This window comes from Nocardia sp. NPDC056952, from assembly GCF_042674185.1.
GTDB lineage: Bacteria > Actinomycetota > Actinomycetes > Mycobacteriales > Mycobacteriaceae > Nocardia.
Window position 1 is genome coordinate 595,568 of record NZ_JBHURA010000001.1, and the last position, 91,115, is coordinate 686,682.

86 protein-coding genes are annotated in these 91,115 nt (G+C 68.7%); 71 read left to right on the forward strand and 15 right to left on the reverse strand.

What is annotated here, in order from left to right:
• The 10 genes from ACFTS5_RS02555 to ACFTS5_RS02600 all read left to right on the forward strand — a co-directional run.
• A partial coding sequence (locus ACFTS5_RS02555; protein WP_378626845.1) for an SDR family NAD(P)-dependent oxidoreductase occupies nt 1-2,980 on the forward strand: 2,980 nt, incomplete at its 5' end.
• Nucleotides 2,981-3,009: 29 nt separating this feature from the next.
• Nucleotides 3,010-5,238, forward strand: a complete 2,229-nt coding sequence (locus ACFTS5_RS02560; protein WP_378626847.1) for a beta-ketoacyl synthase — start codon at nt 3,010-3,012, stop codon at nt 5,236-5,238.
• Complete coding sequence (locus ACFTS5_RS02565; protein WP_378626849.1) at nt 5,216-6,469, forward strand: MFS transporter; 1,254 nt, start codon at nt 5,216-5,218, stop codon at nt 6,467-6,469. The genes ACFTS5_RS02560 and ACFTS5_RS02565 overlap by 23 nt, the downstream gene beginning before the upstream one ends.
• A 61-nt stretch (nt 6,470-6,530) precedes the next feature.
• Nucleotides 6,531-7,448 (forward strand): acyl-CoA desaturase, encoded by a 918-nt coding sequence (locus ACFTS5_RS02570; RefSeq protein ID WP_378626850.1) that lies wholly within the window; start codon nt 6,531-6,533, stop codon nt 7,446-7,448.
• A gap of 12 nt (nt 7,449-7,460) precedes the next feature.
• Nucleotides 7,461-7,718, forward strand: a complete 258-nt coding sequence (locus ACFTS5_RS02575; protein ID WP_056810906.1) for an acyl carrier protein — start codon at nt 7,461-7,463, stop codon at nt 7,716-7,718.
• Nucleotides 7,719-7,720: 2 nt separating this feature from the next.
• Complete coding sequence (locus ACFTS5_RS02580; protein ID WP_378626851.1) at nt 7,721-8,614, forward strand: class I SAM-dependent methyltransferase; 894 nt, start codon at nt 7,721-7,723, stop codon at nt 8,612-8,614.
• Nucleotides 8,611-9,870, forward strand: coding sequence for a cytochrome P450 (locus ACFTS5_RS02585; RefSeq protein ID WP_378626852.1), 1,260 nt, complete (start codon nt 8,611-8,613; stop codon nt 9,868-9,870). The genes ACFTS5_RS02580 and ACFTS5_RS02585 overlap by 4 nt, the downstream gene beginning before the upstream one ends.
• A complete protein-coding gene (locus ACFTS5_RS02590) occupies nt 9,867-10,604 on the forward strand; it encodes a thioesterase II family protein (RefSeq protein WP_378626853.1) in 738 nt (245 codons plus the stop codon). Before ACFTS5_RS02585 ends, ACFTS5_RS02590 begins: the two co-directional genes overlap by 4 nt.
• A gap of 8 nt (nt 10,605-10,612) precedes the next feature.
• Nucleotides 10,613-12,271 (forward strand): fatty acyl-AMP ligase, encoded by a 1,659-nt coding sequence (locus ACFTS5_RS02595; protein ID WP_378626855.1) that lies wholly within the window; start codon nt 10,613-10,615, stop codon nt 12,269-12,271.
• Nucleotides 12,268-13,476 (forward strand): cytochrome P450, encoded by a 1,209-nt coding sequence (locus tag ACFTS5_RS02600; protein WP_378626856.1) that lies wholly within the window; start codon nt 12,268-12,270, stop codon nt 13,474-13,476. The genes ACFTS5_RS02595 and ACFTS5_RS02600 overlap by 4 nt, the downstream gene beginning before the upstream one ends.
• Before the next feature lie 3 nt (nt 13,477-13,479).
• Here the strand turns inward: ACFTS5_RS02600 and ACFTS5_RS02605 are convergent, their stop codons facing one another.
• The gene (locus ACFTS5_RS02605; protein WP_378626857.1) at nt 13,480-14,274 is read right to left on the reverse strand and encodes an MBL fold metallo-hydrolase; all 795 of its coding nucleotides are present in this window, start codon (nt 14,272-14,274) and stop codon (nt 13,480-13,482) included.
• Nucleotides 14,275-14,528: 254 nt separating this feature from the next.
• On the opposite strand from ACFTS5_RS02605, the gene ACFTS5_RS02610 reads away from it, so the two are divergent.
• The 14 genes from ACFTS5_RS02610 to pdxS all read left to right on the forward strand — a co-directional run bounded on the left by ACFTS5_RS02610 (nt 14,529) and on the right by pdxS (nt 31,968).
• A complete protein-coding gene (locus ACFTS5_RS02610) occupies nt 14,529-15,293 on the forward strand; it encodes a tyrosine-protein phosphatase (protein ID WP_378626859.1) in 765 nt (254 codons plus the stop codon).
• A gap of 207 nt (nt 15,294-15,500) precedes the next feature.
• Nucleotides 15,501-17,735, forward strand: coding sequence for a SulP family inorganic anion transporter (locus ACFTS5_RS02615; RefSeq protein ID WP_378626861.1), 2,235 nt, complete (start codon nt 15,501-15,503; stop codon nt 17,733-17,735).
• 220 nt (nt 17,736-17,955) lie between these two features.
• Entirely contained in the window at nt 17,956-20,181 is a 2,226-nt protein-coding gene (locus ACFTS5_RS02620; protein ID WP_378626862.1) for a SulP family inorganic anion transporter, read from the forward strand.
• Nucleotides 20,182-20,225: 44 nt separating this feature from the next.
• Nucleotides 20,226-20,717 carry a TIGR02611 family protein gene (locus ACFTS5_RS02625; RefSeq protein ID WP_378626864.1) on the forward strand — a complete coding sequence of 164 codons (492 nt, stop codon included), beginning with the start codon at nt 20,226-20,228 and terminating at the stop codon, nt 20,715-20,717.
• Nucleotides 20,714-21,370 carry a (2Fe-2S)-binding protein gene (locus ACFTS5_RS02630; RefSeq protein ID WP_378626865.1) on the forward strand — a complete coding sequence of 219 codons (657 nt, stop codon included), beginning with the start codon at nt 20,714-20,716 and terminating at the stop codon, nt 21,368-21,370. Before ACFTS5_RS02625 ends, ACFTS5_RS02630 begins: the two co-directional genes overlap by 4 nt.
• 237 nt (nt 21,371-21,607) lie before the next feature.
• Nucleotides 21,608-23,671 carry a threonine--tRNA ligase gene (thrS, locus tag ACFTS5_RS02635; protein ID WP_378626867.1) on the forward strand — a complete coding sequence of 688 codons (2,064 nt, stop codon included), beginning with the start codon at nt 21,608-21,610 and terminating at the stop codon, nt 23,669-23,671.
• Nucleotides 23,668-24,222 (forward strand): HIT family protein, encoded by a 555-nt coding sequence (locus ACFTS5_RS02640; protein WP_378626868.1) that lies wholly within the window; start codon nt 23,668-23,670, stop codon nt 24,220-24,222. The genes thrS and ACFTS5_RS02640 overlap by 4 nt, the downstream gene beginning before the upstream one ends.
• A 5-nt stretch (nt 24,223-24,227) precedes the next feature.
• Nucleotides 24,228-24,899 carry a phosphatidylinositol phosphate synthase gene (gene pgsA, locus ACFTS5_RS02645; protein ID WP_378628300.1) on the forward strand — a complete coding sequence of 224 codons (672 nt, stop codon included), beginning with the start codon at nt 24,228-24,230 and terminating at the stop codon, nt 24,897-24,899.
• Complete coding sequence (locus tag ACFTS5_RS02650; RefSeq protein ID WP_378626869.1) at nt 24,896-25,819, forward strand: phosphatidylinositol mannoside acyltransferase; 924 nt, start codon at nt 24,896-24,898, stop codon at nt 25,817-25,819. The genes pgsA and ACFTS5_RS02650 overlap by 4 nt, the downstream gene beginning before the upstream one ends.
• Nucleotides 25,816-26,940: a glycosyltransferase family 4 protein gene (locus tag ACFTS5_RS02655; RefSeq protein ID WP_378626870.1), complete on the forward strand. Its 1,125-nt coding sequence runs from the start codon at nt 25,816-25,818 to the stop codon at nt 26,938-26,940. Before ACFTS5_RS02650 ends, ACFTS5_RS02655 begins: the two co-directional genes overlap by 4 nt.
• A complete protein-coding gene (locus ACFTS5_RS02660; protein ID WP_378628302.1) occupies nt 26,940-27,986 on the forward strand; it encodes an NUDIX domain-containing protein in 1,047 nt (348 codons plus the stop codon). The genes ACFTS5_RS02655 and ACFTS5_RS02660 overlap by 1 nt, the downstream gene beginning before the upstream one ends.
• A 199-nt stretch (nt 27,987-28,185) precedes the next feature.
• The gene (locus tag ACFTS5_RS02665; RefSeq protein ID WP_378626871.1) at nt 28,186-29,400 is read left to right on the forward strand and encodes a winged helix DNA-binding domain-containing protein; all 1,215 of its coding nucleotides are present in this window, start codon (nt 28,186-28,188) and stop codon (nt 29,398-29,400) included.
• A gap of 310 nt (nt 29,401-29,710) precedes the next feature.
• Nucleotides 29,711-30,895, forward strand: coding sequence for a Cmx/CmrA family chloramphenicol efflux MFS transporter (locus ACFTS5_RS02670; protein WP_378626872.1), 1,185 nt, complete (start codon nt 29,711-29,713; stop codon nt 30,893-30,895).
• A gap of 152 nt (nt 30,896-31,047) precedes the next feature.
• Nucleotides 31,048-31,968: a pyridoxal 5'-phosphate synthase lyase subunit PdxS gene (gene pdxS, locus ACFTS5_RS02675; RefSeq protein WP_056810852.1), complete on the forward strand. Its 921-nt coding sequence runs from the start codon at nt 31,048-31,050 to the stop codon at nt 31,966-31,968.
• Nucleotides 31,969-32,081: 113 nt separating this feature from the next.
• Here pdxS and ACFTS5_RS02680 read toward each other — a convergent pair whose 3' ends face one another.
• Nucleotides 32,082-32,885, reverse strand: coding sequence for an SDR family NAD(P)-dependent oxidoreductase (locus ACFTS5_RS02680; RefSeq protein WP_378626873.1), 804 nt, complete (start codon nt 32,883-32,885; stop codon nt 32,082-32,084).
• A 107-nt stretch (nt 32,886-32,992) separates the two neighbouring features.
• Here ACFTS5_RS02680 and ACFTS5_RS02685 point away from each other — a divergent pair, with 107 nt between their 5' ends.
• Entirely contained in the window at nt 32,993-33,565 is a 573-nt protein-coding gene (locus ACFTS5_RS02685; protein WP_378626874.1) for a TetR family transcriptional regulator, read from the forward strand.
• Between the two features lie 17 nt (nt 33,566-33,582).
• On the opposite strand, the gene ACFTS5_RS02690 is transcribed toward ACFTS5_RS02685, so the two are convergent.
• Both ACFTS5_RS02690 and ACFTS5_RS02695 read right to left on the reverse strand, forming a co-directional pair.
• The gene (locus ACFTS5_RS02690) at nt 33,583-34,212 is read right to left on the reverse strand and encodes a response regulator (RefSeq protein ID WP_378626875.1); all 630 of its coding nucleotides are present in this window, start codon (nt 34,210-34,212) and stop codon (nt 33,583-33,585) included.
• Between the two features lie 17 nt (nt 34,213-34,229).
• A complete protein-coding gene (locus ACFTS5_RS02695) occupies nt 34,230-35,393 on the reverse strand; it encodes a sensor histidine kinase (protein WP_378626876.1) in 1,164 nt (387 codons plus the stop codon).
• 139 nt (nt 35,394-35,532) lie between these two features.
• Between ACFTS5_RS02695 and ACFTS5_RS02700 the strand changes: the two genes are divergently transcribed.
• Nucleotides 35,533-36,123: a hypothetical protein gene (locus ACFTS5_RS02700; protein WP_378626877.1), complete on the forward strand. Its 591-nt coding sequence runs from the start codon at nt 35,533-35,535 to the stop codon at nt 36,121-36,123.
• On the opposite strand, the gene ACFTS5_RS02705 is transcribed toward ACFTS5_RS02700, so the two are convergent.
• Nucleotides 36,120-36,917: a hypothetical protein gene (locus tag ACFTS5_RS02705; protein ID WP_378626879.1), complete on the reverse strand. Its 798-nt coding sequence runs from the start codon at nt 36,915-36,917 to the stop codon at nt 36,120-36,122. The genes ACFTS5_RS02700 and ACFTS5_RS02705 overlap by 4 nt on opposite strands.
• A gap of 126 nt (nt 36,918-37,043) precedes the next feature.
• Here ACFTS5_RS02705 and ACFTS5_RS02710 point away from each other — a divergent pair, with 126 nt between their 5' ends.
• The 3 genes from ACFTS5_RS02710 to ACFTS5_RS02720 all read left to right on the forward strand — a co-directional run bounded on the left by ACFTS5_RS02710 (nt 37,044) and on the right by ACFTS5_RS02720 (nt 39,313).
• On the forward strand, nt 37,044-37,778 hold the full coding sequence (locus ACFTS5_RS02710; protein ID WP_378626881.1) for a sulfite exporter TauE/SafE family protein: 735 nt from the start codon (nt 37,044-37,046) through the stop codon (nt 37,776-37,778).
• A gap of 72 nt (nt 37,779-37,850) precedes the next feature.
• The gene (locus ACFTS5_RS02715) at nt 37,851-38,639 is read left to right on the forward strand and encodes an inositol monophosphatase family protein (protein WP_378626883.1); all 789 of its coding nucleotides are present in this window, start codon (nt 37,851-37,853) and stop codon (nt 38,637-38,639) included.
• Between the two features lie 176 nt (nt 38,640-38,815).
• Complete coding sequence (locus ACFTS5_RS02720; protein ID WP_378626884.1) at nt 38,816-39,313, forward strand: hypothetical protein; 498 nt, start codon at nt 38,816-38,818, stop codon at nt 39,311-39,313.
• A gap of 74 nt (nt 39,314-39,387) precedes the next feature.
• Here ACFTS5_RS02720 and ACFTS5_RS02725 read toward each other — a convergent pair whose 3' ends face one another.
• Nucleotides 39,388-39,996, reverse strand: coding sequence for a hypothetical protein (locus ACFTS5_RS02725; RefSeq protein ID WP_378626885.1), 609 nt, complete (start codon nt 39,994-39,996; stop codon nt 39,388-39,390).
• Nucleotides 39,997-40,075: 79 nt separating this feature from the next.
• On the opposite strand from ACFTS5_RS02725, the gene ACFTS5_RS02730 reads away from it, so the two are divergent.
• From ACFTS5_RS02730 to ACFTS5_RS02740, 3 genes are all read left to right on the forward strand, one after another.
• Nucleotides 40,076-40,897, forward strand: a complete 822-nt coding sequence (locus ACFTS5_RS02730) for an acyl-CoA thioesterase (RefSeq protein ID WP_378626887.1) — start codon at nt 40,076-40,078, stop codon at nt 40,895-40,897.
• 44 nt (nt 40,898-40,941) lie between these two features.
• Nucleotides 40,942-41,562 carry a pyridoxal 5'-phosphate synthase glutaminase subunit PdxT gene (gene pdxT, locus ACFTS5_RS02735; protein WP_378626888.1) on the forward strand — a complete coding sequence of 207 codons (621 nt, stop codon included), beginning with the start codon at nt 40,942-40,944 and terminating at the stop codon, nt 41,560-41,562.
• Between the two features lie 92 nt (nt 41,563-41,654).
• On the forward strand, nt 41,655-42,410 hold the full coding sequence (locus ACFTS5_RS02740) for a YebC/PmpR family DNA-binding transcriptional regulator (protein ID WP_378626890.1): 756 nt from the start codon (nt 41,655-41,657) through the stop codon (nt 42,408-42,410).
• A 59-nt stretch (nt 42,411-42,469) separates the two neighbouring features.
• Here ACFTS5_RS02740 and ACFTS5_RS02745 read toward each other — a convergent pair whose 3' ends face one another.
• A complete protein-coding gene (locus tag ACFTS5_RS02745) occupies nt 42,470-42,970 on the reverse strand; it encodes an SRPBCC domain-containing protein (RefSeq protein ID WP_378626892.1) in 501 nt (166 codons plus the stop codon).
• A gap of 91 nt (nt 42,971-43,061) precedes the next feature.
• On the opposite strand from ACFTS5_RS02745, the gene ACFTS5_RS02750 reads away from it, so the two are divergent.
• The 6 genes from ACFTS5_RS02750 (at nt 43,062) to ACFTS5_RS02775 (ending at nt 46,969) form a co-directional block, all read left to right on the forward strand.
• Nucleotides 43,062-43,571: an O-acetyl-ADP-ribose deacetylase gene (locus ACFTS5_RS02750; RefSeq protein ID WP_378626894.1), complete on the forward strand. Its 510-nt coding sequence runs from the start codon at nt 43,062-43,064 to the stop codon at nt 43,569-43,571.
• Between the two features lie 40 nt (nt 43,572-43,611).
• A complete protein-coding gene (locus ACFTS5_RS02755; protein WP_378626896.1) occupies nt 43,612-44,058 on the forward strand; it encodes an acyl-CoA thioesterase in 447 nt (148 codons plus the stop codon).
• A gap of 80 nt (nt 44,059-44,138) precedes the next feature.
• Complete coding sequence (ruvC, locus tag ACFTS5_RS02760) at nt 44,139-44,708, forward strand: crossover junction endodeoxyribonuclease RuvC (RefSeq protein ID WP_358063405.1); 570 nt, start codon at nt 44,139-44,141, stop codon at nt 44,706-44,708.
• Nucleotides 44,705-45,304: a Holliday junction branch migration protein RuvA gene (ruvA, locus tag ACFTS5_RS02765; protein ID WP_378626898.1), complete on the forward strand. Its 600-nt coding sequence runs from the start codon at nt 44,705-44,707 to the stop codon at nt 45,302-45,304. Before ruvC ends, ruvA begins: the two co-directional genes overlap by 4 nt.
• Nucleotides 45,305-45,307: 3 nt before the next feature.
• On the forward strand, nt 45,308-46,402 hold the full coding sequence (gene ruvB, locus ACFTS5_RS02770) for a Holliday junction branch migration DNA helicase RuvB (RefSeq protein WP_378626900.1): 1,095 nt from the start codon (nt 45,308-45,310) through the stop codon (nt 46,400-46,402).
• Nucleotides 46,403-46,456: 54 nt separating this feature from the next.
• On the forward strand, nt 46,457-46,969 hold the full coding sequence (locus tag ACFTS5_RS02775; RefSeq protein WP_378626902.1) for a GtrA family protein: 513 nt from the start codon (nt 46,457-46,459) through the stop codon (nt 46,967-46,969).
• Between the two features lie 134 nt (nt 46,970-47,103).
• Here ACFTS5_RS02775 and ACFTS5_RS02780 read toward each other — a convergent pair whose 3' ends face one another.
• Nucleotides 47,104-47,682: a DivIVA domain-containing protein gene (locus ACFTS5_RS02780; protein ID WP_378626903.1), complete on the reverse strand. Its 579-nt coding sequence runs from the start codon at nt 47,680-47,682 to the stop codon at nt 47,104-47,106.
• Nucleotides 47,683-47,718: 36 nt separating this feature from the next.
• Nucleotides 47,719-48,348 (reverse strand): TetR/AcrR family transcriptional regulator, encoded by a 630-nt coding sequence (locus ACFTS5_RS02785; protein WP_378626905.1) that lies wholly within the window; start codon nt 48,346-48,348, stop codon nt 47,719-47,721.
• 84 nt (nt 48,349-48,432) lie between these two features.
• Here ACFTS5_RS02785 and ACFTS5_RS02790 point away from each other — a divergent pair, with 84 nt between their 5' ends.
• From ACFTS5_RS02790 to ACFTS5_RS02815, 6 genes are all read left to right on the forward strand, one after another.
• Nucleotides 48,433-49,923, forward strand: a complete 1,491-nt coding sequence (locus ACFTS5_RS02790) for a flavin-containing monooxygenase (RefSeq protein WP_378626907.1) — start codon at nt 48,433-48,435, stop codon at nt 49,921-49,923.
• 144 nt (nt 49,924-50,067) lie between these two features.
• A complete protein-coding gene (gene yajC, locus ACFTS5_RS02795; protein ID WP_378626909.1) occupies nt 50,068-50,409 on the forward strand; it encodes a preprotein translocase subunit YajC in 342 nt (113 codons plus the stop codon).
• 98 nt (nt 50,410-50,507) lie between these two features.
• Nucleotides 50,508-52,226 carry a protein translocase subunit SecD gene (secD, locus tag ACFTS5_RS02800; RefSeq protein WP_378626911.1) on the forward strand — a complete coding sequence of 573 codons (1,719 nt, stop codon included), beginning with the start codon at nt 50,508-50,510 and terminating at the stop codon, nt 52,224-52,226.
• On the forward strand, nt 52,223-53,401 hold the full coding sequence (gene secF, locus ACFTS5_RS02805) for a protein translocase subunit SecF (RefSeq protein ID WP_378626913.1): 1,179 nt from the start codon (nt 52,223-52,225) through the stop codon (nt 53,399-53,401). The genes secD and secF overlap by 4 nt, the downstream gene beginning before the upstream one ends.
• Before the next feature lie 25 nt (nt 53,402-53,426).
• Nucleotides 53,427-55,139: an ABC transporter substrate-binding protein gene (locus tag ACFTS5_RS02810; protein WP_378626915.1), complete on the forward strand. Its 1,713-nt coding sequence runs from the start codon at nt 53,427-53,429 to the stop codon at nt 55,137-55,139.
• A gap of 23 nt (nt 55,140-55,162) precedes the next feature.
• Nucleotides 55,163-55,735, forward strand: coding sequence for an adenine phosphoribosyltransferase (locus ACFTS5_RS02815; RefSeq protein WP_378626917.1), 573 nt, complete (start codon nt 55,163-55,165; stop codon nt 55,733-55,735).
• A 1-nt stretch (nt 55,736) separates the two neighbouring features.
• Here ACFTS5_RS02815 and ACFTS5_RS02820 read toward each other — a convergent pair whose 3' ends face one another.
• Nucleotides 55,737-56,345 (reverse strand): GNAT family N-acetyltransferase, encoded by a 609-nt coding sequence (locus ACFTS5_RS02820; protein ID WP_378626918.1) that lies wholly within the window; start codon nt 56,343-56,345, stop codon nt 55,737-55,739.
• Between the two features lie 235 nt (nt 56,346-56,580).
• Between ACFTS5_RS02820 and ACFTS5_RS02825 the strand changes: the two genes are divergently transcribed.
• A complete protein-coding gene (locus tag ACFTS5_RS02825; RefSeq protein ID WP_378626920.1) occupies nt 56,581-58,251 on the forward strand; it encodes an ABC-F family ATP-binding cassette domain-containing protein in 1,671 nt (556 codons plus the stop codon).
• Here the strand turns inward: ACFTS5_RS02825 and ACFTS5_RS02830 are convergent.
• The gene (locus ACFTS5_RS02830; protein WP_378626922.1) at nt 58,169-58,612 is read right to left on the reverse strand and encodes a nuclear transport factor 2 family protein; all 444 of its coding nucleotides are present in this window, start codon (nt 58,610-58,612) and stop codon (nt 58,169-58,171) included. The genes ACFTS5_RS02825 and ACFTS5_RS02830 overlap by 83 nt on opposite strands.
• A 92-nt stretch (nt 58,613-58,704) precedes the next feature.
• On the opposite strand from ACFTS5_RS02830, the gene ACFTS5_RS02835 reads away from it, so the two are divergent.
• The 22 genes from ACFTS5_RS02835 (at nt 58,705) to ACFTS5_RS02940 (ending at nt 82,974) form a co-directional block, all read left to right on the forward strand.
• Nucleotides 58,705-59,223, forward strand: coding sequence for a winged helix-turn-helix transcriptional regulator (locus ACFTS5_RS02835; protein ID WP_378626923.1), 519 nt, complete (start codon nt 58,705-58,707; stop codon nt 59,221-59,223).
• 92 nt (nt 59,224-59,315) lie between these two features.
• A complete protein-coding gene (locus tag ACFTS5_RS02840) occupies nt 59,316-60,263 on the forward strand; it encodes a hypothetical protein (protein ID WP_378628306.1) in 948 nt (315 codons plus the stop codon).
• Nucleotides 60,260-61,576, forward strand: a complete 1,317-nt coding sequence (locus ACFTS5_RS02845; protein WP_378626924.1) for an adenylosuccinate synthetase — start codon at nt 60,260-60,262, stop codon at nt 61,574-61,576. Before ACFTS5_RS02840 ends, ACFTS5_RS02845 begins: the two co-directional genes overlap by 4 nt.
• Nucleotides 61,577-61,644: 68 nt before the next feature.
• Complete coding sequence (locus ACFTS5_RS02850) at nt 61,645-62,274, forward strand: NUDIX hydrolase (protein ID WP_378626926.1); 630 nt, start codon at nt 61,645-61,647, stop codon at nt 62,272-62,274.
• A gap of 235 nt (nt 62,275-62,509) precedes the next feature.
• Nucleotides 62,510-63,526, forward strand: a complete 1,017-nt coding sequence (locus ACFTS5_RS02855) for an alkaline phosphatase family protein (RefSeq protein ID WP_378626928.1) — start codon at nt 62,510-62,512, stop codon at nt 63,524-63,526.
• 199 nt (nt 63,527-63,725) lie between these two features.
• Nucleotides 63,726-66,098, forward strand: coding sequence for a bifunctional (p)ppGpp synthetase/guanosine-3',5'-bis(diphosphate) 3'-pyrophosphohydrolase (locus tag ACFTS5_RS02860; RefSeq protein ID WP_101467044.1), 2,373 nt, complete (start codon nt 63,726-63,728; stop codon nt 66,096-66,098).
• Between the two features lie 197 nt (nt 66,099-66,295).
• The gene (locus ACFTS5_RS02865) at nt 66,296-67,945 is read left to right on the forward strand and encodes a cutinase family protein (RefSeq protein ID WP_378626930.1); all 1,650 of its coding nucleotides are present in this window, start codon (nt 66,296-66,298) and stop codon (nt 67,943-67,945) included.
• 55 nt (nt 67,946-68,000) lie between these two features.
• Nucleotides 68,001-69,182 carry a hypothetical protein gene (locus ACFTS5_RS02870; protein WP_378626932.1) on the forward strand — a complete coding sequence of 394 codons (1,182 nt, stop codon included), beginning with the start codon at nt 68,001-68,003 and terminating at the stop codon, nt 69,180-69,182.
• A 9-nt stretch (nt 69,183-69,191) separates the two neighbouring features.
• On the forward strand, nt 69,192-70,046 hold the full coding sequence (locus ACFTS5_RS02875; protein WP_378626934.1) for a MinD/ParA family protein: 855 nt from the start codon (nt 69,192-69,194) through the stop codon (nt 70,044-70,046).
• A complete protein-coding gene (locus ACFTS5_RS02880; RefSeq protein WP_378626935.1) occupies nt 70,043-70,684 on the forward strand; it encodes a hypothetical protein in 642 nt (213 codons plus the stop codon). The genes ACFTS5_RS02875 and ACFTS5_RS02880 overlap by 4 nt, the downstream gene beginning before the upstream one ends.
• Before the next feature lie 94 nt (nt 70,685-70,778).
• Nucleotides 70,779-71,072: a hypothetical protein gene (locus ACFTS5_RS02885; protein ID WP_056815437.1), complete on the forward strand. Its 294-nt coding sequence runs from the start codon at nt 70,779-70,781 to the stop codon at nt 71,070-71,072.
• Nucleotides 71,072-71,326: a hypothetical protein gene (locus ACFTS5_RS02890; RefSeq protein WP_056810720.1), complete on the forward strand. Its 255-nt coding sequence runs from the start codon at nt 71,072-71,074 to the stop codon at nt 71,324-71,326. The genes ACFTS5_RS02885 and ACFTS5_RS02890 overlap by 1 nt, the downstream gene beginning before the upstream one ends.
• 8 nt (nt 71,327-71,334) lie before the next feature.
• Nucleotides 71,335-71,931 (forward strand): hypothetical protein, encoded by a 597-nt coding sequence (locus ACFTS5_RS02895; protein WP_378626936.1) that lies wholly within the window; start codon nt 71,335-71,337, stop codon nt 71,929-71,931.
• Nucleotides 71,928-72,743 carry a hypothetical protein gene (locus ACFTS5_RS02900; RefSeq protein WP_378626938.1) on the forward strand — a complete coding sequence of 272 codons (816 nt, stop codon included), beginning with the start codon at nt 71,928-71,930 and terminating at the stop codon, nt 72,741-72,743. The genes ACFTS5_RS02895 and ACFTS5_RS02900 overlap by 4 nt, the downstream gene beginning before the upstream one ends.
• A gap of 56 nt (nt 72,744-72,799) precedes the next feature.
• Nucleotides 72,800-74,251 carry a hypothetical protein gene (locus ACFTS5_RS02905; protein WP_378626939.1) on the forward strand — a complete coding sequence of 484 codons (1,452 nt, stop codon included), beginning with the start codon at nt 72,800-72,802 and terminating at the stop codon, nt 74,249-74,251.
• A complete protein-coding gene (locus tag ACFTS5_RS02910) occupies nt 74,248-75,744 on the forward strand; it encodes an SCO6880 family protein (RefSeq protein ID WP_266290614.1) in 1,497 nt (498 codons plus the stop codon). Before ACFTS5_RS02905 ends, ACFTS5_RS02910 begins: the two co-directional genes overlap by 4 nt.
• A 7-nt stretch (nt 75,745-75,751) precedes the next feature.
• Complete coding sequence (locus ACFTS5_RS02915; RefSeq protein WP_378626941.1) at nt 75,752-78,109, forward strand: hypothetical protein; 2,358 nt, start codon at nt 75,752-75,754, stop codon at nt 78,107-78,109.
• The gene (locus ACFTS5_RS02920) at nt 78,106-78,414 is read left to right on the forward strand and encodes a transposase (protein WP_056810706.1); all 309 of its coding nucleotides are present in this window, start codon (nt 78,106-78,108) and stop codon (nt 78,412-78,414) included. The genes ACFTS5_RS02915 and ACFTS5_RS02920 overlap by 4 nt, the downstream gene beginning before the upstream one ends.
• A 61-nt stretch (nt 78,415-78,475) precedes the next feature.
• On the forward strand, nt 78,476-80,131 hold the full coding sequence (locus tag ACFTS5_RS02925) for a peptidoglycan DD-metalloendopeptidase family protein (protein WP_378626944.1): 1,656 nt from the start codon (nt 78,476-78,478) through the stop codon (nt 80,129-80,131).
• Nucleotides 80,128-80,694, forward strand: coding sequence for a hypothetical protein (locus tag ACFTS5_RS02930; RefSeq protein ID WP_378626945.1), 567 nt, complete (start codon nt 80,128-80,130; stop codon nt 80,692-80,694). The genes ACFTS5_RS02925 and ACFTS5_RS02930 overlap by 4 nt, the downstream gene beginning before the upstream one ends.
• 31 nt (nt 80,695-80,725) lie before the next feature.
• On the forward strand, nt 80,726-82,552 hold the full coding sequence (locus ACFTS5_RS02935) for a type IV secretory system conjugative DNA transfer family protein (RefSeq protein ID WP_378626946.1): 1,827 nt from the start codon (nt 80,726-80,728) through the stop codon (nt 82,550-82,552).
• Nucleotides 82,549-82,974 (forward strand): DUF4913 domain-containing protein, encoded by a 426-nt coding sequence (locus ACFTS5_RS02940; protein WP_378626947.1) that lies wholly within the window; start codon nt 82,549-82,551, stop codon nt 82,972-82,974. The genes ACFTS5_RS02935 and ACFTS5_RS02940 overlap by 4 nt, the downstream gene beginning before the upstream one ends.
• Nucleotides 82,975-83,034: 60 nt before the next feature.
• Here the strand turns inward: ACFTS5_RS02940 and ACFTS5_RS02945 are convergent, their stop codons facing one another.
• Nucleotides 83,035-83,604: a hypothetical protein gene (locus ACFTS5_RS02945; RefSeq protein WP_378626948.1), complete on the reverse strand. Its 570-nt coding sequence runs from the start codon at nt 83,602-83,604 to the stop codon at nt 83,035-83,037.
• Nucleotides 83,605-83,844: 240 nt separating this feature from the next.
• Nucleotides 83,845-84,741, reverse strand: coding sequence for a peptidylprolyl isomerase (locus ACFTS5_RS02950; RefSeq protein ID WP_378626950.1), 897 nt, complete (start codon nt 84,739-84,741; stop codon nt 83,845-83,847).
• A gap of 85 nt (nt 84,742-84,826) precedes the next feature.
• On the opposite strand from ACFTS5_RS02950, the gene hisS reads away from it, so the two are divergent.
• Nucleotides 84,827-86,101: a histidine--tRNA ligase gene (gene hisS / locus ACFTS5_RS02955; protein ID WP_358062877.1), complete on the forward strand. Its 1,275-nt coding sequence runs from the start codon at nt 84,827-84,829 to the stop codon at nt 86,099-86,101.
• A gap of 106 nt (nt 86,102-86,207) precedes the next feature.
• Nucleotides 86,208-86,849: a hypothetical protein gene (locus ACFTS5_RS02960; protein WP_378628307.1), complete on the forward strand. Its 642-nt coding sequence runs from the start codon at nt 86,208-86,210 to the stop codon at nt 86,847-86,849.
• A gap of 42 nt (nt 86,850-86,891) precedes the next feature.
• Here the strand turns inward: ACFTS5_RS02960 and ACFTS5_RS02965 are convergent, their stop codons facing one another.
• Complete coding sequence (locus tag ACFTS5_RS02965) at nt 86,892-87,905, reverse strand: Rv2578c family radical SAM protein (protein ID WP_378626951.1); 1,014 nt, start codon at nt 87,903-87,905, stop codon at nt 86,892-86,894.
• A gap of 31 nt (nt 87,906-87,936) precedes the next feature.
• Entirely contained in the window at nt 87,937-88,911 is a 975-nt protein-coding gene (locus tag ACFTS5_RS02970) for an NAD-dependent epimerase/dehydratase family protein (protein ID WP_378626952.1), read from the reverse strand.
• A 115-nt stretch (nt 88,912-89,026) separates the two neighbouring features.
• Between ACFTS5_RS02970 and ACFTS5_RS02975 the strand changes: the two genes are divergently transcribed.
• The gene (locus tag ACFTS5_RS02975) at nt 89,027-89,422 is read left to right on the forward strand and encodes a type VII secretion target (RefSeq protein WP_378626954.1); all 396 of its coding nucleotides are present in this window, start codon (nt 89,027-89,029) and stop codon (nt 89,420-89,422) included.
• Nucleotides 89,419-91,044, forward strand: a complete 1,626-nt coding sequence (locus tag ACFTS5_RS02980) for a hypothetical protein (RefSeq protein WP_378626955.1) — start codon at nt 89,419-89,421, stop codon at nt 91,042-91,044. The genes ACFTS5_RS02975 and ACFTS5_RS02980 overlap by 4 nt, the downstream gene beginning before the upstream one ends.
• Nucleotides 91,045-91,115: the final 71 nt, after the last annotated feature.

A 91,115-nucleotide genomic window follows, 5' to 3' on the forward strand; every position in this document is an offset into this window, starting at 1 on the left:
GTTGTCGTTGGATCTGGAAGCCGATCTCGGTGTGGATTCGATCAAGCGTGTGCAGATCATGGGTGCGGTCGGTGAGCGTATCGACGGTGTGCCCGCTGTCGGTCCTGAGCAGGTCGCCGAACTGCGGACGCTGAGCGACATCGTGGATTTCGTCGCCGCGTCGGTCGTTTCGGCACCTGGCGTAGCGCCCGCGACCGAATCGGTGGTCGACGCCGATGCGGTGTGGTCGGTGTTGGTGCAGGTCGTCTCCGAGAAGACGGGCTATCCGCCGGAGATGCTGGCGTTGTCGTTGGATCTGGAAGCCGATCTCGGTGTGGATTCGATCAAGCGTGTGCAGATCATGGGTGCGGTCGGTGAGCGTATCGACGGTGTGCCCGCCGTGGGTCCTGAGCAGGTCGCCGAACTGCGGACGCTGAGCGACATCGTCGATTTCGTCGCCGGCTCCGCCGCTCCCGCCACCACCCCGGCTGCCCCCACGGTGGGTGGCGGTTCGGAAGCCGCCGGTGAACAAGAGCTTCAGCCGGGATCCGGCCAGGCCGGGATCGAGAACGATCCGGTGCTGCTGCGGATCGTGCCGGTCGAACTTCCCCCCATCGACCGCGTCGACCAGCCCTACGCGGCGGAGCGGACGGCCCTGATCGTCGACCACGGTGACAACGCCGCGGCGGCTCTCGCGACCGGCCTCGAACAGCAGGGATGGACCGTGCGCACGGCCGCCGTCGCGGCCCGCGACGACGCCGGAGTAGCCGCATGGGACGGCGCCACCGTACAGGGGGCGATCGAGGCCGCGCTGAAAGATGTCGCGCGGCTGGATCTGTGCCTGACCGTGCTGCCCGCGGACAGCCAGTGGCTGGTGGGCGGTCATCGGCTCGCCGATACGATCCACACCGCCACGCTGGTGCACGACCGCCTGGTGGCGACCGCCGAAGCCGGGACGCGGGCGGCGTTCGTCACGCTCACCCGCATCGACGGGGTGCTCGGCCACCGAGGTGAACGAGCGGCAGCCGCCGCCGTTGTCGGCGGGGTCAGCGGTCTGGTGAAGACCCTCGCGCAGGAAGCGCCCGGAGTGTTCTGCCGGGCATTGGATCTCTCGCCGCTGCTGACCGACGAGGCACTGATCGTCTCCGTCCTCGCCGAACTCGACGACGCCGCGATCGACGCTCGCGAAGTCGGGGTCGACGCCGACCACACCCGCTGGACGCTGCGTCCGCAGGCGGTCGAAAGTTCCGCCTCGGCCACCGAACTCGCCCTCACCACCGACGATGTTCTCGTCGTCACCGGTGGCGCCCGGGGAGTGACCGCGCGGTGTGTTCGTGCACTGGCCGTTCGCACGCCCTGCGAGTTCCTCTTGCTCGGACGCACCGAACTCGAGGCCGAGCCGGAATGGGCGGCGGGCGTCGCCGATGACGCCCTCAAGGCCGCTGCCATCGCCGCTGTGCGTGCCGCGGGTGAGCAGCCGACCCCGAAGCAGGTCGACCGCCTCACCCGAAACCTCCTGGCACAGCGTGAGATCCGCGAGACCGTCGATGCCGTGGCCGAGACCGGCGCACGGGTGCGCTACCTCGCGGTCGACATCACCGACGCCGAAGCCACCGAGCGGGCACTCGCACCGGACGCGGGCCGGATCACCGGCATCGTGCACGGGGCAGGCGCCCTCGCGGATTCCCTGCTCCCCGCCAAGACGGCCGACGACATCCGCCTCGTCCTCGCGACCAAGCTGGACGGGCTGTACAACGTGGTCACCGCCCTGCGCGAGGCCACGCTCGGGCACCTCATCCTGTTCGGGTCGGTGGCCGGGGTCTACGGCAATCCGGGTCAGGCCGACTACGCGGTCGCCAACGAAGCCCTCAACCGGGCGGCGGTGAGCTGGCGACGGCAGGGTCTGGCCGGACACGTCACCACCGTCAACTGGGGTGCGTGGGACGGCGGCATGGTGACTCCGCAGTTGCGCGAAGTCTTCCTCGCCCGCGGTGTCGCGCTGCTCGGGATGGACGCCGGAGCCCGGATGTTCGCCGAACAGTTCGCTCCCGCTCGCGCCGACGACGTGTCGGTGCTGGTCGGTCCCGCGGCACCGCTGGCCACGGCCGTGACCCTCACCCCGACCGGCCCTTTCGCTACGCACCGTGATCTCGCGCCGCTGGCCGGGGACGCGGTGATCGGCGATCATCGCGTCGGCAAGTTCCCGGTGTTCCCGGCGGCCGCCGGACTCGGCTGGGCGATCAACGTGCTCGAGCGCGCGAACCCCGGCCTGCGGGTGGTGGAATGCACCGGCTTCGAGGTACTGCGGGGCATCGTCTACGACGGCAAGGACGAACGCTCCTACCGGCTCGAGGCGCAGGCGGGGACGGTCGTCGACGACGGTCTCAGCGTCACGGTCTGGATCCGTAGCGACGAACCGGGCAAGACACTGGCGCCGTCGCACTTCACCGGCACCTTCCTCCTCGCCGCTGAAACACGGCCCGCTCCCGTCGTTTCCGATTGGCCGGGGTACGCGATCGGTGTGGGACCGGAGAACGGGCTCGACGTCTACCGTGCCGCGGACCTGTTCCACGGGCCGCTGCTGCAGGGCGTGCGCCGCATTCTGGAACGAGCCGACCGCCGCCTCGTCGTCGAAGGCAAGCTCCCCGACGCCCGCATCGGCACCGGTAACTACGCGGGGGCACTGCACAGTCCGGTGCTGGCCGACGTCGCGATCCAGGCCGGCGCGTTGCTCGGTGTGTGGTTCATGAACTCGGCCTGCCTGCCGCTGTCGATCGGGCGCATCGAGTACTTCGCCCCCTTGCCGGACGACAGTTCGTTCGTGCTGGTGGTCGACGACCTGCGTGCCAACGCGACCGGCACCGAGGTCACCGTGACCGTCACGGCGTGTGATCCGAACGGCACTGTGCTGCAGCGCTACTCCGATCTCGCCGTGATCGCCACCCCGGAGATGACCGAGAAGTTCGCCGAGGCCGTGCGGTTACGCGAGCAGCGCGCGTGAGCATCGTCGATGTGAGGAATGGAGATCCGATGACCATCACACCACTGGACACCCTCGACTTCGACGGTGAGCCCTTCGACGTCCTGGCCTGGTCGCTGGCACTGGAGCCGGCCACCAGCCCCGCCCCCGCACCGTCATCCCCGCCGGCCACGGCACCGGAGGCCCCGTCGCCGAGCTCGGCGGTGCCCGCGGTGCGACACACCACCGCACCGGCACCTTCGGCCCCCACACCGGCGGGCGACGTGCCTGTCGACCCCATTTCCGCCCTCCTGCACGAGGTCCGGTCCGAGCTGGTGACCGCGCACCTGTCGGCGATGGACGTGCAGACCGCATTGCAGCGGCGCGCCCTCGCAAGTCTCGGTCACGAGGAGCGCGTCGTCCGGACCGACACGGAAATCGCTCCCGTGTCGCCCAGCTGGGCGGAACAGTCCTTCGCGGTGATGGTCGACTACACGCCGGCAACCGGTCTCGCGGTCTCCGCGGCGCCCGGGCACCCGGTGGTCTTCGAGCTGCCTGCGCCCGCGACCACCATGAACGCCTTCAAGTTCCTCGCCCGCACGCCCATCACCACACTGAACGGCACCGACCTCGCCGCGCTGGGCAGGGGCGACATCGCCGCTGTCTTCGGTCCGGCCTACGACCAGGAAGGCGTCAACCCCGACATCCGGCTGACCGACGGCACCCACGGCACCCTCACCGAGGTGCTCGAGATCGCCGGACGTGAAGGGCCATGGGCCAGAGGGCGATTGCGGGCCACCTGCCGCGTCGACGGCCCCGATCCGGTCACCTCGGCAACCGAGCTCACCTGGCAGGCCGCCCAGGTCTTCGCGGTGCGCGCGGGCTTGCAGCTGTGCCTGGCCGGGGCCCGATTCCAGGCGGGCGAGCCCTTCGAGGTGACCGTGTCCGCGCCGATGACAGGCCCCGTCGAGCTGATCGCCGACGTGGTCCAGATCGACCTGCTTCCGCGTCCCTGGCTCCGGATCAACGCCGAGATCTGGTGTGCGGGTGAAGTAGTGGCGCGCGTGCACGGCCTCACCCTCGAGATCGCGGAGGAACCGGGTCTGCCGATCGGTCCCGAGGTCGGCGGCGAGATTCCCCGATTCCTCGGCCGCCGCAACGCCTTCGGGCAGCGTGCGCTGCTCGGCGAATTCCACATGACCCACAGCGCCCGCGGTGACCTCGGCATCGCGCTCGGCCCCGAGTTCTCGGGCTACGCGGGTCGCAGGGCCACCCGCATGCCCAACCACGGACTCCAGCTCTGCGACCGGGTCATGGCCGTCGACGGACGACGCGGACAGCTCGACGCGGGCAGCTCGCACACCGAGTACGACTCGCCAGCCGACTCCTGGTACTACCTCGAGTCGGCCAACGCCTCCATGCCCAACGTCGTCTACATGGAGACCTCGCTGCAATCGGCGTTGCTGCTCGGCTACTTCCTCGGCGCCACCCTCACTTCGCCGGGGGAGGATTTCAGCCTGCGCAATCTCGACGGCTCCGCGACCGTACTGCGCGAGGTCGATTTGCGGGACAAGACGATTCAGCAGACCAGCAGGCTGATCGACACCACCGTCCTGGTCGGCGTCGTGTTGCAGACGTTCTCCTACGAACTCGCGGTGGACGGTGAACCGTTCTACGCGGGGGAGTCGCTGTTCGGGTTCTTCAACGCCCCGGCGCTGGCGAATCAGAACGGACTCGACAACGGCGAGTTCGTGCCGACGTGGCTCGACAGCCAGCAGCGCCGCCCCGCTGTCCGGGTGATCGACGTGGCGGCCAGGCGCGCCGCGGGCACCGGCATGCCGTGCGCGGTCGGGCACCTGGCGATGCTCGACAGCATCGAGACCGTCGACGGCGCGGGCACATTCGGGCTCGGCTACCTGCGTGCCACCCGCCCGGTCGCCGCCGACGACTGGTTCTTCGGCTACCACTTCTACCTCGACCCGGTGATGCCGGGATCGCTCGGGGTCGAGGCGGTGATCCAGGCGATGCAGGAGTGGACGGTCGACTCCGGCCTCGCCGCCGAGCTGGTCGCGCCGGAATTCGTGCTCCCGGTGGGAGTGTCGATGTCGTGGCGGTATCGCGGGCAGATCCTGGCGACCGACGAGCTGATGACCCTCGAGGTACACATCAAGAGCGTCGAACGGCGCCCCGGCCGGATCCGGGTGATCGCCGACGCGAGCGTCTGGAAACCGAGTATGCGGATCTACGAACTCATCGATGTCGCCGTGGAGTTGCGCGATGCCGACGCCCAACCCTGGTGAAGCGCACGGGCATCCGGTGACGGACACCGACGCCGTGCCGTCGTCGATTCGGTGGCTGCCGGTCCTGGTGCTCGCGCTCGGCGCGTTCTGCGCGGGCACCGACAACTACCTCGTCGCCGGGGTACTGGCACCGATGGCGGCCGACCTGCGGGTCTCCGTCGCCGGCGCCGGGTTGTTCGTCACCGGCTACTCGCTGGCCTACGCGCTCGGCGCACCCGTCGTGGTCACTGTGCTGCGGGTGCGCTCGCCACGGCAACTGCTGATGGCCGCGATCGCGCTGTTCGCCGTCGTCAATCTGCTCGCCGCGGTGGCCTGGTCGCCCTGGGTGATGGCGGTGGCTCGCATCGCGGCCGGGTGCGTCGCGGGGATCTATGTGCCCCTGGCTGCCGCGGCGGCGGCCGGGATGGCCACGGCGGACCGTCGCGGACGGGCACTGGCGGTCATCCTGGGCGGCATCTCGATCGCCACCGTGGCCGGTGTGCCGCTCGGGGTGTGGGTCGCCGGGCTGTCGTCGTGGCGGATGGCGTTCGTCGCCGTCGCCGCGGTGGCGGTGATCACGACCGTCGGTGTGGCACTGACGGTTCCGGTGGGCGACACCACACCCCTGGTGTCGCTGCGTCAGCGACTCGCACCCTTGCGGCACCCACCGGTGTGGTTGGGGCTCGCGGTGACGATCTCGGGCATGACCGCGGGATTGATGGTCTTCACCTACGTGGGCCCCATCTACGCCGAGGTCCCGGCCGTGGGGGCGGACTACGTCGGCGCGCTGATCATGGCGCACGGCGTCGGCGCGATCTTCGGCCTGTGGGGCGGGAGCGTGCTCGTCGACCGATTCGGCGCCCGGCCGGTCCTGCTCGGCGCGCTGACGATCTTCACCGCGAACCTCGCCTGGCAGCCGATCGCCGCGCACACCTTGGCGAGCACCGTCGCCTTCGTCACGATCTGGGGTGTGGTCGGCTGGGCCTTTCTGCCCGCGCAGCAACACAGCATGATCGCCGACGCCGCCCCCGAGCAGGCACCGATGTTGTTGTCGCTCAATGGCTCGGCGTTGTATCTCGGGGCCGCACTCGGCTCGTCGATCGGTGGAGCCGTCATCGCGGTCTTCGGCGCCGATCACCTCTGGATGTTCGCCACCGGCTTCGGCGCGCTGAGTGTCGCGCTGTCGCTGGTCCGTCATAAACAATTCCGATCCGACGATCGGCAATTGTCACACGCCGTCGCCGACCGCTGAAGCGATGGTTACGGTAATAATGTTGCGCCCGGTTTCTATACCGCTGAGGTGAAGTGAACAAATGAATCCCGATCCGCGCAGAAAAACGATCAGCAGTCCCTATATTCATCGACTGCAACGACGCCATTTCCTGCTGTTCGATATTCTCCCGATCATCGGCACCGTCGTAGCCTTCGCCTTCCTGCTGGTCCGGCCCTTCGGTCTGCTGGAATTCGCCCTGCTCTTCGGGATGTGGCTGCTCACCGGACTCGGCGTGACCGTCGGCTACCACCGGCTGTTCACCCACCGCACGTTCAAGGCGGCGCCGTGGGTGACCTGGGTGCTCGCGATCCTCGGTTCGATGGCGGGCCAGGGCCCGGTCATCTCCTGGGTCGCGTTGCACCGGCGCCACCACGAGTACAGCGATCGCGAAGGCGACCCGCACTCACCCAACCTCGCCGGAGACGGCCTGCGCGGGGCCCTGCGCGGCCTGGCCCACTCGCATTTCCTGTGGATGCGCCGCCACGAGTACCCGAACGTGGTGCACTACGCACCCGATCTGATCAAGGACCGTGGCCTGGTCCGCATCGCCCGCCTCTACTACTACTGGGTGGCGCTCGGGCTGCTGATCCCGACGGTGATCGGCGGCCTGGTCTCGATGAGCTGGACCGGCGCGGTCGCCGGCCTGCTCTGGGGCGGACTGGTACGCATCTTCGTTCTCGAGCACATCGTGTGGGCGATCAATTCGTTCCTGCACATGTTCGGCACCCGTCGGTACGAATCCCGCGAGAACAGCCACAACGGTGGTGTATTCGCCCTCGCGACACTGGGGGAGTCGTGGCACAACAATCACCACGCGTTTCCCGAGTCGCCCTCTTTCGGGTTGGACTGGTATCGACTCGACCCCGGTTTCTGGCTTATTCGGACACTGTCGTTCTGTGGTCTCGCCTGGGACCTGAAAATGCCCTCCGCCGAACGCATGGCAGCCAAGCGAATCTAAGGAATTCTCACCATGGATACGAGTAAAGAAGCCATTGTCACCTGGTGCCAGGAATACCTCGCGAGTCTGCTCGAGGTACCGGCCGCCACCATCGACCCGGCCACCGATTTCGACCGCCTCGGCATCGACTCGGCCCTCGCCGTGGCGCTGCTGATCGAGGTCGAGGACCGCTACGGCGTCGATCTGGCGCCCGAGGACCTGTTCGACAACCCGAACCTCGACGCCGTCGCCGCCTACCTGCACGAGCAGAGCCGGCGGAGTGTGGGGTAGCGATGTCGGTGCATATCGAGCGGTCCGTCGCGGCCGCCGCAGCGATCCGTCACCACTACGACGCGGGTAACGACTTCTATCGCCTCTGGCTCGACGAGTCGTTGTCCTACTCCTGCGCCCTGCGCGAAAACCCCGATGACACCTTGGAACTCGCCCAGGACCGCAAACTGCGATTCCACCTGGACGCGATCGGCGCCGAGCACGCCGCCACCGTCCTCGACATCGGCTGCGGGTGGGGCGCGATCCTCGAACGGTTGGCCGGAGCGGGCGTGGCCAGGTCTGTCGGGCTGACACTGAGCCCCGAGCAGGCCGAGTTCGTCCGCGCGCGCGCCTGCCCGGGCGTCGAAGTGCGGACCGAGAACTGGCTGCACTACGAGCCGGACACCCGCTTCGACGGCATCATCTCGATCGGCGCGTTCGAACACTTCGCGACCCCCGACGATTCGCCGGAACAGAAGATCGGTGTGTACCGGGACTTCTTCACGCGGTGCCGGGACTGGCTCGAGCCCGACGGCACGCTGTCGCTGCAGACCATCGCCTACGCGAACATGTCCCGCGACCAGGCCAGCGCCTTCATGCAGCAGGAGATCTTCCCCGACGCCGACCTGCCGACCCTGGCCGAGATCACCGCCGCGGCCGAGGGACTGTTCGAGGTGCGCTCGATCAGCAACGGGCGCCTCGACTACGCCTGGACGTGTGAACAGTGGGCGCGCAGACTGCGGGCCCACCGCGCCGAAGCCGTCGAGATCGTCGGCGCCGACGTGGTCGCCCGTTACGAGCGCTATCTGAAGCTGTCGGCGCTCGGTTTCCGGATGGGCAAGATCGGCCTGCTGCGGCTGGTGCTGGCGCCCTACCGCACCGGATTCTTCACCGATCGACGCGTGCGGTCGGCATGACCACGCATTCGCCCGACCCCGTCGCACCGACCAGGACCCGGGTTCGGTTCAACCCCTTCAGCGCCGAATTCCGGCACGACCCGTATCCGCTCTACCAGCAGTTGCGCGAGGCCGAGCCGGTGCACCGGACGCTCGGCATGTGGGTGCTCACCCGGCACGCCGAGGTGCGCGGCGTACTGCACGACCGCTCGTTCAGCGCCGGGCTGATCCCCAGTCTGGTGAGCAGGCAGGCCGAGCGGCTCGGGCACTGCAGCGTCGCGCAGATCGAACGCCTCGGACGTAAGTCGCTGGTGTTCACCGACAATCCCGATCACGCGCGGTTGCGCGGGCTGGTGAACCGGGTGTTCACCGCCCGGTCGGTGGAATCGCTGCGACCGCTGGTGACCCGGGTCGCCGGCGATCTGATGGAGCGAGCCTGGCGCGACGGCGGCTTGGATGTCATCGCCGACCTGGCCGCGCCGCTGCCGGTCGCCGTGTTGTGCGAGTGGATGGATCTGCCCGAGGAGTTGCGCGGCCGGGTCGGGCCGTGGACCCACGACATCCGATTCCTGCTCGAACCCGGAATGATGAAGGCCGGGGACTTCGAGCGCGTCTGCGCGGTGGTCGAGAAGTTCGCCGCCGCCATCGACGCCGTGCTGCCCGAACGGCGAGCCCGGCCGGGCACCGATCTGATCAGCCAGTTGCTCGCCGCGCGGACCGCGGGCGGGGATGTGCTGTCCGACGAGGAGCTGGTGTTCGTCTGCATCATGTGTTTCGTCGCGGGCAACGAGACCACCAAATCGCTGATCGGCAACGGAACGCTCGCCCTGCTGCGACACCCCGAGCAGGCCGCGCTGCTGCGCCGCGGACCGGAATCGGTCGAGGCCGCGGTCACCGAGGCGCTGCGCTACGACCCGCCGTTGCAATTGACCAAGCGCCTGGCCACCCGCGATATCCAGCTCGACGGTGCCAGGATCTCGGCGGGCGACCAGATCCTGGTGTGTCTCGGCGCGGCCAACCGCGACCCCGCCGTCTTCACCGGGCCCGACGAGTTCGACCTGACCCGCACCGGCGGTGGACATCTGGGCTTCGGCCACGGTATGCACGGGTGCCTCGGCGGACTGCTCGCCGAACTGCAGGCACAGGTCGCCTTCGAGTACCTGTTCGTCCGTTCCGAACACCTGGAACAACGGCCGGCCGAACTCGAGTGGCAGGACCACAGTTTCATCGTGCGCGGCCTGAAGAGCCTGCCCGTCGACGTGCGGCGGGCGCCATGACCGGCACCGGACTGGTCAAGTCATGGTTGCGCAGCGACACCGCGCCCGCGGCGGTCCGGCTGGTGTGCATCCCGCACGCGGGCGCCGGGGCGTCGTCGTTCAACCGCTGGCCCGACCTGTTCGGGCCCGAGATCGGGGTGGTCCGCGTCCAGCTCCCCGGCCGCGAGGACGTCGCGCAGCAGCCGCCGCTGCACCGGGTCGACGAGGCGGTCGACGAATTGGTCGGCCAGATAACCCAATCGGCGGAAACGCCGGTGGCGATCTACGGCCACAGCATGGGCGCGCTGATCGCCTATGAACTGGCCCGTGCGCTGACCCTCGCGGATCGGCCACCGATCCACCTGTTCGTCTCCGGTCGCCGCGCACCGCACCTGGCGGCGAGTCGCGCGGTCCTGCATCGCCTGCCCGACAACGACTTCGCCGACGCGATGGCGGCGATGGGAGCGTGGGGCGCGGCGGGCCGCAGCGCGAGCTTCCTGCGGTACGCGCTGCCGCTGACGCGGGCGGATCTGGAGTTGTCGGAGGAGTACAGCCACCGGCAGCACCCTCGGCTCGCCTGCCCGATCACGACGTTCTACGGCACCGAGGACCCGATCGCCGATCCCGAAGAAGTGTGGGCGTGGGGCACGGTGACCGACGGCCCGTTCGCCACGCACGAGTTCACCGGTGATCACCTGTTCCACCATCGACATCGCGCGGCTATCGCGGCGATCATGACCGCCGCCCTGACCTGAGGACCGACGTGCAGCTATTACCCGACATCCTCGCGCGTCGCGCCGTCGACGAGCCGGACCGCATCGCCTACATCTTCCTCGACGACAACGGTGCCGAGCACACCACCACGACCTATCGCGAACTCCACGACCAGGCGATGGCGGTGGCGCGACTGCTGCGCGCGCGGTGCGAACCGGGCGACCGTGCCCTGCTGGTCTTCCCGCAGTGCGTCGAATTCATCACCGCCTACTTCGGCTGCCTCTACGCGAATATCGTCGCCGTGCCGGTGAATCCGCCGCGGCGCGGCAAGGTTCAGGACGCGACCCGCGCCATCGTCGCCGACTGCGCCCCCGCCGCCGTGCTGACGATCGGGGAGGTGCTCAAGCCCCTGCGATCGGTGCTCGAGCCGCTCTGTACCGCACAGCAGTGGCTGGCCGTCGACGAATTGCGTACGGCGGAAATCGATTTCACGCCGATGGCGGTGGATCCGGATTCGGTGGCGTTCCTGCAATACACCTCCGGGTCGACCTCAGCGCCCAAGGGCGTGATGGTGACGCATCGAAATCTCGTGGCCAACGAGGAGATGATCCGGCACAGTTTCGGCCACGACCGCGACTCGACCGTCGTCGGCTGGGCGCCGTTCTTCCACGATCAGGGCCTGATCGGCAATGTGCTGCAACCGGTGTACGTCGGCGCCACCTGTATCCAGATGTCGCCGACCACCTTCATCCGGCGCCCCCTGCGGTGGCTCGAGGCCATCTCGCGCTATCGCGCGCACACCAGTGGCGGCCCGAACTTCGCCTTCGACGCCTGTGTCGCGCGCGCGGCGGCGGGCGAACTGCCCGATCTGGACCTGAGCTCCTGGAAGGTCGCCTTCAACGGCGCCGAGCCGATCCGGGCCGAAACCCTCGACAGGTTCGCGAAAACCTTTGCCCCGCTGGGGTTCAGCGCCCAATCGGTGTTCCCCTGCTACGGGCTGGCGGAGGCCACGTTGCTGGTCTCGGCGAGCGGGAAGGGACGCGGTCCGCGGTTGCTGGACGCCGACATCGACGCGCTCGCCGATCGACGCTACGTCGCGGCCGCGGTGGATCAGGGTCGCACGCTCGTCGGTTCGGGAGTGGTACTGCCGGGTGAGGACCTGCGCATCGTCGACCCGGAGACGGGCGAGCTCTGCCCGCCGGATCGGGCAGGGGAGATCTGGGTGGCGGGTGACCATGTGGCCCAGGGCTATCGGGGCCTGCCCGAGGCGACCGCCGCGACCTTCCAGGCTCGCCTCGCCGACGATGCCGAGCGCGCCTACCTGCGCACGGGCGACCTCGGCCTGGTCGTCGACGGTGAACTGTACGTGGTGGGCCGGCTCAAGGACATGATCATCATCCGGGGCCGCAACTACTACCCGCACGACATCGAGCACACCGTGGCGCGCGCGCACCCGGCGCTACGACCCGGCAGTGGCGCGGCGTTCGCGGTGCCGGGACGCGACGGCGAGAAACTGGTCGTCGTCCAGGAGCTCGAGCGCGACGCCGATGCCGATGCCGACGACATCGTGGGTGCCATCCGGGCAGCGGTGACGCAGGAGCACGAACTCGCCGTGGCGGACGTGGTGCTCGCCGCGCCGAACACCGTGCAGAAGACGAGCAGCGGAAAGATCATGCGAGCAGCGGCAAGAAAGCGATACCTGGAATGAGCACCGAGACCTTCGTCTTCGATCCCACCGCACCGGGATTCGCCGACGACCCCTATCCGCACTACGCCCAGCTGCGCGCCGCCGGACCCGCGCAGCAACATCCGCTCGGATTCTGGATCATCTCCCGGCACGCCGACGTGGCCGCGCTGCAGCGCTCGCCGCACTCCGTCGACGAGCAGCACCTGCGGCATCTGCCCGCGTGGAAGAGCGGCAGCACCGAGGTCCGCAAGGAGAGCCGGGTGATGGGCGGGCTGTCGATGCTGGACCAGGATCCGCCCGACCACACCCGCCTGCGGCGGCTGGTGTCGAAAGCCTTCACACCCCGGTCCATCGAATCGTTGCAGCCCCGCGTCGAGGAACTCGTCGAGGAAGCGCTGGCCCGGATCGCCGCGGCGGGCACGGCGGATGTCATTGCCGAACTGGCCTTTCCGCTGCCGTTCACCATCATCTCGGAGATGCTCGGCATCCCCGTCGGCGAGCACACCCGGTTGCGCGAGCTGACCGAAATCGTCGTGCTGGTGTTCGAGCCGTTCGCGAGCGCCGAGACCCAGGACCGGATCAGGGCCGCCAACCAGGAACTGTTCGGGATGGTCCGTGAACTGATCCGCTGGAAGCGCGCCGCCCCCGGCGACGACCTGCTCACCGCGCTGATCAGCGCCGAGGACAACGGCGACATGCTCAGCGAGGACGAGCTGATCTCGCAGGTGATGTTCCTCTACATCGCCGGCCACGAGACCACGGTGACCCATCTCGGCAGCGGAATCCTGTCACTGCTGCGGCACCCGGACCAGGCACGGCGGCTGCGCACCGAGCCGGACCTGGCGGCCGGCGCCGTCGACGAACTGATGCGTTTCGACACCCCGGTGCACCTGATGCGCCGGATCACCCTCGCGCCGTTGCGCGTCGGCGAGCACGAGATCCCGGCGGGCAGCTGGGTGATCGGCGCGCTGGCCGCCGCCAACCGGGACCCGGAATTCTGGGGCGCCGACGCCGACGACCTGCGCCTGGACCGGCCGAACGCGCACCAGAACGTCTCGCTCGGCGCGGGCATCCACCACTGCCTCGGCGCCGCCCTGGTCCGGATGGAGGCGCGGATCGTGTTCCCGCGCTTCGTGGCCCGTTTTCCCGAGGCCGCGGTGGTCGACCAGACCTGGAACGGCCGGATCAACCTGCGCGGCCTCGCGACACTGACGGTCGCGGTGTAGCGCTCAGCTCGGCTGTTCGGCGGGCACCGAGAACCGCATGCCGGGTCGGCTCAGGTGTACGGGCCCGTCGAACTCCGCCGACACGTCGTCGCATCGAGCCTGCTGCCATTGCGGCTGTGCCGAGCCGAGATGGGTCAGCACCACCGAGCGCGCACCCGCGGCCGCGGCGGCCCGGCCGACCTCGGTGGCGCACAGATGGCCGTGAGCTGTGTGATCCGGCTCGGCGAGGGTGGACTCGGCGAGAAAGATGTCGACATCGGCGGCGAGCGCGACCAGGTTGTCGTTCCAGCCGGTGTCGCCGGTGAACGCGATACTGCCGGTGGGACTTTCGATCCGGATCCCGCAGGCGGGTTCGGTGTGCACCATGGGCACCAGCTCGATGCTGCAGTCGGTGAGCGTCTGCGTTGCGCCGCGCTCGTATTCGATGACCTCGTAGGCCAGGTCGAACGCCCGATTCAGGTCGGGAAAGGTCTTCACCGGGAACAGCGCGGCGAGCTGATCCAGCCTCGCGCGAGCGCCTTTCGGCACGAACAGCTTGATCCGGCGGTCCGGGGCGCCGGGGGCTCGGCGCATCGCCTGCTTGCCGATGGGCAGCACGTCGTAGCAGTGATCCAGATGCAGGTGGCTGATCACCACCGCGTCGAGCAGGCTCGCGTGCAGGTAGTTGCCGAGCATCACCGCGATGCCGGGACCACAGTCGAGCAGAATTCTCGACTGGCCGGTTTCGACCAGATAGCCCGAACTGGCTGCGCCGTCGGCGGGCATACCGGCTCGGTTTCCGACGATTGTCAGGTGCATGCGACATACCTTTCGACACGGAAGTTTTCGTGCCGACGGTATCGATGAGAACAGCTGCCGCCGACTCGTATCGAATATTTCGATCCGTCCATCGCATTTCGCGATCGAATCGACGTATGGAGTGTTCTGACCTGCGCAAATAGCCGGAAGCGCGTTCGGGGAGAGCGGATTTCGGAATTGCGGGTGCTCGGCACCGAATACCGTTGATCAATGTTTGGCGGCAGGTGCTGCGAAAAGTGAGAACGGGGATTGTGATGACCAACGGTGTGAGTTCTGCGATGGGCCGGGAATTGCCGCTGCGCGGTGCGGTGAACGCGCGCGATCTGGGTGGATTGCGCACAGTGGACGGGCGGCAGGTGCGTCGCCTGCGGGTGTTTCGGTCGGATCTGCTCACCCGGCTGGATGCCGGGGACGTGTCGTTTCTGCTCACCGACTGCGGACTTCGCACGGTCGTCGACCTGCGCGCGCCGGACGAGATCGTCACGGACGGAACGGGTGCGGTGGTCGACGCCGTCGCCGACTACCGGAACCTGCACGTCTACGGCGCGGACCGGGTGCGGCTCGACCTCACCGAGGTCTCGCCCGACGGGAGCATGTTCGACCGGTACTGCGAATACCTCGAGCACAGCAGCGAGAACATCGCCGCCGTGCTGCGTCTGCTCTCGGTTCCGGGGCAGCTGCCCGCGCTGATCCACTGCGCCGCGGGCAAGGACCGGACCGGGGTGGTGATCGCCCTGCTGCTCGCGGTAGCCGGGGTACGCGCCGACGACATCATCGCCGACTACGCCGCGACCACCCCGAACATCGCCGCGCTGCGGGCTCGCGACGGCCGGCCTGCCCGACCGGATGACGCGGCCGATCGGCTCCCCGCCTGGGTGTTCGCCGCCGACGCGATCACCATGCGCCAGTTCCTGACCCACCTGGACACCGAGCACGGTGGCCCCACCGCGTGGGCGACCCGTGCCGGTCTCGACCAGGCGACGCAACGGCAGCTGGCCGAGAACCTGCTCTGTGACTGAGGTCACAGAACGACGGCGATTCCGTCCCATTCTTCCCAGAACGTTTTCTAATGCTTGGGAACTTCTTTACTATTAACCCGACTCTGTGTCTGGGGTCCGATCTCTTCGAGCAGTGCTGCAGATCCGCCGTTCGCTCGCAGCTCAGCATCAATTGCCAGTGCATGTTCGACCGATGAACCGGGAGCTCACCCGCCCCGGCGAAGGAGAATGATGACCGACAATGATCCGGGCACCACTACGACCACTACCACCGCGACGGCGCGTCCGATGTCGTGCGCGTCACTGAAATCGGTTCTCCAGCAAGACCTTCCGGCGTCACTGGTGGTCTTCCTGGTGGCCCTGCCGCTGTCGCTCGGCGTCGCACTGGCCTCCGGCGCACCGGTCGTCGCCGGGCTCATCGCCGCCGCTGTCGGCGGGGTGGTCGCCGGGTTGCTCGGCGGCTCGAAGGTTCAGGTCAGCGGGCCGACCGCGAGTCTCGCCGTCGTCGTGGCGGGAGCGGTCCAGCAATTCGGCTGGGCCGCTATGTGTTTCATCACTGTCGGCGCTGGTGTACTACAGATTCTGTTCGGGCTCAGTCGGATCGCGCGCGCCGCGCTGGGAATCGCGCCGGTCGTGGTGCACGCGATGCTCGCCGGCATCGGAGTGGTGATCGCGCTGCAGCAGGTCCACGTCCTGCTCGGCGGCGCGACGGTCAGCTCGCCGTGGGCGAGCATCGTCGCGCTCCCGCATCAGGTGATGTCGGTGCAGAAGGGTGACCTGTTCGTCGGGCTGCTCGTGATCGCCGTGCTGATCGGATGGCAGTATCTGCCGCGCCGGGTACGGGTGGTGCCCGGCCCGCTCGTCGCGGTGGTGGTGGCGACGGTGGTCTCGCTGGTGCTGCCGGTGACGGTGGAACGGGTGCGCCTCGACGGCTCGCTGCTCGACGGCATCGGGTTGCCCGCGCTGCCGCACGGCGGGTGGCTGCCGATCGCGCTCACCATGCTCACCATCGCCCTCATCGCCAGTGTGGAGACGCTGCTCTCGGCTGTCGCGGTCGACAAATTGCGCCCCGATCAGCGCACCGACTTCGACCGGGAACTGCTCGGTCAGGGTGCGGCGAACATGGTCTCCGGCGTGCTGGGCGGCCTGCCGATCGCCGCGGTCATCGTGCGCAGCATCACCAACGCCAACGCGGGCGCCCGCAGCAGGGCGGCCACCGTGCTGCACGGTGGCTGGATCCTGGTGTTCGCGATCGTGCTGGTCGGCCTGGTCCGCCAGATTCCGACAGCGGCGCTGGCCGGGCTGCTGGTGCTGATCGGGGTGCAGCTGGTGAAGCTGGCGCACATCAAGCGTGCCCGCCGCACCGGCGACATCTACGTCTACCTGGTCACCGTCATCGCCGTGGTGGCGCTGAACCTGTTGCAGGGCATGGTGATCGGACTCCTCGCCTCGTTCGCGCTGCTGCTGTGGCGGGTCGTGAAGTTCACCATCGTCGCGGCGCCGCGCGCCGACGGGACCTGGCTGGTACGCATCGCGGGCACCTGCACGTTCCTGGCCGCGCCCCGGCTCACGTCCGAACTGGCGAAGGTGCCGGCGGGTGTGGACGTGACCGTCGAACTGAGCGTGGACTTCCTCGACCACGCGGCGTGCGAGTTGCTTTCGGAGTGGGCCGACGCCCGTGAATCCGGCGGCGGCACAGTCGACTTCGTCGAGCTCGGGGCCGCGAGGATGGCCCGCACCCACGACGGGCCCCCCGAGCACGGCCACGCGCGGAAGGCGGTCGACGAGGCGATCCGGCCGTGGCGGCGCAGCGGCGGCGTCGACCCGATCGCCGCGGGCATCGCGGCCTACCATCGCCAGCACGCGCACCTGATGCGCCCGCACCTGGACGGGCTTCGGCACCGGCCCGATGCCGACACCTTCTTCCTGACCTGCGCCGACGCCCGCATCGTGCCCAACGTGATCACCAGCAGTGGTCCCGGCGACCTGTTCACGGTGCGCAATGTCGGCAATCTGGTGCCGGTCGGCGGCTCCGACGTCTCGGTGGAAGCGGCACTGATCTACGCGCTCGACAAGCTCGACGTGCGCTCGGTGGTGGTGTGCGGCCACAGTGGCTGCGGGGCGATGGAAGCGCTGTACCGCCAGGTGCAAGCCGGGCCGGGACTCGACGACTGGCTGGCCCATGCCCAGCCCACGCTGGCGGCGTTCCATGCCGGTCACCCCGTTGCCGAGGCCGCCAGGCTGGCGGGCTTCGGTTCGGTCGACCAGCTCGGCATGGTGAACGTGGCCCGGCAGGTGCAGACCCTGATCGACTATCCGGCGGTGCGCAGTGGCATCCAGGAGCGCGGGGTCGCGGTGTCGGGGCTGTTCTTCGACCTGGCGACCGCGCGGGTCATCGAGATCACCGCCGACGGGATCGCCGACTTCGACGAGGCCCGTCGCGCTGCCGCCGAACCGGTGTAAAGGGGGATAGTTGTGGGTCACACCACACCCTGCCTGCCGTTATGGCGAGACCCACTATTTGTGCGGCACACTGGCTTTGCCAATTCTTTACTAATAGGTTGGATCCATTCGTACCCGGTTCGCCGTCGCACCGGCATCTGTCAATGCTCCAGCCCCTTTGCTTCACCGTCCTCGTGATGATCGGCCTCGGCCCAGCGCCGGGAGCCGGCGAAGGAGAGTTATGTCTGTCGAGAACGACCTCGCCCCGCCTGCCGCGAAGGGCTCGTCGAACGAGTCGTCCCGTCCCGCGTGGCAACAGACGCTGCTGCGTCACGATCTACCCGCCTCCATCGTAGTTTTCCTGGTGGCACTGCCACTTTCGCTCGGCATCGCGGTCGCCTCCGGCGCGCCGATCGCCGCCGGTCTCGTCGCCGCCGTGATCGGTGGCGTGGTCGCGGGCCTGCTCGGCGGCTCGGTCCTGCAGGTCAGCGGTCCCGCCGCGGGTCTGACCGTGGTCGTCGCCGAGTCCATCGCGCAATTCGGCTGGCGCGTCACCTGTTTCATCGTCGTCGCCGCGGGCGTGCTGCAGATCCTGTTCGGGCTCAGCCGGATCGCGCGGGCCGCGCTCGCCGTCGCCCCCGTGGTGGTCCACGCCATGCTGGCCGGCATCGGCATCACCATCGCCCTGCAGCAGATCCATGTGCTGCTCGGCGGTTCCTCGCACAGCACCGCGCTGCGCAATCTGATCGAACTCCCCGGACAGCTGCTCTCGCTGCACGGTAGTGACGCGCTCGTCGGCGCCGTGGTGATCGCGGTGATGCTCGGCTGGAAGTACGTCCCACCGAAGCTGCGCGCCGTGCCGGGCCCGCTGGTCGCGGTGCTGGTGGGCACGGTGCTCTCGCTCGGCCTGCCCGAGGTCGAGCGCATCGCCCTGAGCGGGTCGGTCTTCGACGCGCTCGGCCTGCCGGAACTGCCCTCGGGCAACTGGTCCGCCGTCGCCATGATGGTGCTGACCATCGCGTTGATCGCCAGCGTGGAGAGCCTGCTCTCGGCCGTCGCGGTCGACAAGATGCACACCGGTCCGCGCACCGGTTTCGATCGGGAACTCATCGGCCAGGGCACGGCGAACGTCGTCTCGGGCCTGGTCGGTGGCCTGCCGATCACCGGTGTGATCGTGCGCAGCGCCACCAATGTGCAGGCCGGTGCGCGCACGAGGGCCTCGACCGTGCTGCACGGACTCTGGATTCTGCTGTTCTCGGTGGCGCTGGTCGGCCTGGTGGAGCAGATCCCCAAGGCCGCGCTGGCGGGTCTGCTCATCGTCATCGGCATGCAGCTGGTGAAACTGGCCCACATCCGGTTGGCCCGGCGCACCGGTGACCTGCTGGTCTATGTGGTGACCGTGCTCGGCGTGGTGTTCACCAACCTGCTCGAAGGCGTGGTCATCGGCCTCGCCCTGGCGTTCGGGCTGCTGCTGTGGCGGGTCGTGCGCGTGCAGGTGGCGGCGACCGCGCTGCCCGACGGCCGCTGGCAGGTCCACATCGACGGCTCGTGCACCTTCCTCGCCTTGCCGAAACTGTCGGGGGAGCTGGCGAAGGTGCCCGCGGGCGCCGACGTGACCGTCGAGATGACCGTCGACTTCCTCGATCACGCCGCGTTCGAGGCGATCGAGGAGTGGCAGCGTCAGCAGGAAAGCGGCGGTGGCCGTGTCGATTTCGTCGAGATCGGCAGTGCGCGGATGGCCGATACCCCGGCCGCGCCGCCGATCCGCGGATTCGGTCGCGCCGCTATCGACGACATGCTGCGCCCGTGGCGGCACCAGAAGTCCGGCGGCGACGCGGTGACCGCGGGTGTCGCGGCCTATCACCGCGGCCACGCGCACGTCGTGCGACCGCATCTGGACGGGCTGCACGACAGTCAGGACCCGGACTCGTTCTTCCTGACCTGCTCGGATTCGCGGATCGTGCCCAACGTGATCACCAACAGCGGTCCCGGCGACCTGTTCACCGTGCGCAATGTGGGCAATCTGGTCCCGGTCAGCGGTGACGATTCCGTCGAAGCGGCACTGAGTTTCGCGCTGGACAGCCTCGCGGTGCGCTCGGTGGTGGTGTGTGGGCACTCCTCGTGCGGTGCGATGAAGGCGGTGCACTCCGCCGCCGCCACCGAGGGCGGCCTGAGCTCCTGGTTGCGCCACGCCGAGCCGACGGTGGAGCGGTTCCTCGCGGGCCATCCCGTGGCCGCCGCGGCCAAGGCGGCCGGGTACGACGAGGTGGACCAGCTGAGCATGGTCAATGTCGCCGTGCAGCTCGAGACCCTGGGACGTAATCCCGCGGTGCGCCGGGCGGTGACCGAGCGCGGACTGGCGGTGTCGGGGCTGTTCTTCGACATCGCGACCTCGCGGGTGCTCGAGGTGACGCTCGACGGGGTCAGCGCGATCGACGATCACGCCGTACTCGCCGTCACCGGTTGACGACACCGCGACCGGTGGGCGGTCGGACTCGTAGTCTGGAAATCATGACCAGCGATCCGACCGCCGCCGAGCGTGTCACCGACGGCCCCGACTCCGCGGATGAGGAGTCCACGGCCGAGCCGGGGCGGTGGGACGGGTTGAAGGAACGCGGGCGCGCCTTCCGGGCTCACATCGCCCAGCGCCCTACCCTCAACCTCGGCTACCGCATCGTCGTCGGCGTAGTCGGTGGGCTGGTCCTGCTCGTCGGGATCGTCACGATCCCGTACCCCGGACCCGGCTGGGCGCTGGTGTTCGCGGGATTCGGCATCCTGGCCACCGAGTTCGTCTGGGCCCACCACACCTTGACCTGGGTGCGCGGCAAGTACCGGATCGTCATGGACTGGTACACCTCGCGCGGTTGGTTCATCAAGGTGCTCGGCGCGGTGGGCACCTTCGCCCTCGTCCTCGTGACGTTGTGGCTGCTCGGTACGTTTTCGATGGTCGCAGGGTGGATCGGAGTCGATTGGCCATGGTTACACAGTCCCCTGATGTCGTGAGCACGGTTCCCGGCCACGTCCTCACCGACCCCGCCTGGATCGCGGCGCGGATCGACGCGTTGAGCCGTGCCTGGGGCACCGATGTTCCCCGGGTCGCGGGCACCCTGTGGTGGTGCATGGTCGCCTCGACACTGGTCGAGCAGATCGCTGTCGCCTACGCGGCGGGCACACCCGCCCCGGTCGCCGCCCTCGGCGAATTCGACTGCGTGGTCCGGCCCGACGGTGGTGTCGAACACGCGCGGTTCCACCGGGTGCCGGTCGATGCCACCGGCCGTTCCGTGCGCTCGGATGTCGGTGGCGAGACCGGTGCGGCAGCGGCTGACGAGGTCGCCGCTGCCTTGCGTGACACCCTGACCGCCGTGATCTCCCAGGTCGCGGCGGTGTCGGGGGCCGGGATTCCGGCGCTGTGGGCGGTTGTCGCCGATGCCATCGGCAACCGGGCGCTGGACGCGGGCTCCCCGGACGCGGCGACCAGGCTGGCCGCAGACGTGGGCGCGCGCCTGCCCGCACCGCGGTTCGTCACCGTCGCGGGCCGCACCTTCGTCCGCCGCGCCTCGTGCTGCCTGGTCTACGAGGCGCCCGGCCGCGAGATGTGCACGAGCTGCCCGAAACGCTCGCCCGCCGACCGCGCGCAGCTGCTGGGACGTCTCTGAGCGCTCGGCGGTTACCACTGATCTGGTCAGCACAGGGGTAACTCGTGGGGTTCGGGGCGACCCGCCCCGGCCCTGACCATCGGCCGCCTGCCAAGATCAACACGCACCTGAGCCCGGCCGAGATTCCCGGGGAGGCGGGCTGCCCCACGCACGCTCCCGATAGCATGGGCGGGCGCAGGAAGGACCCTGCGAGAACTGCCGGATCGACCCGGCACCGAAGTCAAGGAGAGCATCCCCGTGACCACCTCTGCACCCATCAGTCCAGTCGCCCTCGTTCGAGTGCCGGCCGGGACTACGGCGGGCGCGGCGGTACGGGACGCGGGTTTGCCCACCAAGGGCCCCGACACCGTCGTGGTCGTGCGCGATGTCGACGGCGCGCTCAAGGATCTGTCCTGGATTCCGGAGGAGGACGCCGACGTCGAGCCGGTCCCCGCGAACAGCGAGGACGGGCGCAGCGTGATCCGGCACTCGGCCGCACACGTGCTGGCCCAGGCGGTGCAGCAGGAGTTCCCCGACGCGAAACTCGGGATCGGCCCGCCGATCAAGGACGGCTTCTACTACGACTTCCAGGTCGACAAGCCCTTCACCCCCGAGGATCTGGCCAAGCTGGAATCGCGGATGAAGAAGATCATCAAAGGCGCGCAACGCTTTTCGCGGCGCGTCGTGGAGATCGACGACGCCCGCGTCGAATTGGCGAACGAGCCGTTCAAGCTCGAGCTGATCAGTGACAAGTCCGGCATCGACGATCCCGAGATCATGGAGGTCGGCGGCAACGAGCTGACCATCTACGACAACCTCGACCCGCGCACCGGCGAGAAGCTGTGGGGCGATCTGTGCCGCGGCCCGCACATCCCCACCACCAAGTTCATCCCCGCGTTCAAGCTCACCCGCTCCTCGGCCGCCTACTGGCGTGGCGACCAGGACCGCGAGGACCTGCAGCGCGTGTACGGCACCGCGTGGGAATCCACCGAGGCGATGGACGCCTACCTGGAGCTGCTGGCCGAGGCCGAGCGCCGTGATCACCGCAAGCTGGGCCTCGAGCTGGACCTGTTCTCCTTCCCCGACGCGCTCGGTTCGGGTCTGCCGGTGTTCCACCCCAAGGGCGGCATCATCCGCAAGGAGATGGAGGAGTACTCGCGTCAGCGCCACGTCGACGCGGGCTACGAGTTCGTCAACACCCCCCATCTCACCAAGGGGCATCTGTACGAGATCTCGGGCCATCTCGACTGGTACAAGGACGGCATGTTCCCGGCCATGCACCTCGATGCCGAGCTCAACGAGGACGGCACCGTCCGCAAGCCCGGCCAGGACTACTACGTCAAGCCGATGAACTGCCCGATGCACAACCTGATCTTCGGCGCGCGCGGTCGTTCCTACCGTGAGCTGCCGCTGCGGATGTTCGAGTTCGGTTCGGTGTACCGCTACGAGAAGTCCGGCGTGATCCACGGCCTGACCCGTGTGCGTGGCATGACCCAGGACGACGCGCACATCTACTGCACCAAAGAGCAGATGCACGCCGAGCTCACCAGCACCCTGCAGTTCGTCCTCGGCCTGCTGAAGGACTACGGTCTCGACGACTTCTACCTCGAGCTGTCCACCAAGGACCCGAAGAAGTACGTGGGCTCGGACGAGCTCTGGGCCGAGGCCACCGAAACCCTCGAGAAGGTCGCCGAGGCTTCCGGGCTCGACCTGGTGCCCGACCCCGGCGGCGCCGCGTTCTACGGCCCGAAGATCTCCGTGCAGGTCAAGGACGCGCTGGGCCGCACCTGGCAGATGTCGACCGTGCAGCTCGACTTCAACCTGCCCGATCGATTCGACCTCGAGTACACCGCCTCCGACGGCACCAAGCAGCGTCCGGTGATGATCCACCGCGCCCTGTTCGGCTCGATCGAACGCTTCTTCGGCGTCCTCACCGAGCACTACGCCGGTGCCTTCCCAGCCTGGCTCTCGCCGGTGCAGGTCGTCGGCATCCCGGTGGCGGAGAACTTCGCCCCGCACCTGGATTCGGTGATCGAACGGCTGCGCGACGCCGGCGTGCGGGCCCAGGTGGACCGCAGCGACGACCGGATGCAGAAGAAGATCTTCAACCAGACCGCGCAGAAGGTGCCGTTCATGCTGCTGGCGGGCGCGCGCGACGTGGAAGCGGGCGCGGTGAGCTTCCGGTTCCGCGACGGCACCCAGGTCAACGGCGTGCCGGTCGCCGACGCGATCGCCACCATCACCACCTGGGTCGCCCACCGCGTGAACGACTCACCCACCGCCGAGGGGTTCGAGGTCGTCTCCGCGGCGGTTCAGGCATGAGCGAGAACCTCGCCCCCGAGGCCGGCTCGATCGTCGACGCCGGGGCCGGCCAGCCCGACCGCCTGCAACGGTTGTGGACCCCGTACCGGATGTCCTACATCACCGGCGAGGTCAAGCCCAAGGACGCGACCGGGCATCCGTTCACCGATATCCCCAAGATGTCGGACGAGGACGGCCTGATCATCGCCCGCGGCGAGAATGTCTACGCCGTGCTCAACTTGTACCCGTACAACCCAGGGCACATGATGGTGGTGCCTTACCGCCGGGTAGCCGACCTGGAGGACCTCACGACCGCCGAGAGCGCGGAACTGATGGCCTTCACGCAGCGGGCCATCCGCGTGATGAAGCAGGTCTCGCGGCCTGCCGGATTCAACGTGGGTCTCAATCTCGGTGGTGTGGCCGGTGGTTCGCTCGCCGACCACCTGCACCAGCACATCGTGCCGCGCTGGGGCGGGGATGCGAACTTCATCACCGTGGTCGGCGGGGTGAAGGTGATGCCTCAGTTGTTGCGCGACACGCGGCAGCTGCTGGCGGAGGCGTGGGAGGAATAAAGACCGTGCTCAGCTTCTTCGGCCGCCAGACGTTTGCGAAAGCGACTGCGCCGCTGGGCAAAGCGCTCGTCGGGACGGGGCTCACCCCGGACGCGATGACCCTGATCGGCACCACCGCGACGATCGCCGCCGCGGTGACGCTGTTCCCCTCCGGACACCTGTTCTGGGGAACGATGGTCATCTGGCTGTTCGTCATGTTCGACATGCTCGACGGTGCGATGGCGCGCGCCCGCGGCGGCGGCACGAAGTACGGCGCCGTCCTCGATGCCACCTGTGACCGGGTGGCCGACGGCGCGATCTTCGGCGGGCTCGCCTGGTGGGCCGTCTATCACGAGCACAGCCGGCACCTGTTCGCGCTGACCTTGATCGTGCTGGTCACCTCGCAGGTGATCTCCTACGCCAAGGCGCGGGCCGAGGCCAGTGGCCTGTCCGCCGACGGTGGGCTCATCGAGCGCCCGGACCGTCTGGTCATCGTCCTGGTCGGCGCAGGGCTCACCGGCATCGGCGGGCACTGGGGGCTCGACTGGCTCACCTGGGCCGTGTACGTGGCGATGTGGGTGCTGGCGGTGCTGAGCATCGTGACGGTGTTCCAGCGGGTGCTCGCGGTGCGCAATTCGCCGGGCGCCCGCGTGGTCATTCCGCCGACGCCGCAGCCGGACGCGGGATCCGCCTCGTGAGCCTCACGGATCGGTTCAGCGACTGGGGCTACGCCGCAGGCTGGGGCCTCGTGCGTTCGGCACCGGAAGGGTTGGCGCGCAAGGTCTTCGACCTCGGCGCCGATCGTTCGGTGCGCAGCGGTGGGCCGGAACAGCTGCGCCGCAACCTCGCTCGCGTTCTCGGTGTGCCCGCCGACCAGGTCCCCGGCGACCTGATGCGGGCCAGCATGCGCTCCTACGCCCGCTACTGGCGGGAGGCTTTCCGGCTGCCGTCGATGGACCACACGAAGATCGACTACTACGTCGGTGGTCTGGAGAACGTCGACGCCGCGCTGGAGCAGGGCCGCGGCCTCATTCTGGTGCTGCCGCACTCGGGGAACTGGGACATGGCCGGTGTCTGGTTGGTGCAGCACTACGACAACTTCACCACCGTGGCCGAACGGCTGAAGCCCGAATCGCTGTTCGAGCGGTTCGTGGCCTACCGCGAGAGCCTCGGTTTCGAGGTGTTCCCGCTGACCGGTGGCGAGCAGCCGCCGTTCGCAGCGCTCGCCGAACGCCTGCGCCAGAACCGGATCGTGTGCCTGATGGGCGAACGCGACCTCACCGGCAAGGGCGTGCCCGTCGACTTCTTCGGTGAGCGCACCTGGATGCCCGGCGGTGCCGCCAAACTGGCCATCGAGACCGGCGCCGCGCTGGTTCCCGTCCACGGCTGGTTCACCGTCGACGACGACGGCACCGAAGGCTGGGGGCTGAAAGCCGAACCGGCCCTGGATGTTTCCGGTGGGGTGGCGGCCGCGACACAGGCACTCGCCGACCGGTTCGCCGCCAACATCGCCGAGCACCCGGCCGATTGGCACATGCTGCAACCACTCTGGGAAGGCGATCTGTCGCCCGAACGACTGTCGCGGATCTACGCGCAGCAGGCGGGAGGGCAGCCGTGAAGATCGGCATGATCTGCCCGTATTCGTTCGACGTCCCCGGCGGCGTGCAGGCCCATGTGGTCGAGCTGGCGCGGGTGTTCATCGAACGCGGGCACAAGGTGAGCGTGCTCGCCCCCGCCTCCGACGACACCCCGCTGCCCGATTTCGTTGTCTCGGCGGGTCGCGCGGTCGCGATTCCCTACAACGGGTCGGTGGCGCGCTTGTCCTTCGGACCCATGGCCTACACCAGGATCCGGCGCTGGATCGACAGCAACGATTTCGACGTGCTGCACATCCACGAGCCCAACGCCCCGAGCCTGTCGATGCTGGCGCTCAAGATCGCCGAGGGCCCGATCGTGGCGACCTTCCACACCTCGACCACGAAGTCGTTGGTACTCAGTACTTTTCAGGGTGTGCTTCGCCCGTATCACGAGAAGATCAGTGGGCGGATCGCCGTGTCCGAGCTGGCCAGGCGCTGGCAGGTCGAGGCGCTCGGATCCGACGCGGTCGAGATCCCCAACGGTGTCGATGTGTCCGCGTTCGCGCGCGGTGAGCCACTCGACGGGTACCCGCGCGCGGGCCGTACCGTGCTGTTCCTCGGTCGCTACGACGAACCGCGCAAGGGCATGGACGTGCTGCTCGGCGCGCTGCCCGCGCTCATCGACCATCATCCCGACGTGGAGATCCTCATCGTCGGGCGCGGTGACGAGGATCGGTTGCGCCGTGAAGCCGGCGAGCACGCGGGGCATCTGCGCTTCCTCGGGCAGGTCTCCGACGAGGAGAAAGCCGCCGCGCTGCGCAGCGCCGACGTGTACGTCGCGCCGAACCTCGGTGGCGAGAGCTTCGGGATCATCCTGATCGAGGCGATGGCGGCGGGCACCCCGGTGGTCGCGAGCGAACTCGACGCCTTCCGTCGCGTGTTGCGTGACGGGTCCGCGGGCATGCTCACCCCGATCGGTGACTCCGACGCGCTGGCCACCGCCATCGACACGCTCCTCACCGACGACGAGACGCGGATGCGTCTGGTCAGCACCGCGACCCAGGTGGTCGCGGGCTACGACTGGCCGGTCGTGGCCGAACAGATCCTGCGGGTATACGAGACCGTCACCGTCGGCGACAACCGCGTCCGGGCCGCCGGATGATCACCTTCTCCGCGACCACCGTCCTCGTTCTCGGGCTGATCGCCCTGCTCGTCCTCGCCCTCGGCGTGTGGGCCTACTCCACGGCGAACCGGCTCGACCGGCTGCACGTGCGCTCCGATCAGTCCTGGCAGGCACTCGATGCCGCGCTCGCCCGCCGGGCGGTGGTGGCTCGTGCGGTGGCGATGTCGGAGGCCGGTCCGGTGAGTACCGACCCGCGCCGGGCCGAACGGGCCACCCAGCTCGCCACACTCGCCGATCGGGCCGAACGCGCCGATCGCGGTGACCGGGAGACGATCGAGAACCAGCTCTCCGCCGCGCTGTCCCTCGTCGACATCGACCACCTGCGACCGCAGCTGGTGGCCGAACTCGCCGACGCCGAGGCTCGCGTGCTGATCGCACGCCGCTTCCACAACGACGCGGTGCGCGACACCCTGGCCCTGCGCACCCGCAGGCCGGTCCGCATCTTGCACCTCGGTGGCACGGCGCCGCTGCCGCACTATTTCGAGATCACCGAACGCGCGACACCCGCTGCCGCCACCGGCCTCACCGTGCACACCACCCGCACCTCCGCCCGGGTGATGCTGCTCGACGAGCACAACCGCGTGCTGCTGCTGCGCGGCCACGACCCGATGATCCCTGAAGTGGCCTTCTGGTTCACCGTCGGCGGCGGCGTCGAACCGGGGGAGAACCTGCGCGATGCCGCGGTTCGCGAGATCTACGAGGAAACCGGGCAGCGTGTGGATCCCGCCGCGCTGCGCGGCCCGCTGTGGCGCCGGGTCGCGGTGTTCCCGTTCAACGGCGAGCTGATCCGCTCCGAGGAACTGTTCTTCACCCTGCGCTCGCCGGGCTTCGAGTGGCGCCCGGCCGACCTGACGGCCCTGGAACGCCGCACCATCACCGACCACCGCTGGTGCTCCGCCGACGACATCCGCGCACTCGACGACGCGGGCGAGGTCGTCTACCCGTACCACCTCGACGAACTCCTCACCGAGGCCGTTTCCGCAGCCGAAGACGACACCCAGCACGTGGTCCGCTCGATCCGCTGAGGCCCGGCGCGGGACGACCCTGGCATGGCCCTGCCGAACGGTCGGCGCAGTGAAGGCCGACACCCGGCCCACAGGGCTCGGCCGATTCGTCGACGCGCGGCCGAGGACGACACCCGAAACGGGCTCGCTCGATATGTTCAGGTGCTAGGCGCGGCATCCTTGGACGACGCTGTGCGCGGCGACGATCGGGAGGTGATCCGTGGCGGCTCGGGAGCATTCGGTCAGCATCGGAACCGCTGAGGTCATCGGGTTTCGATTGCACGCGAACACTCTGCTCTCCCGGCGACCGATCGGCGATCTGCTCGACGTGGCCGGCGCGTGCGCGGTGCAGAACAGCCCGCCGGGCTCGGCGCTGCTTGCGCTGGCGGCCCGCGTCGACGGTGTGACCGGTGACCACGTCGATCACCTTGTCGCACAGGACAAGGCGTTGTTGCAGACCTGGTGCATGCGCGGGTCGCCGTTCTTCTTCCCGACCGCCGACGCACCGGTCTTCACCACCGGCGTGCTGCCGACGACCGAGGCGGCGCGATTGCGGCTGATCGGCGGCGTCGGTCCGGCGCTCGACACCCTCGGGATAGGTCTGGACGAGGTGGTGGAGCGCACCGTCGCGCAGATCGGGCCGGTGCTGTCGCAGCGTGCGACGGCGATCGGCGAACTCGGCGCAGAACTGGCCAGCCGCATCGCGGACACACTGACCGCTGCCCAGCGCACAGCATGGCAGTCGCCAGGTCCGTATGGCGCGAACCAACCACTGGGGGAGGCGGTCGTGCACTTCTGCCTGCGGATCCTGACACTGCGCGGCATCGTGTGCCTCGCACCGCGCACCGCCAACACCGCACCGTTCGTCCTGCTCGCGGAATGGCTGGACGGCCCGCTGCCGAAGACCGATCCCGCGGCGGATCGCGCCACCCTGCTGCGCCGCTATCTGCGGTGCTACGGACCGTCGTCCCGCGGTGAATTCGCGACCTGGCTCGGCGTGCGAGCCGGTGACGTGGATCCGTGGTGGGACACCGTGGCGGACGAAATCACTCCGGTCGACTACGACGGGCGGCGCCGGTGGATCCACACCGAGGACCTGGAAGAGCTCCGGTCAGCGCACGAGGCATCCGGTGTCCGGCTGCTGCCACCCGGCGATCCCTACACGCAGACCCGGGATCGCGACACCATCGTCGATCCGAAATATCGACGCGCGGTGTGGAAGACGGTCGGCGCACCGGGCGTGGTGCTCGCCGACGGCGCCGTCGCCGGAATCTGGCGCCCACGCAAGAGCGGGCGCACGCTGACACTGACCGTCACACCGTTCCAGTCGATGAGCTCGCGGCTACGCGCACTGCTGCGCGAGGAAGCGGCGCCCGTGGCGACGTTGCGCGGCGCCACCGAGGTCGACGTGCGATTCGACGATCCCGCAAGCTGATCGACAGTCTTTCCGTCTTTCGGCATCCCCGCCGACTGTCGAGAAAACGGGTTGACTCCGGCGCCGTCGCCTCGCATAGGGTGGGCGGGTGAATTCTCCGGAGGCGTCCAGAAGGTAGCCGTCCGGCCTGCGGGCCGGGCGGCGTTGTGGGTCCAGCATCGCATCGGTCCGCGGATCGATGCGATGTGTCGTTCGCAACGCCGGATGATCGTCGATTCCGCGCGGCCGGGCCATGATTCGCTCGATGCCGCCTCATCTCGGACACCGCGTGCGACGCGCGGCGTCCCGGTATCCGGAGAGTTGATCAATCATGCCCATCGGGGTTTTCGTGCTGGCTGCCGCGGTTTTCGCGCAGGGCACATCGGAATTCATGATGTCGGGGTTGCTGGCGCGGACCGCCGCCGACTTCGGCGTCTCGGTCGGCACCGTGGGGCTGCTGACGTCGGTGTACGCGGTCGGCATGGTGCTGGGCGCACCGACGATGGCGGCCACCATGGGTCGGTGGCCGCTACGGCGTTCGGCGACAACATTTCTCGCGCTCTTCTGCGTCACCCATATCGTCGGCGCGCTGACCACCGATTTCGCGGTGCTGGTGACTACCCGGGCGGTCGCCGCGGTCGCGAACGCCGGATTCCTGGCGCTCGTGCTGGCGGCCCTGCCTCGGCTGGTCGGGCCCGCGCTGGTCGGTCGCGCGACCTCGATCACCGTGTCGGGGGTGACGGTGGCCTGCATCGTGGGCGTACCGGCGGGGACACTGCTCGGGCAGCTGTGGGGTTGGCGATCGGCCTTCTGGGCCGTCGCGGTGGTGAGCGCGGTGGTCCTCGTCCCGGTGGCGTCGATGGTGCCGCGCGACGGTGCGGAAGTCGGCGCCTCGGATCGGTCGATGCGGTCCGAGTGGGCGGTGCTCGGGGTGCGCACGGTGCGGTCGGGGGTGATCGTCGGAGTTCTGGTCAATGCCGCGACGTTCGCCGCGTTCACCTACCTCGGCACCGTCGCCGCCGGGATCGCGGGCGCGACCAGCGTCTGGGTCCCGCTGGTGCTGGCGTTGTTCGGCCTCGGCTCCTTCGTCGGAGTGACGCTCACCGGTCGGTACAGCGACCGCCACGGCCGTTCCATCATCACCGTGGGCACGGCCGGACTGGTCGGCGTGTGGACGCTGGCCGCGCTCACCGCGCACACGATGGCGGGGTTCGCGGCCATGACGTTGCTCACGGGCGCGGCCGCGTTCGGCGTCGGATCCGCGGTGATCGCGACCATCGTGCGGACCGCCGCACCCGCCGCGCCTCGGCTCGCCGGAGCGCTGGCCACGACCGCGCTCAATATCGGCGCGGTGCTCGGTCCGGTCGTCGCCGGCGTGGCCGTCGATCGCGCGCAAACCCCGGTCGCGGCGCTGTGGTGCGCTGCCGGGGCGGCGGCCGTCGCGGCGGCGATCGTGCTGGTCGACCGGGCACGGCGCGCGCCTGTGGCGGACGCGGTCGCACCCGTGGCACGGTGAATGCCAGGCCATCGGACAAGGCCAGCGGTGAGCGGCGAACGCATCGCCGCTGGTCGTGACAAGGCCAGTGGTGCTCAACTGGCTATGAAGGCCGATTTCGGGCAGCTCTAGAATCGACGGTGAACCGAATCCGAGCGACTTGATTGGCGCCCATGACACAGGAGACATTCGTGACTACGCCTGAGACCACCAACACCGTCGGCACCGCCCGCGTGAAGCGCGGCATGGCCGAGATGCTCAAGGGTGGCGTGATCATGGATGTGGTCAACGCCGAGCAAGCCAAGATCGCCGAAGACGCCGGCGCCGTGGCCGTGATGGCGCTCGAGCGGGTGCCCGCCGACATCCGCGCCCAGGGCGGCGTGTCCCGGATGAGCGACCCGGACATGATCGACGGCATCATCGCCGCGGTCTCCATCCCGGTCATGGCCAAGGCCCGCATCGGCCACTTCGTCGAGGCGCAGATCCTGCAGAGCCTGGGCGTGGACTACATCGACGAGTCCGAGGTGCTCACCCCCGCCGACTACGCCAACCACATCGACAAGTGGAACTACACCGTCCCGTTCGTCTGTGGCGCCACCAACCTGGGCGAGGCCCTGCGCCGCATCACCGAGGGCGCGGCCATGATCCGCTCCAAGGGCGAGGCCGGCACCGGTGACGTGTCCAACGCGACCACCCACATGCGGACCATCCGCGGCGAGATCCGTCGGCTGACCTCGCTGTCCGAGGACGAGCTGTTCGTGGCCGCCAAGGAACTGCAGGCCCCGTACGAGCTGGTTCGTGAGGTCGCGCAGACCGGCAAGCTCCCGGTCGTGATGTTCACCGCCGGCGGCATCGCCACCCCCGCCGACGCCGCCATGATGATGCAGCTCGGCGCCGAAGGCGTGTTCGTCGGCTCGGGCATCTTCAAGTCCGGCAACCCCGAACAGCGCGCCGCCGCCATCGTCAAGGCCACCACCTTCTACGACGACCCGGACGTGCTGGCCAAGGTCTCGCGCGGCCTGGGCGAAGCCATGGTCGGCATCAACGTCGAAGAGATCCCGCAGCCGCACCGTCTGGCCGAGCGCGGCTGGTGATCGTGGGCCCGATATCGTTCGGGCACTGAAACATTCGCCTCGGCGGGCGTCGTGATCGCGACGCCCGCCGAGGCTTTGTCGTGCGGCGACTCAGCGCTGGACGAGCTCGCTGGTCAGGGTGTCGAGGCGGATCGCGTTGTTCGGGTCGAAGTCCTTGCGCGTGAGGGGGAGCCGGGTTCGGCGCCGGAAGCGGTCACCGGATCAGCGGGTGGCTCGTCGAGGAGCTGGGCGATCGGCGGGACCGCTTGATCGACCGATCGGCCGAAGACGAGTCCGGCGGCCTTGGTCAGTATCCGCTGGGGTGTGGGCAGTGGGTCGGCCATCGCGGTCCGCACCATCATCGGGTTATAGAGCACGTAGCGGGTGCGGGTGTTCGGGTGGCGGTGCGGGAAGGCGACGCCGAGCAGGTCGTTGGCGCGTGAGGCCTGCATGGCGGCGCGCGTGCCGGTGTAGCCCTCGCGCAGGGTCAGGTTGTCCCAGTGGATGCGGCCGGGAAAGCCGCCGGGGCCACAGATGTTCATGATGACCGGGGTATCCGCGCGTTCCAGCGCATCGGCGAGACCGTGTCCGAGGACGAATCGGCTCAGGTAGTGCAGCGCGAAGGTGAACTCGGTGCCGTCCTCGGTGACCTCGCGCCGCGGTCGGAAGCGCTGGGCGCCGAAGACGAGACCGTCGACGGTGTCGGCCAGCGCGGTGACCCGGGCAAGGGTGTCCCGCATTCCCGTCAGGGTGCTCAGATCGGCTCGCAGGAACACCGCGCGCTCGCCCCCGCCGAGCGCGGCGGCCTCGCGGCGGAACGCCTCGCCTTTCGTCGCGCCGCTGGCGATCGCGATCACCCGGTCGCCGCGTCGCAGAAAATGTAGGCCGAGCCCTTTGCCCATGCCGTCGGTGCCGCCGGTGATGACATACGTGCGCATCGAATCCCGTTCTCCTCGAATCACTCTGGACTGTGTCATCGGCCGATATGTCGAGGCTAGAAACGAACGCGGCACCAAGTCAACATCTGATGACTTAGCATGACTTCATGGAACCGAAAGCCGAACCCCGTCGCCGCGATCGTGCGGCCACCCGTGCCGCGCTGCTCGACGCCGCGCGAATCCGCTTCGCGGCGCAGGGTTTCGACGGCACGGGACTGCGCGAGATCGCCGCCGAGGTCGGGGTCGATCCCGCCTTGGTATCGCGCTACTTCGGTTCCAAGAAGGGGCTCTACGCCGAGGCGATGCACCTGGAGATCCCCACCGGAGTGGCCGCCGATCCGCACCGCCCGGTCGTCAGCATCGCCGATGCCCTGCTCCACGATGTGGTGTACCAGGACTGGTCGCGCTACGGCGGCGAACACCCGCTCCTGGCCATGCTCCGATCGGCCGGCCACGACGACGTGCGCGATCAATTGCGCGCCCAGCTCTGCGACGGTTACCTGCGTGAATTCGCCGACCGGCTCGGCGGACCCGGCGCGGAACTACGCGCGGAGCTGATCGGCGCCCTGCTGATCGGCCTCGGCGTGCTGCGCTCGGTGATCGGCACGCCCGCCGTGAGCGCGGCGCCGTTCGACCGCACCCGGGTGCTCACCGCGCGCATGGTGAACGCCCTGACCTGAACCCGGCCGTGGGCATCTCAGAGGATGCCCTGCTCGTGTGCGTAGATGGCGGCTTGGGTGCGGTCCCGCACGCCGAGGCGGTTCAGGATGCTCGAGATGTGGTTCTTGACGGTGCCCTCGCTGAGGTAGAGGGACCGCGCGATCTCGCGGTTGGCGGCGCCGGTGGCGAGCAGGCGCAGGACCTCGGTTTCGCGACCGGTGAGCTCGACGGTGGGGCGTGGTGTGCGGGATCGGACCATGGCGGCCAGGCGCGCGGTGACGGCGGCGGAGTACTGGTCGACGCCCGCGTGCGCGAGGCGGATCGCCTGGGCGAGTTCGGCGGCGGGGAGGTCTTTGAGCAGGTATCCGGAGGCGCCCGCGCGCAGGGCCGCGACGATGTAGCCGTCGTCGTCGAAGGTGGTGAGCATCAGCACCGTCGCCCGGCCGCGCAAGAGGCCGGCTGCCTCGACGCCGTCCATTCCGGGCATCCGCACGTCCATCAGGACCACATCAGGTGTCAGCGCGGCGGTCGATTCGACTGCCTCGGCGCCACTTTCGGCCGTGCCGACTACGTCGATACCGGGCTGCAAGGCGAGCAGTGCGGCGATCCCTTCGCGGACGAGACGCTCATCGTCGGCGATCAGCACGCGGACCTTCGGCGCCGGCATCCCCGCATGGTGCCGGGTCATCGCGCAACCACCGGGATCGTGACGAGCAGACGAGTTCCCCGGGAGGTGGAGGTGATTCGTACCTCGCCGCCGACCAGGTCGAGGCGCTCACGCATTCCGGTGAGCCCCTGCCCCTCGGCCGTGCCCGGCGCGAAACCTGTTCCGTTGTCGGCGATGTCGAGGACGCCGGTGGTCGGCGTCAGGTCGACCCGGACCGCCACGGCGGTGGCGCCGGCATGGCGGCGCGCGTTGGTGAGCGCTTCCTGCGCGGCGAGATACAGGGCGAGGCGCACAGGTTCGCCGACGGTGTCCTCGGTGCCGGTGAGGTCGAGAGTCACGGCGAAGCCCGGGTCGTCGAGTCGGGCCGCGAGCGCGCGCAGCGAGCAGCTGAGCGTGAACCGGGTGTCGTCGGCGCGCAGCGTGCCCACCGCGCGACGGACCTCGTCGAGGGCCAGGCGCGCGGAACGACGTCCTTCGGCCAGCGCCCGGTCGGCGGTGTCGGTGTCCACCGTTCGGTACGCGGCCGATTTCTCGAGCTGGATCGCGACGACCACGAGGTGGTGGCCGACACTGTCGTGGATATCGCGGGCCACCCGGGTTCGCTCGGCGACGGTGGCCAGGGTGACCGCCTGGTCCGCGTACTCGCGCAGTCTGGCGTGCGCGTCGGACAGCTCGGTGAGCAGCGTTTCGGCACGGCGCCGCCCGGTCTCCTCGCGTTCGGCGATCACCGCGATCGCCAGGGCGAACACGATGCCGATCGCGAACATCAGCAGATCGGACAGCGCTTCGGGATCATGGCGCAGCGCAGGCCGTCCGAGGACAAGGGCTCCGGCCAGGAGCAGACCGCCACCGGCGAGTGTGTAGGCGACCCGGTGTCCGACGGCGAAATAGGCGGTGAGCGGGAGCAGGACGAACAGAACCTTCGCATTGCCACTGCTGTCCAGTGCGGTGATCACGGCGTACACGGCCGCGCGGACGACCAGGCCTGCGAGGGCGACGGCCCGGGTGGCAGGTCCACGCCATTCGGCGATCTCCAGCGCGCCCGCCACGAGGAGCGCGCCGGCGAAAGCGCACAACCGGACGGGGTCCACAGGCGCGGTCGAGGCGACAGCGAGTCCGGCGATCAGCACCGAGGCGTAGAGGAAGCACGCCACCCAGGTCAGTGCGTGCGGTCGATGCATCGGCTGAGCCTATGGCCGTGTTCCGCACACGACCAGGGCTGCGCGGCGAATGTAGCCGAAAGTCATGGGTCGCCCGGCACTTACCGCCGTGACCACCGGATTCCTACCGTCGAACTCGACATCGAGAAGGGATTTCGACATGGACACACGAGCACTACTGCGACTGGGTAGCCTCGCAGGATTCCTCTGCGGCGCGGCGATCGCCGCGGCGGGGGCGACCGAACTGATCGCCGACGGCAAGACACCACTGACCCAGGTTCTCAACGGGACGGCCGTCCCCTTCGGCATCGGTTTGCTGGTGGCGTTGTACTCGCTGCTGCACCTGCGCCTCGGCCGCTTCGGAGCACTCGGCTTCGTCGTCCAGTTTCTCGGCTTCGGTTTTTTCGCCGGCGTCGCCTTCGCCAGGAATTTCGTCCTGGTGTACCTGGACAAGCCCGTCGTGGACGAACTGCTCACCAGCCCAGCCAAATCCGCGTTCCTGCTCACCGGGTTCCTCGCGCTGACCGGAACGCTGCTGTTCGGCTCGGCGTTGATCGGCAGCCGCGCCGTGCCGGTCGCGGCCGCGACCCTCTACACAGCGGGTCTGTCCGTGCTGTGCCTGACCTTCCTGCTGCCGACGCCGCTGGTCCGTGCGGGGCACATCGCGGCCGGGGTGGGCATCGGGTGGCTGGCCTGGTGGGTGTGGTCGAACGTCACCGCGAGACAGTCGGCTCCCGTACTCGCCGGCTAGGGCTGACCCGCCGCGCCTTCGGTATCGGCGGTGAGGGCGTCGGCGAAGTTCTCGGCGTAGCCGAGGATGAGCTGGCGCTGGGTGGGGAGCAGGACGGCCAGTTCGTGCCAGGCGATGGCGGTGGGGGAGCCGTACAGATGGGTCAGGTCGGTGACAAGGGCCGCTGCCTGTTCGGGAGTGGGAGCGGTGGGCCGGGCGAAGGCGAGCAGGGAAGCGCCGATGGCGATGTGGCGATAGCCGTGGGTGGCCATGCGGCGGATGACGGTGTGGTTGTCGTAGGTGCTCCAGTCGTCGGCGAAGTACCCGTTGGGGATACCCGCGATGGCGAGGTCGTCCCGATCCACCGGGACACGCTGGATCAGCACGACGTCGTCGACCACACGGTCGGGGGAACGGTTGGCGGCGACGAGCGCGGCGAGTTCGTCCTCGGACGCGTTGCGGGTGTCGCGCAGCGCGTCCCACGGAACGCGGGCGGACGGGTTGTCCAGCAGCGCGGCGATGCGCGAGACCGTGGCGTTCTCGGCGTGGTGGGTGGCGGCGGGGTCGTCCGGGTCGTCGTGGACGACCCCGTCCTCGCCTTCGATGAGCCCGAGCGTGGCGTGCATGCTCGTGTACGCGCATTGGCCGAGATCGTCGAGCGTGCAGAGGATCCTGGCATCGGGATGATCCATGCGGACCAGCTCTAACGCGTCGAGCAGTTGGGCGAAGGTGGTGACGTCGTCGAGGCGGGCAACGGTGTTGGAGTCCAGCCGGTTACGTCGAACGGGTGGTTCGCCCGGCTCGAAAGTCGTCATCTGCACTCCGACATCCTGGCACGGCCTTCGGCGCGTCGGAGTGATCCCGGCGCAGGTGGGCGATGTGGGCTCGGTATCGGTTGGCCCAGGAATTGCTGCCAACTGGGCATACCGTACAGTCGGTCCGTGACCGCGCTCGACTTCTCCTTGCTGGTCGTCGCGGGATTCTTCACCGGCTTGATCGGTTTCGTCACCGGGATGGCCTCGATCGTCTCCTATCCGGCGCTGCTGGCCGCCGGTCTGCCGCCCGTCGCGGCCAACGTCACCAACACGGTCGCCATGGTCGCCGTCGGTGTCGGGGCGACCGCGAATTCCGGACGTGAACTCGTCGGCAGAGGACCCACGCTGGTGCGCTGGGCGGTGCTGGCGGCCGTGGGCGGGCTGCTCGGCGCGCTCGCGCTGCTGGTCGCCCCGGACGGTGCGTTCGAGGTGGTCGTGCCGTTTCTGGTGGCGATGGCGTCGATCGCGCTGCTGGTGCAACCTCTGGTGCGCCACCATATCGGCGAGCTCAGCGCGCCCTGGATCGTCCCGGTCGGCATCCTGCTCACCTCCGTGTACGGCGGGTATTTCGGCGCGGGCGCGGGCGTGATCTACCTGTCGATGATGATGCTGTGCACCGCCGAATCCATCTGGAGCGCGTCGATTCTCAAGAGCTTTCTGCTCGGTATCGCGAACCTGGTCGCCGCGGTCGGGTTCGCGGCCTTCGGACCGGTGCACTGGGGTGCGGCGCTGGCCCTCGGCGCCGGTGCGCTGGCAGGTGGCTGGTGTGGTCCGCCGGTGGTGAAAGTGATTCCGCCGAGTGCGCTGCGGGTGGCGGTCGGCATCGGTGGACTCGGGCTCGCCGTGTATCTGGCTCAGTAGCGGCACCGGAGTGTTCGCTGCGGCCCGCTCGTTCGCCTGCCGGGCCGCGACACGGTCCGTAGCCTGGAGACGGTGCACCACTCAGATAGTGAAATCGCAATCCACGCAACAGAAGTCGCTTCGGCGGTGATCCGGTCTGCCTTCCACGCTCCGCTCACTCGCTACGCCAAACAAGGCGACGATTTCGCCACGCAGGCCGATATCGCGGCCGAGAAAGCCATCCTCGACGTCCTCGCGACCGAATGTCCGGGCGACCGGTTCGTCGCCGAGGAATCGGGCGTCACCGGCTCTGCCCGCAGCGATCGGACGTGGTTTGTCGATCCACTCTGTGGCACCAGGAATTTCGCTGTCGACACCGCGTTCGTGGCGGTCAATGTCGCGCTGCGCGACGGCGACGCCGTGACAGTGGCGGCGACCGCCGACCCGTTCGCCGACGAAGTGTTCTGGACGGCGGGGCAGGGCGCGTTCCTGCGCACCGAGGGCCGCGACGAGCCGTTGCGCCCGCACTCGGGAAGCCATCTCGTCGATGTCGACCTCGACCACCCGTTCCCCTGGTCGACCCCGGCGCGGCTCTTCGACGCCGAAGGCTTTGCGGGAGAATTCCATCCGCGGGTCTTATCGACCTCGTTAGCCCTGGTCTGGGTGGCGGCCGGGCGTCGCGCCGCCTACATCACCGGTGGCGATCTGCGCGACAGCGTGCATTTCAGCAGCGCGATCGCGGTATGTCAGGCGGCGGGCTGCGTGGTCACCGGTCTCGCCGGGCAACCGCTGCACACCGCGCCACACGGGCTCATCGCGGCAGCGGACGCGCCGACCCATGCGCGGCTGGTCGAGGCGGTGGCGGGGCTGCGCGCCGGGTGACGCTGGGGTGCATCGCAATCGGGCGCATCTCACAGACCCCGATTGTCTGTGTCTCAGAGTTTCCTCAACATCACTGGGTAGCGTCCTCGCCGTGGCATCGAGGCCTGCGCTGTGTGGCGCCGGTCCTCCGCCGTCGCCCAGAGGGCGAGATTCCGACCCGACGTAAGGACGAGTGGATGAAGTTTCGTAGGACCGGACGAGTCGCGATCGCAGGATTGGCTGTGGTCGCCGCGCTCGGCCTGAGTGCGTGCAGTGACGACAAGGGCGACAAGCCCGCGCCCAAGACCACCACCAGCGCCAAGGCTCAGGGTTCGGCAACCGCGGACCTGCCGGCGGTGCCGACGGTCGAACAGCTCAACGCGCAGCTCACCACCGCGCTGGATCCGGCGGTCCCCAACGACCAGAAGCTGGACTTCGTCCAGGGCATCGAGGCCGACCCCGAGCTGCCGAACCGCCTGGCCCAGGCCGTCCAGGACAACAACGTCCAGGTGCAGGTCACCGAGGTGACCTCCTTCGGTGACAGTGTCAACGCCAAGGCCAACTTCACCGTCAACGGCCAGACCAATGTCGTCGACGTGCCGTTCGTGGCCGAAGAGGGCAAGTGGAAGGTCCAGAAGTCGTGGGCCTGCGGCATGCTGACCAACCTGGGTCAGACCTCGGTCGCCTGCGCCTGATCGTCGTCGCTCGAGCCCCGTCCGTCTGCCGGACGGGGCTTTCGCGTCTCGGGACTGCGCCGGTTCCCGTGCTGTCAGCGGCGCAGTGCCGCCCGATCGGGGTGATCCCAGCGAACGGTCCAGGTCGCTTCCTCGGGATTGTCGGCAGTGTGATCGCGCACAGCGGGCAGCGTCCATCGCTGCTCGGCGGGTGTACGCCGTAGCGCCGCCTGCTCACTCAATTCCAGGCGGATCGCGAGATCGAAATCCAGACCGCGACCGAGCAGCATCGGCCCCGCGAGCACCAGCACCAGATCGGCCTGCGCGGACCGAATCGCCGCTCGCGCCGACCTGTCGCGCGCCTCGTCCCACAGCGCGGGCAACCAGCGCCCTTCGGTGCGGAGAACGTCGAGGATCTCGCGGCGCATCGCCTCGTAGTCGAACCATGCTGTGCGATAGGACCATTCGTCATCGTGCCCGTATTCCATGCGTAGCGACGCGGGTCGCACGTAGTCGTGCACCGACACCACTGCCGCCGATCGCCCCCGGTCGGTGAGCGTCTCGACGATCCGGCGGCCCAGTTCCACCGGCGCGGCGGCATCGGCGCCGTCGACCGCGAGCACCCGCCGCCCCGGCAGCTCGACGAGCCGGTCGGCGACGAGCCGGGCGAGGGCGGCGGGGGAGGTGGGAGTGAACGTCGGCACCGGACCATCTCAGCAAATTCCGGGCCGCTGTGCAGAGCCGGACATACCGCCCGGTCGGCAAGGCGATAATCTCGAGCGCATGGCGACAATCGAAGAGGCGCTCGCGATCGAGCGGCTGGAGCGCGACATCTTCCGCGGTGCTTCCACGGAGTCCCAGCTACCGCGCACCTTCGGCGGTCAGGTGGCCGGGCAGGCACTGGTCTCGGCGGTCCGTACCGTCGACCCCAGCTTCCAGGTGCATTCCCTGCACGGCTACTTCCTGCGACCGGGCAATCCGGAGGAACCCACCGTCTACCTGGTGGAACGCATCCGCGACGGCCGGTCGTTCTGCACGCGGCGGGTCACCGGCGTGCAAGACGGGCAGGCGATATTCACGATGTCGGCCTCGTTCCATCACGGTGACGAAGGGCCCGAACACCAGGACGTGATGCCCTCGGTCGAAGGTCCCGACGACCTGCCCGATGCCAGCGTGACCATGACCCCCGAGCGGCTGTGGGCCATGCGTGAATGGGAGCACTGGGACATCCGCACGGTCCCGCAGGAGCAGGTCGTCGCCCGCGACGGCGCCGTCTCCCCACAGCAGGTGTGGTTCCGGTACCGGCACCCGCTGCCCGACGACCCGATGTTCCACGTCTGCACGCTGGCCTACATGAGCGATATGACGCTGCTCGGCTCGTCGAAGGTGATCCACCCCGACGAACCGACCCAGAACGCGTCACTCGACCACGCCATGTGGTTCCTGCGCCCGTTCCGTGCCGACGAATGGCTGCTCTACGACCAGTCCTCACCCTCGGCCGGTTTCGGTCGCGCGCTGACCGGCGGCAAGATCTGGGACCGCGAGGGCAACCTGGTCGCCGCTGTCGTCCAGGAAGGTCTGATCCGCACACCGCGCCAGAAGTGAGCGTGAGCGGGCCCACATCGGGCGCGCTCGTAAGCTCAACGGCTGTGAACGCAACCTCGACCCCCGCCCGGCCGACCATCGGTGTCCTCGCGCTGCAGGGTGACGTGCGTGAACACGTTGCCGCGCTGGAGCACTGCGGCGCCGATCCGGTGCTGGTGCGGCGCGAGTCGGAGCTGGCGGCGGTCGACGGGCTGGTGCTGCCCGGTGGCGAGTCGACCGCGATCTCCACGCTGTTGCAGGCGTTCGACCTGCTGGAACCGTTGCGGGCGCGGCTGCGCGACGGGCTGCCCGCGTTCGGGTCGTGTGCGGGCATGATCCTGCTCGCCTCGGAGGTCCTCGACACCAGGGCCGACGCCCAGCACCTGTCCGGCATCGATATGACGGTGCGGCGCAACGCGTTCGGTCGGCAGGTCGATTCCTTCGAGACCGATCTGGACTTCACCGGCCTCGACACGCCCGTGCGCGCGGTGTTCATTCGCGCGCCGTGGGTGGAGCGGGTGGGCGACGGCGTCGAGGTGCTGGCGCGGGTGCCGCACGGCCCCGCCGAGGGCCGCATCGTGGCTGCCAGGCAGGGCAATGTGGTGGCGACCTCGTTCCATCCCGAGGTGACCGGCGATCTCCGGGTGCACGAACTGTTCGTCGACCTGGTTCGCGCGGCGCGATAAAGCCCGCGTCGGCGGGCGTGGCGGACGGTGAGTAGGCTGGATCGAGCTTGTCCGCCCGGGCAGACGCGCAACCGACTTGAAGGAAGTAGGGCATGAGCGGCCACTCCAAATGGGCCACCACCAAGCACAAGAAGGCGGGAATCGACGCCAAGCGCGGCAAACTCTTCGCCAAGCTGATCAAGAACATCGAGGTGGCGGCCCGCACTGGTGGTAGTGACCCTGCGGGCAATCCGACGCTGTTCGACGCCATCCAGAAGGCGAAGAAGACATCGGTCCCCAACGACAACATCGAGCGCGCCCGCAAGCGCGGCGGTGGTGAAGAGGCCGGCGGCGCCGACTGGCAGACGATCATGTACGAGGGCTACGGGCCCAACGGTGTGGCCGTGCTGATCGAGTGCCTCACCGACAACCGCAACCGCGCCGCGGGCGAGGTCCGGCTGGCGATGACCCGCAACGGCGGCAACATGGCCGACCCGGGTTCGGTGTCGTACCTGTTCGCCCGCAAGGGCGTGGTGACGCTCGAGAAGAACGGCCTGTCCGAGGACGACGTCCTCGAGACGGTGCTCGACGCGGGCGCCGAAGACGTCAACGACCACGGCGACGTCTTCGAGATCATCTCCGAGCCCGGCGATCTGGTCGCGGTGCGTTCGGCCCTGCAGGCCGCGAACATCGACTACGACTCCGCCGAGTCCGGTTTCCAGGCGTCGGTGTCGGTCGCGGTCGACGCCGAGGGTGCCCGCAAGGTACTCAAGCTGGTCGACGCGCTCGAAGACAGCGACGATGTGCAGAACGTGTACACCAACGTCGACATCTCCGACGAGGTCGCCGCGGAACTCGACGACGAGTAGATCGTTTTCCGTCGAACCCGCCCCGGCCGTGAATTCGGCCGGGGCGGTTCACGTTTCGGCTAGGACGCCCGCTGCTGGTAGTAGCCCGACATCGACGGGTAGTAGTCGGCGAAATCCGGTCGTTCGGTGTGCGTGCAAGCCGCGACGAACATGTCCGCGTAGTACTCCCACCCCGGACCGATCTGCGGGATCTCCGCCAGCTGATATTCCGACGTCAGATGGTGGACCAGGCGCAGTTCGGTGGCCGCGCCGGTGTCGAGCAACGTCACCTCGAGCCGCCACAGGCCGATCTGGTCGGTCGAGGAGACGCCGAGGTGGATCGGTGGGTTGCAGTCGTCGATGCGCATCGCCGACCACGGTTCACCCTCCTCGAACCGCATCTGCACCTGGATGGTGTTGCCGGTCCCCGCCTCGCCCTCCCAGGTGCCGTACCACCCCGAGGTCAGATGCGGATCGGTCAACCGTGCCCACACCTCCTCGATCGGCAACCCCAGCGACCTGGTGATCACCAGGTCTCGCCCGTCGGGCGTCGCGACGATGTCACCGGTGGGTATGGCCATGCGTGGTTCTCCTCGCCTCGGACGGACCGACCATGCCTGCTCACTCGACCGTACCCGTGGACGAGGTCGACGCCCCGGCACAATGAGGATCATGACGCGAATCGAGACGGTCCGGGGCGACATCACCGAGCAGCAGGTGGACGCGGTGGTCAACGCCGCGAACTCCTCGCTGCTCGGCGGTGGTGGCGTCGACGGGGCGATCCACCGCAAGGGCGGTCCGCAGATCCTGTCGGAATGTCGCGACCTGCGCGCCTCGCACTACGGCAAAGGCCTGCGTACCGGCCAGGCGGTGGCGACCACCGCGGGCCTGCTCCCCGCCCGCTGGGTGATCCACACGGTCGGCCCCGTGTGGTCGGCCACCGAGGACCACTCCGAGCTGCTCGCCTCCTGCTATCGCGAATCCCTGCGCGTGGCAGACGAATTGGGAGCGGCGACCGTCGCGTTCCCGGCGATCTCCACCGGCATCTTCGGCTGGCCGATGGATGACGGCGCGCGGATCGCCGTCGAGACGGTCCGCGCGGCCGAGACCCGCGTGACACAGGTGCGGTTCGTGCTGTTCGACGATCCTGCCCTGGAGGTCTTCACCACCGCGCTCGGATAGCGGCGACAAGGTGTCGGACCCCGGTGGCACACTCGCGGGCATGGCGGAAACCACTGTGCCGTTTCGGGTTCGGATCCCGATTCGGGTGTCCGATCTCGACCCGCAACTGCACGTCACCGGTTCGGCGTATCAGCAGTTCGCCGATCACGCGCGGTTCGCGTGCGTGACCGAGGCGGGGGTCTCGGTGCCGGACCTCCTCGCGGCGGGGGTGGGGCCGGTCAATCTCGAGCTGAACGTTCGCTATCTGCGGGAGTTGCGCGCGAACGACACGGTCGAGGTCGACTGCCGGTGGGAGTGGGGGCAGGGCAAGACTTATCGGGTGGAACACACACTCACCAGGGATGACGGTGCGGTCGCCGCGACGGTGTCCTATGTGAGCGGCCTGCTCGACCTGTGGACGCGCAAGCTGGTCGCGGATCCGGCCCGGGTCTGGGCCGAACATGCCGGCGATCCGGCACTGCTCGGGCTCCCGTCGCGACCGGTGTGAGGGTCGTGTCGCTGGTCGGCCGGAACGCGGGGATGCTCTAGACTTTCGAACAACTGTTCGTGTCTTCGAAGGGGTGGCCGGTGCGGGTGATGGGCGTCGATCCGGGGCTTACCCGGTGCGGGCTCAGCATGGTGGACAGCGGACCGGGCCGGAAGGTGGTCGCCCTCGACGTGGGGGTGGTGCGGACCCCGCCCGACGCTGAGCTGGCGTTGCGGTTGATGGCCGTCGCGGATGCCGCCGAGGAGTGGATGGATACGCATCGGCCCGAAGCTGTCGCGATCGAGCGGGTGTTCGCCCAGCACAATGTGCGGACCGCGATGGGCACAGCGCAGGCCGGTGGGGTGATCGCGCTGGCCGCGGCGCGGCGCGGGATCCGGGTGGCGTTCCATACGCCCAGTGAGGTGAAAGCGGCCGTCACCGGCAACGGTGCGGCGGACAAAGCACAGGTCACCGCGATGGTGACGCGGATTCTCGGATTGCAGGTCGCGCCGAAACCAGCCGATGCCGCCGACGCGCTCGCACTGGCGATCTGTCATTGTTGGCGGGCGCCGCTGATGGACCGGATGGCGGCCGCGCAGGCACAGGCGGACGAGGTCCGCCGCCGCTACGAACAACGGCTCGCCGAACAACGGAAGGTGGTGCGCGGGTGATCGCGTCGGTACGCGGGGAGGTACTCGAGATCGCGCTCGATCATGTGGTGATCGAAGCCGCGGGCGTCGGGTATCGCCTCAACGCCACCCCTGCCACACTCGCCGGGCTGACCCGCGGCGAGCAGACCCGCCTCTACACGGCGATGATCGTGCGCGAGGACTCGATGACCCTGTTCGGGTTCGCCGACACCGAAGCGCGCGAACTGTTCGGGCTGCTGCAGACCGTCTCCGGCGTCGGCCCCCGGTTAGCGATGGCGGTGCTCGCCGTGCTCGAACCCGAAGCACTGCGAAAGGCGCTGGCCGAGAGCAACGTCGCCGCGCTGACCAGGGTCCCCGGCATCGGCAAACGCGGCGCCGAGCGGATGGTCGTCGAACTGCGCGACAAGGTGAACCAGGTGGCCGTTCCCACCGGTCCGCCCGGTGCGGAAACGCCGAGTACCCCGGTGCGCGAACAGGTTTCCGAAGCGCTCGTCGGCCTCGGGTTTCCGGCCAAGCAGGCCGAACAGGCCGTCGACGCCGTCCTCGCCGACCAACCCACCGCCACCACCTCGGTGGCGTTGCGCGCGGCGCTCGGCCTGCTCGGCAAGAACAGGTAGACCGTGGACGAAGACTTCGACACCTTCGCCGAGACCGACGAATCCGACCTCACCGCCCGGTATCTCAGCACCGACGGCGAAGCCGAAACCGGGCTGCGTCCCACCTCGCTCGACGAGTTCATCGGCCAGCCCCGCGTGCGCGAACAGCTGGCGCTGGTCCTGCGTGGTGCGCGTCAGCGCGGCGCCACCCCCGACCATGTCCTGCTGTCGGGACCACCCGGCCTCGGCAAGACCAGCATGGCGATGATCATCGCCGGCGAACTCGGCACCGCCCTGCGCATCACCTCGGGCCCCGCGCTGGAGCGCGCGGGCGATCTCGCCGCCATGCTCTCCAACCTGGTCGAGGGCGACGTCCTGTTCATCGACGAGATCCACCGCATGGCCCGCCCGGCCGAGGAGATGCTGTATCTGGCGATGGAGGACTTCCGCGTCGACGTGGTCGTCGGCAAAGGCCCCGGCGCGACCTCGATTCCACTCGATATCGCCCCGTTCACCCTGGTCGGCGCCACCACCCGCTCGGGCGCGCTCACGGGTCCGCTGCGTGATCGCTTCGGTTTCACCGGGCACATGGACTTCTACGACCCTGCCGAGCTGTTGCAGATCCTCACCCGCTCGGCCCGGATTCTCGGGGTGCAGATCGACCACGACGCCGCCGCCGAGGTCGCCGGACGCTCACGGGGCACGCCACGTATCGCCAACCGGCTGCTGCGCCGGGTTCGCGACTACGCCGAGGTCAGGGCGGACGGCATCATCACCCACCCCATCGCGATGGCGGCGCTCGAGGTCTACGACGTCGACGCGCTCGGCCTCGACCGGCTCGACCGCGCCGTCCTCGGTGCGCTCGTGCGTGGATTCGGTGGGGGACCGGTGGGTGTATCGACCCTGGCCGTCGCCGTCGGCGAGGAAGCGGCCACCGTGGAAGAGGTCTGCGAACCCTTCCTGGTCCGCGCCGGACTCGTCGCCCGCACACCCCGCGGCCGGGTGGCGACCGCGGGCGCCTGGGAACATCTCGGTCTGGTGCCGCCGCCCGACCTGGTCATCGGTGCCATCGAAGTGCGTGGACGCGAACCGCAACCGAGCGCCGACCGCTTCGACTGAGATAGCGCGCCTCCGGGCGGGCATCGCGCCGCAACGTCGTCTACTGTCGATTCGGTGGCAGTCCTAGAGGTGGTGCAACGACTCCCCGAGCCGTTGCGTTCCCTGCTCTTGAAGCATCGGGAACTCCTGAAATTCGCCGTGGTCGGTGCGATCACCTGGTTCATCGACACGGGCGTTGTGTACGCGGTGAAACTGACGGTGCTCGGCGACAAGCCGCTCACCGCGCGCCTGCTCGGGGCGCTGATCGCGACGATCGCCTCCTACATCCTCAACCGCGAGTGGTCGTTCAACGCCCGCGGCGGCCGGCAGCGCAGTCACGAAGCGGCCCTGTTCTTCGCGGTCAGCGCCCTGGGCATCGTGGTCACCATGATCCCGCAGGCGCTGTCGCTCTACGCGCTGAATCTGCGTGTGCCGCACGTGGATCCGACGGTTCAGATGGTCGCCAACTTCATCTCGGGACAGATCCTCGGCGTCCTGCTGGCCATGGCGTTCCGCTTCTGGGCCTTCCGCCGCTACGTGTTCCCCGACGACCTGCGCGAAGCCGAACTACACAGCATCCAAGGGTAGGAACCGGCGCAGCCGCGGATGGCGGTTTTCGGCCGCCTTGATCTGGACTGACCGAAGGGTGCGACGAAGGAGTGCCCGTAGGGAGGGAAGATCAAGGTTCCCAGGCCGAAAACCAGCGGCGCCAGCCGCAAAAATTATTGTCGGCGCTCGGGGTGTTCCAGCGCGGTGATCACCAGGTCGATGAAGGCGTCGACTTCTTCGCGGGCGTAGCCGCGGGTACCGAGGCGGGTATCGGTGAAGCGGACGCCGCGCACATCGGCGGTGGTGAGGCTGCCGGGGCCGTTGTGGGCCAGGGTCGCCGCGACCAGGTCGAGGAAGGCGTCGACCTCTTCCTCGTGGTAGCCGCGCCTGCCGACGGCGGACTGGGTGAACCGCATGCGGTGCACATCGTCGGGCGTGAGCATCTCGGCGACATCGTCGCCCGCGCGCGCCGCCGGAACGGGGGCGCCGCCCTTCTGGCGATGTTCGAGCTCGGTGCGCACCCGGTCGAGGAAATCGTCGACCTGATCGGCCTGATAGCCGCGACCGCCGAAGCGCGGGGCGCCGAAGTGCACGTGGCGGATGTCGTCGGCGGTGAGCGCGCCCTGCCCGTCGAGGGTGGCCGAAACCCGTTCCAGGAAGGCGTCGACCTCGTCTGCGTGGTAGCCGCGATGCCCCAGGGTTGGCATGGCGAAGTGGGTGCGGCTCACATCGTCGGGCGTCACAGCGGTCATTGTCTCAGGATTGCCCTTCTATCCCACGGCTTTTCGTTATCGGGCAGCGGCGCGCACGCCATCGATGAACAGCCGCCGCACGGCGTGACTGTACACCGACATCGATGCCGGATCAGGGGTTCGCATCCCCGCGACCAGCCCGGCGACGATCATGCCGAGTGCCGCCTTGGCGGTATTGGCGGTATCGATATCGGCGCGCAGGTAGCCGACGCGCACACCGTGATCGAGGTAGCGCGTCATGAGGATCTCGGTGGCGTCGACGAGGCCGTACACCCGGTCGGTGAGCTCGTCGTCGATGCCGGTGGCGTGGAACAGCAACAGGTGCGCGGTGCGCGGATCGTCGAGCAGGACGCGGTTGAGTGAATCGCTGAGCCGGTCGATCAGCGCGGCGTATTCCTCGATGGTGGCGGCGCTCTCGGGCTCCATGTCGTTGTCGAGCGTGCCGAAGATGCGCCCGCTCACCTCGTCGATGACATGGTCGATGATGTCGCGCTTGTTCGCGAAGTAGCGGTAGAAGGTGCCGTGTCCGATGCCCAGACGCGTGGCGATATCGGCGATTCCGGTGGCGTGATAGCCCTTCTCGGCGAAGCAGTCGAACGCGGTATCGATGATCTCCCTGCGCAATTCGGCTTTGCGCTGGTCGATTCGCGAGGGTGGCTTCGTCACCTTGACGATGTTACATTCGCTGTAATCAGAATGACGTGTCATTCTGAGACAGGAGCATTCTCGATCTCAGTGTGGAGGTTCGGCGTGGTACCTCAGTTCGACGCGGTCGTGGTCGGAGCGGGTTTCGGTGGCATCGGTGCCGGTATCGAGCTCGACCGGCTCGGGTTGCGCGATTTCGTCATCCTGGAACGGGAGGACGACCTGGGCGGCACCTGGCATGTGAACAGGTATCCGGGTCTGGCGGTCGACATCGCCTCGGTGACCTACTCCTATTCCTTCGAGCCCAACCCGCGCTGGACCCGCTTGTTCGCGCCCGGCGCCGAGCTGAAGGCATACGCCGAGCACGTGGCCGACAAATACGATCTGCGCAGGCGGATGCGGTTCGGGACCGTCGTCGACGGTGCGCGCTGGGACGCGGAGAACCAGCAGTGGGTGGTGACGATCGCCGGCGGCGAGACGCTGACCGCGCGCTATCTGCTCGCGGCGACCGGGTTCCTGTCCCAGCCCTACACGCCGCCGTTCCCCGGCATCGAGTCCTTCGCGGGCAAGATCATCCACACCACCGACTGGGACGCCGATTACGACCTGACCGGTCGCAAGGCCGCCATCATCGGCACCGGCGCCACCGCGGTGCAGCTGGTGCCCGAGGTCGCGAAGAAGGTCGACGAGCTGACCGTGTTCCAGCGGACCCCGATCTGGGTGGTGCCCAAGGTCGACGCGCCGATTCCGGGGGTGGTGCGGGAATTGTTCGACAAGGTCCCGTTCACGCAGAAGGCGGCTCGGCTCGTCAACACCGGCATGCTCGAGGCGCTGATGGTTGTCGGCGTGCTGCACTACAAGCAGGCCAAACCGTTGAACCGGGCGGCCGCCGCGATGGCCAAGGCGCACCTGTTCGCGCAGGTGCGTGATCCCGAGACCAGGGAGAAGCTCACCCCGCACTACGACTTCGGCTGCAAGCGCCCGACGTTCTCCAACACCTATTTCAAGACGTTCAACCAACCGCACGTGCGGCTGGAAACGAACTCGATCGACCATGTGGAACCCGACGGCATCGTCACCGCCGACGGCCACAAAACCGAGATCGACACCTTGCTGCTGGCCACCGGCTTCAACCTCTGGGACGTGAACTTCCCGGCCATCGAGATCATCGGCCGCGACGGTGTGAACCTCGGGAAGTTCTGGCGCGACAACCGTTTTCAGGCCTACGAGGGCATCACCGTGCCCAAGTTCCCCAACTTCCTGAGTCTCAACAGCCCCTACTCCTACAGCGGGCTGTCGTACTTCACCACCATCGAAGCCCAGATGAAGCACATGGGCAGGTTGTTCGCCGAGCTGTTCCGCCGTGGCGAGCAGACCTTCGAGGTCACCGAAGAAGCCAACGCGGAATTCCTCGACCGGATGACCGACAAGCTGGGTTCCTCGGTCTTCTACGGCGGAGACTGCTCATCCGCGCGTAGCTACTACTTCAACCAGCACGGGGAAGCGGCACTGCTGCGCCCGACCAGCACCGCCGCCGCGCACCGCGAGGCTGTCACCTTCCCGCTCGACGATTACACCTACGGCAGCATCGCCTGAACCCCCTCGGCCCCGGTTCGCGCGCCCGCCGGACCGGGGCTGTTTCACGTGCGCGTCGGTGTCCGGTGTGTCGCCGCGGCGGGGAACTGGCAGACTGTCAGGCGTACTTGCACGTCCACCACTGACTAGGGACTGACTTCGACGATGGACTTCCTGTTTCCGCTGCTGATCCTGGCCCTGCTCGTGCCGATGTTCTTCGGTATCCGCAAACAGAAGCGGGAGGCCGAGAAGGTCTCGACGATGCAGGAGGCCTTGAAGGTCGGTGACGCTGTCGTCACCACCTCGGGTCTGTACGGCACTGTCGTCGATCTCGACGAGGACACCGTCGACCTGGAGATCGCCGAAGAGGTGGTCACCACGTGGCTGCGCCAGGCGATCCGCGAGGTGCGCGCCGACGAGCAGACGGTCGAGGAGACCCCCGAGGCCACCGACGCCCCCGTCGAGGAAGTCGTGGAACAGACCGAGACCCGGCTGACCAAGGACTGACCAGTCCCTTTTCCCGCCCGGGCGCACTGGCGTTGCGGGCCGGGCACCGTTGTGCCCACCGATCCAGCCTCGACTTCCCGCCTAGGAGATGACCTGCTGTGCCACCTTCCCAAGGATCGGCGCATCCGTTCCGGCTGCTCGGCGCCTACGCCGCGCTGCTGGCCGTGATCTACGCGCTGGTGTTCTTCACCGGTGACCATTCCCCGTCGGCCAAGCTCGGCATCGACCTGCAGGGCGGTACTCGCGTCACGTTGACCGCGCGGACCCCCGACGGCAACAAGCCGAGCCAGGACAGCCTGAAGAAGGCGCAGGAGATCATCGAGAGCCGTGTCAACGGTCTCGGCGTCTCCGGCTCCGAGGTGGTCATCGACGGTGACAACCTGGTCATCACGGTGCCCGGTGAGGACAGCCAGCAGGCACGCGCGCTGGCCACCACCGCCAAGCTCTACATCCGCCCGGTGCTGTTCGCGACCGAGCCGCAGGCAGGCGGCGCGGCTCCGCCCGCGACCGGTACCGCGCCACCGGGTGGCACCGCGCCCCCCGCGGCCACGGAGACTCCGGCACCGGTGCCCGGTGAGTCGACCGCGCCCGCCGAAGGCGCGACCCCGCCCGCCGAGGGTGCGACGACCCCGGCTCCGCAGTCGCGGGTGTTCCCCGCGCAGGCACCGCCGACGCCGACGCCGCCGCCCGGTGGGCTCACCACCCAGCAGCAGCAGGCCAAGGAGATCGCCGACGCCAAGGCGCTGCGTCAGAGCACTGATCAGCAGGTTCAGCAGGTCGCCGTGGCGGCGATGGACTGCACCAAGCCCGACCCGCTGACCGGTAACGACGATCCGACGCTGCCGCTGGTCACCTGCTCGCAGGACGGCACCGAGGTGTTCCTGCTCGGCCCGAGCCGCATCGACGGCCAGGAGATCGCCGACGCGACCTCCGGCCTGAACTCGCAGCAGGCCCGGCACGAGGTGAACCTCGAGTTCAAGTCGGCCGGTGCCGACGCCTGGTCGAAGCTGACCGGTGAGTACGTCAACAAGCGAGTCGCGTTCGTGCTCGACTCGAAGGTCGTCAGCGCGCCGCAGGTGCAGCAGGGCCCGCAGCTGGGTGGCCGTACCTCGATCTCGGGCAGCTTCACCGCCGACAGCGCGGCCGAGCTGGCCAACACGCTGAAGTACGGTTCGCTGCCGCTGTCGTTCCAGACCTCCGAAGCGGAGACGGTCTCGGCGACGCTGGGCCTGTCCTCGCTGAAGGCGGGTCTGCTGGCCGGCGCCGTCGGCCTGATCGCGGTGCTGCTGTACTGCCTGCTCGTGTACCGGATGCTCGGCCTGCTGGCCGGGTTCTCGCTGATCGCGGCCGGTGTCGCGGTCTACGGCATCATCGTGCTGCTCGGGCGGTGGATCGGGTTCACCCTCGACCTCGCGGGTATCGCCGGTCTGATCATCGGTATCGGTTTGACGGCCGACTCGTTCGTGGTGTTCTTCGAACGCATCAAGGACGAGATGCGCGAAGGCCGCAGCTTCCGCTCGGCGGTGCCGCGCGGTTGGCAGCGAGCCCAGCGCACCAACCTGTCCGGTAAGACGGTCAGCTTGATCGCCTCGGTCGTGCTGTACCTGCTCGCCGCCGGTCAGGTGAAGGGCTTCGCCTTCACCCTCGGTGTCACCACAGTCCTCGACGTGATCGTGCTGTACCTGGTCACCGCACCGCTGCTGATGCTCGCCTCGCGCTCGCCGTTCTGGGCCAAGCCGTCGGTGAACGGACTCGGCTCGGTTCAGCAGATCGCCAGGGAACGCGGCCAGGCCAGGTCGAAGGAGATGTCACGATGAGCAACGACAACCCCACCGAGGAATCGGTGAACCTGGACTCCTACGAGCCCACGCAGGGCCCGAAGCACGGGTTCTTCGAGCGTCTCTACACCGGCACCGGCGGCTTCCCCATCGTCAGCAGGCGCAAGTTCTTCTACACGCTGTCGGCGGTGCTGCTGCTGATCTCGCTGCTCAGCATCGGGGTGCGCGGTTTCACCCTCGGTATCGACTTCGAGGGCGGCTCGCGTATCCAGATCCCCGCGGCCGAGGGCGTCACCACCCAGGAGGTGGAAGACGTCTACTCGCAGGCGCTCGGCCACGGACCGGTGTCGGTGCAGAAGGTCGGCTCCGGGGACGCGGCCACCATCCAGGTGCGTTCGGAGACGCTCGACCTGGAACAGATCGACCAGCTCCAGACCGCGCTCTACGACGAATTCCAGCCCAAGGACTCGTCGGGGCAGGTGAGCCGCAACGCCATCAGCATCGCCGAGATCAGCGAGACCTGGGGCGGGCAGATCACCCAGAAGGCGTTGATCGCGCTGGCGGTGTTCGTGCTGCTGACGATGGTCTACATCGCCATCCGCTTCGAACGGGACATGTCCATCGCGGCGATCGTGTCGCTGTTCTTCAACCTGTTCGTGACGGCGGGTATCTACTCGCTGGTCGGGTTCGAGGTGACACCGGCCGCGGTGATCGGTCTGCTCACGATTCTGGGCTACGTGCTCTACGACAACGTGGTGGTGTTCGACAAGGTCGAGGAGAACACCCGTGGCGTGCTGCACCTGAACAAGCGCACTTACGCCGAACAGGCCAATCTGGCCGCCAACCAGACGCTGATGCGCTCGATCAGCACCACCGTGATCGGCATCCTGCCGATCATCGGCATGCTGGTGATCGCGGTGTGGTTGCTCGGGGTCGGCACGCTCAAGGACCTCGCGCTGGTGCAGCTGGTCGGCATGATCGTCGGCGCCTACTCCTCGATCTTCCTCGCCGTGCCGGTGCTGGTCTCGATCAAGGAACGCTGGGGCCCGGTGGCCGCGCACACCAAGAAGGTCCTGGACAAGCGCGCCGGTGTCGGTGCGGGCGCTCGGGTTCCGGTGGGCGCTTCGGCCGCCCGTGGCGCGCGACCGACCGGCAGCGGTGCGCCGCGGCCGGGGTCGCGTCCGAGTGGGAAGCGGCAGCAGAGAAGGCACTGACGACCGACTAGCAGGGGGTCTCATCATGCGACGCAGCACGATTCGACTGATCACCGTGCTCGCCACGGCGGCTGTGACCACCTCCGTGGTGGCCGGGTGCTCGACCAAGAACCAGGTGCCTTCCATCGGGTACGCGGTCGACGCCGCGGTCGCCAGCTACAACGGCGCGAGCACGCTCGGCGCCAGCAGCGGCGCCGCGGCGGTGTTCGGCCGGGTGCTGACCGGGTTCTTCTACACCGGACCCGACGGGCAGCAGGTGGCCGACACCGACGTCGGCACGGCCAAGGAAGTGCCGGGCGAGACGCAGACGGTGCAGTACCGGCTCAACCCGGACGGGGTGTACTCCGACGGGGTGAAGACCTCCTGCGACGATCTGGTGCTGGCGTGGTCGGCGCGCTCGGGCAAGTTCACCCGCCCCGGCGACCGTGGGCCCGTCTCGTTGTTCGACGCCGCGAGCACCGTGGGCTACGACGAGATCGAACGGATCGACTGCCAGCCCGGATCCAAGGACGCCACCGTGGTGTTCCGGCCGGGCAAGCACTACCTGCCGTGGCGGACGCTGTTCACCGCGGCCGAGGTGATGCCCGCCCATGTGGTGGCGCAGGCGGTGGGTGTGCCGAACGTGGTGAACGCCCTGCAGACCGGCGACGGCGCGGTGATCGGCCGGATCGCCGACTTCTGGAACACCGGCTGGACTGTGAAGGCCGGGGCGCTCGACCTGACGAAGTTCCCGTCGTCGGGGCCGTACCGGATCGAATCCTTCAGCGCGAAGGACGGTTTGGTGCTGGTCGCCAACGAGAAGTGGTGGGGTCACCCGCCCGAGACGAAGCGGATCGTGGTGTGGCCCAAGGGCACCGACTTCGCCGCCAAGGCGAAGGAGAACGCGCTCGGGGTCGTCGATCTCGGGGCCGGGTCGGTCGCGGATCTGAAGCTCGACGGTTTCGACGAGCAGACGGTGGCGAGCCGTAGCGCTGAGCAGCTCGTGCTCGCCACCGGTGGGGTGTTCTCACGGGTGGAGGTGCGCCGGGCGTTCGCACAGTGTGTGCCGCGCCAGGCACTGTTCGACACGCTGGGTAAGGCGGGTGAGCCCGCGCCGCACGGCCTCGGCGCGGGTGTGCTGAACGCCCATGTGGTGCAGCAGGATTCGCTGTACTACCCGGCGGTGATCGGCGGCGCCGATCGGTATCGCGGCGCCGACATCCCCGCGGCCACCGCGACGTTGGCGTCCTCCGGCACGGCGCAGCCGACGGTGCGGATCGGGTATCAGGGTCCCGATGCCCGCCGCGCGCAGACCGTGGCGATGATCGCCGAGACGTGCCGCGGCGCGGGCATCACCGTGGTCGACGCGGGTTCGCCCGACTTCACCCCGGTGAAGCTCCCCGAGGGCGCGGTCGACGCGGTGCTCGGCGGAACCGGCGCGGTGCCGGGGCCCGCGGGGTCGAGCGAGGGTGTTGTCGCGTTCGCCGCGTTGCGGGCAGGTAGCGGCCTCGATTTCGGTGGCTTCGCTAACGGTCGCTACGATGCGATCACCGATCAGCTTGCGGGCGAAGCCAACTCGACCGCGACGCTGAACCTGCTGACCGAGGCCGAGAACCTGCTGTGGGCGCAGCTACCGAGCATTCCGTTGTTCGCGACGCCGCGCATCATCGCGTTCGGCAACGGGATGCAGAACGGGATCGCCGGGCCGACACAGGCCGGTACCGGCTGGAACATGGATCGCTGGGTGTTGCAGCGATGAGCGCACGTGATGAAAGAGGGTTGATGAGCAAGCACGCGGTGGTCGAGTCCGACGATCAGGCCAGTGAGCGCACCGCCGAGGCGGCCGCCGCGGTCACCCGGCTGACCCGCTGGCACGACGACTTCCCCACGCCGGGTGTGCGTTTCGCCGATCTCACTCCCGTGTTCGCCGACGCAGTCGGCTTCCGCGCGGTCATCGACTGCTTCGCCGCCATCGCCCCCGACGCCGACCTCGTGGCAGGTGTCGACGCGCGTGGCTTCCTGCTCGGGGCGGGCGTCGCCGCGACGCTCGGCACCGGCGTGCTCGCCATCCGTAAGGGCGGCAAGCTCCCGCCGCCGGTCGTCTCACGCGAGTACAAGCTCGAATACGGTTCCGCCGCACTGGAAATCCCCGCCGACGGCGTCGACCTCGAGGGCAAGCGGATTCTGCTGCTCGACGACGTCCTCGCCACCGGCGGCACCCTCGCCGCCGCGGCCGCCCTGTTCAAGGAGGTCGGCGCCGAGGTGGTCGCCGCCGCCGTGGTGATGGAACTCGAGTTCCTGAAGGGCCGCGAGCACCAGGGTGACTACCCGGTGAGCTCGATCGTCAAGATCTGACTCAGCGCGCTGCCCGCAGCATCGGCCACAGCGTCGGGCCGCCCGGGATCTGCAACTCGCCGGTGACGACGAAGCCGAAGCGTTCGTAGTACGGGACGTTGACCGGGTTGCTGGACTCCAGATAGGCGACGGCGTGCTCGGCGTCGACGCGGTCGAGCCGGCTGTGGAGCAGGGCGCTCCCGTAACCTCCGCCCCGGACATCGGGGGCGGAGCCGAGCATCGCCAGATACCAGTGTGGTTCGGTCGGATGGTTCTTCTTCAGCAGGTCACCCACCTGTTTGCCGGCCAGTGTGCGGCGGCCGAACGCGCGCCAGATACCGGGCAGCGTGCGAAGTTCGGTCAAGGGTGACGGGTTCTGATGGTGCGGTGGGGTCCACAGGGCCACGCCGCCCACCGTGCCGTCGGGGCGCAGTGCGAGGTCGGAGGCGTCCGCCGGTAAGAAGAGGTGGCGCGCCATCGTGGCGAAGAACCGGGGCAGGCCGGCGGCTCGCCGATCCGGGTCCGGCAGGATCCAGCTCATCACCGGGTCGTGCTGGAACGCCGCGGCCAGCGTCTCGGCCACCGCGTCGACATCGTGCCGGGCCGCCTTGCGCACCACAATCGTCGCCATCGCACTCCTTCGATCCGGGTTCGCCTACGAGATGGCGACTCGCGTCCAGGCTAGCTTTTCCATGACGGGCCTCACAGGAGGGAAAAAAAGGGGTGGCGCGTCGGGGTAGCTCGGTGTTATCAATGAAGGGTCTTGTTCCCGGCGATCGGAGCCATGCGTTGATTTCTTGAGGTAGCGCTCTCGGACGGTCCGCATTCTGCGCACCGTGTTTCCGTCGCACCTCCAGGGGATCCGCATGACCTCTCTTTCCTTTTCCGATCTCACCTTTCACTGGCCGGATGGCACCGCTGTCTTCGACGGGCTCAACGCTGTCGTCGGGCCCGGTCAGATCGGTCTCGTCGGCAGCAACGGCGCCGGCAAATCGACGCTGTTGCGGCTGGTCGCCGGGGAACTGAAGCCGGTGCGTGGGTCGATCTCCGTGCCGGGCAGCCTCGGCTATCTCCGGCAGGACCTGGGCATGCAGACCGGTCAGCGGGTGGACGCGGTGCTCGGTATCGCCGAGGTACGCGGCGCGCTGCACCGCATCGAGAGCGGCACCGGCGAGCCCGCCGACTTCGACACGGTCGGCATGTCCTGGCAGGTCGAGGACGAGGCTGTCGCACTGCTCGGCAAGCTCGGGCTCGACTACGTCGCCAAGTCGGTCGACGACCTCGACCGCACCCTGGACACCCTCTCCGGTGGCGAAACCGTGCTGCTGGGCCTGGTCGCCGAACTGCTGCGCGAACCCGACGTGCTGCTGCTCGACGAACCGACCAACAACCTCGACGCGGTCGCCCGCGGGCGGCTCTACGAGGTGATCCGGCAGTTCGCGGGCACCGTGATCGTGGTCAGCCACGATCGCGAACTGCTCGATCGGATGGACGGCATCGCCGAACTGCGCGCGGGCGAAATCCGCTCCTTCGGTGGTGGTTTCGGCGACTACGAGCGGATCATCGAGGCCGAGCAGGAAGCGGCGCGCGCCGCCGTTCGCGATGCGCGCAGCGATGTGCGCAAGCAGGCGCGCGAACTCGTCGACGCCCGAACGAAACTGGACCGGCGGGCGCGCTTCGCGCAGAAGATGCAGGACAACAAGCGGGTACCGAAAATCGTCGCGGGACTGCGCAAGAACGCCGCGGAGGTATCGGCGGGCAAACTGCGCAACTCCCACATCGACAAACTCGACTCCGCCCGCGAAACCCTTGATCACGCCGAGGAATTGGTGCGCGCGGACCGGGAGATTCGCGTCGAGCTCCCCGGCACCAGGCTGTATCCGGGACAGGATGTGCTCGACCTGCGGCAGGTCGAGCTGGCCAACGGTCCGGTGGTCGACCTGCGCGTGAGCGGACCGGAGCGGATCGCGTTGACCGGGCGTAACGGCGCGGGCAAAACCACCCTGCTGCGTCGGATCGTCGCCGAGGGGCCGAAGGTTTCGTGGCGGTTGTTGCCGCAGCGTCTCGATGTCTTCGACGAAACGCGAACGGTGTTCGAGAATGTCGCCGCCGCGGCACCGCACGCGACACCGGAACAGATCCGCGGTCAGCTCGCGCGCTTCCTGTTCCGCGGCGCCGACGCCGACGTCGCGGCCGCCGCGCTCTCGGGCGGCGAACGACTGCGCGCCGCCCTGGCCACCCTGCTGCTCGCCGAACCGGCCCCCAGGCTGCTGATGCTCGACGAGCCCACCAACAACCTCGACCTGCCCAGCCTGGCTCATCTGACCCAGGCACTGGCGAGTTTCGAGGGTGCGTTGATCGTGGTGAGCCACGACGAACGCTTCCTCGACGACATCGGGGTCACCCGCAGGCTCGAGCTCACCCCGGACGGCCTGGTCGAAGACGGACCGGTGGCTACCGCCCAGAACTCGCGGCCCGGCGCACCGCTCCCGGATACCGGAGCAGATTCGGGCCCAACCACACCGCCACCGCGGTGAGCGCGAGCCAGGGGCGCAAGTGTGGGCGCATCCGCCGGATGCGGCCGTCGGAATCGAGGTCGAGCACCATCGCCTCGGTCATCCGGAAAGGCCCGAACCTGGCCTCGCCCAACAGGACTCGGGTGTCGCCGGTGCCGAGTGTGTCGGTCCATCGCAGATCGCTGACCGCGCGATAGACGAGGGTGAGCAAAGGGGCGAGGTCGGTTCGGCCACGGAAGACGAGCCGCCCCGACACCGGTGAGATGAGTTCGGCATCGTCGGTCAAGGTGTCGAGCAGGGCGGGGATGTCGTTGTCGGTGGTCGCGCGCCGGAATCGGGCGACCGAATCGGTGGACACCGGATCGGCAAGGGCGTCGGGCATGGGAACTACACCTTCCTCTATGGCGAATCCTCCAGGTGCCTCCCGACCGTAACCAGCTGACTTGCAGAAAGCAATGGACTACCCTAGGTGCTGTGGCAAAAGTGGACCTCGCCGATATCGCGTGCTCGATCGCCCGTACCGTCGGCATCGTGGGGGAGCGGTGGACTCCCCTGATCCTGCGCGACCTGTTCCTCGGCATCAGCCGCTTCGAGGACCTGCGTCGAGACCTCGGCATCGCGTCCAATGTGCTGACCGATCGTCTTCGCACCCTGTGTGACCACGGGATCGTGGAAACCAGGGTGTACCAGGAGAACCCGACCCGCACCGAGTACGTCCTCACCGACCGCGGTCGCGATCTCTACCCGATCCTGACCATGCTGCTGGCGTGGGGGGATCGCTGGCTGGCCGGTGAGGACGGGCCGCCGCTGTCGGTGGTCCACCGCGACTGCGGTCGGGTGACCGAGGGCGTCGTCGTCTGTCGAGCATGCGCCGCTCCGCTCACCTCGGACAATGTCACCTGGCATGCCGGTCCGGGCGGTCGGTCCGGTCCCGGTGTCGTTCTCGTCGCTACGCGCTTGACGCCGCTGCCGGACGGCACTGCCTCCTGCTGATCAACTCGGACGAATTCGCCCCAGCGCCTTGACGATCGTTGTTTTGGTTGAATAGACTAAAACAACGATCAAGGCGAGAGGGCGTGGTTCGGATGGGGTACGGAAACTGGGATGACACCGCCTACCGGGCGGGCAAGACGTATCGGGCGCGGCAGGGGGTGGACGATTTCGGGTACACGGCCGAGATGCGGGCGAAGCCGTATGACACGTGGTGCGCGCATCCCCTGCTCGACCCCTTCGGAGTCGGCAAGCGCGAGTGCCGGGACTCGGCCGAGCACGGGAACTCGCTGCCGGTGGCCGTGCTGTTCGATGTGACCGGGTCGATGGGCCGGGTGCCGCGCATCATGCAGGACAAGCTGGGAAAACTGCACGGGCTGCTGAAGAACAAGGGGTACGCGCAGGACCCGCAGGTGCTGTTCGGCGCGATCGGCGACGCCGACACCGACCGGGTGCCCTTGCAGGTCGGGCAGTTCGAATCCGACAACCGGATGGACGAACAGCTGCGGGCGATCCTGCTCGAGGGCGGCGGTGGCGGACAGAAGTCCGAAAGCTATGAGCTGGCCGCCTATTTCATAGCCGAGCATGTCGCGACGGACGCCTGGGACAAGCGCGGCAAGAAGGGGTATCTGTTCCTGATCGGCGACGAGCTGAACAAGCCTCGCCTGGCCGCCCGGCACATCAGGGCGGTGATCGGCGATCATGTGCGCCGCGACGTGTCCGTCGAGTCGATCTACCGCGAACTCGAGCAGCGCTGGCACGTGTACTACATCCTGCCGAATCAGTCGTCGTACTACCGGGATCCGGAGATCGCCGAACACTGGCGGGCGTTGCTCGGGCAGAACTTCCTGAAACTCGACGACCCCGGCGCGGTCTGCGAACTGATCGCGCTGACCATCGGATTGGGCGAGGACCGGGTCGATCTCGACACCGGTCTGGCCGATCTGCGCGACGTCGGATCGAGTGACGAGGCCGATGCGGTCGGCCGGGCGCTCGGCTCGAAGTCCGGCCCGACGCCGCGCGCGCTGCCGCCGGGGCGATGAGCCCGATGTTCGGCGGCCGCCACCTCGTCGTCGTCGATCTGGGTTTCGGTGACGCGGGCAAGGGCGCCACGGTCGATTGGTTGTGCTCGCCCGAGGCCGATCTCGGGGTGGCGGCCGTGGTGCGGTTCAACGGCGGTGCGCAGGCCGCGCACAACGTCGTGGCCGACGGTCGCCACCACACCTTCGCGCAGTTCGGATCGGGGACTTTCTCGGGGGTCCCGACGCTGCTGTCGCGGTGCATGCTGGTCGAGCCGATCGCGCTCGCCGCCGAGTCCGAACAGTTGGCGGCGCTCGGTGTTCACGACCCGCTCGGCCTGCTCGCCGTCGACGGCCGCGCCCTGCTGACCACACCGATCCACATCGCGGCGAACCGTGCGCGCGAGGACGCGAGGGGTACTTCGCGGCACGGTTCCTGCGGCCGTGGTATCGGTGAAACAGCCTGGTACGCACTGGAGAACGACGCGCCGACCGTGGCCGACTGCCGGGCGCCGGCCGTGCTGCGCGCCAAACTGGATCGGCTCGCGGCGCACTACGAGGACCTCATCGGCCCGAGCGTGCACGGGTACGAATCGATCGATGCCCTGGTGGCGATGTACGGCGATTTCGCGCGAGCCGTCCGCATCACCGGTGATGAGGAACTCGCCCGGACCGCGCACGATGGGCGATTGGTGTTCGAGGGCGCGCAGGGTGTGTTGCTCGACGAGTGGCGCGGCCTGCACCCGCACACCACCTGGTCGACGGTCGAGCCACGCAACGCCCGCGCCATGATCCGCGACATCGGCGGAACCGCCGCGGTTCTCGGCGTCACCCGCACCTATATGACCCGGCACGGCGCGGGTCCGCTGCCGACCGAAGCGCCGCTCGGTTTTCCCGAACCGCACAACGGCACCGGGCATTATCAGGGTGCGTTTCGGCAGGGACACCTGGATCCGATCCTGCTGCGCTACGCCGTCGACGTGTGCGGCGGGATCGACGGGCTGGTCGTCAACCACCTCGACATGCCCGGAACCCTCCGCGCCGCACAGGCATACGAGACGCCGGCGGGCAGATCGGCCGAACTGGTCCCCGGCCGGTGGCGTGATCTCGATCACCAGCAGCGGCTCACCGGCCAGCTCTTCGCTGCGACACCGATTCTCGTGCCGATCGACACCGACCCGGCAGCGTGGCTGGCCGAGCGGTTGCGGGTACCGGTGGTGCTGACCGGGCACGGTCCGGATCGGCGCGACCGCGCTGTCGCGGCTTCCGTCGCCGGCCGGAGGGAGCGGCCCGCCGATGTCGGTGGGCAGGGAAGAATCGGAGCATCCGTACCGTGAACCGCGGTATCGGCCGGTGACAACGCACTGCGCCCGGAGCAGAGCAGCTCGAGGCAGGATGGGATGACGTGGAGCAATCCGTTGTGTCGATCGATGTGGTGACCCTGCGGTGCTGGGATGCCGACAGCGGCGTCCGGATCGGCATCGCCCCCCGTGAGTTCGAGCCGTTCACCGGCGAACTCGCGCTACCAGGTGTGCTGCTCGGCCGCGGCGAACGTCTCGTCGACGCCGCCCGGCGCGCCGTCCACACCAAACTCGGGGTGCCGGCCGCGGCGATCGGCGCGGTCGGCCAGCTCGTCACGTTCGACGAACCACACCGCGACCCGCGCGGGCCGACGCTGGCGATCGCGATGTGGGCGGTGGTCGCCGAGCACGAGGGACCCGCGGAGTGGGTGGGCTTCGACGAGGTCCCGCCGCTGGCGTTCGACCACAATCGCATCGTCGATACCAGCCGTGCGTTGCTGGCCGGACTCCTGTGGAAGGACGCGACGCTCACCCGAGCACTGGCGGGCACCGAGTTTCCCGCCACCCGCGCGGTCGATCTCAGTACCTCGCTCCACGGCATACGTCCCGACCCGGCCAACCTCAACCGCACGCTCGCCGCGATTCCGGGGCTCGGCCGGACCGGTGAACGTCGCCGGGTGAAAGCCACCGGGCGCCCCGCTGTGGTGTGGGCGTTCGACGTCGACGGAAACTGAGCCGCGGCGAACGGATTTCCGACTCGCGCTCGGTGCTGCCATCGGTGAGATCGCTTGCCTGCGGCAGTATTTCGGCGTGCGCGCCGAGGCGGCGGAATTCCGATCGCCCGTTCGGTCGACCTGTGGTTCGCGGGTTGTTCAGCGAGGCGTCCGGTGCGTGCGAAACCGATGAAACGTCGATGAACACCGTCGCGTCGGCCTCACCGCGACGGCGCCGATCCCGCATCGTGAGGACATGCGCGAGATGTCGGCTCCGGCGAAAGTGCTCGCGGCGCTGGTCACCGCGTTGGTGACGATTCCGCTGGTGGGATCGACGGCAGGCTCGGTGGCGGCGTTCGACGACGTGGGGGCGAGGGTCGACGCGGCGGCCGCGTTCGGTGCTCCGCGGCGCGGGGTGGGCGAGGTGGTGAACAAGGTCGTCGTCATCGGGATCGATGGGCTGATGTTCGACAAGGCCGATGCGGCACAGGCGCCGCGATTGCGGCGCCTCGCCGCGCAAGGGCTGCTGTCGCAGGGGAACATCGCGGGGCACATCACGATTTCCGGGCCGTCGTGGGCGAGCGCGCTGACCGGGGTGTGGGACACCGAGCACGGGATCACCGGCAACGAATTCGACGCGAGTCCGTTCGTGGCGCACCCGAGCGTGTTCACCCGGATCGAACGGGCCGACCCCGCTCGGCACACGGTGTCCATCGGCACCTGGCACCAGATCGCGACGATCGCCGCCACCGGTGACCGGCGCGCCGACATCGCCCTCACCACCGCACCCGTCGCCGACGATCCCGACGAGTCGGCCACCGACGCCGCGACGGCCACCGAAGTGGTGTCCGCGATCGAGCGTTCCGGCCCCGATCTGGTCTTCACCCACCTCGACCAGATCGACCTGGCCGGCCACCAGCACGGCGGTGCGTCCCGCGCCTATCTCGCCGCGATTCGCCGGGTGGACGGGCTCGTCGGCCAGATCGTCGCGGCGGTCGACCAGCGCGCGCACGCTCATCCCCACGAACAGTGGACCGTCCTGGTCACCACCGACCACGGCCACCTCCCGACCGGTGGCCACGGTGGTCAGACCCCCGCCGAAACCGCCAACTTCGTCATCGCCCGCGGCCCCGACTTCACCCCGGGCACCGTGACCAGCGCCCACACCCTGGTGGACCTCACGCCCACCGTCCTCGACCTCCTCGCTGCCCCGCCCGGCCGTCTCGACGGCCACAGTCTTCGCGCCCGCCCGACGCCAGGCGATGAGCGCTGACAGGTTCGCCCTATCCGCAGGCCCGGAAACTCACTACGCTGCCCGGGAACAACCGGCAGAAACCGCGAAGAGGCGGATTAGCCGCAGGCCTGTGACCCCGGTGACTCGAACACCAGGTCGGTACGAGGACTAAAGTGAGGACCTGGGCGGTTGCAGCACTCGGCCGACACGGTCCGAATGCAGCGTGAGAGGTGGTGGCATGACTCGACAACTGGGCGAGGCGAAGGTTGGGCAGGAATCCACCGGCGCCACGCCGAGCCAGGGTGCACCGGCGAAGACCCCCGAAACCGCCAAGCAGTCCCCGACAGCCTCGGTGCCCAGTTCGGCGTCTCGGCGGGTTCGTGCGCGGCTGGCTCGGCGGATGACCGGTCAACGGGGGATCGCGGCGGTCAAGCCGGTGCTCGAACCCTTGGCCACCGTCCACCGCGAGCTGTACCCGAAGGCCAATCTCGGCCTGCTCCAGCGCGCGTTCGACGTCGCCGACGAACGCCACGCCAAGCAGTTCCGCAAGTCCGGCGACCCCTACATCACGCACCCGCTCGCGGTCGCCAACATCCTGGCCGAGCTCGGCATGGACACGACCACCCTGGTCGCGGCCCTGCTGCACGACACCGTCGAGGACACCGGCTACTCCCTCGAACAGCTCAAGGAAGAGTTCGGGCAGGAAGTCGCCCACCTCGTCGACGGCGTCACCAAGCTCGACAAGGTGAACCTGGGCGCGGCGGCCGAGGCCGAGACCATCCGCAAGATGATCATCGCCATGGCCCGCGACCCGCGTGTGCTGGTGATCAAGGTCGCCGACCGGTTGCACAACATGCGCACCATGCGTTTCCTGCCGCCGGAGAAGCAGGCCAAGAAGGCCAAGGAAACCCTCGAGGTGATCGCGCCGCTGGCGCACCGCCTCGGGATGGCCACGGTCAAATGGGAGCTGGAGGACCTCGCCTTCGCGATCCTGCACCCCAAGAAATACGACGAGATCGTGCGCCTGGTCGCCGATCGCGCGCCCTCGCGTGACACCTATCTGGCGAAGGTGCGCGCGGAGATCACCAACACCCTGGCCGCGTCGCGGATCAACGCGATCGTCGAAGGCAGGCCCAAGCACTACTGGTCGATCTATCAGAAGATGATCGTCAAGGGCAAAGACTTCGACGATATCCATGACCTGGTCGGCATGCGGATCCTGTGCGAGGAAGTCCGCGACTGCTACGCCGCGGTCGGCGTGGTGCACTCGCTGTGGCAGCCGATGGCGGGGCGGTTCAAGGACTACATCGCGCAGCCGCGCTACGGCGTCTACCAATCGCTGCACACGACGGTGGTCGGCCCCGACGGCAAGCCGCTCGAGGTGCAGATCCGCACGCAGGACATGCACCGGACCGCCGAGTTCGGCATCGCCGCGCACTGGCGGTACAAGGAGACCAAGGGCAAGCACTCCGGTGACGCCGCCGAAGTCGACGACATGGCGTGGATGCGTCAGCTGCTCGACTGGCAGCGGGAGGCCGCCGATCCCGCGGAGTTCCTCGAATCGCTGCGCTTCGACCTGAAGTCGCCGGAGATCTTCGTGTTCACGCCCAAGGGCGATGTGATCACGCTGCCGCAGAAGTCCACTCCGGTCGACTTCGCGTACGCGGTGCACACCGAGGTGGGGCACAAGTGCATCGGCGCGCGGGTGAACGGCCGCCTGGTGGCGCTGGAACGGCAACTGGAGAACGGCGAAGTCGTGGAGGTGTTCACCTCCAAGGCGCAGAACGCGGGACCCAGTCGCGACTGGCAGAAGTTCGTGGTGTCCCCACGTGCGAAAGCCAAGATTCGCCAATGGTTTGCCAAGGAACGGCGCGAGGAAGCGCTCGAGAGCGGCAAGGAGCAGATCTCCAAGGAGGTCCGCCGCGTCGGGCTGCCGCTGCAGCGGTTGATGAGTGTCGAGGCGATGACCGCGGTCGCGCACGAGCTGCACTACAGCGACATCTCCACCCTCTACACCGCGGTCGGCGAGCACCAGGTGTCGGCGCATCACGTGGTGCAGCGGCTCATGGCCCAGCTCGGCGGCATCGGCGATGTCGAGAACGAGCTGGCCGAGCGGTCGACACCGTCGACCACGCCGGCCCGTCAGCGTGTCACCGGTGACGCGGGCGTGCTCATTCCCGGTGCGCCGGGAACGGTCGCGAAGCTGGCCAAGTGCTGCACGCCGGTGCCGGGCGACGAGATCATGGGCTTCGTGACCCGTGGTGGCGCGGTGAGCGTGCACCGCACCGACTGCACCAACGCCGATTCCCTGCAGGAGCAGTCGGAGCGGATCATCGAGGTCGAATGGGCGCCCTCACCCTCGTCGGTGTTCCTGGTCGCGATCCAGATCGAGGCGCTCGACCGCACCCGATTGCTCTCGGATGTGACCAAGGTGCTGGCCGACGAGAAGGTCAACATCCTGTCCGCCTCGGTGGCCACCCATGGTGACCGCGTCGCGATCAGCAAGTTCACCTTCGAGATGGGCGACCCCAAACACCTCGGTCACCTGCTGAATGTGGTGCGCAACGTCGAAGGTGTCTACGACGTGTACCGGGTGACCTCCGCCGCCTGACCCGACTACGGCCCGGGCACTCTCCTCGCGAGGGTGCCCGGGCCGCTGTCTGCCCAGGTGATCGCCGAAAGGTTGCTGGTCGCATCGGGTTTGCCGGGGGCAGCGAAAGGGCCGATTAGGGCAGCGGTTGGGTTACCCGGAATCTGTTACGGTTTAGTGCGTTTCAACGCTCCACTGGTCAGCCGAAACGGACTGTGATGCGGATCGATATGGCTCGGTGCACGACACGACTCACGGGGACGCTGATCGCGTTCACCGTCGCTTCGCTGTCGGTTACGGCGGGGGTGGCCGGCGCGGAAGACGGTACACCCACCACGCCGTCTACACACGTATCCATCGCCGCGTGTCCGGCACTGTATGCCTTGGGAATTCAGGGCACGGGCGAGTCCTCGCCCGACGCGGCGCCCAGCACCGACACCGGGATGCTGTCGACGGTGTTCCGTCCGATGCTGGCCGGTGCGTCCGACCCGGGACTTGTCGATCGCGCGTACGTGCCCTATGAGGCCGGTTTCGGCGGTGCGGTCCAGGGCGGCGCGGTGCCGTACACCGAATCGGTGGCCGGGGGCCTGGAACGACTTCGCGCGATGGCGACCCAGGTGGCGCAGCGCTGCCCGGACACCCGGTTCGCGGTCGTCGGCTATTCCCAAGGCGCCCACGTCGCCTCGCTGTTCGCCCAGGAGGTCGGAGCGGGCACCGGAGCACTGTCCGCGGACAAGGTCGCCGCGGTCGCGTTGTTCGCCGACCCGACCCGTGCGGAGAACGCGCCACTGTTTCCCGGCGCGCCCGACCGGACCGCACCGCTGGCGGCGCCGGGAACCTCCGGCGACGCGGTGGCGAACATCGGTGCCGTGCGTCAAGGGGTCGCCTCCGGTGGTGGGCTCGCCCCGCAGAGCGAGCAGACCGATGACTTCGGTAAACTCACCGGTCGTGTCGCAAGCTTTTGTGCCACAGGCGATCTCGCGTGTGACGCACCGCAGGGCGCGCCGATCGTGCGTGCCGTCACCAACCTCATGAGCCAGTCGAAACTCTCCGGCGGCGATCCGATCGGCTCGTTGACCTCGATCGCGCAGGCGCTGGCGTTCACCTCCATCAAAACGGCCACCGCGGTGGTCGAGGAGGACATCTCCGGCGCCACCCTGGCCGACGTGTCGATCTCGCCGAAGAAGTCGATCTCACAGCGAGTGTCCGATGCCTCGGACCCGAACAGCAAGCTCGACATGAACGCCGCGTATCAGGCGCTGCTGAAGGTCGGCATGATCGGCCTCAATGCCGTCGCCACCGTGGTGAAGTCGGTGATCAGCCCGGCGAGTATCAGCGAATTGGCCACGGCCACATTGTCGAATCCGCTGGCCGGACTCACGCTGCTCGGGACGAAACTGGCAGGCGCGGTCCCGCAACTGGTGCCGCCGACCACCGGGGTCCGGCTGGTCAACGAGGCGTTCACCGCGGTCCAGCAGAATGTGACCGACAACGCCGAACTCCTCGACGTCACCACCTGGGTGCGCTACTGGGACACGCTGCAACGCCATGACGCCTACTCGCGCATGGGCGTCGGCGCGAACGGCGCCACCCCGACGGAGTACGTCGGCCGGTGGTTCGCCGCGCTCGCCCACGACGCGGCAGGCGTTTCCGGGAAGGGAGCGGTACCGGTCGGCGGGTCCGACTCGCGTGGTATGGGAATATTCCAGAGCCCGACCGGCGCGTCTACGACAACCAAACCCTCCGGTGGGGGACAATTTCCGTTCGGGACAGGAGCCGATGGCGCCTCATCCGGCGGCGCGACGACTCCGCCTGCCGCGACACCCGTAACCACCGCACCCACCACCCGTCCGTTCTCTGTGAACTGATCACCGAGAGGTCTTCGATGCGAACTGTGCCCGGCGCCGTGGAAAGGGGGGAATGTTGAAGTCGTACAACGAATTGTCGCGCTGGTACTCGGCGCTGGAGCCCGAGACCGAGACCGGCGCCCCCGTGCGCCCGGACACCACCGAACCGGTGGCGGGCGACGACGACAGCATCGACCGATATTCGACGAATCCCGACGCCGCCCCGATCGCCGAGCCGGCGCCGGATCACGCCACGGCAGGGGAGCGGCAGCCGGAACCGTTCAGCCTCGCCCTCGACTTTCAGCCGACCGCCACCGGCGGCTCGCCCAGCCGGGAGGCCGGCCATCAGGCGCAAGTTGCCGGCGACCCGCACGGTGGGAACGTCGAGTCCGAGCCGAAAGTCGGCGACCCGTTCAGCCGGGCCACCGAGTTCCATGACGCGACAACCGAATCCGCGAGCTGGGCCGCGCCCGAGAACGACAAGCGGCCGTACCAGGCCGAACCAGAGCATGCGCCCGAGCCCGCTCCACCGCCTCCCGCGCAACTCGCCGGGCGCCGGAGCGACTTCACCGGCGGCTGGTCGGACTGGGTCGCCGAACCGGCACCCGGCCCCGACGACGACTACGACGCCGAACTCGTCCAGTTCCCCTGGCCGGAGGCCGCCGCCGACGAATACGACAACGCCCGGGTGCTCGAGCCCTCCGGCGCCTTGCGCGCGAGCCGGAAACGTCAGCGCACGTGGGTGGTTCTCGCGGTCTCGGTCCTCGTGCTCGTGCTCGCCGCGACCGGGGTGTTCTTCCTGCTGTTCGGGCGCGGCGACAGCAACACCGCCCGCGACACCGCCCCGCCCCTGCACTTCACCGCGGGCAACCTGACCGCCGACACCGCGGGATCGTGCCCGACCGAACGCACCGAGATCGTGCTGCGCAGCGCCGAAGCGGGCGGCACCGACTCGGGCCCCGACGCCGTTCTCGCCTTCCAGTACGCCTACTACGTGACCCGATCGGGGGAGCAGGCCAGAGCGGTGGTCACCCCCGACGCCGATGTCTCGCCGGCCGCCGTGATCCAGCGCGGTATCGACACCATCCCGGTGGGGACCACCCACTGCGTGCGGATCACCACCGTCGCGGCCGACCGGTTCACGGTGGAGGTCACCGAGTTCCGGCCCGCGGGCGCACCGGCCACCTACACCAAGCAATCGGTGCGGACAGCGCTGGTCGGCGATCGCACGCTCATCACGGGCATCGCGGCAGGGTAAGGAGAGGCGATGACAGACGATTGGAGCCGATGGCTCGACGAGGCCCCCGAGGGGGACCCGTCCGATGACCTGGCGCGTGATCCGGCTCCGGTGGTGCGGTTGCGGCGTCGCAACGGTGAGCGCCGCGACGGCACCCGGAGGCCGATCCTGGTGGTCGGCGGCTGCGGCGGCGCGGGCACCACGACGACCGCGCTCGGACTGGCCGCGGAGCTCGTCACCGCGGGTGCGACGACAGTGGCGGTCGACGCGACCGCGGCGGGCAGCGACATCGCGCTGCGCGGGGCCGACAAGCACCTGCACCCGGTGAACCTGCAGTCCTGGGTGTACGGCCGGGGCGACGACGAACCGGCACCCCTGGAAGACTGCCTGTCCCGCTCCACCTCCGGGTTCGGACTGCTCTGGCGGGACGCGACCCCGCTGCGCCGTCGCGCGACATTTCTCACTGTCGCGCGGGCGCTGGACACCGGTGGGTACACCGCGGTCTACGACGGCGGCAACCCGATTGCCGGACGGCAACTGCGGCCCCTGCTCGACGACGCCGATATCGCACTGGTATTGGCCATCCCGGCCCGCGTCGACGCCGCCAACCGGCTGCGCGTGACCCTGGAATGGCTCGACGACCACTACGGCGACGACGGTGCCGGTGTGGTCGCCGACACTACTATCGTTGTCTCGCATCAGTATTCGCACGACGACTCGCGCGTAGCGGAGCATTTGCGCGAACACCTGTCGGGGTGGGTGCGCGAGGTCGTCGAGATTCCCTACGATCCGCATCTCGCGCGCGGGGAACTCGTCCGCCACGCCGAGCTGGCCGAGACGACGCGTTCGGCGTATGCGAGCTTGCTCGCGGGGGTGGCATCATGACGGCAGCCATGAATCTTCGTCGTCGTCGTGAACCGGACGCCCCCGCCGGTGTAGTCGCGCCGCCAGAATCGCTGCGCGCCAAGATCTGGGAGCGCCCGGTGCCGGGGGTCGGCCGGGCGCCGCTGGTGTGGTTGCTCGGCGTGCACGGTGGCGCGGGCGCGACCACGCTGTCGCACGTGCTGGCCCCCGCGGCCGACGCGCGCGGGCGCTGGCCCGGGGTGTTCGACCGTGAATCCCCCTATGTCGTGCTGGTCGCCAGGGAAACCATCTCCGGACTCACCCGCGCGCACGATCTGCTGCGCCAGCACCACGCCGGGCTGGCCGGCCCGGCACTGGTTCTCGGCCTGATCACCGTCGCCGCGCGCCCCGGCCGGATGGCGCCGGAGATCCGGCGCTACCGGGAGGTGGTCGGCTCGCTGGCCGGGCACGTCTGGCAGGTGCCGTGGTTCGAGGAATGGACTCTGGTGGAGTCCGATGTGCTTCCGGTGTGGTCGCCGGGCGACGAGGTGGCGGTCAAGAAACGCCGCCCCGACCCGCTCGACGACGTGCCGGTCGAAATCGGTGACCTCGGTACCGATGTGGTCGCCGCGATCCGCACCAGTCTCGGCCCGCCCACGTCGGGCGAGGGTCGATCATGAACGCCGGGCGGTTCGCCGGTCGGTGGTGTACAAACGTGTGTCGTCGTCGAAGTGTTTGTGGCACAACACCTTTACTGTGGGAGAAAGGCACCCGATGAGCATGCTCCTCCTCGCCGTGCAGGACACGTACGGCACCGTGCTGGCCCAGGTCGGTAACCCGACCCCGGAGGCTCCTCCCGGCTCGGAGAAGATCCTGCAGCTGGTGCGTTACCTCACCTGGTTCGTGCTGCTGTCGGGCATCTGCGGCATCACCTACGCGGGCGGCAAGTTCGCGTGGGAGCGCTGGACCGGTGGTGGTCTCGAATCGCCGAAGATGGTGGCGGGCGCCATGATCGGTGGCGTCGTGGCGACCAGCGCCGGCACGATCATGAGTGCGGTCATCGGTTAGTGATCACCGTGCTCGCCTACAAGCAGATCCCGGCCGACGTGTTGGCGCCGATGATGCAGTTGCTCAACTGGCTGCTCTGGTTCGTCCTGCTGTCGTGCCTGGCCTGGATGATCCTGTCGGCGGGTCGATTGTGGATCGCGTTCCGCAGCGACCTGGCGGTCAACGACGCCTCACACGGCGTCCTGATGAGTCTGATCGGTGCCTCGGTGGCCAGCACCGCGTCGGCGATCGCGCTGGCCTTCCTGCCGGCATGAATTCCACAGTGACACGACCGGTTGCGGTCGGTATCGCATTGCTCGCCGCGGCCGTCGGCTGTGGTGGCGGTGGCGATACCGGCCCCGACCTGACAGCCGCGCCGACCGGGGTGGGCTGGCAGGACTACCAGGGCATCTCCCTGCCGCACACCGATCAGGGCCCGAAAACAGTGGGGCAGGGCGCCGCGACGGGGTTCGAGCATTCCCCGCGCGGGGCCGGGCTGGCGGCACTGACCCACACCATCCGGTTGTCGGTGGCGCCGGACAGTCAGTGGGCCCAGGTGGTGAACACCGAACTCGTCCCGGGGCCCGCGCGGGACGAGTGGGCGATCAACCGAGTACAGCTGTCGATCACCGGACCCGCCACGGCGGAGTACGCGCCGAAATTGTTGGGTTACAAAATTACCGAATATCGTGACGAGCGAACGACTGTCGACGTCTATACCGAATACTCCGACCGCTCACGGGCGGTGAACCACACCACGGTGAGCTGGTACGGCGGAGACTGGCGACTGCAGTTACCCGATCCCCGTTCCACCGACCGGCCGGTCGACCCGATCGATGAATTACCGCAGGACATTGTGACATTGGAGGCACCGCAGTGAGCGAGAAGGAGCCGGGCACGCGCGACCGCGCGTCCTTCGGCATGATCGCCTCCGGTGCCCTGCTCGCCCTGATCATGGTCGTCGGCGCCGTCGTGTACTTCACTCGCGACGGCGGCAGCGAGGTGGACAACGCGCCGCCGCCCGCCCAGGCCGCGGGCGGAACAGGATTCGCCGAACCCGAGGTCGACCTGCTCGGCAGGCGGGTGGACATCCCGAACAACCCGGCGGGTCAGCCGCTGGCCCAGCAACCGGGTACGCAACGTACCGCCGCGGACCCGGATTGGCTGACCGGCGCGCCGGAGGGCACCACGAAACCGCACGGCTGGCAGCGTGTCTACGGCGCGTCGGTGCCGTTCTCCACCTCCGACGGGCCGTCGCGAATCGAAGACGGCCTCGCCGTCGGCTACGCGCGGACACCGCAGGGCGCCGCGCTGGCCGCCGCGCAGATCACCTACCGGCTCAACGCCCGCCCGGCCGACCGCGACCTGTATGTGACCCAATTGCGGGTCAGCACAGCGCAGCTGGCCGCTTACGACTCCGCGCTGTCGGGCGAGCGGCTGCCCAAACAGCAGCCGGAGAAGGTGACCCGGTATTTCGTGGCCTCCGACGCGTTCAAGATCGACGATTTCGCCGAGGATCTGGCGATCGTGCGGCTGGCCTCACGCGGTCCGGTGATCGATGGCAAGCAGTTGTATGCCGCCATGCGGATGATCGTGGTGTGGGACGCCGGTGACTGGCGGCTCAAACCGTCGACGACAGCAAATACCCAGACCGAGTACGTGGAATCGCTGGCGGGGTGGACGACATGGTGATCGAGGTACAGCACAGCCCGGATCGATTCCGCGCGGACCATCGAGGGGTGCCAACTATGCTGAGGCGGATCGTCACCATTTTCGCGGTGATCTTCACCGTGATGATCGCGACGCCGACGGTGGCCTACGGCCAGACCTACGGCTTCGACGAGGCGTGCAACGAACTGCACGACACCCTCGACAGCGTCGCGATCCCCGGAGTCTCGCTCGGCGACGCGGCCTCGGCGGTGTGCAAGGCGGGCAATGCCGCCTCCCACCCTGGCGACGCGGCCACCGCGGTCAAGGACAAGGCGTGGGATTCCACCTTCGGCAAGGTGGTCGACTCGCTGATGAAGGGCCTCGGCGAGGCGCTGATCCTGGCGTTGACCTTCTGGATGAAGGTGCCCAACGAGGCGGTGAGCGACTCGGGGGCACTGTTCACCAAGATCAACGACTACACCTATCAGATCCAGATATTGCTGTTGATCGCCTCGGTGATCATCACCGGCGGCCGATTGGCCGAGGCCAGACGCGGGGCGGCCGTGAGCGAGGCCGCCGAATCGTTCCGCCTGTTCGCCAGGGTGGTGTTCAGTTCGTGGATGCTGGGTGCGGTGATCGTCGCGGGTACGCGAGCCTCGGACAAGTTCTCCGAGTGGATCATCGACGACGCCACCGGCGGCAACGCCAAGAACATGGCCGAGCTGATGGTGAAAACCAGCAAATTGCAGGCCTTTTCGCCGGGTCTGGTGCTGATCATCGCCATCGTCGGACTGCTCGGCGCGCTCGCCCAGATCGTGCTCGCCATCGTTCGGCAGGGCCTGCTGGTGGTCGCCGCGGGCGTGCTGCCGCTGGCCGCCGCCGCCTCGGCGACCGGCACCGGTAAGCAGTCGTATCAGAAACTGGTCGGCTGGATCATCGCGTTCATGCTGTTCAAACCGGTGGCCGCGATCGTGTACATGATCGCGTTCACCACCGCGGGCCACGTCGACGAGACCACGGAGTCCGGTGGCTTGCCCAGCGGCGAGGACGCGCAGCGGATGCTGGTCGCGCTGGTGCTGCTGTGCAGCGTGGCGTTCGTGCTGCCCGCGCTGATGCGACTGGTCGCGCCCGCGGTGGCCACGGTCGGCACCGGCGGTTCGGGTCTGATGGTGGCCGGTGGTGCGGCGGTAGCCGCCATGGGGCTCGGCGCGATCGGCACCAAGGCTGTCGCCTCCCGGCCGGTGGCGGCGCCCGGCTCCGCGGGCTACTTCGGTAGTGGCGGTGCGGGTCCGCGGCCCGGTGGGCCCGGCGGCGGGGGAAGTGGCGGCGGTGGTGCGGCGCCACGACCGATGCCGCCACCACGTGGGGGTGCGCCCGCGCCCGCGACGACGAGTTCGGGCTCGGTGCCCGCGGGGGCGGCCCGCAATGTGGCCGCCGCACGGACCGCGGCCAACACCACCGCACGCGCGGACCAATCGATGGGCGACGTCGCCGGTGACCGCTGGGCGAATCGTTCACCCGACCTCGGCAGGAGCACGATTCCGCGATGACGACCTCGGCGACCGACACCTACGAGCGCCGCTCGTACGGGCTGTGGCAGAAACCGCGCAGCGCGGGCCTTTTCGGCCTGCGCTGGGAAGAGACCGTGATCGGTTTCGTCGTGGTGATCACGGCACTGATCTGCGCGATGGTCGGTGGATTCAAATGGGGTTTCATCGTCGGCGGGCTCGGTGCGCTGGTGATGGTGCCCCTGGTGTGGCGGACGGGGGGCCGCTCGGGCTATGAGACGGGACTGATGATGTTCAACTGGAGGCGCTCGCGCAACAACGGCGAGCACGTGTATCGCGGTGGCCGGTTCTCCCGGATCCCCGGCGGTGTCACGAAACTGCCGGGGCTGCTCGCGCCGTCGAAGCTCTACGAAGGCATCGACGCCGGTGGGTATCACTTCGGGATGATCCATCTGCCCGCGTTCGCGCAGTACACGGTGGTGTTGCGGGCCTGGCCGCAGGGGCACGAGGCGGTGGACCAGCCGGTGATCGATCGCTGGGTCGCGGCCTGGGGCACTTTCCTCGCCTCGGTCGGGCAGACCAGCGACATCGTCGCGGTGGTGCCGGTGATCGACACGGTGCCCGAGACCGGAAACCGGTTGCTCAACGAGGTGTCCACGATCACCCGCCCCGAAGCCCCCGATCTGGCCCAGCAGGTGATGTACGAGCTGGCTACCGAATTGCCGCAGGAGCGTGTGCAACTGCTGCCGCGGGTGGCGATCACGTTCAAGGCGACCACCGCCGAGCGGCGCAAGAACCCGGCCGAGGAAGCGGTGGAGATCGGGCGCAGGCTGCCCGGTATCTGCGCGGCGCTGGCCGAGGCGGGTGTGCGGGCGCAGCCGATGTCGGCGGAGGAGGTCATCTCCTTCATCCGCCGCAGCTACGACCCGGCCTCGCAGGCCGACCTCGAGGTGGCCGCGGCCGATCCCGGCGGGCACGGTCTCGGCTGGGACGACGCGGGTCCGGTGTCCTACGACGAGAAGTGGGATCACCTGATCCACGACGGTGGCCGCTCGGTGACCTGGGAGATGGACGCGGCGCCCGAGGGCGCGGTGGACGAGCGGGTGTTGCAGCGACTGCTCGCGCCCAATCCCGAAGTGCCACGCAAACGCATCGCGATCGTCTACCGGCCACACTCGGCCGCCGACGCCGCCGAGATCGTCGACGACGATTTCAAGAACGCGCTCGTGGCCCAGCAGAGCGAACGCGGCGTGGTGTCGGCGGCGGCGACGCTGCGCGTCGGCGCCACCCAGCAGGCGCGCGAGGAGCAGGCCCGCGGACACGGTGTCACCCGGTTCGGTGCGCTGGTCACCATCACCGAACCGCTGCGCGGTGACCTGCCCCGTATCGAGGCCATCACCCGCGACCTGTCCACGCAGGCTCGGCTCAAGATCCGGCGCTGCTACCGCTACCAGTCCGCGGCGTTCGCGGCATCTCTCGGTTGCGGCGTGATCCTGCCCGAACACGCAACCATTCCGAAGGCATTGGCGGGGTGAGGCGATTATGGGACGCGACTACGAACCCCCGGTGCGCGATCGCGACGACGTCGCGTTGCGCCCGGTCCACCGGCCGCCGCGCATCCGCGGCGAACGCGAGCCACGGCCCGCGGGGAGCGCGCCGCGCGTGAGCGACGACGTGCTCGGCCTCGACGAGCGCACCGAACGCGACGAGCGCGAACGCTCGGCGCGGGGTTCACGCGTGCCCGAAGAACGCCCGTCGGGTGAGCGCAGGTCGCGTGAGGAACCCCGTGCCGACCGAGTCCGTCCGAACCGACCGCGTGGCGAGGAACCACGCAGGCCGAGGGAGGACGAGGACGGTCGCGTTCGCTCCCGCGGTGACGAGATGCACGGTCGCGGTGACGGGCCACGCGCACCCGGCCGCGAAGGTACGGGGGAGCGCCGCACCCGGCGCCCGCATCCCGATGCCGAGCGGGCCGCACGGGCGCGGGCCGAACGTGGGCTGCGCGACGAGGACCACGGCCCACGTCTGGAACACCAACGCCCCCAGAATGATCCGCGTCGACGGCCGAAGCAGGCCGAACCCAAGCTGACGAAGAAGAAGCCGAGGCCCGCGAAGGCTGTGCGCGCGATCCGGCCCGATGAGGCCGCCGACCGCGCGATGGGTTCGGGGCGGTCCGCGAAATCGACCAAGCCGGACCGGCGTTCGCAGTCGGGCCCGACGCTGCTCGACGACGCCACCCGCGCCCGCTACGAGATGATCGCCCGGGAGCAGTCGGGTCTGCGGGCGGCGTGGGCGACCTTCCGGATCCACACCGACGACCTACGCCGCAACAACGCGAACGCCCGCAGCGAGGCCGTCGTCAAGGACGGATTCGACCGCACCACCGCCGAATTGACCGACCGCGGTTACTCGGGCGCGGGCGGCGGCAAGATGAACGTCGTCGGTCGCCCGGTGGAGTATCGGGCGACCACCGCCCAGGTCGCGGGTCTGTGGCCGTGGTCGGTCGGTGCGGGCGCGCCGCTGATCGGCACCCCGCTCGGCTCGCATCTGCACACCGGCGCCCCGGTCTGCTTCGATCCGATGAACTGGTTCATGCGCGGCAGCTTCATCACCGCGCCCAGCCTGTTCGTGCTCGGTCTCAACGGTTTCGGCAAGTCCTCGCTCGTGCGCCGGATCGTGCTCGGCGGTATCGCCCAGGGCATCACCCCACTGATCCTGGCCGACGTGAAACCCGACTACCGCAAGATGGTCGAACTCGTCGGCGGTCAGGTGATCGACCTCGGCTACGGGCACGGCAAGCTGAACCCGCTGGCCGCGGGCGTGCTCGGTTCGGTGGTGCCGCGCCTGGCGGACAAACCCGCACTGCAACGTCAGGTGCTGCAGGATCTGCGGGCCAGACAGGTGACGCTGATCGCGGGCCTGGTGGAACTGGTCCGCGGCGCCCGCGTGGCCGACTTCGAGGAAACGCTGATCGCCACCGCGCTGCGCATCCTCTACCAGCCCGGCGGCTTCACCCCCGACAAACCGCCGATCATGGAAAACCTGCTCGAGGTGATCGTCGGCGGCGGCGCCGAGATGATGCTCGACGCGGGCGCCGACAACACCGACGAATACCAGAACGCGATCAAGGGGCTCCGCCGTTCGCTGCGCGCGCTCACCCAGGGCCCGTTCGGCGCGATCTTCAACGGCCAGACCAGTGTTCCCATCGATACCGGCGCTGTCGCGGTGTGTATCGACGTCTCGCACATCCCCAGCGGTGACAAGAAGCTCAAGGCCGCGGTCATGTTGGCCTGCTGGGCAGACGGTTTCGCCTCCGTCGAGGCCGCGCACGTGCTGGCCGACGCAGACCTCGGCCCGCAGCGCTACTTCCAGGTGGTGATGGACGAGCTGTGGCAGGTGCTCGGTCTCGGTGACTTCATGGTCGACCGCGTCGACGAGCTGACCCGTCTGCAGCGTGGCCTGGCCACCGCCCTGATCATGATCAGCCACACCATCAAGGACCTGCAGGCGCTGGGGTCGGACGCCGCGATCGCCAAGGCCATCGGCTTCCTGGAACGCGCGCGCGCCAAGATCTTCGGCGCGCTACCGGCCGAGGAGATCAGCAGGCTCGACTCCACGGTGCCGTTCACCTCGGCCGAGCAGGAGATGGTGACGAGTTGGTCGGCGCCGCAGGCCCTCACCGGTGAGGCGCTCAAGCCCGGCCAGCAGCGGCCGTCGCCGCCCGGTACCGGCAAGTTCCTGCTGAAGGTCGGCGAGGATCGCCGGCCGGGCATTCCTTTCCACATGGAGTTCACGGTGTCGGAGCGAGAAAGCGGAATCCACGACACGAACCAGCGCTTCAGCGAGTTCGGCGACAACCCCAGGGGCACGCCGGACTATTCGAACGGGAGTGAGCAATGATGCCGCACCGGTCCTATCGCCGGGTTTCGCCGGAGGTCCGCAACGCCGCCGTCGCCCAGGTGGTCGCGCTGACCGACAAGTTGCGCAGCGAATCGGAGGCCTGCCGCATGGTGGCCGAACAGATCGGTGTGCACGCCAATTCGGTGCGCAACTGGGTCCGCGCGACCCAGGACCCGAGCCTGGATCGCATGGACGCCACCGCGCTACGCCGCAAAGTGGCGCTGCTGCAGCAACAGCTGGCCGCCGCCGCGGAAATGAACCGCACGCTCGCCGACACGCTCAACGAGTCCCGGCGCCGCACATGAACTCCGCCGCGGCGGACGTTGCGCGAATCGGCGCCCGGCGCGGAACGCGGGGAGTCGGCCGGTGAACGTCCGCACGATGATGATGACGGTGTTCGGCTCGGTCATCGGGTTGGTGGCCCTGGTGCTGGTGATCGTGCTGCCGTCGTCGGACGAGACCTGCGAGACCGGCGATGTGCTGGTCGGATCGTCGGTGCCCACGCTGCCCGAACTCGGTGGTGACAACCGTGCCGGTGCGACGAGTGCCGCCGCGCCGACATCGAATCCGGCGGTCACCGGTACGCCGTCGCTGGCCGCTGGTGTCGGTCCGCTGCGCCGCACGTTGCCGCTGGAGACCGGAACGTTCACCATCTCCGATGTGTTCGGTTCGCGCGGCGGCGATCACAAGGGCATCGACATGGCCGCCACCGACGGCACCACGATCTACTCGGTGTCCGACGGCAGGGTCGTCGCCGCCGGTCCCGCTTCGGGTTTCGGCAACTGGATCGTCGTCGATTCCGTCGACACCAACGGTCGCGCCTACTCCGCGGTGTACGGCCACATGTGGGACGCCGGCGTCAAGGTGCGCACCGGCCAGACGGTGACCGCGGGTCAGCCGATCGGGATGGTCGGGTCCGCGGGCGAATCGAGTGGCCCGCACCTGCATTTCGAGATCGTGCCCGGTGGCCGGTTCACCGGTGGTCGCCAGATCGACCCGATGCCGTGGCTCGACGGCGCGCCGACCCCGGATGTCGGCGGCGCGCGGGCATTTTCGAGCGATCCGAACTGTGTGCGTGGATTCGGTAGCGCCGGTGGGGCACTGGCCGACGGGAAGGTGCCCGCCGAACTCGAGATCTGGTATCGCCGCGCGGGGACGGTGTGCCCGGAGATCTCCTCGTCGCTGCTGGCCGCGCAGGCCAAGCAGGAGTCGGGATTCCGGCGCGGGCTCACCTCGCCCGCGGGCGCGCAGGGCCTGGCCCAGTTCCTGCCGGGCACGGCGGCGGGCATCAATCCCGAGGACGGTCAGCCCTATGTCATCGACGCCGACGGCAACGGGTCCGCCAGCGTGTGGGACGACGGTGACGCGATCATCGGCCAAGCCCGCTACATGTGTTCGATCGCCCACAAGATCGCGGGCTGGATGGCCGCGGGGCGCGTCTCGGGCGACCTGGCCGCTCTCACCCTGGCGGGGTACAACGCCGGTGAGGGTGCGGTGCTGGCCTCCGGGGGGATGCCCAATCAGTATGCGGCGCACTATTCCGAGACCAGGCCCTACGTCACCAACATCCTGTCGATGGAACCCCAGTACCGCGCGCCCGGCGCGCAGGGCCGGTTCACCCCCGGGCAGGGCAGCGACGGCGAGCAGATCGTCGAGGCCGCCCACGACTGGCTCGGCACACCGTACGTGTGGGGCGGTGGCGGCGTGCAAGGGCCGAGCGGTGGCGGATTCGACGGGCCGGGGCTGACCGCCGCGGCGGTGTTCGCCGCGTCCTCGGGCGCGGTCACGTTGCCACGCACCGCCGAACAGCAATGGGAGGCCGGACGGGAGGTCCCGATCGCGAAGGCGGCGGCCGGCGATCTGGTGTTCAGCGGGTTCGGGCGGCAGGGCCCGACACAGGTCGGGATCTACGCGGGCAACGGTCGGCTGATCCAGTCGGTGCCGCCGGCGAGCAACCGCGGTGGTGGGGGTGTCGCCGAGGTGGCGGTGCCCGGCGACGCACGGGCGAGGAGGGTGTTGTGACCACGCGACCAGCGATAACCTGGTGGGAGAGAACACGAATCCGCACAACCCCGGCGGTGATGCTCGTGGCAGTCCTGCTCTCGGTTCCGGCGTGCGGTGGCGACGCCGAGCCGACGCGTCCCGAGGCGACTTCCACCACGCGTCTGCTCGAAGCCGCGGTCGACCCGACGACTCCCGACGGTGTCGCGGTGGTCGCGCTGCGCGAGGTCTACACCTGGAACCCCGCGACCGAGCAACCCGGATCCTCGCTGCAGCGCGCGCGAGAATGGCTGGGGCCCAGCATGATACGTATGCTGGACAGTTCGATCGGGGCCACCGAGACGCCGAAACCGTCGCTGCAGTGGGCCGACTGGGCCAAGGCGAAAGCGCGCGTGGAGGCGTTCACCTTCGCCTCGGGGGAGCCGGCGCCCGCGAGCGCCGATCCCACGGTGGCGCAGTACAAGATCGGCATCGAACAAACGGTCGTCTACCCGAACGGCCGCACCGAAGAGCTACCGCCGAGCACCGTCATCGCGACGGTGGTGCAGACCCCGCAGGGCTGGCGCCTCGACGCGTTCCGCTGACCACCCACCACGTCCACACAAGGAGGCACCCGTGGCGAAGAAGAAGGTGACGGATCCGGCTGCGGTCGGACCCGACACGACGCTGATCATGATCATGTTCGGGTTCGCGGCGCTGATCACCCTCGCCGTCGCCCTGCACCTGGGCAACGCGCTGGCGGTTGTGCCGCAGACCATTCCGATCAACCCGATCGCGGTGGTCGCCGATCTGGCACGGGGCAAGCTGCACTGGCCGCGTGCGTCGACGGTGATCGTGCTGCTGGTGATCGCGTCGGCCATCGCGTACGTGGTGATTCGCAAGCGGTTGAAGAAGCGTGCGGGTGCGGGTCGGTTGGCGGTCGACGACAAGGCCGACCACATGGGCAGCGGTAGCGCGATCGCGTCGATCACCGAGGCCGGAGTCAGGGAGAAGGCGGCTGCGCTGGGTATGAAGCTGGGCACCAATGACTCACCCGGTGTGCCGATCGGCATCGCTGTCGCCGACGGCACCCCGCTCTACGGCTCCTACGAAGACCTGCATCTGGACATCTGGGGCCCGCGGCAGGGCAAATCCACCTCGCGGGTCATCCCGGCGATCCTCTCCGCGATCGGGCCTGTGCTGGCGACGTCGAACAAGCGTGACGTGGTCGACGCGACCCGTGATGTGCAGGAGGCCAAGGGCAGTCGCACGTTCGTGTTCGATCCACAAGGCGTCGCCGGTGAACGACCGACCTGGTTCTGGGATCCGCTGAGCTGGGTCAACTTCCGCACCGAGGGGTGTGAGATGCGGGCGGCTCGGCTCGCGGGACACTTCGCCGACGCCGAGACCGGCGGCAGCGCCGACGACGGCGACAACTTCTTCGATCCTGAGGCCGAGGACCTGCTCGCCGCGTTCTTCCTCGCGGCCGCGATCGCCGGCAAACCGATCACCCAGGTGTGGGAATGGGTGACGAATCCGCAGAATACCGAGGCGATCGAGCACCTGCGCGGCGCCGAACACCACTTCACCGCGTCCGGCCTCGCCATGCAGTACAACGCTGACGAGCGCACCAGGAGCGGCATCTTCGGTACTGCGAAGAAGATGATTCGCTGCTTGCAGCTGTCCAATGTGCACCCGTGGATCACCCCGGCCGACGGCGTCCGTCCCCAGTTCGACGAACTGGAGTTCATCGAACGCAACGGCACGCTGTACTGCCTGTCGCTCGAGGGGCGCGGTTCGGCCGCACCGCTGGTGAGCGCGCTCACCGAGGCGGTCATCGATGTGGCCATGCGCAAGGCCTCGCGCTCGTCGGGTGGCCGGTTGCCGATCCCGCTGCTCGCGGTGCTCGACGAGGCCGCCAACGTGGTGCGCTGGAAGGATCTGCCCAAGCAGTACAGCCACTTCGGCTCGCGCGGCATCGTGGTGATGACCGTGTTGCAGTCGTGGGCGCAGGGAGCGCGCTGCTGGGGCGAGGCCGGGATGAGCGCGCTGTGGTCGGCCGCCAACATCAAGGTTCTCGGCAGCGGAGTCGACGACATGGCCTTCCTTCGCGATCGGTCCGAGGCGATCGGCGAGTACGACTCGATCTCCGCGTCGATGTCGCAGTCGGGCAACAGCAAGAGCTACTCGCGTTCGCTGAGCTCCTCGGTGACCTTCACCGCGCAGGGCCTGGCGACGCTACCGCGCGGTCGTGCCGTCGTGTTCACCTCCGGTCAGCCCGCGGTCCTGGTGCGGACCGTGCCGTGGTGGGAGTCGGAGTACGCCGACGCGGTCAAGCGGTCGATCGAGCAGAACGACCCGACTCGCAAGACCCGCATCGAAGACCTTTTCGGGTCTCCGTCGTTAGCGAAATCTGTTCCGCCGGAAGAGATGGGTGAAGTCGAGGAGGTCAAGCCGCTGTGAGCTACGACAATGTCGCCAATGGGGAGATTACGAACGGCTACCAGGGGGTGTACGAGTTCGTCACCGAGTACTTGAGCCAGGTCTACCGGCGCCAGGTCACCGATATCAGTGACACGGTGTGGTGCCCGGAATGGTGGCACCACAGCGAGGCCGTGATCCGGTTGAGCGCGTTGTGGCAGGCCTGGGAGCATCACCGCCTGCAGGGCGGGACCGGCATCAGTGTGTGGTTCCTCGACCACGCGGACCCGCACATGACCAAGCTGTTCGACCCGAAAGGGCCGTTCAAATACTGCAGTGTGCGCAACGGTCACAAGGGGATGCTCGAACCGCTGCCGCTCAAGAAGCCGGAGGGCGCGGACGCGCAGATGTTCGGCAGTCCGGACATCGACCGGCTCTGGCAGAAGGGCCGCATACCGGACTGACCGAACAGATGCTCGGATCCCCCTGCCAGGCAAGGGGATCCGAGCATCTTCGGAGTCGGGTCAGCGACCGCGTTCGATGCCGCGTTCGATCCCGCGTTCCCCACGCTGACGCGCGAGGGTCGCGCGCATCACGGTGTCCCGGGACCGGATCGCCTCCTCCGGCGAGATGCCTTGGCCCATTTCGACCAGCATCCGAACCTGGGTGAGTTCCGGCGCGACGCCGGCACGCTGCAGATGTGCCGCGATCGCCGAGCGCCGCTCGGCGGAGTCGTAGCCGACGCTCGGTGTCGCCGCGGCGTTCGAGGCGAAGGGGGAGCCCTGCGGCTTGTTGAGGTTGATGCCGCGCGATTCCACATTGCGGGATTCCACGCCGCGCGACTCCACCGTGCGCGACCCCACCGACATCATCTGCACGAGTTCGATATTGCGCGGATCCTTGGCCTTGAGATCACGCGCTTCGCGGATCTGCAGTTCGCGCGCTTCCTTCATCTTGGCTTCGATCGCCTTCGCCCGGGACTCGGCCTCTTTCTGGCCGTGTTCCCGCGATTTGACGGCGACCAGGATGGCCATCTGCAGCATGGTGCGCATCATGGACGCTGTTTCGCTGCCGATGTCGTCGAGTTCCGCCATGACTGCTCCCCGATGCTGCTGTGGAAGTGGACATCTGAGCCTACCGCGTGAAGGACACGGTGCGATGTCCGGCGGGCCGGGTCGACAGCGGAGAAAATGCGGGTGAGCGGTCTGTGAGCCGGATGAATCGTAGGGTTGCCTAGCCTCTGATGATCTTCTTCGCACGTCGGGGCGGGAAAACCGGAAACGGACCGGACACGCCAGCGTGTTCGGTCCGTTTCGGTACTGGGAAAGCGGGTGTCAGCCCACCTTGACGGAGTTGAACGAGATCGGGATGGCAGGCCCGCCGTCTTCCGCGCCACCCTTGACGCCGCCGCCCGCGACCTTGTCCAGGGTGGCCAGGCCGGCCTCGTCGATCGTGCCGAAGATGGTGTAGTTCGGCGGCAGCTGGGTGTCGCCGAAGACCAGGAAGAACTGGCTTCCGTTGGTGCCCTTGCCCTCCGGGGAGGTACCCGCGTTGGCCATCGCGACCAGGCCGCGCTTGTAGTTCACCGGCTGCTGCAGCGCCGGGTCACCGGCGGGGAACAGGTCGGTGGGGTATTCGTTGTCGAAGGTGTAGCCGGGGCCGCCCATGCCGGTGGCCGCGGGGTCACCGCACTGCAGGATGCCGAAGCCCGGCGTGGCCACGATGCGGTGGCAGCTGGTCTTGTCGAAATAGCCCTGCTGGGCCAGGCTCACCATCGAGTTGACCGTGCAGGGTGCCTGCGCGCTGTTGAGCGACAACCCGATCGGGCCCTGGGTGGAATCGATCGCCACCTTCACCTCGGGACCGTCGGTGGCGACCGACGTCGTGGTGGGCGCGGTGACGGGCTTCGCCGCAGGCTCCTGGCCCGCCGGGTAGCTGCAGTCGACGGTCGCGGGCTTGGCCGCGGGGGGCGGCGGACCGGGGATGTCGAGGGGAGTGTTGACGAACTGGGTCGTCGGCACCGCCGAGGACGACTCGGCGTTGGCCGACTCGCTGTCGTCGCCCCTGGTGAGGAAATACACGCCGGTCGCGGCGGCCGCGACGACTATCACACCCAGTACCGAGCCCGCGATCGTCAAGCGCTTGCGCTTCTTCTCCTGCTCGGCCCGTCGTGCCAGCTGGCGCTCCAGCTTGCGCTTGGCCGCCGCCCGTCGCTGTTCGTTACTCGGCACTACCGCGTTCCTCCCGTGTCGTCAGGTTCGTCTAGAGGGTAACCGGTTGGACGCGGGGGGCGCCCGTGGGGAAAACTGGACCATCGTGACCAAGACCAGCAGCTTCACCGCCCCGAAGGGGGTCCCCGACTACCTGCCGCCCGGTTCGGCCGAGTTCGTCGCCGTGCGCGACGGCTTGATCCACGCCGCCCGACTGGCGGGGTACGGGCATGTCGAGCTGCCGGTATTCGAACAGACCGCCCTGTTCGCACGGGGTGTCGGCGAGTCGACCGACGTGGTCAGCAAGGAGATGTGGACCTTCGCCGACCGCAACGGCGAGAGCTTCACCCTGCGTCCCGAAGGCACCGCGGGCGTGATGCGCGCGGTGATCCAGCACGGTCTGGACAAGAGCGGTCAGCTGCCGGTGAAGCTCTGCTACGCCGGTCCGTTCTTCCGGTACGAGCGCCCGCAGGCCGGTCGTTATCGGCAGTTGCAGCAGGTCGGCATCGAGGCGATCGGCATCGACGACCCCGCGCTCGACGCCGAGGTCATCGCGATCGCCGACGCCGGATTCCGCTCGCTGGGCCTGGACGGATTCCGCCTCGAGATCACCTCGCTCGGCGACGAGACGTGCCGCCCGCAGTACCGCGAACTGCTGCAGGAGTTCCTGCGTGGGCTGCCGCTGGACGAGGAGACTCAGCGCCGCGCCGAGATCAACCCGCTGCGCGTGCTCGACGACAAGCGTCCCGAAGTGCGCGAGCTGACCGCGAACGCGCCGCTGATGATCGACCACCTCTCGGAGTCGGCGAAGGCCCACTTCGAGCAGGTGCTCGGACACCTCGACGCGCTCGGCGTGCCGTACGTGGTGAACCCGCGCATGGTGCGCGGCCTGGACTACTACACCAAGACCACGTTCGAATTCGTGCACGACCAGCTCGGTGCGCAGTCGGGCATCGGTGGCGGCGGCCGCTACGACGGACTGATGGCCGAACTCGGCGGTCAGCCGCTGTCGGGCATCGGTTTCGGCATCGGGGTCGACCGGACGGTGCTGGCTCTCGCGGCCGAGGGCAAGTCGGCGGCCGATCCGGCACGCTGCCAGGTGTACGGCGTCGCGCTCGGCGACGCGGCCAAGGCGAAGCTGGTCGCGCTGGCCGGTGAACTGCGTGCCGCCGACATCAGCGTCGACCTGGCCTACGGCGGACGCGGGATGAAGGGCGCGATGAAGGGCGCCGACCGTTCGGGGGCGAAGTACACCCTGGTGCTCGGCGATCGCGATCTCGCCGAGAACACGATCGGCGTCAAGGAGATGGCGACCGGTGAACAGCGGTCCGTCCCGCTCGACGGCGTCGTGGCGGTGCTGCGCGAGGAGCTCGGTCGCTGAGGCCGCTTGTACAGCGGCTGGGCGCCGCGCTCGGCTGCTGAGGTCGGTGAGGCGCGGTAATCTGACCGCGCCTCATGCCGGGCGGGCCGGTGGGGGCGGAGAGGCAATCGTGGACGGGCAGTCGCCGGCGACGGAACCGGTGGGAATCGACCTGGTGGCGCCCGAGGTGTTCGCGCCGATGCTGCGCAGGCTCGCGCTGGCCGCGCTCGGCGTGGGCGTCGGTGCGGCGTTGCTGTCGGCGGTATGGCTGAGCTGGCCGTACGCGATCCTGATCGGACTGGTCGTCGCTGTCCCGACCATCGGTTATGTCTTCGCGTTCCAGCGGCGGCGGCTGTGGTTGAGCGGCACCGTGATCCGCGCACACCGGTTGGTCGGCGAACACACAGTCGACCTCGCCGACGCCACAGGGGTGCAACTGCTGGTGTACCCCGCACGCCTGAGCCGCATCGTCCTGCGGGTCACCGTCGGCGGCGACACCCAATTGGTGCCGCTGGCGATGTACACCGACGTGGGCAGCGGCCGCGAACTGCACCTGCTCGGCCTGCGCAAACTGGCCGACGCACTCGCCGCCAGCGAACTCGCCGCTGCCATCGCGATCTCGGAAGTGCTCGTGGGGCAGTTGCGTGCCGAGGCTCGCGACGCCGGCCTCGACGAACGTCCGCTGTATCGCGCGGTGCGGTCGGTGCGGAGCAAGGACAGCGTCTCGCCGGTGGTGCTCACCGATTCCGAGGTCGCCGCGCTCGGCTGAGCGTCGCCGGATGGTGTCGTGGCCCGACCGCGTTTCCAGCGGTCAGCCGAAGAGAGCGAGCTGCGCGTCCTGTGGCCTGGGTGGGGGAGCGGCCGGCGTGGTGGGGCCTTGGATTCGGCGCAGGCCGTGGTGGTCGAGGAGGGGGTTCACCCGGTCGCGTAGCCAGTCGCGGTAGAGGGGAGTGACGTTGCCGCCGCGGGCGTAGAGCTGGCGGTAGCGGCGTATGAGCGCGGGATGTTCGGTGCCGAGCCAGGTGAGGAACCAGTCTCGGGTGGGACCGCGCAGGTGCATCGGGAAGGCCATGGCGCTGGCCGCGCCCGCGTCGGCGATCGCGGCGAACAGGGCCTCGAGGTGGGCCCGGCTGTCGGTGAGACAGGGGATGATCGGCGCGGCCATGACGTGGACGGCGAAGCCCGCGTCGGCCAGCGCGCGGACCAGGTCGAGACGGGCGCGTGGCTCCGGGGTGCCTGGTTCGAGGCTGTGATGCAGGTCGGGATCGAGGATGGCGATCGACACCGCGACGCTCACCTCGACGCGCCGGGCCGCCTCGGTGAGCAGCGGGAGATCGCGGCGCAGCAGCGGGCCCTTGGTGAGGATGGAGAAGGGGGTGCCGGAATCGGAGAGCGCGCCGATGATGCCGGGCATCAGGCGGTATCGGCCCTCGGCGCGTTGGTACGGATCGGTGTTGGTGCCGAGCGCCACCGCCTCCCGCTGCCAGGAACGGCGCAGGAGTTCGCGACGCAGCACCGCGGCGATATTGGTCTTCACCACGATCTCGGAATCGAAATCCTCGCCCGCGTCGAGGCCGAGATATTCGTGGCTGCCGCGCGCGAAGCAATAACGGCAGGCGTGCGAGCAGCCACGCATCGGGTTGATCGTCCAGCGGAAGGGCAGCGCGGAGCTCTCGGGCATCTTGTTCAGCGCGCTCTTGCACAGCACCTCGTGGAAGGTGATGCCGTCGAACTCGGGGGTGCGGACGGAGCGGACCAGCCCGGCCCTGGTCAGGCCGGGCAGTGCGCCGTCATCGGCGTCCAGGGTCTGAGCTTGCCACCGCACCCCACGAGTCGAACATGTGTTCGAACGACTGTCAAGCCTGACGCGACGCCCGCAGGAAGTCGACGAGATCGTTGACGGTCTCCGTAGTCGGGCGAGGGCGGTAGCCGAGTTCGCGTTCGGCCTTACCGTGATCGACGACCGGCGCCGAGATCAGAGCGCCCAGTGCGGCTTTGGATAGGCTGTCGGAGCCGAAACGCCGGCCGATCGGCTCGATCACCGGCAGTGTCGCGCCGAGTACCTTCGCCGGGATGGCGAAACGGGGGCCCTTGGCTCCGGTGCGGGCCGCCGCCATCCGGCAGAAGTCCATCATCGTGGTCATCTCGCCGCCGAGCAGGTAGTTCTCGCCGGTGCGGCCCTTGTCGCCCGCGAGGATCAGGCCCTGGGCGACGTCGCGCACGTCGACCAGGTCGAAGCCGCCGCCGATCATCACCGGAATCCGGCCGCGCATCGCCTGGCCGGCGATGACGTTGAGCCGGGACAGGCGATCGGGGAGGTCGACCGGGCCGTAGACGCCGGTCGGATTCACGATCACCGCGTCGAGCCCGCGCTCGATCACCGGGCGCAAGGCCAGTTCGCCGGACCACTTCGACCGGTCGTACACGGGCAAGCCGGGATCGTCTGAGCGGCCGGAGGTCTCGTCGATGTGCCCGCCCGCGCGGTACTGGTCGAAAGCGTGGATGGAGCTGGTGTGGACGAACCGGCGCACGCCCGATTCCAGTGCCGCCTCGGCGGTGACGCGCACGCCCTCGGTGTTCACCCGCCACGCCAGATCGTTGCGTTCGGCGAGGGTGATCAGCGCGACGAGGTGGTAGACCACCTCGGCGCCCGCCAGTGCCGCACGCATCGACGCCGGGTCGAGCACATCGCCTTCGATCCAGGTGACAGCCGGATCGGACGTGGTCGGGGCGGCGCGGTCGATCGCGACGACCTCGTGGCCGCGCTCGACGAGCAGAGGGATCAAGTTGGTACCGAGGTAGCCGGCTGCGCCGGTCACTGCGACCTTCATGAGCCCGAGGATATAGAACATGTTCTAGTTTTGATAGTGGATCACGCAGATCGAGGGTGGCACGACTCGAAAACTGCCGGGGAGTTCGGCTATATTTGGCGCCAATCGCAGTTGGGTGGTCGCGTCGGGAGTTTCGCGTCCGTCGCTCGCTTCTGTAGTGCAGACTTTTCACGACGAGTTGGGGGGATTTCGCATGACCGATCTCTCGGTGCAAACCGAAGAAGTCGCCGCGTTCGCGGCGACCAATGGCGGAGTGGCGGCACAGGTCGCCGCGGCGGGCAATTTCGACTTGGTTGCCAGCGTGTCGGCGGCGACGCCGGTGTTCGGCCTCATCGGCGCCGACTATCTGGCGATGTTCGCGGCTGCACAAGCGTTGCAGGCCAAGGACATCAACGACCTGTCGGCGAAGTTCAGCTCGCTCTCCGACGCGGCCTTCAAGTCGTCGGTGACCTTCGAGACGACCGATATCGACAATGCCGCCCAACTCGCCCGTCAGGCCGCCGGCCTGTGAAGCCGCTGAGCTCGGACGCGGGCGTCATCGCTCCCGATGCCGCGATGGCCGCCGCCGATGCCGCGACGGCGTCGGTGATGGGTGCGGTGCCCGTCGAGGCGCAAGCGATCCTGGACGTCCCGCTGATGCAGGTGCCCGAGGATGTGGCGACCGACGAGGAAGCGGTCTTCACACTCGCGCAGAAGATCACCGACGAAGCTCAGAACGTCAGCACGTCCCCCGCCGGGTTGGGTGGGCTCGGCGGCCTCGGCACCGGCGTGGAGCCCCAGGACATCCTGTCCGGCGTCGCGGACGACGCGTCGTCCGCGCTGAGTGGCCTGCAGGGGACGGTGGCTCAGGTCGCCGCACCCGCGTCGGCCGCCGCGCTGACCGCGTTCGACCAGGCCAAGTCCGCACTCACCGGCACTTCCGGTGCGGGCGCGTCGAGCACCTCCGGCGCGAGCACGTCAGCCGCCGCGACGACACTGACCGAAGATCCGGTCGCCGCACTGATGAGCGGCCTGTCGCTGCCCGCGCTGCCCGGCATCGACACCCTGTTCCAGCCGTTCCTCGACCTGCTCAGCAGCTTCGGTACCGGCGTTTTCGGCTCGCTGGACCCGACCTCGATCCTGAGCAATTCCTCGGCGGTCATCGAGCAGGCGATGACTCTCGCCCAAGGCGGCGTGAAGACCGTTCAGCAGGTGTGGGAGGGGCAGTCCGCCGACGCGGCGACCACCGCCAGCCAGCAGGCGCAGACGCAGGGGCAGGACACCAGCCAGCGCGGCATCGATATCTCCGCGCTCACTCAGCAGGCCGCTGCTGTCGTCCAGACCGGCAACGCCCAGCTCACCACGATCGCCACCACCTTCGCGGCCCAGGCCACCGCGCTCGCGCCGACGATCATGCTGCCCCCGACCCAGGCCACACTGATCGGCTTGGCCACTTCGCATCTCGGTGAGGCGGTGTCGGTCGTCAACGTCACCCGTGGGCAGTTGATGGGGTACACCGGCGAGCTCAGCGGCGTCGTCGGGCAGCTGGCCAGCCAGAGCGGCCTGCCCTCGCCCGAGGAAGTTCTCTCCGCGGCCTCGGAGAACATCGGCGAACCGCTGCTCACCCAGGCGGAGGAGGCTCTGACCGGCGGCGGCGATTCGTCCACCACCGCCGCGAGCACCACCGCGGGTACCACCACTCCCGGCTCTACTTCAACGTCGAGTGTCGGCACCGGTGGCAGTGGCGGTGGTTCCGGCTCCTCGCTCGGTGCGCTCGGTACCGCGCGCGGCAGCGCCGGTGGCGCGGCCGGCAGCACCGGCGGCACCCCGAGCTCGGGCACCCCGAAGTCCACCGCGGCCGTGCCGGGTGCGGCGGTTCCGGCGTCGGGCCGACCGATCAGCACGGTGATGGGCTCCAGCACCACCACGGCCGCGAGTACCGGCGGTACCTCCGGCATGATGGGCGGCGGTGGCGCGGGTGCCGGTGCCGGCCGTGGCAACAACGAGGAAGAACACGGTCGTACCGTGCAGCCCTACCAGAGCCGCACCGGCAACGACGATCTCACCGGTCCGCTGGGCGAATCCACGCCCGACGTGATCGGTGCCGTCCACGAGGACGAACGCGAAGCGGACGCGACCGCGGATCGGTTCTGACCGAGAAGGGGGGGGGCGGGGGGAAACGGGCGCGCCCCCGGGGGTGGGGGTGGGGGAGAAAACGCGGGTAG

What these genes read in the sequence shown, in the direction of transcription:
- ACFTS5_RS02560 (WP_378626847.1), top strand. Translation starts at nt 3,010, where the DNA reads ATGACCATCACACCACTGGACACCCTCGACTTCGACGGTGAGCCCTTC.
- ACFTS5_RS02565 (WP_378626849.1), top strand. Translation starts at nt 5,216, where the DNA reads ATGCCGACGCCCAACCCTGGTGAAGCGCACGGGCATCCGGTGACGGAC.
- ACFTS5_RS02570 (WP_378626850.1), top strand. Translation starts at nt 6,531, where the DNA reads ATGAATCCCGATCCGCGCAGAAAAACGATCAGCAGTCCCTATATTCAT.
- ACFTS5_RS02575 (WP_056810906.1), top strand. Translation starts at nt 7,461, where the DNA reads ATGGATACGAGTAAAGAAGCCATTGTCACCTGGTGCCAGGAATACCTC.
- ACFTS5_RS02580 (WP_378626851.1), top strand. Translation starts at nt 7,721, where the DNA reads ATGTCGGTGCATATCGAGCGGTCCGTCGCGGCCGCCGCAGCGATCCGT.
- ACFTS5_RS02585 (WP_378626852.1), top strand. Translation starts at nt 8,611, where the DNA reads ATGACCACGCATTCGCCCGACCCCGTCGCACCGACCAGGACCCGGGTT.
- ACFTS5_RS02590 (WP_378626853.1), top strand. Translation starts at nt 9,867, where the DNA reads ATGACCGGCACCGGACTGGTCAAGTCATGGTTGCGCAGCGACACCGCG.
- ACFTS5_RS02600 (WP_378626856.1), top strand. Translation starts at nt 12,268, where the DNA reads ATGAGCACCGAGACCTTCGTCTTCGATCCCACCGCACCGGGATTCGCC.
- ACFTS5_RS02605 (WP_378626857.1), bottom strand. Translation starts at nt 14,274, where the DNA reads ATGCACCTGACAATCGTCGGAAACCGAGCCGGTATGCCCGCCGACGGC.
- ACFTS5_RS02610 (WP_378626859.1), top strand. Translation starts at nt 14,529, where the DNA reads ATGACCAACGGTGTGAGTTCTGCGATGGGCCGGGAATTGCCGCTGCGC.
- ACFTS5_RS02615 (WP_378626861.1), top strand. Translation starts at nt 15,501, where the DNA reads ATGATGACCGACAATGATCCGGGCACCACTACGACCACTACCACCGCG.
- ACFTS5_RS02620 (WP_378626862.1), top strand. Translation starts at nt 17,956, where the DNA reads ATGTCTGTCGAGAACGACCTCGCCCCGCCTGCCGCGAAGGGCTCGTCG.
- ACFTS5_RS02625 (WP_378626864.1), top strand. Translation starts at nt 20,226, where the DNA reads ATGACCAGCGATCCGACCGCCGCCGAGCGTGTCACCGACGGCCCCGAC.
- ACFTS5_RS02640 (WP_378626868.1), top strand. Translation starts at nt 23,668, where the DNA reads ATGAGCGAGAACCTCGCCCCCGAGGCCGGCTCGATCGTCGACGCCGGG.
- ACFTS5_RS02670 (WP_378626872.1), top strand. Translation starts at nt 29,711, where the DNA reads ATGCCCATCGGGGTTTTCGTGCTGGCTGCCGCGGTTTTCGCGCAGGGC.
- pdxS (WP_056810852.1), top strand. Translation starts at nt 31,048, where the DNA reads ATGACACAGGAGACATTCGTGACTACGCCTGAGACCACCAACACCGTC.
- ACFTS5_RS02680 (WP_378626873.1), bottom strand. Translation starts at nt 32,885, where the DNA reads ATGCGCACGTATGTCATCACCGGCGGCACCGACGGCATGGGCAAAGGG.
- ACFTS5_RS02685 (WP_378626874.1), top strand. Translation starts at nt 32,993, where the DNA reads ATGGAACCGAAAGCCGAACCCCGTCGCCGCGATCGTGCGGCCACCCGT.
- ACFTS5_RS02690 (WP_378626875.1), bottom strand. Translation starts at nt 34,212, where the DNA reads ATGCCGGCGCCGAAGGTCCGCGTGCTGATCGCCGACGATGAGCGTCTC.
- ACFTS5_RS02695 (WP_378626876.1), bottom strand. Translation starts at nt 35,393, where the DNA reads ATGCATCGACCGCACGCACTGACCTGGGTGGCGTGCTTCCTCTACGCC.
- ACFTS5_RS02700 (WP_378626877.1), top strand. Translation starts at nt 35,533, where the DNA reads ATGGACACACGAGCACTACTGCGACTGGGTAGCCTCGCAGGATTCCTC.
- ACFTS5_RS02705 (WP_378626879.1), bottom strand. Translation starts at nt 36,917, where the DNA reads ATGACGACTTTCGAGCCGGGCGAACCACCCGTTCGACGTAACCGGCTG.
- ACFTS5_RS02720 (WP_378626884.1), top strand. Translation starts at nt 38,816, where the DNA reads ATGAAGTTTCGTAGGACCGGACGAGTCGCGATCGCAGGATTGGCTGTG.
- ACFTS5_RS02730 (WP_378626887.1), top strand. Translation starts at nt 40,076, where the DNA reads ATGGCGACAATCGAAGAGGCGCTCGCGATCGAGCGGCTGGAGCGCGAC.
- ACFTS5_RS02740 (WP_378626890.1), top strand. Translation starts at nt 41,655, where the DNA reads ATGAGCGGCCACTCCAAATGGGCCACCACCAAGCACAAGAAGGCGGGA.
- ACFTS5_RS02745 (WP_378626892.1), bottom strand. Translation starts at nt 42,970, where the DNA reads ATGGCCATACCCACCGGTGACATCGTCGCGACGCCCGACGGGCGAGAC.
- ACFTS5_RS02750 (WP_378626894.1), top strand. Translation starts at nt 43,062, where the DNA reads ATGACGCGAATCGAGACGGTCCGGGGCGACATCACCGAGCAGCAGGTG.
- ACFTS5_RS02755 (WP_378626896.1), top strand. Translation starts at nt 43,612, where the DNA reads ATGGCGGAAACCACTGTGCCGTTTCGGGTTCGGATCCCGATTCGGGTG.
- ACFTS5_RS02780 (WP_378626903.1), bottom strand. Translation starts at nt 47,682, where the DNA reads ATGACCGCTGTGACGCCCGACGATGTGAGCCGCACCCACTTCGCCATG.
- yajC (WP_378626909.1), top strand. Translation starts at nt 50,068, where the DNA reads ATGGACTTCCTGTTTCCGCTGCTGATCCTGGCCCTGCTCGTGCCGATG.
- secF (WP_378626913.1), top strand. Translation starts at nt 52,223, where the DNA reads ATGAGCAACGACAACCCCACCGAGGAATCGGTGAACCTGGACTCCTAC.
- ACFTS5_RS02810 (WP_378626915.1), top strand. Translation starts at nt 53,427, where the DNA reads ATGCGACGCAGCACGATTCGACTGATCACCGTGCTCGCCACGGCGGCT.
- ACFTS5_RS02815 (WP_378626917.1), top strand. Translation starts at nt 55,163, where the DNA reads ATGAGCAAGCACGCGGTGGTCGAGTCCGACGATCAGGCCAGTGAGCGC.
- ACFTS5_RS02820 (WP_378626918.1), bottom strand. Translation starts at nt 56,345, where the DNA reads ATGGCGACGATTGTGGTGCGCAAGGCGGCCCGGCACGATGTCGACGCG.
- ACFTS5_RS02825 (WP_378626920.1), top strand. Translation starts at nt 56,581, where the DNA reads ATGACCTCTCTTTCCTTTTCCGATCTCACCTTTCACTGGCCGGATGGC.
- ACFTS5_RS02830 (WP_378626922.1), bottom strand. Translation starts at nt 58,612, where the DNA reads ATGCCCGACGCCCTTGCCGATCCGGTGTCCACCGATTCGGTCGCCCGA.
- ACFTS5_RS02840 (WP_378628306.1), top strand. Translation starts at nt 59,316, where the DNA reads ATGGGGTACGGAAACTGGGATGACACCGCCTACCGGGCGGGCAAGACG.
- ACFTS5_RS02845 (WP_378626924.1), top strand. Translation starts at nt 60,260, where the DNA reads ATGAGCCCGATGTTCGGCGGCCGCCACCTCGTCGTCGTCGATCTGGGT.
- ACFTS5_RS02855 (WP_378626928.1), top strand. Translation starts at nt 62,510, where the DNA reads ATGCGCGAGATGTCGGCTCCGGCGAAAGTGCTCGCGGCGCTGGTCACC.
- ACFTS5_RS02860 (WP_101467044.1), top strand. Translation starts at nt 63,726, where the DNA reads ATGACTCGACAACTGGGCGAGGCGAAGGTTGGGCAGGAATCCACCGGC.
- ACFTS5_RS02865 (WP_378626930.1), top strand. Translation starts at nt 66,296, where the DNA reads ATGCGGATCGATATGGCTCGGTGCACGACACGACTCACGGGGACGCTG.
- ACFTS5_RS02875 (WP_378626934.1), top strand. Translation starts at nt 69,192, where the DNA reads ATGACAGACGATTGGAGCCGATGGCTCGACGAGGCCCCCGAGGGGGAC.
- ACFTS5_RS02880 (WP_378626935.1), top strand. Translation starts at nt 70,043, where the DNA reads ATGACGGCAGCCATGAATCTTCGTCGTCGTCGTGAACCGGACGCCCCC.
- ACFTS5_RS02885 (WP_056815437.1), top strand. Translation starts at nt 70,779, where the DNA reads ATGAGCATGCTCCTCCTCGCCGTGCAGGACACGTACGGCACCGTGCTG.
- ACFTS5_RS02905 (WP_378626939.1), top strand. Translation starts at nt 72,800, where the DNA reads ATGCTGAGGCGGATCGTCACCATTTTCGCGGTGATCTTCACCGTGATG.
- ACFTS5_RS02910 (WP_266290614.1), top strand. Translation starts at nt 74,248, where the DNA reads ATGACGACCTCGGCGACCGACACCTACGAGCGCCGCTCGTACGGGCTG.
- ACFTS5_RS02915 (WP_378626941.1), top strand. Translation starts at nt 75,752, where the DNA reads ATGGGACGCGACTACGAACCCCCGGTGCGCGATCGCGACGACGTCGCG.
- ACFTS5_RS02920 (WP_056810706.1), top strand. Translation starts at nt 78,106, where the DNA reads ATGATGCCGCACCGGTCCTATCGCCGGGTTTCGCCGGAGGTCCGCAAC.
- ACFTS5_RS02945 (WP_378626948.1), bottom strand. Translation starts at nt 83,604, where the DNA reads ATGGCGGAACTCGACGACATCGGCAGCGAAACAGCGTCCATGATGCGC.
- ACFTS5_RS02970 (WP_378626952.1), bottom strand. Translation starts at nt 88,911, where the DNA reads ATGAAGGTCGCAGTGACCGGCGCAGCCGGCTACCTCGGTACCAACTTG.